63 protein-coding genes are annotated in these 103,350 nt (G+C 41.4%); 32 read left to right on the top strand and 31 right to left on the bottom strand.

What is annotated here, in order from left to right:
* Positions 1 to 109: 109 nt before the first annotated feature.
* Positions 110 to 313, bottom strand: coding sequence for a high light inducible protein (locus BV375_RS33610; RefSeq protein WP_086768659.1), 204 nt, complete (start codon positions 311 to 313; stop codon positions 110 to 112).
* Between the two features lie 518 nt (positions 314 to 831).
* Between BV375_RS33610 and BV375_RS33615 the strand changes: the two genes are divergently transcribed.
* Together BV375_RS33615 and tilS are read left to right on the top strand one after the other, a co-directional pair.
* Positions 832 to 3,951 carry a hypothetical protein gene (locus tag BV375_RS33615; protein ID WP_086768661.1) on the top strand — a complete coding sequence of 1,040 codons (3,120 nt, stop codon included), beginning with the start codon at positions 832 to 834 and terminating at the stop codon, positions 3,949 to 3,951.
* Between the two features lie 1,050 nt (positions 3,952 to 5,001).
* Positions 5,002 to 6,003: a tRNA lysidine(34) synthetase TilS gene (gene tilS / locus BV375_RS33620; RefSeq protein ID WP_086768663.1), complete on the top strand. Its 1,002-nt coding sequence runs from the start codon at positions 5,002 to 5,004 to the stop codon at positions 6,001 to 6,003.
* Between the two features lie 52 nt (positions 6,004 to 6,055).
* Here tilS and hmpF read toward each other — a convergent pair whose 3' ends face one another.
* Complete coding sequence (hmpF, locus tag BV375_RS33625; protein ID WP_086768665.1) at positions 6,056 to 7,831, bottom strand: pilus motility taxis protein HmpF; 1,776 nt, start codon at positions 7,829 to 7,831, stop codon at positions 6,056 to 6,058.
* A gap of 546 nt (positions 7,832 to 8,377) precedes the next feature.
* On the opposite strand from hmpF, the gene BV375_RS33630 reads away from it, so the two are divergent.
* The 11 genes from BV375_RS33630 to BV375_RS33680 all read left to right on the top strand — a co-directional run bounded on the left by BV375_RS33630 (position 8,378) and on the right by BV375_RS33680 (position 29,208).
* Complete coding sequence (locus BV375_RS33630) at positions 8,378 to 9,574, top strand: response regulator (RefSeq protein ID WP_086768667.1); 1,197 nt, start codon at positions 8,378 to 8,380, stop codon at positions 9,572 to 9,574.
* Between the two features lie 212 nt (positions 9,575 to 9,786).
* Positions 9,787 to 10,152 carry a response regulator gene (locus BV375_RS33635; RefSeq protein WP_086687337.1) on the top strand — a complete coding sequence of 122 codons (366 nt, stop codon included), beginning with the start codon at positions 9,787 to 9,789 and terminating at the stop codon, positions 10,150 to 10,152.
* 13 nt (positions 10,153 to 10,165) lie between these two features.
* Positions 10,166 to 10,696 (top strand): chemotaxis protein CheW, encoded by a 531-nt coding sequence (locus tag BV375_RS33640; protein ID WP_086768670.1) that lies wholly within the window; start codon positions 10,166 to 10,168, stop codon positions 10,694 to 10,696.
* Positions 10,697 to 10,712: 16 nt separating this feature from the next.
* Positions 10,713 to 13,655 carry a methyl-accepting chemotaxis protein gene (locus tag BV375_RS33645; protein WP_086768672.1) on the top strand — a complete coding sequence of 981 codons (2,943 nt, stop codon included), beginning with the start codon at positions 10,713 to 10,715 and terminating at the stop codon, positions 13,653 to 13,655.
* Positions 13,656 to 13,745: 90 nt separating this feature from the next.
* Entirely contained in the window at positions 13,746 to 19,940 is a 6,195-nt protein-coding gene (locus BV375_RS33650; RefSeq protein WP_086768674.1) for a response regulator, read from the top strand.
* Positions 19,941 to 20,201: 261 nt separating this feature from the next.
* Positions 20,202 to 22,277 carry a prolyl oligopeptidase family serine peptidase gene (locus tag BV375_RS33655; RefSeq protein WP_086768775.1) on the top strand — a complete coding sequence of 692 codons (2,076 nt, stop codon included), beginning with the start codon at positions 20,202 to 20,204 and terminating at the stop codon, positions 22,275 to 22,277.
* A 332-nt stretch (positions 22,278 to 22,609) separates the two neighbouring features.
* On the top strand, positions 22,610 to 24,433 hold the full coding sequence (locus tag BV375_RS33660) for an ATP-binding protein (RefSeq protein WP_086768676.1): 1,824 nt from the start codon (positions 22,610 to 22,612) through the stop codon (positions 24,431 to 24,433).
* A 64-nt stretch (positions 24,434 to 24,497) separates the two neighbouring features.
* Positions 24,498 to 25,244: a response regulator gene (locus tag BV375_RS33665; RefSeq protein WP_134076274.1), complete on the top strand. Its 747-nt coding sequence runs from the start codon at positions 24,498 to 24,500 to the stop codon at positions 25,242 to 25,244.
* Between the two features lie 29 nt (positions 25,245 to 25,273).
* Entirely contained in the window at positions 25,274 to 25,711 is a 438-nt protein-coding gene (locus BV375_RS33670) for a retroviral-like aspartic protease family protein (RefSeq protein ID WP_086768680.1), read from the top strand.
* Between the two features lie 15 nt (positions 25,712 to 25,726).
* Positions 25,727 to 26,095, top strand: coding sequence for a hypothetical protein (locus BV375_RS38510; RefSeq protein WP_086768681.1), 369 nt, complete (start codon positions 25,727 to 25,729; stop codon positions 26,093 to 26,095).
* Between the two features lie 338 nt (positions 26,096 to 26,433).
* Complete coding sequence (locus BV375_RS33680; protein WP_086768683.1) at positions 26,434 to 29,208, top strand: pitrilysin family protein; 2,775 nt, start codon at positions 26,434 to 26,436, stop codon at positions 29,206 to 29,208.
* On the opposite strand, the gene BV375_RS33685 is transcribed toward BV375_RS33680, so the two are convergent.
* The gene (locus BV375_RS33685) at positions 29,205 to 29,441 is read right to left on the bottom strand and encodes a hypothetical protein (protein ID WP_086768685.1); all 237 of its coding nucleotides are present in this window, start codon (positions 29,439 to 29,441) and stop codon (positions 29,205 to 29,207) included. The genes BV375_RS33680 and BV375_RS33685 overlap by 4 nt on opposite strands.
* Positions 29,442 to 29,663: 222 nt before the next feature.
* Between BV375_RS33685 and BV375_RS33690 the strand changes: the two genes are divergently transcribed.
* Positions 29,664 to 30,092: a hypothetical protein gene (locus BV375_RS33690; protein WP_086768687.1), complete on the top strand. Its 429-nt coding sequence runs from the start codon at positions 29,664 to 29,666 to the stop codon at positions 30,090 to 30,092.
* A gap of 396 nt (positions 30,093 to 30,488) precedes the next feature.
* Here the strand turns inward: BV375_RS33690 and ung are convergent, their stop codons facing one another.
* From ung to hemJ, 3 genes are all read right to left on the bottom strand, one after another.
* Positions 30,489 to 31,175: a uracil-DNA glycosylase gene (gene ung / locus BV375_RS33695; RefSeq protein ID WP_086768689.1), complete on the bottom strand. Its 687-nt coding sequence runs from the start codon at positions 31,173 to 31,175 to the stop codon at positions 30,489 to 30,491.
* A gap of 710 nt (positions 31,176 to 31,885) precedes the next feature.
* On the bottom strand, positions 31,886 to 32,749 hold the full coding sequence (locus tag BV375_RS33700) for a DUF6671 family protein (protein ID WP_086768691.1): 864 nt from the start codon (positions 32,747 to 32,749) through the stop codon (positions 31,886 to 31,888).
* A 123-nt stretch (positions 32,750 to 32,872) separates the two neighbouring features.
* Positions 32,873 to 33,457 (bottom strand): protoporphyrinogen oxidase HemJ, encoded by a 585-nt coding sequence (gene hemJ, locus BV375_RS33705; protein WP_086768693.1) that lies wholly within the window; start codon positions 33,455 to 33,457, stop codon positions 32,873 to 32,875.
* A 246-nt stretch (positions 33,458 to 33,703) separates the two neighbouring features.
* On the opposite strand from hemJ, the gene BV375_RS33710 reads away from it, so the two are divergent.
* On the top strand, positions 33,704 to 34,747 hold the full coding sequence (locus tag BV375_RS33710) for a serine hydrolase (RefSeq protein WP_279432991.1): 1,044 nt from the start codon (positions 33,704 to 33,706) through the stop codon (positions 34,745 to 34,747).
* Positions 34,748 to 34,797: 50 nt separating this feature from the next.
* On the opposite strand, the gene BV375_RS33715 is transcribed toward BV375_RS33710, so the two are convergent.
* The 3 genes from BV375_RS33715 to psbQ form a co-directional block, all read right to left on the bottom strand.
* Positions 34,798 to 35,649 (bottom strand): alpha/beta fold hydrolase, encoded by an 852-nt coding sequence (locus BV375_RS33715; protein ID WP_086768695.1) that lies wholly within the window; start codon positions 35,647 to 35,649, stop codon positions 34,798 to 34,800.
* A gap of 79 nt (positions 35,650 to 35,728) precedes the next feature.
* Positions 35,729 to 36,820: an FAD-dependent oxidoreductase gene (locus tag BV375_RS33720; protein ID WP_086768697.1), complete on the bottom strand. Its 1,092-nt coding sequence runs from the start codon at positions 36,818 to 36,820 to the stop codon at positions 35,729 to 35,731.
* A gap of 117 nt (positions 36,821 to 36,937) precedes the next feature.
* Complete coding sequence (gene psbQ, locus BV375_RS33725; RefSeq protein WP_086768699.1) at positions 36,938 to 37,396, bottom strand: photosystem II protein PsbQ; 459 nt, start codon at positions 37,394 to 37,396, stop codon at positions 36,938 to 36,940.
* A gap of 375 nt (positions 37,397 to 37,771) precedes the next feature.
* Between psbQ and BV375_RS33730 the strand changes: the two genes are divergently transcribed.
* The 3 genes from BV375_RS33730 to BV375_RS33740 all read left to right on the top strand — a co-directional run bounded on the left by BV375_RS33730 (position 37,772) and on the right by BV375_RS33740 (position 42,307).
* Positions 37,772 to 38,200: a hypothetical protein gene (locus tag BV375_RS33730; protein WP_086768701.1), complete on the top strand. Its 429-nt coding sequence runs from the start codon at positions 37,772 to 37,774 to the stop codon at positions 38,198 to 38,200.
* A 239-nt stretch (positions 38,201 to 38,439) separates the two neighbouring features.
* Positions 38,440 to 38,922: a hypothetical protein gene (locus BV375_RS33735; protein ID WP_086768703.1), complete on the top strand. Its 483-nt coding sequence runs from the start codon at positions 38,440 to 38,442 to the stop codon at positions 38,920 to 38,922.
* A 10-nt stretch (positions 38,923 to 38,932) separates the two neighbouring features.
* Positions 38,933 to 42,307: a WD40 repeat domain-containing protein gene (locus tag BV375_RS33740; RefSeq protein WP_243714137.1), complete on the top strand. Its 3,375-nt coding sequence runs from the start codon at positions 38,933 to 38,935 to the stop codon at positions 42,305 to 42,307.
* Between the two features lie 218 nt (positions 42,308 to 42,525).
* Here BV375_RS33740 and BV375_RS33745 read toward each other — a convergent pair whose 3' ends face one another.
* The 5 genes from BV375_RS33745 to BV375_RS33765 all read right to left on the bottom strand — a co-directional run bounded on the left by BV375_RS33745 (position 42,526) and on the right by BV375_RS33765 (position 48,683).
* Positions 42,526 to 43,899: a nucleotide pyrophosphatase/phosphodiesterase family protein gene (locus BV375_RS33745; protein WP_086768779.1), complete on the bottom strand. Its 1,374-nt coding sequence runs from the start codon at positions 43,897 to 43,899 to the stop codon at positions 42,526 to 42,528.
* 15 nt (positions 43,900 to 43,914) lie between these two features.
* Positions 43,915 to 45,141 carry a metabolite traffic protein EboE gene (gene eboE / locus BV375_RS33750; protein ID WP_086768707.1) on the bottom strand — a complete coding sequence of 409 codons (1,227 nt, stop codon included), beginning with the start codon at positions 45,139 to 45,141 and terminating at the stop codon, positions 43,915 to 43,917.
* Positions 45,142 to 45,478: 337 nt separating this feature from the next.
* Positions 45,479 to 46,459, bottom strand: coding sequence for a UbiA-like protein EboC (gene eboC / locus BV375_RS33755; protein WP_339376818.1), 981 nt, complete (start codon positions 46,457 to 46,459; stop codon positions 45,479 to 45,481).
* A 261-nt stretch (positions 46,460 to 46,720) separates the two neighbouring features.
* On the bottom strand, positions 46,721 to 47,629 hold the full coding sequence (locus tag BV375_RS33760) for a TatD family hydrolase (RefSeq protein WP_086768709.1): 909 nt from the start codon (positions 47,627 to 47,629) through the stop codon (positions 46,721 to 46,723).
* A 172-nt stretch (positions 47,630 to 47,801) separates the two neighbouring features.
* Entirely contained in the window at positions 47,802 to 48,683 is an 882-nt protein-coding gene (locus tag BV375_RS33765; RefSeq protein ID WP_086768711.1) for an EboA family metabolite traffic protein, read from the bottom strand.
* A gap of 523 nt (positions 48,684 to 49,206) precedes the next feature.
* Here BV375_RS33765 and BV375_RS33770 point away from each other — a divergent pair.
* On the top strand, positions 49,207 to 50,415 hold the full coding sequence (locus tag BV375_RS33770) for a 3-dehydroquinate synthase (protein WP_086768713.1): 1,209 nt from the start codon (positions 49,207 to 49,209) through the stop codon (positions 50,413 to 50,415).
* Positions 50,416 to 50,530: 115 nt separating this feature from the next.
* On the opposite strand, the gene BV375_RS33775 is transcribed toward BV375_RS33770, so the two are convergent.
* The 9 genes from BV375_RS33775 to treZ all read right to left on the bottom strand — a co-directional run bounded on the left by BV375_RS33775 (position 50,531) and on the right by treZ (position 75,139).
* Positions 50,531 to 54,826 (bottom strand): non-ribosomal peptide synthetase, encoded by a 4,296-nt coding sequence (locus BV375_RS33775; protein ID WP_086768716.1) that lies wholly within the window; start codon positions 54,824 to 54,826, stop codon positions 50,531 to 50,533.
* A gap of 101 nt (positions 54,827 to 54,927) precedes the next feature.
* Positions 54,928 to 58,209, bottom strand: a complete 3,282-nt coding sequence (locus tag BV375_RS33780) for a non-ribosomal peptide synthetase (protein ID WP_086768718.1) — start codon at positions 58,207 to 58,209, stop codon at positions 54,928 to 54,930.
* A gap of 76 nt (positions 58,210 to 58,285) precedes the next feature.
* On the bottom strand, positions 58,286 to 59,419 hold the full coding sequence (locus BV375_RS33785; protein WP_243714138.1) for an acyltransferase: 1,134 nt from the start codon (positions 59,417 to 59,419) through the stop codon (positions 58,286 to 58,288).
* Positions 59,420 to 59,548: 129 nt separating this feature from the next.
* The gene (locus tag BV375_RS33790) at positions 59,549 to 60,562 is read right to left on the bottom strand and encodes a hypothetical protein (protein ID WP_086768722.1); all 1,014 of its coding nucleotides are present in this window, start codon (positions 60,560 to 60,562) and stop codon (positions 59,549 to 59,551) included.
* Positions 60,563 to 60,779: 217 nt separating this feature from the next.
* On the bottom strand, positions 60,780 to 65,675 hold the full coding sequence (locus BV375_RS33795) for a type I polyketide synthase (protein WP_086768724.1): 4,896 nt from the start codon (positions 65,673 to 65,675) through the stop codon (positions 60,780 to 60,782).
* A gap of 3 nt (positions 65,676 to 65,678) precedes the next feature.
* Positions 65,679 to 67,709 (bottom strand): non-ribosomal peptide synthetase, encoded by a 2,031-nt coding sequence (locus BV375_RS33800; protein ID WP_086768726.1) that lies wholly within the window; start codon positions 67,707 to 67,709, stop codon positions 65,679 to 65,681.
* Positions 67,710 to 68,754: 1,045 nt separating this feature from the next.
* Positions 68,755 to 70,275 carry a trehalase family glycosidase gene (locus BV375_RS33805; RefSeq protein WP_086768728.1) on the bottom strand — a complete coding sequence of 507 codons (1,521 nt, stop codon included), beginning with the start codon at positions 70,273 to 70,275 and terminating at the stop codon, positions 68,755 to 68,757.
* 115 nt (positions 70,276 to 70,390) lie between these two features.
* Positions 70,391 to 73,183, bottom strand: coding sequence for a malto-oligosyltrehalose synthase (gene treY / locus BV375_RS33810; RefSeq protein ID WP_086768730.1), 2,793 nt, complete (start codon positions 73,181 to 73,183; stop codon positions 70,391 to 70,393).
* 108 nt (positions 73,184 to 73,291) lie between these two features.
* Positions 73,292 to 75,139 (bottom strand): malto-oligosyltrehalose trehalohydrolase, encoded by a 1,848-nt coding sequence (gene treZ / locus BV375_RS33815; RefSeq protein ID WP_086768732.1) that lies wholly within the window; start codon positions 75,137 to 75,139, stop codon positions 73,292 to 73,294.
* A 349-nt stretch (positions 75,140 to 75,488) separates the two neighbouring features.
* Here treZ and BV375_RS33820 point away from each other — a divergent pair, with 349 nt between their 5' ends.
* Positions 75,489 to 76,322: an SMP-30/gluconolactonase/LRE family protein gene (locus tag BV375_RS33820; RefSeq protein WP_243714139.1), complete on the top strand. Its 834-nt coding sequence runs from the start codon at positions 75,489 to 75,491 to the stop codon at positions 76,320 to 76,322.
* Between the two features lie 110 nt (positions 76,323 to 76,432).
* Here the strand turns inward: BV375_RS33820 and BV375_RS33825 are convergent, their stop codons facing one another.
* The 3 genes from BV375_RS33825 to BV375_RS33835 all read right to left on the bottom strand — a co-directional run bounded on the left by BV375_RS33825 (position 76,433) and on the right by BV375_RS33835 (position 82,066).
* The gene (locus BV375_RS33825) at positions 76,433 to 79,189 is read right to left on the bottom strand and encodes a TIR domain-containing protein (RefSeq protein ID WP_086768737.1); all 2,757 of its coding nucleotides are present in this window, start codon (positions 79,187 to 79,189) and stop codon (positions 76,433 to 76,435) included.
* 82 nt (positions 79,190 to 79,271) lie between these two features.
* A complete protein-coding gene (locus BV375_RS33830; RefSeq protein ID WP_086768740.1) occupies positions 79,272 to 81,509 on the bottom strand; it encodes a TRAFs-binding domain-containing protein in 2,238 nt (745 codons plus the stop codon).
* 146 nt (positions 81,510 to 81,655) lie between these two features.
* On the bottom strand, positions 81,656 to 82,066 hold the full coding sequence (locus BV375_RS33835) for a thiol-disulfide oxidoreductase DCC family protein (protein ID WP_086768742.1): 411 nt from the start codon (positions 82,064 to 82,066) through the stop codon (positions 81,656 to 81,658).
* A 160-nt stretch (positions 82,067 to 82,226) separates the two neighbouring features.
* Between BV375_RS33835 and BV375_RS33840 the strand changes: the two genes are divergently transcribed.
* The 6 genes from BV375_RS33840 (at position 82,227) to BV375_RS33865 (ending at position 87,801) form a co-directional block, all read left to right on the top strand.
* On the top strand, positions 82,227 to 83,138 hold the full coding sequence (locus BV375_RS33840) for an AraC family transcriptional regulator (protein WP_086768744.1): 912 nt from the start codon (positions 82,227 to 82,229) through the stop codon (positions 83,136 to 83,138).
* A gap of 156 nt (positions 83,139 to 83,294) precedes the next feature.
* Positions 83,295 to 84,176 (top strand): UTP--glucose-1-phosphate uridylyltransferase, encoded by an 882-nt coding sequence (locus BV375_RS33845; RefSeq protein ID WP_086768746.1) that lies wholly within the window; start codon positions 83,295 to 83,297, stop codon positions 84,174 to 84,176.
* A 141-nt stretch (positions 84,177 to 84,317) separates the two neighbouring features.
* The gene (locus BV375_RS33850) at positions 84,318 to 85,370 is read left to right on the top strand and encodes an aldo/keto reductase (RefSeq protein ID WP_086768748.1); all 1,053 of its coding nucleotides are present in this window, start codon (positions 84,318 to 84,320) and stop codon (positions 85,368 to 85,370) included.
* A gap of 127 nt (positions 85,371 to 85,497) precedes the next feature.
* Positions 85,498 to 86,067, top strand: coding sequence for a DNA starvation/stationary phase protection protein Dps (gene dps, locus BV375_RS33855; protein ID WP_086768750.1), 570 nt, complete (start codon positions 85,498 to 85,500; stop codon positions 86,065 to 86,067).
* Positions 86,068 to 86,495: 428 nt separating this feature from the next.
* On the top strand, positions 86,496 to 87,212 hold the full coding sequence (locus BV375_RS33860) for a pirin family protein (protein WP_086768752.1): 717 nt from the start codon (positions 86,496 to 86,498) through the stop codon (positions 87,210 to 87,212).
* 352 nt (positions 87,213 to 87,564) lie between these two features.
* Entirely contained in the window at positions 87,565 to 87,801 is a 237-nt protein-coding gene (locus tag BV375_RS33865; protein ID WP_086768754.1) for a hypothetical protein, read from the top strand.
* Between the two features lie 121 nt (positions 87,802 to 87,922).
* Here the strand turns inward: BV375_RS33865 and BV375_RS33870 are convergent, their stop codons facing one another.
* Positions 87,923 to 88,480, bottom strand: a complete 558-nt coding sequence (locus BV375_RS33870) for a DUF202 domain-containing protein (RefSeq protein ID WP_208095749.1) — start codon at positions 88,478 to 88,480, stop codon at positions 87,923 to 87,925.
* 242 nt (positions 88,481 to 88,722) lie between these two features.
* Positions 88,723 to 89,382 carry a hypothetical protein gene (locus BV375_RS33875; RefSeq protein ID WP_086768755.1) on the bottom strand — a complete coding sequence of 220 codons (660 nt, stop codon included), beginning with the start codon at positions 89,380 to 89,382 and terminating at the stop codon, positions 88,723 to 88,725.
* 517 nt (positions 89,383 to 89,899) lie between these two features.
* Between BV375_RS33875 and BV375_RS33880 the strand changes: the two genes are divergently transcribed.
* The 6 genes from BV375_RS33880 to BV375_RS33905 all read left to right on the top strand — a co-directional run bounded on the left by BV375_RS33880 (position 89,900) and on the right by BV375_RS33905 (position 98,518).
* Positions 89,900 to 90,886 carry a LysR substrate-binding domain-containing protein gene (locus BV375_RS33880; RefSeq protein WP_086768757.1) on the top strand — a complete coding sequence of 329 codons (987 nt, stop codon included), beginning with the start codon at positions 89,900 to 89,902 and terminating at the stop codon, positions 90,884 to 90,886.
* Between the two features lie 450 nt (positions 90,887 to 91,336).
* Complete coding sequence (locus tag BV375_RS33885) at positions 91,337 to 92,650, top strand: efflux RND transporter periplasmic adaptor subunit (RefSeq protein WP_086768759.1); 1,314 nt, start codon at positions 91,337 to 91,339, stop codon at positions 92,648 to 92,650.
* A 99-nt stretch (positions 92,651 to 92,749) separates the two neighbouring features.
* Positions 92,750 to 95,926, top strand: coding sequence for an efflux RND transporter permease subunit (locus BV375_RS33890; RefSeq protein ID WP_086768761.1), 3,177 nt, complete (start codon positions 92,750 to 92,752; stop codon positions 95,924 to 95,926).
* 123 nt (positions 95,927 to 96,049) lie between these two features.
* On the top strand, positions 96,050 to 96,790 hold the full coding sequence (locus BV375_RS33895; protein ID WP_086768764.1) for an SDR family oxidoreductase: 741 nt from the start codon (positions 96,050 to 96,052) through the stop codon (positions 96,788 to 96,790).
* A 273-nt stretch (positions 96,791 to 97,063) separates the two neighbouring features.
* Entirely contained in the window at positions 97,064 to 97,777 is a 714-nt protein-coding gene (locus tag BV375_RS33900) for a rubrerythrin family protein (protein ID WP_086768766.1), read from the top strand.
* Between the two features lie 483 nt (positions 97,778 to 98,260).
* The gene (locus tag BV375_RS33905; RefSeq protein ID WP_086768767.1) at positions 98,261 to 98,518 is read left to right on the top strand and encodes a hypothetical protein; all 258 of its coding nucleotides are present in this window, start codon (positions 98,261 to 98,263) and stop codon (positions 98,516 to 98,518) included.
* 584 nt (positions 98,519 to 99,102) lie between these two features.
* Here BV375_RS33905 and bchE read toward each other — a convergent pair.
* From bchE to BV375_RS33920, 3 genes are all read right to left on the bottom strand, one after another.
* Positions 99,103 to 100,716, bottom strand: a complete 1,614-nt coding sequence (gene bchE, locus BV375_RS33910) for a magnesium-protoporphyrin IX monomethyl ester anaerobic oxidative cyclase (protein ID WP_086768769.1) — start codon at positions 100,714 to 100,716, stop codon at positions 99,103 to 99,105.
* A 91-nt stretch (positions 100,717 to 100,807) separates the two neighbouring features.
* Positions 100,808 to 102,205 (bottom strand): oxygen-independent coproporphyrinogen III oxidase, encoded by a 1,398-nt coding sequence (gene hemN, locus BV375_RS33915; protein WP_086768771.1) that lies wholly within the window; start codon positions 102,203 to 102,205, stop codon positions 100,808 to 100,810.
* 244 nt (positions 102,206 to 102,449) lie between these two features.
* On the bottom strand, positions 102,450 to 103,175 hold the full coding sequence (locus BV375_RS33920; protein WP_086768773.1) for a heme oxygenase (biliverdin-producing): 726 nt from the start codon (positions 103,173 to 103,175) through the stop codon (positions 102,450 to 102,452).
* Between the last annotated feature and the right edge of the window lie 175 nt (positions 103,176 to 103,350).

Here is a 103,350-nt window from a genome sequence, read left to right on the forward strand (position 1 = left end):
GCATTACGATCTACGCCGTTATATTCTTTAGCAACTGGTGGTAAATCAGTAGAAGGGCGAGTTTCCATTTTCTTTCTCCAAAATTGTGTTTTTTGTTTATATTTAGGCTTTAGTAACCAATCAGGTGTAAGACGTCGCGCAGAACGCTAAATCCTGCTAAATCCCACAATAAATAAGCGAGAAAACCGATAGCTGCCAGACGACCGTTCCATAGTTCAGCTTGCGGTGTCCAGCCAAACAGAAAAGCATTACGATCGCTGCCGTTATATTCTGTAGCAATTGTTGGTAAATCAGTGGAAGAACGAGTTTCCATTTTTCCCTTAACAATTTGTTGCTTGATTTAAATGTAACGATTTATGAATAAGTTGCTTTCTGTCTTTAGGCACAAACAATAGGCACTTCTTGTGGATGATCAATCAAAGCTATTAAAGCTGATATATCCACCTTAAGGTGGTGATAAAAAAAATAATTATAAATAAATGTAACGCTTGCAACATAAAAGAGCATTAAAATCAGGCAATTAACTTTAATAAAGGTGCCCATTAATAAATTTCTAACAAAATCAATTTTTTAAAAAATACTAATAAATATTTATGTTTATCGGCATTAGCGTAGCTTAACGAATTTATCGCCAATAATGAAGATTTTCCCTTTGGCTAGCCAAATTTCTATCTAACGCTAGATATACTGTTCAAACTGTGGAGAGATGCCTTGGATGCCTAAATTCCAGGATTCTGAGATCTACAAGAGTTAGGTATTGCCATAAATACAGAATTTCTGCTCATGTAATCCTTAATTTCCTCAAATTTAAGCTTAGACAAAGGAAATACAATGTTTCAAAGTACGGAAATTATGCTGGGACTGTATAAACCACTATTGTGGGTGGCACAGGCTCCAGTAGACTCCACAGGCGTCTCACCAGCACAGGCATCGGTTATAACTTCCGGGCCACGCTTTTTTGTGGCTTTGATCTCTGGTGTGATTCTAGCTTTTGCTTTTCAATTAGTATTAACAAACCTATCTGTTGCTGCGGGTATTTCTTACCTGGGGCGTCCCTCTGACTCAGATTCAGATCACCACGAAGCGGGAAGTGTCGGCGGTACGATTCGCAAAATCGGTACAGCAGTAGGAATTTGGACGCTAGTTACTGTAACAGTTGCCTTATTAATTGCTTGTTTTTTGGCAGTAAAACTCAGCTTGCTGGTGTTAGATCCAGGACTGGGTGCAACTTTGGGACTAGTAATTTGGGGTGCTTACTTTTTACTGCTGATGTGGGTGAGTTCTACGACAGTCGGTTCCTTGATTGGCTCAGTAGTGAATACGGCAACCTCTGGCTTTCAGGCGATTATGGGGACAGCCACTGCTGCCTTGGGAGCAAAAACTGTCAGTAACCAAGTTGTCGCAACAGCTGAAGCCGCCGCCGCCGCCGTGCGCCGGGAACTAGGAAGCGGGATCGACCCAACTAGTATTCGAGAAAACGTAGAAGATTACTTAGACAGGTTGCGTCCCCCAGAGTTGGATCTATCTAAGATCCGTAGTGACTTTGAAAACTTACTTAAAGACCCGCAATTTCAAGCGATCGCAGGTAATCCAGATCTGCGCAACATCGACCGCCAAAAGTTTATTGATTTAGTCAGCAGTCGCACCGACCTTTCTAAACGAGATGTTAAACGCATCGCTGACACATTGTATAAACTCTGGCAGCAGGTAGTGAGTCAGCAAGCACCAGCGCAAGATCGCCTAGGGGAGTTAGTCGAATATCTCAAATCACTGCCACCAGGCCAAACTAAAACAGATGAACTCAACGCCAAGCTGGAGAGGCTAATTGCAGAAACCCGTGGCTCTAAAGAAACTGACCAAAAAGCAACCCCAGGACCAATTCAGCAAACACTCCAGCAAGGAATATCTGCCTTGACTGGTATTGTTTTAGGAAGAACAGACTTATCAGATTTAGATGTAGAAAAAATTTGGCAATCTCTGTCTACCGCTAAAGATAAAATTAGTGAACAAACCGACAAGCTAGGTTTGCCCGCAGCTTCCCAACCCTATAGTCCAATTCGGGCTGATGTCGAAAACTACCTGCATAACACTTATGCTTGGCAACTCAGCCGGGAAAGAATTGCCCAGGAATTTCGCGATGTGATCTACGATCCGGCTGCGGACCCTGGAGTAGTAAGGCGGGAATTAGAGCGACTTTCCCGTAATGATTTTGTCAACATCCTGCAACAACGGGGGCTGCTTACCCAAGGACAAATTCAGCGGATTGCAGATCAACTAGAAGCTGTGCGCCAAGAAGTGTTGGTGACAGTGACTGCTGTTGAAGAAAGAGAAATAGTAGAAGACTTGCAACGTCGAGTATCAAGCTACCTACTCGTTACTAGTAAGGCTGATTTAACCTCAGAAGGTATTGAACGGGATTTCAAAGCTCTGTTGTCAGATCCAGAAGCAGATTATGAAACTCTGTCACGGCGATTGGCTGCGATCGATCGCCAACAAATGCAGCAAATACTGTTTCAACGCAATGATATTCAGCCATACGAATTAGACGGGATTCTAGAGGATTTAGAAAAACAACGCGATCGCGTGTTGATCGAATCAAAAGGGCTAGCAGAGCAGGCAAAATATCAAGCAGAAACTCTGTGGCTAAATTTAGAGTCATATCTGCGTAACACTGGCAAAAGTGAACTCAACCCTGATGCCATTCGTGCCGATCTCAAAAGGTTGCTGGAAGATCCCCAAGCGGGAATTACTGCAATTAGAGCACGGTTATCTCGTTTTGATCGCGACACCTTGGTACAACTATTGAGTCAGCGCCAAGATTTAAGCGAAGACCAAGTTAATCAAATCATCAATTCTGTTGAAGATTCTTGGCATAGTATCCGCCACGCACCCCAAGCTATAGCGGATAAAGCTAAAGACCAATATGACTCTGTTAGCACTACCATCGCCGATTACTTACGTAACACTGGCAAAACAGAACTTAACCCCGAAGGTATTCAGCGCGATCTCAACAGACTCTTAGCCAATCCCAAAGAAGGAGCCTTAGCACTACGCCGTCGCTTATCGCAGGTTGATCGGGATACACTGGTGAAATTACTCAGTCAACGTCAAGACTTGAGCGAACAACAAGTCAATGAAGTTATCGATTCCGTACAAAATTCGATTCGCAACATTGTACGTGCGCCCCGTCGTTTTGCGACTAGAACACAGCAAAGAGTAGAAACTTTCCAAGCTTATTTGGAAGAGTATTTACGGCAGACTGGCAAGGAAGAACTCAACCCAGAAGGTATCAAGCGCGACCTACAACTTTTATTGCACGATCCCCGTGTCGGACTAGAAAGCTTTAGCGATCGCTTGGCTCATTTTGACCGTTCCACAATTATCGCTCTGCTGAAAATTCGTGAAGATATTTCCGATGAGGAAGCAGCCAGAATTGCAGATAACATCGTTTCAGTGCAACAGCAATTTGTGGAGCAAATACGAGGTATCCAAAGACGCATCCAAGATGTGATTGATGGAGTTTTTGCTCGCATCCGCAACTATCTCAACTCCTTAGAGCGCCCGGAACTGAACTACGATAGTATTAAGCGCGATGTTCGGCAATTATTTGAAGATCCACAAGCTGGGTTTGATGCGTTACGCGATCGCCTGTCTTCTTTCAACCGCGATACTCTAGTAGCACTGATCAGTTCCCGTGAGGATATCTCCGAAGAAGATGCCAACCGGATTATTGACCAAATTGAAGGAGCTCGCAACACAGTCTTACAAAGAGCAGAACGCCTACACCACGAAGCACAACGCCGTTTAGAAGAAGTAAAACATCAAGCACAGCGGCAAGCCGAAGAAACCCGTAAAGCTGCTGCTACAGCCGCTTGGTGGTTGTTTGCTACAGCAGTTGTCTCCGCTATTTTCTCAGCATTAGGAGGAGCGCTCGCTGTCGTTCGGCTGTAGGTGGACAAATTGTCTTTGCTAATTTGTTCAAACCTCCCACACTGGGAGGTTTTTTATTCAATATTGGTACTAAGTTTAAAGTGAAAAGATATCAGCTTTTATCTTCGATAGCTTTGCTCTTGAAAGCTAACATATTCAGGGCTTACGCACGGGTCACGGAAAAATGTATACACGAAGTGGCTTCCCGTTCGCTGAAAGCGTTCCCGTTCGCGTAGCGTCTCCGCAGGAGAAGGGTAGGGTACCACAGAAGCACAGAGAAGGACACTTGCGTGCGGGAGTTCCTCCCGTTGAGCAAAGTGTCCGTGACACGGAGCAATGAGAGTTTGAGAGTTTTTTTGCGTAAGTTCTAATATTTATGAATTATTGATTAATCACACATTTCCTCTCTAAGAATTTTTAGCAAAAAAGCACAATTTTCTTTGAGTAACCATTGAATTATTGATTCAAACAATTGAATGCCCAAAAATACAAACAGTAATATCCTCATTGTTAGTGTACTTTTGAATGCATAGAATGTAGTTATCCAGTACAGCTTAAAGCCTAACTAGACATTCATAGGGTTGATATTGTGTTGTCAAATTTCAAAACTACGAAAAGTAATCAGCAAGCCAAAACAGGTAAAACTTTTTGGACTTTCAGCAACACTTTGCTGTGCATAGCAATTTTCCTAGTTCTACCAATTTGTACTTTTACTGCCTTTTTTTCACTATTCTCTTCAACCAATTCTTCACTATTTTCCTTAATTACTTCTAATAACGACTCACCTCATGCTACATCAATCCCTTGGATTGATAATGCTTCAGAATGTCAATATACAAATAGAAGTTGGCATGACAATAAATGTTGGGATGATGAACATAGCCCTACATTTTAAATTAAGATATATGTTTCCGCCTCGTAAAATTTATTAACGAGGCATAATGTTCATACAATTATTTTGAGTTCCGGCTTGTGTCAGTTAGTAAAATCTAAAATTTCACATACCAATATGCCCAGATGACACAGATAAAATAGAAAATGTTGTGCGTCTGTCTGTGGTTCAATATAGAAATGGTATGGACTCCCTTACATGCAAAAATTCATCGCACTATCCGAATGCGCGACTTATTTGAGCGCAACCAACGTTTATTAGTGGCGGTATCCGGTGGGCAAGATTCTTTGTGTCTCATAAAATTACTGTTAGATTTACAATCAAAATGGGGATGGCATTTAGGTATTGCTCACTGCGATCATTGCTGGCGTTCTGACTCCCAAGCTAATGCTATCCATGTAGAACACCTAGCTCAAACTTGGAATATATTATTTTATTTAGAAACTGCTACACAGCCGTTAAATAGCGAAGCTGCTGCACGTAATTGGCGGTATCAAGCTTTAAGTGCGATCGCTCAGGAAAATAATTACAACTGTATTGTGACAGGACACACAGCAAGCGATCGTGCGGAGACTCTCTTATATAATTTAATTCGCGGTACAGGGGCTGATGGATTACAGGCTCTTACTTGGCAACGTCCACTGACTTTAGGCATTACCTTAGTAAGACCACTTTTAGAAGTTACTCGTACACATACAAAGCAATTTTGTGATGATTTGCATCTGCCAGTATGGGAAGATTCGACAAATCAAGATTTACAGTACGCCCGCAACCGCATCCGCCAAGAGTTAATCCCATATCTGCAAAAAAATTTTAACCCCAAAGTAGAATCAGCTTTAGCCCAAACAGCGGAACTTCTCCAAGCAGAAGTGGAGTATTTAGAGACAGCAACACAAAAGTTAAAAGAACAAGCAATTGAAGGGGTAAACCAAGAGTATTTTCCTGGTTGTTTGCCCTTAAGACTCAATCGTCGTGTATTGCAGACAGCACCGCTAGCGTTGCAACGTCGTGTTATGCGTCAAATCCTACAACAAATACTTCCTGATGCCCCCAGTTTTGAACACATCGAAAAATTAACTAGTTTAATTACAGCTCCCAGCCGCTCCCAAACCGATCCATTTCCTGGTGGTGCGATCGCTCAAGTACAAGGTGATTGGATATATATAAAGAATGAAGTATGAAGGCTGAAGTTTGAAGTATTTTTCATCTTTCATACTTCAGACTTTATCCTTTTTAGGATGCTAGTAATTCTGGCTGAGATATGAGATCTAGAAGAGTATGGCGTATCTGGGCAATAGCCTGGAGTTGATAATCACCCGTTTCTTGAACTTGAGCTAAAGATTCAACTATGCCTTGCAACTTCTGCCGTAAAGCATCTAGACTGTCTTGAATTGGTTGTAGTGTCTCTTGATAGAGATTAACCCGACCCCAGCATTCTGTAGTTGCCATTCTCAAGGACTGTAAGTTGTCCTCCATCGTTTTCAGTTCTTGGCGCTTCTCTTCTAAATCGTGGACTTGATTATCAATCATCCCTTGGGCTAGCTCCATACCAGCTTGCAATTGCTCAATCTCACGTTCTAACTTTTGCAATTCTTGAGACTGTTGTTGTCGCTGGTTTTCACTTTGCAAAAGAATCGGCCCTAAATCAATTGAGTTATCTTCTGGTTCATTGGCAACAGCATGTCCTTGTCGCCGTAAGAGTACAGATTGATGTTGCTTGATTAACTTCTGCCGCTGTAGCAAATTACGACGTTGTCCTACCAAACTTTGGTTTAACATCTGGTAGAGGTCTTTTTCATCTGCCAGTTCCATTTCTAGATTAATCACGTCATGGTCAGATGCTTGATTAATTTTATTTTGTAGTTCGTCTATAGCTTCTTGCTTATATTTCAGTTCTTGTTCTTGATCGTGGACAAAGCTAGAGTCTATGTCCAACTTATCCTGCAAATCTTGTACCACTTTTTGCAGTTCATCTAAAGGCATATTTTCTAAAGCTTTTACATCTACTTTCTGCCCAAGAATTCCATCCCCAGATGTGGCAGCTAAGGACTGAATCTGTTGATATAAGTCTTCTTGATTTCGTAATTGCTCTTTTAGTATTTGAGCGTATTCTTGCTTGCTGGCAAGAATTGCGATATTTACTTTTAACTCAGATGTATGTTGATGTAAAGAATTTTGTGCCTCTTGCCAGATGTTTTGGTGATCGCTAAAGGTTTGCGAGAGGCGTTCAACTTCCTCTTGCTGTTGAGTAGCTACAGTTTTTTTCTCCTCTAGTTGTTGCCAATATTGATTCAGAGTAGCTTGCTGCTTTTCTACTAACTCAAAAGCAAAATGCAGGTGCTCCCGCACTGTTTCCGTAGGAGCAACGCGACTAGACAAGCGATCAAGTAACTCACTCAATACTCGACTTTGCTCTTCATCCAAAACCTTCCCTTGTTGGGAATCTGCTTGAAACTCCTCTAGACGACGCTGCTCTCCCCGCAAATGCTCCCAAGCTCCTTCGAGTTCCTGGCGATTGCGCTCAATTTCTTGTTGCAACTTTTCAATCTCTGTGCGGGAATTTTCAAATTCCTCTTTTTGCGCCTCCAGTTGATGAAAATCATCCTCCATTTGTTGCAACTGTTCCAAGCGGACTTCCATTTCCATTTCACGGCGATTCAATTCTTGCGCCTGAAATGTTAGCGATTGTTTCCACTGGTCAATCTCGTCTTCTTTGAGCTTAAATTTTTCCAATTGGCGAGAAAAATTCTGCAATATATTAACTAGGGGACGCCCAGCTTCTTGAATCCTTTGCACTTGGCGATTTGGAGTTAGTTCCACCAGTACGAGTGCGCCATCATTTAATTTACTCGCTTCTTCAGCCACAATCACATCTTCCGACACAGGACTCCAATTCTGGTCGGTTCGCTGACAAGCCAGGAGTCTCATTTCAGTTTTGGAATTACTACTGAGTAAATTGGTAGTGAGTAAGTTGCCTTTTTGTTTTTGTACTTCTGCTAAATACAGCACACCGTTAGTCCTTTTGTGTACTTAATGTCTGTGATTTGGGTTATATCTTAGATATTTCTGCTAGCTTGCCTGATTTCACCGCAACCAGGAAAAAAAGACAAACAAAACTATTTATAGACATGACATGGCATGTCACATCTTGTTACATATAGATGCGTGTGGATCGCGCCTTTATATTTTGTGCTGATGGTAATAATGATGGCTACCGTGTGATCACTAGCTTTGTCAAAGTGTATTACGAAAAATTAAGGAACATTGCTTAACGTCCGCGATGCCAGAGATTTTGTGCAGGCAGTAATGATATCTAATAAATCTTCCTCCTAGTGCAAAGTGAGGAAAAAACTTGAAAATGCTTGTGTAATCAGCAATATTCCTTCCACCTCATCTGCGATAACTGCAACTTTGCGGTGACTTTTACCCTGCAATTTCTGCTTTGCTGTCCAAAGCAAGTCAAACTACCTTTTTAACACTAGTTAAAGATAAAAAATTACTGGGCAAACTTAACAAAGAATGTAAACAGGATCGCAAGGAGTACCTTTTAGCTAAATGCAGGGAAATTTAAATGAAATTGATATTCCTAGTATCCTGCAATTGATTGAGTGGGGGCAGCGAACTGGTCAATTGTTAGTGAAATCCCATAATTTTCGCAATAGTAACAAAATTAGTAGAGAGGTTAGCAAATATCACCATTGCTTGAAATGCCAACCACAACAGTATTGGTTCGTCTTTTTCCTCAATGGGCAAATTATCTATTGCCAACAAGGAGATGGTAGTTTATCTAGGATTGACGATTATTTACGACATTACCGAGTCGAGATGCAGCTTGACGATATACAGCTAGCCTCTCTAGACTCAGTGAATGTAGCAGAGTATAGCTATCTCTGGGAACTCTTAGCGCAGAATATAATTAACCCCAAGGTAGCTCGTGATATCATGCACAGTCTTGTATATGAAACGCTCTTTGATTTACTGAGTTTGCATGAAGGTAGCTTCATTTTTCATCAGAGTCCAGCACTTACCCCACAATTAACCACCTGGGAAATTACTCCTCTAGTGACAAAAATTGCTAAGCAATTGCAACATTGGCAGCAACTGTATCCATATATTCAGTCTCCTGATCAGGTGCCTATGCTTTCTGATGTCGTTCAATTACATACCTCTTTACCAGTAGAAACAGTTAATAAGCTCAAGCATTGGGCAGACGGTAAAACATCCCTGCGTCAATTAGCTCGCTATCTCAACCGAGACATATTCACAGTCGCTAAGGCAATATATCCTTACGTCCAGCAAGGTTGGCTGCAATTAGTATATTCAAATACTTGTAATTTTGATGTAGATAGAGAAAATTCGGTGATAGATATCAACACTAGAGTGCAAATAGTAAGTATCGAGGCATCAACAACTATTGGTGAGACTATAGAGTCTATTTTGCAGCCGAAAGGATATGAAGTGTTAACTTTGACTAATCCTTTAGAGGCTTTCAGCCTCATTTTTCAACTCAAGCCAGATATGATTTTCTGTGACATGATGATGCCGGAATTAGATGGGTATGAGATTTGTGCCATGATGCGACAGTCTACAGTATTTGCACTGGTGCCAATTATTTTGTTGAATGCTCAAGATAGATTTATCGATCGAGTCAGAGCTAAGATGGTCGGGACTACAGATTTTTTGACAAAACCGTTGAAAGATACTGAGATACTGATGCTCGTAGAGAAATATATCAATATAAATTATTGCTAGGGCATACAAAAAAGATACAAGACTTGTTGATCAGATAAAAGATGGGGTAAAAAATGTTATCACAGAATCAACCAGCCCCAGTACAACCAGTACAAAGTTATTATCTAGTAAATTAGTGAAGGAATAGAGTTAATTTATACAATAAATGCTTGCGGGGTAATCAGGGAATGTTCCAAAGGGGAACGTCTACATCAGGAGGTAGATAGGCATTTATGAGTACAGTTCTGATTGTGGAAGACAGTATCGCACAAAGGGAGATGATTACGGACCTCCTGAAAGCCAGTGGCTTAACAGTCACCCATGCCAGTGACGGAGTAGAAGCTTTGGAGGCCATTCAAAGTGCACCTCCCGATTTAGTGGTTTTGGATATTGTCATGCCTCGGATGAACGGCTACGAAGTTTGCCGTCGGTTAAAATCCGATCCGAAAACCCAGAATGTCCCCGTGGTGATGTGTTCTTCCAAAGGTGAAGAATTTGATCGCTACTGGGGCATGAAGCAGGGTGCAGACGCTTACATAGCCAAACCATTTCAACCAACTGAGTTGGTGGGAACAGTCAAACAACTGCTGCGAGGATAAGGATGAAAATAACATGGTCAGCAAACCGGACTTTTTAAGTGGTGGTAGTCAAGACCACTTCCGTCCTGAATTACAAGTAGAAAGTCCTGAAGGTGAATTACATTTGCGGTTTTACATTCCTTCGCACCAGGAGTTTGCACTACCTGCAACTGGGATTCGAGAAGTAATGGAACTGAGTCCAGATAGAATCACTCCGATTCCTAATGCTTCTCCTTTACTTTTGGGTACTCTAAATTTACGAGGTCGAGTAATTTGGGTGGCTGATTTGGGCCAATTTCTGGGGGAAGCAACCGCGCTAAACACAGATCGAGCAGAAATTCCGGTAATTGCTATCGAAGAGCAAGACACAATAGTGGGCTTAGCGGTAGAAGAAATCGGTGGTATGGACTGGCTTGATGCACAGAATCTGATGCTACCAACTCATGTGCCGGATACAATGGCTCCCTTTTTACGCGGTGAGTGGTTATTAGATACTAAAAAAAATCAGTGTCTACGACTGCTCGATCAAATGGCAATTTTGCGGAGTGCGAGGTGGGCAGGATGAAAATGGGAGGGTGGAAATGGCAGCAAGTATAGATGATTACCTAGATATATATAAGCAGGCTTGTACGGCTTATGCGCAACAGAACTATGAAGTTGCCGCCACTTTAGTTGACCAAGTGGTGCAAAATTTACCAAATGACCCTAACTCCCATTTGTTACGGGGTCACATCTACTATGTTTTACAGCAGTACGATGTTGCAAAAGTCGAATACGAAAAAGTGTTGCAGCTGACTCAAGACAAAGAAATAATTGGTTTTGCCAAACATGGTCTTGAGAGTATCAATGAATACCTGGAAATCCTACCTGCTCAGGACATTACCACAAAGGATAATGAGCAAATAACCTCAGAAAAAATTTCTGATCCTTTGCTAACTGATGACCTAATATCACAAGGTTTAGACTCCAATAGCGATTTTGCTAGCAACACCTTTGATGACAAAGCCTTTGGCGAGTACCAACCAGATGTAAATGAAATAGAAGAGCTATCCTTGGACAGTCCCTTCAATATTTCTGCAAACAGTAGTATTGCAGTTAATGCCATACCAGATTTTTCAGAACCTTTGAGCGATGACCCGTTTAATTTGAATCACCAACCAAGTGGGCAAGAGTCGCATGCTAACAGTTGGCAGGAGCAAGGAAATCTGGAATTGCCTGCTTTTTGGCAGGAAGATATCACAGAGGATAGTATTTACGAGCCAGGAGAGAAGAGCCATTTTCTAGACACTAGTACAAATTCAACTCAAGAAGGTGTTGCTAATTCTAAAGATGATAGCGATAGCGATTCACCTTTTGCAGAGTTTGATTTGCCAACAAACAATAACTGGGAAATACCAACTGAATTCTTGATGGAGGAAAAGTATCCAGAACCAAGTGATATGGATTTGGATATGAATAGCAATAGTCTGGAAAATGAAACTTTAGCGAAAAGTCAAATAGTTGTCCAGGATAGTGCAACAAAAACAAATAATTTGAGATCCAACCGTCAGGATAATTTATCTCAAAGTACACCCGATAATTGGTTGGGGCCTATAGAAGCCCAAAATACCTTAAAAGACTTATCTGCTTCTGCTAACAGAGATTTTAGCCAAGAAGAAAAACAGGTAAAACCGGGTGTAACAGTAGAAACAAATAATTTGGAAATTGACGATAATTTTGATTTTGAAGCATTTGAATCTGCTTTTGGCTCGGAGAGTTTAAGCTCAGATCAAGACACAGGCAATATCCGCAATGGAAGCTCTAAGAGTAATATAGAGTTTTTAGATGACTTTGATGAATTTGACGATTTGGGTAACATTCCAGGCTTTGATCTAGCAGAAGCAGACTCCAGCTTTAGCGATGTGGCAATGCATTCTGGTTCACTGGAAACTGGCAGTAACTCCCGTAGCCAAATTGTGGAGTCTTCTGCAATTGATGAAGCTAGCGATCGCGAAGATGAATTATTTTCGATTACTGGTTCACAAGAAGCAGTCCCAGTCTTTACTCAAGTTGATGTCTCGAAGTTAGAACCCACTGTCAGCGTCGAGCAAGGTTGGTTAGCCCCTTTAGAGAATGCCTCCCTAGAAAAGAAACAATGGATAATCGCAGGTAGTGTAGGTATAGTTTCGGCACTAGTTGTAGCCACAGTCAGCTTTGGAGCTACCACATTTTCTCCACCTCAGCAACGGGAATCAGTGCGGAATACTGGCTGGGCAATGTCACTAGCAGCCGGAATTGCCGGTTTTGCGACCGCCGCCTTTATGGGTAATTTTACACTCAAGCAAATTCGGCGCACAACCCAAAATTTGCAAGCTCAGTTTGATGCTGTGCGGCAAGGTAATCTCAATGCTCAAGCCACGATATATTCCGAAGATGAATTAGGACTGCTAGCCACTGGCTTTAATGAAATGGCACGGGTGATTTTTACTACCACTAATGAAGCCCAACGTAAAGCCGATGAACAAGAGGAAGCCAAAGAAAATCTGCAACGCCAAGTAATTCGCTTGTTAGATGATGTGGAAGGAGCAGCTAGAGGAGATTTAACAGTACAAGCTGAGGTAACAGCAGACGTACTGGGAGCCGTTGCTGATGCCTTTAACCTGACAATCCAAAACTTGCGGGATATCGTCCAACAGGTAAAAGTGGCAGCTAAGGAAGTAACAAAAGGTGCAACTAACTCCGAAACCTTTGCGAGAGCCTTATCTAGTGATGCCTTGCGACAAGCAGAAGAGTTGGCTGTAACGCTGAATTCTGTACAAGTAATGACCGACTCAATTCAACGCGTAGCCGAAGCGGCGCGGGAAGCGGAGACTGTTGCCCGTGATGCTAGCACCATCGCCCTCAAAGGTGGGGAAGCAGTGGAAAATACCGTGGCAGGTATTTTAGAAATTCGGGAAACTGTGGCAGAGACAACCCGTAAAGTGAAGCGACTAGCAGAATCTTCTCAAGAAATCTCGAAAATTGTTGCGTTAATCTCCCAAATTGCCTCTAGAACCAATTTGTTAGCACTCAATGCTAGTATTGAGGCGGCACGGGCAGGAGAAGCCGGACGCGGATTTGCGATAGTAGCAGATGAAGTGCGCCAGTTAGCAGACAAGTCTGCCAAGTCGTTAAAGGAAATTGAGCAGATTGTGATGCAAATCCAGAGCGAAACAGGCTCTGTGATGACTGCAATGGAGGAAGGTACACAACAGGTAATTAAAGGCACGAAATTGGCAGAAGAAGCCAAGCGATCGCTAGAAAATATTATTCAAGTGGCAAATCGTATTGATATTTTGGTGCGCTCAATTACTTCCGATACTGTGGAACAAACTGAAACCTCCCGTGCTGTAGCTCACGTGATGCAATCTGTAGAACTTACAGCACAAGAAACCTCTCAGGAAGCACAACGAGTTTCCGGTGCCCTACAAAACTTAGTGGGTGTATCCCGTGACTTGATTGCTTCAGTTGAACGTTTCCGGGTGGAAACTCTCGAATCTAGATAATTTAGTCAATAGTCCAAAGTTCAAATATTGGCTCTTGACTGTTGATTGTTAACTGTTGACTCTTGACTATTGACTCTTGGCGAAAAAACTATGCTGCCGGAACAACAACAGCGCATTTTGGGTTACTTTATTGAAGAAGCAAGAGACCACCTGAATACGATTGAACAGGGGTTATTGAATCTCCAGAGTACCCTGAACGACCCAGAAATGATCAACGAAGTCTTCCGGGCGGCTCACTCCATCAAAGGGGGAGCTGCGATGCTAGGTTTGAGTAGCATCCAGCATACATCTCACCGCCTAGAAGATTGTTTCAAAGTTCTCAAAGAGAATCCGATTCAGGTTGACCAAAAGTTAGAGTCTTTGTTTCTCGGTGTTGCAGATACCCTCAAAGCACTTTTAGAGAATTTGAGTGGACCGTTTGGCTTGTCAGAAGAGACAGCCAATACTTTGATGTCAGAAACTGAGCCAGTCTTTCAATGGCTGAATCAGCATCTAGAACTACTCTTACAACAAGCAACCAGTGGTGTAGACAGTGGTATTTCCGCAACAGAAATACGTCCAGCCTTGGCAGATAACGCCAACACACTGACAGAAATTTTCATGCACCGGGATTTCTCCACACCAGAAGAAGAAAACAGCAGGGTATCCAGCGAACCATCTGTGATATTACCACAGGAGACAGGTTCGTCGGTTGTAGCCACGGATAATGAAACCTGGAGTGAGTTCCAAACCCAAGTGCTGCAAACACTGCGGGAAATGTTGCAACTATTTAAACAAGGGACAAACCTGGAAACTCGGCAAAATCTCGAGCAATCTTGTCAACAGTTAGTCCATCTCGGTGAAGCGTTTAATTTACCCAAGTGGTGTAATTTATGCCAAGCAGCAACAAATGCGATCGCTAATCCTGATAATACTTATCTAACTCTAGCTAAAATTGTCATTACAGAAATTAAAAAAGCTCAAGAATTAGTTCTTAAAGGTAAGGAACAGGAGATTGTAATTAGTCAGCAGCTAGAAGTACTCTTGAGCTTCCCAGAAGTTGAATTAGTAGACATAACCTATAATTTAACTGAGGAATCAGGTAGACAGCCAACTACGATTGCCGATCGGCTAGCTTCTACAAATGATGATTTTGTTAGTAGTATTAAAAATCCTGTAACTAGCCTATCTGAGCAACTTAACAAAGTTCAGAATATTATTCCAACCACAAAAAATACTACCAATGATTCTTCTTTATTGTTTAATTCCTTATCCAACAATGAAGATGATCCACTTTTGACAAATCATAATCTCGATCCCAAAGGTCCAGAAGTTGGAATAGCTGAGTTAAATACCCTTGCCGATTTATTTGAAGGTGAGACGCCAGAACTCGATGAAACTTGGCAACAAGAGGAAATATTAGACATCACTGCTGCCAGCAAATTGGGCGACATCACTACTAGTGATACGGAGGATAATGATAGCGATTTAGCTGATTTACTATCTTTCGATGAAGTTATAAGCAGTAATGATTCTCAAAAAACTACAATTCAAACAGAAGATTTCAGCTCATTATTTGGTGAAAATTTCTTAGAAAAAGAAAATTTAGAACCACAACATTCTCAAACATCACCAACAAACATTAATGATATAGATTTAGACACCCCCTCTGATGAAAGTATCGAAGAATTTACGCAAATTCTCTTAGAATATCCTGGGGATATTGCCCCACAAGATGTGGTGCAAGATTTATTGGGGCTGGCATTAGATGAAACTGAAAGGTCATCTATCGCTGAAGTCACTCAACCAGAAATTGAAGCGATATCAAGCATAGAACTATCTCATCACGAGCAAAACAGTTTCGATGAATTATTTTCAGTTTCTGAAAATGCAAACTTGGTTGAGGAAATTACTCCTAGTAGCGAACCCACGCTTAACTTCCCTCAGCCAGAAAGCTTTTCTTTAGATAATTTATTTACTGAATTAGAAGAAAATACACCATTTTCTACAGGTGAGTCAGAAATTGGAGATTTATTTGATACACCCTCAACAATAGCAAGAGATTTTTCGCCATCAGCAGATGATTTGAGCAACTTCTGGAACGAGGAAGCACAAACTCAACAACAGCCAGAATTTGACTCAAAGTTAGAGCAGGATGTAGCTAGAGCGTTAGAGGAGAGCTTGTTTACAGCTGCCAATGATTTTTTTAGCGATACTCCTTCACCGACAGAAAATTTTGACATTGAAGATTTTGATCTAGCTTTCCCCCAGCAAGATGAGCAACTCGATCTGATATTTTCAGCAGATGGCGGGGATGATTTATTTGCAGAGTTGGCACCAACCAACACGACAATTTCCCCCAATGTTGACGCTCAAGAAATACCTGTAACCGAGGTTAGTAGCTTCTTAGAAGAGCAGAGCCGCACCCCACTCCCCTCAACAGCATTACCTCCCGAAGCTTTAGATTTCACTCCTGAATTTACCAACCAGTCAGTAGAGAACGTATTTGGCAATTTTCCCAAAGCTCTTGCTGACCTGGAAATTGATTTGTTCAACATTAATACTCCAGAAACGACTGTTGCTGACAATGCAGAATTGAATTTAGCCGATGAGGCACCAGCAACAGCAGCAACTCTAGATCTCAACTTTGATATCCCAGAAACAACTGTTAGTGATACTCCAGAATTAGATTTAGCTGATGAATTATCAACAACTACTTCAGATTTAAATTTTGTTGAACCTTTTGGTTTACAACAGCCTCCAACTAACCCAGAGTTAGACGATAGTTTGGCAATTACCTTTGATTCTGCAAACATAACTAGTGCTGAGAGTACAGAACTAACTTTAGGTGATGAGTTAACGCCCACAGAAACTGTCTTCAGAGAATTCGCCACCTTAGAAGAGGTAGTAGATTTCACAGATGCGCTCGCACAAACTGAGAGTACAGAACTACCTGTAGTTGATGAATTACCAGCCGCAGAAACTGTCTTCCAAGAATTCGCCACCTTAGAAGAGGTAGTAGATTTCACAGATGCGCTCGCACAAACTGAGAGTACAGAACTACCTGTAGTTGATGAATTACCAGCCGCAGAAACTGTCTTCCAAGAATTCGCCACCTTAGAAGAGGTAGTAGATTTCACAGATGCGCTCGCACAAACTGAGAGTACAGAACTACCTGTAGTTGATGAATTACCAGCCGCAGAAACTGTCTTCCAAGAATTCGCCACCTTAGAAGAGGTAGTAGATTTCACAGATGCGCTCGCACAAACTGAGAGTACAGAACTACCTGTAGTTGATGAATTACCAGCCGCAGAAACTGTCTTCCAAGAATTCGCCACCTTAGAAGAGGTAGTAGATTTCACAGATGCGCTCGCACAAACTGATATTACAGAACTGTCTATAGTTGATGAGTTATCAGCCACCGAAACTATCTTCCAAGAATTTGCAACCTTAGACGAGGTAGTAGATAACACTGCAAACAGTGATTCCAACGACCTTATTATTGCAGAAGCTGATATTACAGAACTGTCTATAGTTGATGAGTTATCAGCCACCGAAACTGTCTTCCAAGAATTTGCAATTTTAGAAGAGGTAGTAGATAACACTGCAAACAGTGATTCCAACGACCTTGTTATTGCAGAAACTGATATTACAGAACTGTCTATAGTTGATGAGTTATCAGCCACCGAAACTATCTTCCAAGAATTTGCAACTTTAGAAGAGGTAGTAGATAACACTGCAAATAGTGATGCCAACGACCTTGTTATTGCAGAAACTGATATTACAGAACTGTCTATAGTTGATGAGTTATCAGCCACCGAAACTGTCTTCCAAGAATTTGCAACTTTAGAAGAGGTAGTAGATAACACTGCAAATAGTGATTTTAAAGATGCTGCAATAGCAGAAAATGTAGACGAATTAGATTTATTAGTTGAAGTAAAAGATTTATCCGCGCCTTTGTTGGATATAGCCCAGACAACTGAACCAGACAATGCTGTTGTTACTGATACTGCATTGGATGTGACATCAGTAGTAGCTGCGGAGGATGAATTTGTAGACCTAGAAACATTATTAGAAGAAGAATTCCCGACCTCTTTCCCAGACGAAGATTTTGCAGCACTGGAAGCATTGCTAGATGAAGACAACGATGAGGAGGCTGCTGTTACGCCTCCAACAGTTTACTCACAGCAATTGCAACCACAGACAACTGATAATAATGCCAGTATCACTATAATCTCACCAGAGATTGATGACGAATTTAGTGATTTAGAGAAATTGCTGGCGGAAGCAGATCAAACGATATCACATTCACCATCAACCAAACCAAAGACGGGCAAAACACCACGCTCCTCAACTCGTCGTGCAGCAAGATTTGAAGAAACGATGAAAGTTCCAGTCAAGCAACTGGATGATATGAGCAATTTAGTTGGGGAGTTGGTGGTAAATCGCAACACCTTAGAGCAGGATCAAGAACGTCTGCGGCAGTCATTAGATAACTTGCTGATTCAGGTGCAACAGCTATCTGATGTAGGAGCAAGGATGCAGGAACTATATGAGCGATCGCTCTTAGAAGCTTCGCTTTTAGCCAGTCGCAAAAACAAAGACTCTGATGTTCCATCCCCAGATTCCAATTCTGAGCGGGGTTTTAGTGAACTAGAAATGGATCGGTTTACACCTTTCCATACATTATCTCAGGAAATGATTGAAATGATTGTGAGGGTGCGTGAGTCAGCGAGTGACATCGACTTTGTAACTGAAGAAACCGAGCGAGTAGCACGGCAGTTCCGGCAAGTAACCACCCAGCTACAAGAGGGATTGACACGAGCACGAATGGTGCCATTTTCCCAAGCTATTGATCGCTTACGACGCGGAGTCAGAGATAATGCTATCAAATATGGCAAACAAGTGGAGTTAGTCATTGAAGGCGGCGATACCTTAATTGACAAAATGATTTTGGATCACCTGACCGATCCGCTGACTCACATGCTCAATAATGCGATCGCTCATGGTATTGAAACGCCAGAGGTGCGACAAGCTGCAAGTAAAAATCCGGTGGGAGTGATTAAAATTCGTGCCTTCCATCAAGGTAACCAAACCGTAATATCTGTGGGCGATGATGGTGCAGGTATCGATACAGAACGAATCAAAGCTAAGGCGTTGAAACTTGGTATGCTCACAGCAGAAGAGGTAAAAACCATAACGCGCCTAGAAATCTACGATTTACTGTTCCAGTCTGGTTTTAGTATTAAAGACCAGGCGGATGAAATTTCTGGTCGCGGTGTGGGTATGGATGTAGTTCGCTCTGAAATTAGCGAAATTCGTGGCACAGTTAACACTGATTCTACCCTTGGTAAGGGAACGACCTTTACAATTCGTCTACCACTCACTTTAAGTATTTGTAAAGCTCTATGTTGTGTTTCCGATAAAGCTCGCATCGCCTTCCCAATGGATGGTGTCGAAGATACTCTAGATATTCCTGTCAAAAATATCCAGCAGAGTGCTGATGGGCAAACATTTATTCCCTGGCGAGATACAGTATTACCATTCCGTCCCCTCAAGGAGCTTTTAGCCTTTAACCGACAACTCAGTCGCGGTAGTGTCTACGGTGGAACTCGCGATGATGACATGGTTTCTGTGGTTGTAGTGCGATCGGCAAATAGCTTAATTGCTCTACAGATTGACTTGGTACTGAGTGAGCAAGAAATTGTAATTAAGCAATTTGAAGGTCCAGCGCCAAAACCCCTTGGTGTAGCTGGTGCTACAGTCTTAGGTGATGGTCGCATTATGCCGATTGCTGATGTCCTAGAAATCATGGACATTTTCCAAGGACGGATATCTAAACAAAGTGGTGGTAGCCTCTGGCAGCAGAAAGGTACTCCCACTACGCTAGAAATCCCTGCTGTTAAAATTGACCCAACTGTGCTGATTGTTGATGACTCAATTACAGTTAGAGAGTTACTCTCCCTCACCTTTAACAAGGCAGGTTATCGCGTAGAACAAGCGCGTGATGGACAAGAAGCTTGGGATAAACTCCGCTCTGGGTTGCCTTGTGATATCGTATTTTGCGATATCGAAATGCCCCGCTGTGATGGACTCGAGTTGCTCTCTCGCATTCAGAAAGATAATAACCTCAACCACCTGCCAATTGCTATGCTCACCTCGCGGGGTGCAGACAAGCACAGACAAATGGCAATCCAACTTGGTGCTAGCGGCTACTTTACCAAGCCTTACCTAGAAGAAGCTCTACTAGAAGCAGCAGTGCGAATGCTCAAAGGAGAGAAACTAATTCTTGGTCCTACTGCTTAAACAATTAAACATCCCCATTACGCAATGGTAAAAGCCTCATGGACTCGGCTGTTAGCAACTTTCTTGCTAACAGTCATTATTTGCCGATGGTTGCTACCTGCTGGTGTCGCTAATGCTAGAATTTCCACTAAGTTCCCTTCACAAGTAGTAGTCGAGAAATTAACCGATGGAGAAAGTATGAATAGAAACCCGTTCCTCCAACAGGTTTCTATCAACCCTTCTTCTGAACATTACGCACGGCAACGAGTTCCATCAAAAACTATGCTGACTTATCCACCTAGCCACAAGAGCGATCAAGTCGATAACTACCACGGTACTTCAGTGGCAGATCCTTACCGTTGGTTAGAAAATCCTGACTCGGCAGAAACAAGAACTTGGATTGAAGCAGAAAATAAAGTTACTTTTGCCTACCTCAACGAAATTCCTGTCAAGGAAAAAATTAAACAGCGCCTTACCAAACTGTGGAATTACGAAAGATACAGTATTCCATTTAAAGAAGGAGGATCTCTAGAGCATAAGTCCAGCGATCGCTACTTTTATTTCAAAAATGATGGGCTGCAAAATCAAAGTGTCCTCTACACTCTCAAAACTCTTGATGCCAAACCAAAAGTTTTACTCGACCCCAACAAACTCTCTGAAGATGGTACGGTTGCGCTTTCAGGATTATCCATCAGCAATAATGCTCAACTTTTAGCTTATGGTCTATCTACCTCCGGTTCTGATTGGCAAGAATGGAAAGTCCGCGATATCGAAACAGGCGAAGATCTAAAAGACCAACTACAGTGGATCAAATTCTCTGGCGTATCATGGACAAATGATAATCAAGGTTTTTTCTATAGCCGCTACGATGAACCGCAAGAAAAAACTAAATTAGAAGATGTTAACTACTATCAAAAACTTTATTATCATCGATTGGGTACTCCACAATCAGAAGATTTATTAATTTATCATCGACCCGATCAGAAAGAATGGGGTTTTAGTGGTGAAGTTACGGAAGATGGAAAATATTTAATAATTTCAGTTTGGTTGGGGACGGACTCGAAAAATTTAGTTTTTTATAAAGATTTGGCTAATCCCAATGCTGAAGTTGTAGAACTCATTAACAATTTTGAAGCAGATTATAGTTTTATTGAGCATGATAATACTGTCTTTTATTTTCGTACAGATTTAAAGGCACCTCGTGGCAGAGTTATTGCTATTGATACTAAAAAACCAGCACCAGAAAATTGGCAAGAAATCATCCCCCAGTCAGCAGAAACTTTAGAAGGTGTCAGTATACTCAATAATCAGTTTGTTGCTGATTATCTTAAAGATGCTCGCAGCCAATTCAAAATTTTTGACCTCAAGGGTGCATTGGTGCGTGAGGTAGAATTACCTGGGTTTGGTTCAGTCGGTGGCTTTGATGGCAAACGTCATGATACCGAAACTTTTTATAGTTTCACCAGCTTCACTACACCAGGTACTATCTATCGATATGATATGGTAACTGGAAAAAGTGAAGTTTACCGTCAGCCAAAGGTAGATTTTAATCCGGCAGATTACGAGACAAAACAAGTTTTTTATGAGAGTAAAGATGGCGCAAGAGTGCCAATGTTTATTACTCACAAAAAAGGCATTAAGTTAGATGGAAATAACCCTACCTATTTATATGGTTATGGTGGTTTTAATGCCTCAATGACACCTAGTTTTTCTGTAAGTGTTTTGGTATGGATGGAGATGGGTGGTGTCTATGCCATGCCTAATATCCGCGGTGGTGGAGAGTACGGTGAGGAATGGCACCAAGCGGGAATGAAATCGAAAAAGCAAAATGTCTTTGATGACTTTATTGCTGCTGCTGAATGGTTGATTGCTAATAAATATACCAAATCTGCAAAACTGGCGATCGCAGGTGGTAGCAATGGTGGTTTATTGGTGGGTGCTTGCATGACTCAGCGTCCAGATTTGTTTGGTGCAGCTTTACCAGCAGTCGGCGTAATGGATATGTTGCGCTTCCATAAATTTACTATAGGTTGGGCTTGGACTTCGGAATATGGTTCACCAGATAACCCAGAACAATTTAAAGCATTATATGCCTATTCGCCATTGCACAATCTCAAACCAGGTACAGCTTACCCAGCAACGCTAATTACCACAGCCGATCATGACGATCGCGTTGTCCCTGCTCATAGTTTCAAGTTTGCTGCGGCTTTGCAAGCGGCTCAGGCAGGTGATGCACCAGTGCTAATTAGAATTGAGACTAAGGCGGGACATGGTGCAGGTAAGCCTACAGCTAAGATTATTGAGGAGGTTGCAGATAAGTGGGCGTTTTTGGTACGTACTTTGGATATGAAAGTTTAGCGGATTTATTGGTTGCCCATATCCAACCTCAGAATAAATTTAACTGAACTAATGCCATTGTTAGGGAGTGGGGCAAACACGTAACTCAGGATAGAGCCTTAGTACTGAGCGCTTATCTTAAAGTATTGTTAGAGATTTAAGAAATAACTGGACTATGATATGTAGAATTCTATCATTAAGAGTTTTACTTAACCATGTGTACAGATGTGTTATTGTATCCAATTTTAAAGTTCTGTGCTTTCTAAAATTAGTAACAAAGACGCTACCAAAAAGTTTGCACACAAAATAATATGTAGAAAATTCCTATTTACTATAACTTCTCAAGTTAACTTATGGAATCCCAAGCCCTTCGCCATCAGCTGAGTAGTCTCAATGAGGTAAGTAAGACTTTAATGGAGTGTGAAAGTATTGAAGATGCTGTACAAAAAGCGCTAGCAGAAGTTCGCCAACGATTAAATGTTAAGGTCGCATCTATTTTCTTATTCTCTAACAATGGTGTAATTAAACGAGTAGGAATTAATGGTGTTGATAAAAATGGAAACTTAATTGGAGACAATTGGTTCCCTAATGAGAATTATAATCCAGGAGAGAGCTTTTCGGGAAAAGCAGTACCACCCACAGGGCTAGAGTTTGCTTTTGGGGAACCGCACTATTCCAATAATATTTTTGAGGAATATCCAGGAATGAACAATGGAATTCTCTACCGAGAGATGCTAGGAGAACTAAAATGTGGTATTTCTGTTCCTCTTAATGGTTTAAATAGAACTTTTGGTACTCTTGAAGTACTGAACAGTCAAGATCAACATGGCTTTACGAGTGATGATATTTATTGGTTAATGCTTATTGGCACAAACCTTGCTAATTTTCTCTCCTTTTTCCGAAGGAGAGAAAAACAGAAATTAATTAATTTAATGATAGAAAAGTTCATTTCTTTAGCACTAATAGATAAGAATTTTGACTTAAAGGAAGTTTATCAATTTGTTGCAGATGCGTTGGTTGGCAACCTTCCTAAATTTTATAATCTTACGACTTTTAAAGCTTGTATTATACGCCTTGTTAATGAAAATGAGGATTTAGAAATTAAGGCTAAATCTCATACTAATGATATATCTTGGGAAGCAAGAAAAGATGGTTCAGTAAAAGCAGGCAGCCATATTGTCGGCGAAGTTTATCGAACAAGTAAGCCTTGTTTTATTGTAGATATTGATTCTGAAATTGATAAGTTTAATAATAAAGAGTGGATAAAAGCACATAAGCTAAAATCATTTGCGTGCTTGCCTCTTTCAGTAAAAAATGAATGTGTGGGAACTATTTCTATCTATACAAATTATAGCCATTATTTTTTCGGTAGTAATAAAATATTTTTAGAAGGTATAGCTTTTCTAACCGCAGCTATTATGGCAAGAGTTCGTATTGTTCGGGAATTACAAAAAGTTCGTAGAGAGCTTAATGCAGAACGGGAAAAAGTTCTTAATGCTTCTCTATTAGTAGGATATGATTCATTATTAAGCGGGTTTTTACACCAGTATAAGAATGAACTTACTGATTTTTATCAAATTTTAAAAATTATTTCAAATAGTCAGAAAAGTCAGAAAGAAAAAGAATTAATTATTGATAATAAACTCCATTGGATTAAAAAGCGAGTTGATGAACTAAAAACTGAATTTAAACAGGATAACTTTGTTGCAGTTGAAATTAATAATTTGATTAAAGATGCTGTAAAACTCATATTATCTGAGGATAAAGAGATTGAAGTTATAGAAAAGTATGACGTTACTATTCCAATAATTTTAATTGATGAAAGTAAAATAAGACATGTTATTTATAATTTACTTTCCAATGCTGTAGTCGCAATCAACAAATCTAATAGAAAAAATGGTCACATCTTGGTTAAGACCGATATTATTACAGCAGAGCGCATACAATATATCCAAATAGTAGTTGAAGATAATGGCATTGGAATTCCTCATGAAAATTATGAAAATATTTTTGAGCAAGGATTTACAACTCGTAGAGATGAAGGAGGGACAGGAATGGGTTTATACATCACTCATGAGATACTTGAAGATTATGGAGGAAAAGTATATTTTGATTCAAAAGTCGGTAAAGGTACAAAGTTTTTTGTACAAATTCCTCTTAAACGCTATTTAGTATGATTTATTCAGAAAGTATGAATCAGATAAAGTCAAAATATCATAAAAATTAAGCAGGAGGTTTGAAGTGCCATCTGTTCTACATCGTAATAGCAAAACTAATTTCAGTTCAGCGTTGATGCTAGAAAGTACAGTAGTTGTAATGGAAGATAGTAAAGATGTACAAAACGTTATCAGAGAAGTGATAGAAGACAAATTAAATTGGAATTTAAAGATAGTATCTAATAAAGAAGAAGCTGTTGAAATTTTAGAACAAAAGCAAGTAGGATTTTTTATTCTTGATAACTGGGTAGGAAATAAACAAGAAGGGTTAGATGCTCTTGAGCAAATTAGAGAAGTAGATCCAACTGTATTTGTAGCTATTTTTTCTCATTATGAACGCTTCAAAAATCAGGCATATAAACTTGGATGTAATTTATTTGTAGAAAAATCTCCTGATATAAGAGACGGCATTAATTATATAGCTACTGAAATGCTGAAATATCGTCTTGAAGTTCTTGAAGTATTTAAAAAAAAGACCGATGAACAGCTTTTATCACTGAACACCTCAGAATCTAATGAAGAGCGCAACATTACCAAATATCAAAAGCTCAAATCAGATTCAAATTGGTTGAAAGAAAATCAAGGAAAATTCGTTGCTTTGGTTGATGGGGAATGTGTGAAGAGTAGCGATAACGAAACTGATGAAAGTGGTATAGATTTGCTGAATTGGTTAATTAGTGCAGATAAATATCGTGATAAACAAAGGTTTTTTGCAAAAGTTGAAAAAGAACTAGAAACTATAGACGAACCAAGCTCTCTGTGGTTTGATTAGTATAAATACTAGTTATGTTGTAAAATAGTATGTTTGAGTACGGTAATTTACAGACGAACACGTGTATCGGACCACAATGCACTATATTACTTTGTAATCCTTCAAATATTGAACAAAATATCAGTATTGATGCCATTGTTGATAGTGGAGCTGTTAGAACTTGTATTCCAGTATCTAAGCTCAAACGTTTAGGCAATTTAGTTCAAGGTAATACAGTTAGTATGAGGGATGCAAATGGAGGATATCAAACTAGAGAAGCTTATTTTGTTGATATAAAAATAGGCAATGATTTATTTGAAAATATTCAAATTATAAAAATTCCTGATAAAGAACCTCCCAAAAATAATTACGCAATAATTGGCAGAGATGTACTTAATGAAAAGAAGGTCATGCTTAATGCTCATGATGGAAAGTGGAGATTAAATTGTGGTCAAAGCTGTGACATCATATTTATTGAACATAAATAACCAAAGTAAAATTGTATGAATAAAAAAGTTCAATTTTTAGTCAATTTTTACAAGTATGCATTTCTTGGACAAATTAAGAAATATGATTCTGGTTTTACTCCTGATATGGAGGAGGTTCCTATAGAGGAAGCTAATATTGAAACACAAGGATATCCAGACATACGAGTTTCTTCCCAAGAACAAATTAGAAGTAAACTAATTGTTACAATTAATCGCCTTCTAGTAGTAGTTTGTTCTGTATCATTCTTTGTGATTATCGTTTATCCATTTATTTATCCTAATAAGTCAGTTCCTGATATTATTCAAAATGCTTTCTTCACAACCTTAGGTTGGTTCGGAGGTGCATTAGGAACGTTTTTCCAAATAGAAAGAAATCAACCATGAATTTGATATTTGATTGTGAGCGAAACACTTGGATACTGGTTAGGACTTACGCAAGTGTCTCGCGATTTTTATTTGAGGCTGTCTATAGTCAATAGTCCAGAAAAGCGAGTTTTTGACCATTAACTGTGGACTGTTGACAACTCTAACCTTTATTTAGGGAGCTAGTTGTGTAATTTCTAACTAGTAAATCTCTATTACTCTACATCAGAAAGGCGATCGCTCATTAAACTCAGAAGAAGGAAAGCCTGTTTTGTGGTGCGTCACTCGTAGTTTCAGGATGATTGTTACCATTGATTTTTAATCTCAGTTAAATTGAGAATTTGCATTCTGAATTGTTTATGAAGCTACGCTCATACATGCTTATAGGGTTATTACTTAGTCTGCTCCTAAGTACTGTGCCCTTTTCTGGCAATCTTTCCCATGCTGCAACACCAACAGCAGTAGCACCTGTATCTGGGCTTTCGCTCACCCAAGGAGTGCAAAAAACGGTGTTGGACAACGGCTTAACAGTACTTACTAAAGAAATACATACTGCTCCTGTAGTCAGTGTGCAGGTATGGTACAAAGTCGGATCTCGCAATGAGGGTAAAGGGGAGAGTGGTATCTCCCACCAATTAGAGCATTTGATGTTTAAAGGAACTAAAGATCGGCCGGTGCAGTTTGGGCGGCTATTTAGTGCTTTAGGCAGTCAATTCAATGCGTTTACTAGCTACGATGAGACAGTCTACTTTGGCACAGTGCGCCGAGATAAACTCGAAGCACTGCTGACTTTGGAAGCCGATCGCATGGTAAATTCGTTAGTTGGGCCTGAGCAACTAACAAGTGAAAAACGGGTGGTGATATCCGAGTTGCAAGGGTATGAAAATTCACCTAGCTATCGTCTGAGTAAGGCAGTAATGCAAGCTGCTTTCCCTAACAGAGCATACGGTTTATCTGTGGGAGGTACAAAGGCCGATGTCGAAAAATTTACGGTGGAACAGGTACGTAATTATTACCAAAGATACTACAGTCCAGAAAATGCCACGTTGGTAATCACAGGGGATTTTGCTACAGAACCGACGCTCAAGGCTGTCAGAGAAACTTTTGGTAAGGTGGCGCAACGAGCAAAAAAAGACGTGGGGACGCAAGGACGTAAGGACGCGGTGAATTCTGTTGCTGCTCAAAAAGCGCCCATTGTTTTGAAACAACCAGGAAGCGCAGCGCTGCTGCAAACAGTGTATCCTCTACCAGACATTAACCATCCTGATGTCCCGGCAATTGATGTGACGGATATGATCCTAACTGGTGGACGTAGTTCTAGGCTTTACCAGGCTTTGGTAGAATCTGGACTGGCTAGTTCAGTTAATGGTAGTGCCGCAGAGCTTCTGGAACCGGGTTGGTATGAAATTAACGCTACGGCAGCTCCAGGTAAAGATTTAGCAAAAATTGACCAGGTACTCCAACAATCTTTGGCCAAACTGCAACAGCAGCCAGTTACTAAGGAAGAATTAGATCGCGCTAAGACGCAACTCCAAGCTAATTTTATCTTAGGTAACCAGGACATCACCAGTCAGGCACAACAACTGGGATATAACCAAACTATTACTGGAGATTATCGTTTTGTAGAAAAGTATTTAGCTGCGATCGCCAAAGTTACGCCAGCAGATGTGCAACGAGTGGCGAAAACTTACCTGAATTCAGCTAAACAAACTATCGGTTTCTTTGAACCAACCCAACCAGATGGTCAACAAGCATCTGCTAGCGGTGGTTCCGGTCGTACTGTTGAGAATTTTAGCCCCGGTAAACCTGTAGATCCAGCAGAACTTGCTAAATACTTACCTCCTGCTACCTCTGCCACTAGTTCAAGTCAACAAGCCCTACCAGAGCAGTTTACTTTAGCAAATGGGTTGCGGGTGCTACTGTTGCCTGACCACAGTGTTCCTACTATAAATCTCAGTGGACAAATTGACGCTGGTACTGTATTTGATGGCAATCAAAAAGCTGGACTAGCAAATTTAACTGCTAGCAACTTAATGAATGGAACGCAAACTCAAAACGCCCTGACTCTGGCAAAAACCTTAGAAGATAGGGGAGCTAGTCTCGACTTTGGTGCAGGCCGTGAAGGAGTGAGCATTAGTGGTCAAGGGCTATCAGCGGATCTGCCAATATTAATTCAAACTCTGGCGGATGTCGCCCAACATGCAACATTCCCCGCTGACCAATTAGAACTGACTCGTCAACGGGCATTGACCAGTCTAAAAGTGCAACTTGATGACCCCCAAGGGCTGGGAAGAAGGGCATTCCAGCAAGCAATTTACCCAGAAAATCATCCCTTCCACAGCTTTCCCACCCCCGAAAGCTTCAAGAGCATTACTCGTGATGATGTGCTGCGCTTTTACCAAGAACATTATCGACCGGATACCACAACGATCGCTTTGGTCGGTGATTTTGAGCCAGCTAAAGTCAAAGCTTTGCTGAATCAGACTTTTAGTAAATGGCAAGCCAAGGGCAAGCCGCCGATTCTCAACTTGCCCAACGTACCTTTACCTCAAGCTCTGAAACGCTTAAATAAGGTAATTCCAGGTAAGGCAGAGGCTGTTACTTACATTGGTTACAATAGCATTTCGCGCAAAGACCCACGTTTCTATGCAGCTATGGTGTTGAATCAAATTTTAGGTGGTGATACCTTGTCTAGCCGCTTAGGTACAGAAGTGCGCGATCGCCAGGGTTTAACCTACGGGATTTACAGCGCCTTTGCTGCGGGAATCAATCCCGGGCCTTTCTTGATTCAGATGCAGACAGATCCTCAAGATGCTGAAAAAGCGATCGCTAGCACCCTCGCTTTACTTAAACAGATTCGAGAGCAAGGAGTGACTGAAGCAGAATTGAACAATGCAAAACGCTCAATTTCCAACAGCTACCCTGTGGATTTAGCCAATCCTAGCGATGTAGCAAACATTATTTTGGGAAATGCTGTCTATGGGCTTTCACCAAGGGAAATTCGAGACTTTCCTCGACAAATTGAGTCTGTCAATATGACTCAAGTACAACAGGTAATCCAGGAATTAATTAAACCAGAGAATGTAGTAATTGTGACAGCCGGCTCTGAAGTCACTGCACACAAGGGCAGCTAATTGCTTTGTATGTAGGGTAGCCAGTGCGTTAGCGGCGTAGGAACTTCACCCGTAGGGTCTTGGGGGTTATCCCCCAAGACTGACTGCCGTAAGGGTTTTCCGGCTTGTAGCATCTGGTGAAGGATAATGCTGACGCTACTGCAAAACTTGAAAAAACAGCGATCGCTAATACCAATTTGAAAAATGATTGCGGCAGATGGAAATCTGAAACCCTTACCCAATAGATGTTTCACAATCTAGAATCTAATAGGACTTACGCACTCGTGACGAAAAACTAAGCCTTTGCGATTACTTCGCTTCGCTCGTAATGACATAAAATCGTAGTCCTTGCGTAAGTCCTGTCTAAAATCCAAAATGGTAGAAGTCTTAAGATTTTTTGTATTTTGATTCACTTGTTTTTTGCAACACAGTACTAAAAAGTAGAAATAGTAAATCTAGATTTGACTAAACATTAGGTGAAACAAGTATTCAATCAGGTTTTGCTGGGAGTAGTAGCTGCTATTACTACTTTTCCCACAATCAACATTTCAGTTTTCGCTGCCAAGGCTGACTCTAAATGCATCAGTCAAATCACTGGTAAACCAGGCAATCTATTCTCAGGAGATTGCATTCCCAATGGGCTATGGATCAACCCCAACTATGGTTTGGAGTATGCCCGATTGATGCGTATAGCAATTAAGGCTGCTGCAAATAAAGATGATTACAATACAGCCATTATTAATTTTTCTAGGGCACAAGGTATATCAGGTGTGACAGATTCTGAAGTCCGGCGTGGGCTATTGGGAGCAATCTTAGCGAAATCACTTCAGAAAAATCCTGTACAGGGCTATTTTCCTTCGAGAATTTGGCTACTAGTTACTGGGGAATTTAGTCAAGGCAGCTAATTATCAATGCAAAATTAAAACATAATAGTTCACTACATTAACATTGCCAGGTGTATATATTCACCTGATTTTTGCTTGATCATCTGTAGCAAAGTTATACTAAAACTGGACTTCCCCCATACAAATGTACTAAAATCTCTAAAAACTATACCAATTAAAGGTTTCAATTGTTGACTTAAAAAACTGTACCCATGTCTAAGCAATAGCCGTTTTGGTGATCGCGCAGAACATTGTAGATTCAATATAATTGGCGATCGCTTGAAGGCGTGAATGACCTACATGGCTACAGAAATTTTGCTCAACAATTTAAACCCATGCAATGATAGGCTTTTGAGCCTGTGTAGGTATATTTGCTGGGGGAAGTCCAGCTAAAAACTCTTATTTAGCAGGACAAATTTATACATCAAAGTCTAGAAGCTGCCAATCAATCTCTGGCTTACCAAAGGAACGCAACGCTAAATTAATAGACGAGAAAGGTTTACTACCAAAAAAGCCATTACGTGCAGAAAGTGGTGAAGGGTGTGCCGATTGAATCACTGTATGAAATGTTGTATCAATTAATTTCAGCTTTTTCTGTGCGTACCCACCCCATAATACAAAGACAACCGGATCTAGCTTTTGGTTAACTTTGCTAATGACTGCATCTGTGAAAGTTTCCCAACCCTGATTTTTGTGAGAATTCGGTGTGTGTGCCCTCACGGTTAGCACTGCATTTAACATCAAAATGCCTTGTTTAGCCCATGATACTAAATATCCATGATTCGGGATATTAAACCCAACATCATCTTTAAGTTCTTTAAAGATATTACTCAATGATGGAGGTGGCTTGATACCAGGTTTTACAGAAAAGCATAATCCATGTGCCTGGTTGCGATCGTGATAAGGATCTTGACCAAGTAACAAGACGTTTACTTTTTCGTAGGGTGTCAATTCAAAAGCGGAAAAAACATCTTCTTCAGGCGGATAGATGGTGTGCGATTGACGTTCTTCTACTAAAAAACTTTGAAGTTTAGTGAAGTAGGGTTTGCTAAACTCTTCAAACAGTACTGTTTGCCAAGAAGGCGAAATTTTGCTAATCGTCAAATTTATTGCCTTTACTTAAGTATGTAAGCGATAATTATAACAATTTTCATAAATGTATCTCCCAACTGTGAAGTTTTGACTAACACTAGGTATTTTTTCCAATATCAATTTCCGAAACTATATCCAATAAAAATTTAGTAAATAAGCTGTTTCTGGCTTAATTATTGAAGCGTTAGTCTATTTTAAAGTGAACACAAGAATATGCTTCTGCTATTATTAGGGACAGATATTCTAGAACTTTTTCTGAAGATACTGTTTTAAGTATCAGAGAATCTAAATTCAATAAAGTTAGTGTTCAAGTTCCTGAACCTATCTCCTGTGGGGGTATCATGCTTGCCAGTCTGATGGGATTGTGGATGAAACGCAAGCAGAAGCTAGAGCATGATTGATTTAAATAGAGTTAGCAATTACTATTATCGATGCATCTACTATGAGTTTTAGCTGCTACTGAATTCTGCAAGCGCAATTTACAAGTAATAACATCTGCATCTATAAAATTTGGGTAATAGTAAATTCAATTTGCGTATATTCATACAGCGATCGCATGATTTTAATACTAATTTTATGTAATTGCCACATATAGTTGTTACACTGGTAGGAAGCAAACATTGAGTTTGCTCCTCACACCATACTACTACCCTCTTGTTTGTCAATGGCAAGGGGGTTTTTTTATTGCAAGCTACCAAGTTACACTTGAGGGTTACAGCTTCTCAGGGATTACAATACATACATTGTCCTGGATCGGCAAACTCTATGCCATGAGGAGATAATTTTTCTTGGCTAAAACCACATTTTTGGCACTGATAAATTAGATAATGTACCAAGGTGGTGGGCATAGCGCACATTGCACAAGGTAATCCTTTGATTCGTTTAGTGATGTCAAACCCAGGGATATTACATTGCGGGCAGTAGCTTTTAATCTTGGTTAACAAGTCATAGGTAGCTTTTTCGATATTTTTCATCCGTGTGGGGTTGTAGAGTGCTCGCATATCGGTTTCAAGATACACTTTACCGTTTGGTGAATTATTCAATGCCCAATTCCACGCTTTTAGGAATTTTTCTTCGGTAGTAATACCTTTAACTATATCGCTGCTATCTTTAGCTATTTGCTGATAACTAACAACCAGCCCATGTTCTGGAAAACCAACTTTGCTTGCAAAATCATAGGCTTGTTGAATATTGTCCACAACCTGATGGTTAAAATTAGTTTCAAGAGACAATTCTTCGCCAATAATTTCTAGCTCGTTTTCTCGATCTAATAAAATAACAATTTCTCGATTCGAGTAAATATAAGGTAGCGATGGATGAGGTGCAAAGCTACCTTCACTCGCAATTGCTAAACTTGCACCTGTTAAATCTAGCACTTTTGTAGCTTTCAATCTAGCTGCTGCAATCTGAGTGCCAGGTCGTTCTATCTCTCTAGTGAATGTACCAAAAACATCAGTATTGAAATTCGGTGGTACTCTAACTTCAATACCTAACTCATGCTCCAAGATAGGAGCAATAACTCTTTGTTTTTGGTGCATTGTCGCTAGTATTGCCACACGATTACTAAATAATTGCTGATTTTTCATCATGGGTTTACCTCCTGTTACTATTTCGGCAAGATTAGTTTGTCATAAAGCTTAATTTTAAACACCCTTTAGCCACGAGCAATTAACTCTAAAACGTCCTAAAATTGCCGAAATTGAGAATAACTAACCTTGTTCCTGAGCAACCTGTCCTAACTGTGCTGTCAACTTTTCTCGATCACGCTTGCGTTTTTTTGCGTAAAGCTGAATTGTCACTGCCATTAAAATAATTGCGGCAAAAACAACCCAGACGGTGATATCTGTAGGGAGATTGTTCTTAAACACAGCTAGTAGTACAATCACCATCAACATAACTGTAGGTGCTTCATTTAAAGCCCGTAATTGCTGACTATTCCACCGACATTCATCTACTGCTAGCTTCTTCATTAGCCGGGAGCAGTAATGATGATAGCCAATTAATAAGGCAACAAAAACTAGTTTGATATGCAGCCAACCCTCTTTCAAGACATCCGGTTCAGTAGTTAAAAGTCCAATTGCCATTGCTACAGTCACCAACATTCCTGGAGTTGTAATGATACTGTAGAGGCGTTTTTCCATAATTTGATACTGATTTTTCAGTATCGTGCGTGCTGGTTCCGGTTCTTGGTTGGCTTCAACGTGATAGATAAAAAGACGTACTAGGTAGAACAAACCAGCAAACCAGACTACGAAGCCAATAATATGAAACGCTTTAAACCAGGAATAAGCCATGAATTGTAACCTGCCTGTCTCAACTTGTTGTAGAGTAGCGATCGCCTAAATGGCCGCAAGTACTCTCTTTATCAGGTTACGGTAAAACCTTATGCGGCAACCGATCGCGAGTCAGCAGATAGATTAAGAAGTGTGAACTCTCATGACAAGATTAACAGCTAGCGATCGCCATTTGCGACAGCTTTTCTAGTATCGCCAAGCTTTTGGTAAACTTAAGCCCTGATATGGGAGTTTTATTTTGCCAAGATGCTGATTGACGACTACATCTGGGACACAATGACTAAACACCAGATTCCGGGACTCTCTGTTGCAGTGGTGCAGGAGGGTGAACCTGTTTTGGTTAAGGGCTATGGATTGGCAAATGTAGAGCACAGGGTTCCAGCAACTGAAAAGACAGTTTATGAAATTGCTTCTATTGGTAAAACATTCACAGCTACAGCCACAATGATGCTAGTGGAAGAAGACGTAATTTCGCTGGATGAAGCGATCGCAGACTACCTGGATCATTTACCTCTAGCTTGGCAGAGTGTGACAATTAAACAGATTCTGTCTCACCAGTCAGGAATTCCCAACTATACCCATGCACCAAACTACTGGGAAATTACCCGTCTTGATTTATCAAAATCGGAAATATTGGCTTTAGTTACCGATTTACCTCTCAAATTCCCACCAGGGGAGTTTAGTGCTTACGACAACACAGGCTACTATCTCCTGGGGTTGATGCTGGAAAAACTCACCAAAAAATCCTATGGAGATTTCTTGCGCCAGCGGATTTTTGAGCCTTTAGGCATGAATGCAACCGTGATGAATCATCCCAGAGATATTGTGTTGCACCGGGCTGCTGGCTATCGTTTTTTAGAAAGTAAGCTCGTTAATAAACCATACTACAGTCCCTCAGTTACATATTCAGCTGGAGGTCAACTCTCCAGTATCGAAGATATGGTGAAGTGGGAACAGGAACTTTATAGTGCAACTTTGCTCAAGCAAGCAACCCTTGATTTGATGTGGACTCCCCACCCTCCAAATAGAGGCGATGATTGGGAGAAGCTGAGATACGTAGCGGGTTTAGGATGGTGGATATTAAATTATAGCGATCGCCGCGTAGTTAGTCACAATGGCTCGATTTTAGGATTTGCAAGTAATATTACTCGCTTTATTGATGACAAAATTACCGTAATTGTGTTGTGTAATTTAGATCAAGTTTCACGACCAGATGCGATCGCGAAAGAAATTGCTGGATACTACTGCCCAGAACTAGCTAAAATTTCGCTTCAGCCACCACTTGCTTGAATATAGACGCGGGGACGCGGGGACACGGGGATGAGGGAAACAACTGACCACTACTTCGATTCAGCACGACGCAGAAAGGGTAAAAGGTCTTCTAAAATTGTCTCGTGGTAGTGTTCTTGAGGGTAATGACCAACGTTATTCAGCTTTACTAATTCAGCGTTCGATACAGAATTGGTAAAATTTTCTGCTATTTCTACAGGTAACCAAGGGTCAATCATACCCCATTGAATTAAAATCGGTTGTTGCCATTGTTGAAAACCAGATGCAATTTCTGTCATGGCTGAGTCGAGTTGCAAATTGCGAATAGTTGCAAGAAGACCTCGCCCAGGTGCAGAACTTTTCAAATATGGTCGACGATAAACATCTAAATCTTTATCTTCTATACGGTAACGGCTACCACCTTCTAAAGTACGGTCAACTAAAAGGGGGTCTTGGGTCATCATTTCACCTGCTAAAGGTAAACCCATTTGTTTAATTTTCCAAGGTAATTTAGCAGTAGTTGAAATTGGTGTATTTAAAATAGCTAAATTGGCAATTTTTTTGGGGTTACGCAAGGCATATTGAAGTCCTACAGAACCTAAAAAACCTTGCACAACTAAAGAAAATCTTTCAAGTTCTAGTGCTTTAATAAATTCTTCTAAAGCTGCAATAAATGCCTCAGGAGTGTAAGCAAAATCTCGTTTTTCTGGAGTTGCCGAAAAGCCATAACCAATCCAATCAGGAGCGATGGCTCTTGTCCCCTGGTTCGCTAAAGCAGGTAAAATATGACGCCAACTGTAACTTTGCGAGACAATGCCGTGTAGCAATACTACAGGTAGTAAATCACTTCTACCAATTGGTGTAGCTTCACGATAGAACCACTCTAATGAATTTACGGTTATTTTATGTTCTGTTAATGACACGCTAAGTTCCTATCAATTTTGTATGTAAAAGCCTCTGGCATCTAATGCCAGAGCAAAACGATAAAAAGTTATGTTTTTATTAAGAATCGATAGGAATAATCATCTCACGAATTGCATAAGCTGTTGCGGGTGCTAGTAAAACACCGTTGCGATAGTGCCCGGTGGCTAAGAGGACATTACTCAACCCAGGTAACTTACCAATAACTGGTGCTGGGCGTTCTTCAGGACGAGGACGTAAACCTGACCAAGTACGGATAATATTTGCCTGTGCTAACTCTGGGCAGAAAGCGATCGCTTGTTGTCTAATAGATTCCAGTAATTCTTGATTGGGCGATATTTCATCACCATTACTCGGAAATTCCACGGTGGCACCTATCCAGTAGCCGCCACCTCCCACAGGGACGATGTGAACATCATTACCAGTAATTGCCGGCTGGAAGTCAGGATTTCCTAGTGGATGCTCTAAATGTAGTTGTAATGCTTGCCCCAGTACAGGGCGGATATCAACCATGTGGTGTAATTGTGCTGTCAATGGAGTTGAACCCAGCCCAGCGGCGACTACAAACCAGTCAGCAGCAATCTTCCCGGCAGTTGTTTCTAGTTGGTGGCACAATTGGGGTGAAGTTTCGGCACCTGACACAGTCACGCCAAATTGGAAGGTAACACCGTTATGCTGAGCAGCCTCAACTAAAGCTAATGTTAGGGCTGTGGGGTCAAGTTGGCGGTCTTGAGGAGAATAGATAGCGCCTATAATTTTTTCGTTATCTATCTGAGGACAGATATTTTGTAGTTTAGTCTGATCCCAGATTTCTAACTGCCAGCCTTGAGAGTGGCGAATTGCTAACAACTTTTCCCATTCTGCTAAATTTTCTTCTTCCAGGCGAAGACTAAGAATTCCTTGACGGTTGAAGGGAATTTTACGACCTGTGATAGCTTCTAATTCGGGAATCAAAGTTTCATAGCGTTGGATGCTAGTTTGTCGCATCTGCCAAGCCTTACCCTTGATTTTGTGGCTAATTACGCCCATCAACACACCGAGTGCAGCGCCGGTGGAACCTTGTGCTGGTGGTTGGCGATCGCAAACAGTAATGTTTAGACCTTTAACTAGACTTAGTTCATAGGCGATCGCTGCCCCAACTACACCACAACCGATAATTACTACATGACTCATGACTTTATCCAGAAGTTAGGAGTTAGAAATTTGTGATTCCTAACTCCTAACTCATAACTCAGCAACGCCAGTTGCTTCAACACGGCGAACCCGCGCAACGCACTGGTTCCTCAGCACTTATGATTGAGTGCTTGTCTCTGGAAGCAGATCGAGGAATTTGTTAATATCTGCAAAAGCCGCTTGGTAGTTACTCAAAGCAAGTTGAGTATTGCCTGCGGTAGCAGCTTTATCGATTTTAACCAGGTGGTTAAAAAAATCTCGCGTGATTTGACGTGCTGCGGCTTGATCCTTGGGTAAAAGGTTAGGAGCTACGTAAGACATGTCCAGTCTAGCTTCTGTTATCGGACCATGTATAAAATTACTCACATTTATCCAATCTCTTTGTTGGATTAGGTTTTTCAATTCTTCTGAGCGATCGCGCACAGCCTGAATATCTGGTACATATTCCTGGATTTTGGTTAGTTGCGCTGTTGTATAAGTAGGAGGTGCTACTGCAACACTGGGACCACCACAACTGATCAGGAATGTTGCCAACAATACTAAAATCAATGACAAAAGAGAGCGTTGACGCGACATATATTGAACTAATTTGCTGTTTGTTTGCCGACTAACAGTGTAATTTTATATCGCTAAGGTAATATATAGTTCTTACCAGCAAAGGATTTTCGGCAAGATTTTTGATACTAGCTTCCTATTTTCTAAAAATAGACTAGCGACTGCTTAACTTTTGAAAAATTTAAGTATAATTACTCAATATGAGTTGTCTTATCCATAAACTTCAACAAGCAGTTTTTAGGAGTTTTTGTTAACAATGATTGTTAGGAAAGCATAATTTAGAGTTGCGAAATAGAAAAGACCTTGATAAGCTGAAACACTAATACCATGAACCTTCTGGCGGTTTTCTGTAGTCACATTTCCCATAGGCCGATGCAATATTAGGAGTGTTTTTTCGTGAACGCATCTGAACAAGCAACTAACCTTGAACTCGCCAGCAAGATTGCTACGGTAGTTAATTTGTTTAAATTTGAGTTTCCTGATGCCAAATCAGATCTTAAACCTTGGAAGAACGATCCAGAAACAAGAGAGTTAGTCGATCCAGATTCGATAGATATCGGCTTTCACTTTCCTGGTATTAGTAAATCCTGGCGTAGTCGTAGTGTCTTAATTCAAATCCGAATTTATCAAGACCCGGTAAGCAATTCACGTCGTGCGATCGGTGTAGAAGTTGCTGCATTTGACCATCGCGGTGAGGCTTGGCGACTTTCTACCATAGATAACTGGAGTATTGTCGGTACTTCTGTCCCTTCGCTTCAAGTTGGGGATAAGTTAAAACTAATTTGCCGACAAATTTTAGAAGTATTTAATAAATCTAGTGAGTAAAATTACTTGATAAAAAGCTGTTGAAATTTCTAGATAATTTGTTATTTGTGATAACTCACAGATAATTTAGCCATGCTATAAGATATTTGTCACAACTATAATTCACATCAAATATAAACTCTAAAAGTTTCGGGAAGATTTATACTTATTCACCGGAAACATTGTCTCATTGTGTAGATAATTACCAGGCTTATACAGCTTGTTAAATCAATAATTTAATTAACAGGAGTTAAGCTCAAATGCTATCGAGTGAGAGATTAGCCAATTTAGAACAAGTATTAAATTTACGTTATGAAACCCTTACTGAAGCGCAGAATCGCCTTGCGATAAGTGACAACATCTTTGAGAGAACTGCTATTAAACAGAGAATCCGGCAAGAAATATTACCAGATATACGTCAGTTTGAAGCTGAGTATTGGGAACTGCTAGCACAACAAGCACGCTCTACTACAGTTGCAGAAGCAGATGCAAGTAATGCCATTATTGAAGTTGAGTCGCAAGTCGTTCAATTAATGAGCAATACCTCCTACCCAGATCAATTGATGCGGTTATTGGAAGAAATTCGTAACCAGCTTAACCAACCAGAAAATCCTGCGGCTGCAAAAGCAAAGTTAGCGCTAAATTTAATACCAGGAATTTTATCCTATGAAGTAGAACTGAATACAACAACAGCCCTGAAAAACGTTTTTCAACCAATTAGAAATTTATTTAGAGAAAAGTAATGGCCCCGATGTGTCTTGCCCATATCGGGGCTTATTAGCATTTCACGAGCAAGATCGAGAATACTTTTTTGGGCGAGAGAAATATGTTGAAGGTTTATTGAAAGTAGTTCACCAACAACCTTTAGTAGCTTTGATTGGTGCTTCTGGAAGTGGTAAATCTTCAGTAGTGTTTGCGGGACTCATTCCCAGATTACGAGAAACGGGAAATTGGCTAATTGAATCTTTTCGTCCCCAGAGTCAGGCTAGTTACGGATTGGCTTCTGCTTTAGTGCGTCTGCTACAACCAGAACTCGATGAAATTCAACAACCAGGGCGAGCAAAAGAACTGCTTGCAGATATAGAGAAGGGTTTAACATTGCCGGAAGTATTAGCAAGTGTTCTCCAACGCCATCCTCATCAAAGATTATTGTTAGTCATTGATCAATTTGAAGAACTTTATACCCTTTGCCAGGATAGCCAAGAACAACAGCGATTTGTTGATGTGTTGCTGGCAGCAATTCAATCAGCCCCAAATAACTTGACGCTGGTGTTGACATTGCGGGCAGATTTTTTCAGTTATGTGTTGAATTATGCGCCTTTTGGAGAAGCATTACAACAACACAAGCCGCAGTTACTCAGTGCAATGAACCGTGAAGAAATGGAAACTGCAATTGAGCAGCCAGCGAAGAAGATGGGGGTGACACTGGAAGAAGGACTAACAGAACGTATTCTTGATGATGTGAAGCAGGAACCGGGAAACTTGCCTTTGCTGGAGTTTGCCTTGACTCAACTGTGGGCAAAGCAGAGTCGGAGACAATTGACACATCAAGCCTATGTACAAATTGGGGGAGTAGCTAAGGCGCTGGCAAATCATGCAGAAACAGTTTTTGAACAATTAAATGAGGCTGATAAAAAACGGGCAGAACGGGTATTCATTCAATTAGTGCATCCGGGAGAAGGGACAGAAGACACCCGTTGTATTGCTACTCGTGAAGCCATAAGCGGTAATAATTGGGATTTGGTAACGCAGCTAGCTTCAAAACGCCTGGTAGTGACTGGACGGGATGAAGAAAAGCAAGCAGAAACAGTTGAGGTGGTGCATGAAGCCTTAATTCGGGAGTGGACGCAGCTGCGTGGGTGGATGAACGATCACCGGAAGTTTCGCACCTGGCAAGAACGCTTGAAAGGGCGGATGCGGGAATGGGACGCAGCGGGTAAGGAGGATAAGCAAGCATTATTATTACGGGGTTCACCTTTAGCTGAGGCGGAAGATTGGCTAAGTAAGCGTAAAGAAGAACTTGGTGATACAGAAACAAATTTTATTCAGGAGAGTGTAGCATTACGAGAACAGGAGAAGGAAGAAGAAAAACGCAGGCGCGAAGAAAAGATACGCCAACAGCGTCGCATTAATATTGTGCTTACTAGCTTCTCTGTAGCAGCCATGACTTTAGCAGGGTTAGCTGGTATTGGCTGGAGGAGCGCTGCCATCAATGAAATAAATTCCAATGCAAAGAATTCATCTGCACTTTTAAGTTTAGATGGGCAAGAAGCCTTAAAAACAAGTTTAAAAGCTGTTGTGCAAATGCAACATACACCTTGGGTAGACGTAAATACCCGTACCCAAGTAGAACTGGCATTAATGCATATAGTTCACAACGTTGCAGCGCCAAACACCTTAGGAGGACACGCAAACTCGGTTTATGGCGTCAGCTTCAGCCCAAATGGCAAGATGCTGGCAACAGCAAGTGCTGACAACACGTTGAAATTGTGGAATATCAGCACTGGTAAAGAAATTAAAACTCTTATCGGGCATACTAACTCGGTTAATGGCGTCAGCTTCAGCCCAGATGGCAAGATGCTGGCAAGCGCAAGTGATGACAACACGTTGAAATTGTGGAATACCAGCACTGGTAAAGAAATTAAAACTCTCATCGGGCATACTAACTCGGTTAAAGGTGTCAACTTCAGCCCAAATGGCAAGATGCTGGCAAGCGCAAGTAGTGATAACATGGTGAAATTGTGGGATATCAGCACTGGTAAAGAGATTAAAACTCTCATCGGGCATACTAACAGGGTTAATGGCGTCAGCTTCAGCCCGGATGGCAAAATGCTGGCAAGCGCAAGTGTTGATCGCACGGTGAAATTGTGGAATACCAGTACTGGTAAAGAAATTAAAACCCTCAGTGGTCATACAAACTGGGTTTATAGCGTTAGCTTCAGCCCAGATGGCAAAATGCTGGCAAGCGCAAGTGTTGATCGCACAGTGAAACTGTGGAATACCAGTACTGGTAAAGAAATTAAAACCCTTATCGGGCTTACAGACTTAGTTTTGAGCGTCAGCTTCAGCCCGGATGGCAAAATGCTGGCAACTGCAAGTGGTGATAACAAAGTGAAATTATGGGATACCAATACGTACAAAGAGATTAAAACCCTAATTGGGCATACAAATTGGGTTTATGGCGTCAGCTTCAGCCCGAATAGCAAAATGCTGGCAACTGTAAGTGGTGATAACACAGCGAAATTGTGGGATACCAGTACGTACAAAGAGATTAAAACCCTCAATAGTCATACAAACTGGGTTTATGGCGTCAGCTTCAACCCGGATGGCAAAATGCTGGCAAGCGCAAGTGGTGATAACACGGTGAAATTGTGGGACACCAGCACTAGTAAAGAAATTAAAACCCTCATCGGGCACACAAACTCAGTTAAAAGTATTAGTTTCAGCCCGGATGGCAAAATGCTGGCAAGCGCAAGTGACGATAACACAGTGAAATTGTGGGATACCATTACCTATAACGAGATTAAAACCCTAACTGGTCATACAAACTCAGTTAATAGCCTCAGTTTCAGCCCGGATGGTAAGATGCTGGCAACCGCAAGTGTTGATCACACAGTGAAATTGTGGGATACCAGTACCTATAACGAGATTAAAACTCTAACTGGTCATACAAACTCGGTTAATAGCCTCAGCTTCAGCCCGGATGGTAAGATGCTGGCAACCGCAGGTGATGATAACACAATAAAATTATGGGATACCAGTACCTATAACGAGATTAAAAGCCTCATCGGGCATACAAACTCGGTTAATGGCGTCAGTTTCAGCCCGGATGGCAAGATGCTAGCAAGCGTAAGTGTTGACAAAATGGTGAAATTGTGGAACATCAACACTTATAAAGAAATTAAAACCCTCAGTGGTCATGCATACTGGGTTTATGGAGTCAGCTTCAGTCCGGATGGCAAGATACTGGCAACCGCAAGTGCTGACAAGACGGTGAGATTATGGAGGCGAGATTTTGATTATTTATTAAACCAAGGGTGCAATTTTATAGGCGAGTATCTTAAGCCTAATCCTAAAGATGAGGAGGCGCGTGAGATTGACAAGAATTTGTGTAAGGGTAAGCGATAGGCTTCGGGGACAAGGAAGACAGGGAGGAATTATTTAGATTTTGGTTGCTGATTAGCGATCGCTTTTCTGCAAAACCACTTGGCATTACTCACTTACGCGATCGCCTTCATCACAAAAATCATTCCATCCATAGAGAACATTAAAGCATTTTTGACGAACGCTTTAACGTTCTTTATTAACGTGAAGGCATTCATCACAAACGTGAAAGCGATACACATCTAAATTTTTAAATGCTGGAGAATCAAAGAGCAAACATCCGTTGCAGCAATTAAGTCTTGATTAACTAAATCAGTCTGATGGCTAATCAACATCGGACCTTCCTCTAGAGACGTAGCGATACAACCATGAGAACCGCGCACTAAAGAAGCATCCAGAGGAATCACGTCCATGAGGTAACGCAAACCAAGCTGTTTCTGCAACAGCTTGGTAGCGATTTTGAGTTTGGGAAATTTCAGTTGCGGATCGAGGAAAAGTTCTACAGGATCGTAGCCTGGTTTGCGGTGAATATCCACGGTTCTGGCAAAATCAGGCGCTTTCGCATCATCCAGCCAGTAGTAATAGGTAAACCAAGCATCAGATTGAGCGATCGCCACTAACTCCCCAGATCGAGGATGATTGAGATGGTAGGCTTGTTTCCCCTCTTCGTCTAATACCTGCACTACACCTTCAGTTGTTTCTAGCAAATCGCGCACTTTCGGAATATACGTCGGATCGTTCACATATATATGTGCAACTTGATGATCGGCTACAGCAAAAGCAATACTAGCACCAGGATCGAGTAGTTCTTTTCCTAACTCTTCTCTAACAGTAATTAAACCATTTGTACGGAGGACACGGTTCAAATCCACTGCTTTAGAAACTGGAATAATGCCATACTCTGAAAGTACAATTACTTGAGTATTACGTGCTTGATAATAATTAATTAGTTCGCCACAGACAACATCAATTTCTTTTAAATCTTTTTGTATTTGCTTTTCATCTTGACCAAATTTTTGTAAACAGTAATCTAAATGAGGTAAATAAATTAATGTGAGTGTAGGGCTGTAGCGTTCCTCAATCCACTTGGCAGAATTAGCAATCCATTGGCTAGAAACAATAGAGGTATTTGGTCCCCAAAAATTGAATAGTGGGAACTGACCTAAATCTGATTGAATTTCCTCACGAATATCGGCAGGATAAGTATAAATATCAGGTAGTTTTCTACCATCTGCGGGGTACATCGGGCGGGGTGTAATCGCATAGTCTGCTGAAGAGTACATGTTGTACCACCAAAAAAGGTTGGCACAAGTAAAGTTGGGGTCAATTGATTTAGCAATTTCCCAAATTTTGGGAGCTTGCACTAATTTATTAGACTGTCGCCAGAACTTCACTTCACAATCATCACGGAAGTACCAACCGTTAGCAACAATGCCATGCTCATCAGGCAATTTTCCTGTTAAATAAGTAGCCTGAACTGAACAAGTCACAGCAGGTAATACTGATTTAATTGGAACTACTCGCCCTTTTGCTGCCCAATCAGATAAAAACGGCGTGTTTTCTCCTAGTAAACTGGGTGTTAAGCCGACGACATTTATAACAACCGTTTTCTGCATCAACTTCATCTCCTTTTAATTACCAGCAAAATTTTTTAATACCCACTCATATTCCCGCTGAATAGAAGTTAGCAAATCTATCTTCATTTCTGATGGCAAAACATCCCAGGTGTAAGTTTCGATTTCTAGATGATGACAAGCATTATTTTTTTGCAGTAAATGCAAAATAGTTACAATATCATCTTGTGTAGACTGCAAAATTTGATAATCGCGAATAAAAATTGGCACATGAAAGTGAGTACGCCATTCTTCAGCTAGCGATTGTTCTAAGTATGGTAATGCACTGATTAAATCAGGATAGTGATATAGCGTACCGTCACTACGACGTTCTATTACTTGATGAAGATAAGTAGATTCAGCAAAGGGTTGTAAGCGTTCAGTTATTAAACTACGCTGCTCAACATCAGCCGGAATTTTTACTTGAATTGCTGCACTAATTTGGATCTTACCAATCTTAATACCTGCTGATTGCAAACGTTCAAATACAGAATGTGGCTGCTCATATTCAACTGAAAAATGGCAGGTGTCATAGCAAAGCCGCACATGTTCAAGCAATTTACTCTCTGCTAAATTCTGTTCAATATTTAATTTATGGGCTAAATAATTACCACCAATTGGCAATAACCAATTTTGGTAAAAATCAATTACTTCTGAGGTATTCTCAATTAAACCATCAGGTTCAGGTTCCAAATCAATATGCAGCAACTTACCTGTATAGTTCTGGATACGAACCATTTCTGCTACAACTGATGCAATGTGGAAACAGCTATTTTTTAGAACTATGTCCCAAGTTTGTTGGTCGTCTCCCCACCAAGGTTTATAAGATAAAGGCAATGTAGAAATGCCACCATCAAGTTCTTCTGGTAACAAAGCAGCTAAAATTTTTGTCAAGTTTAATGTATATTTCAGCCTTTCCTGAGTTGACCAATCTGGTACATAAACTTGGTCTTTGACAATTTGGTGATGAAATCCCCCGTAAGGAAATCCATTTAAGGTAAAAACATATAAATCTTCTTGTGTTAGCCAAGCTTGGAACTGAGCCAAGTTATCTTTTTCTAAAATTTGCTTTGAGGCTGTATCTGCTAATCGCAAACCAATTCCAAAAGGTGCTTGAGGTGATAAACGTGATTTGAGGTGGGGAATATACTTTTCTAAATTGGCAAAAACCTCTACCCAACTTTCACCAGGATGAATATTGGTGCAGTAAGTCAGGTGAAATTTGCTGTCTATGGCAATCTTCATCTTGGATCTACATACCTATTTGTGATTTGCAACTAATTTTAGTGCAATCAGCAGGCTGTCTCAATGAAAAAATTTTCGCTCTAATATATGAAAAACATATAGCCATCCTATTTGATTCCTGAACTTAGTCGTAGAGGTAGGGAACAGGGAAACAAGGGACTAAAAGAAGGAGGTCGTTTTTTCAAAAATCAAATAGGATTTCTATAATTTCTCTTCTGCCTTCTGTCTTGAATGAGTGCTGAGTACAGAGTTAAGAGTTAAGAGTAATTAATTATCCTCTTTGTCCCTTTTCTATACATAGCGATGAAATTTTTTCATCGAGACTGCCTTGTTGACTCTAAGTAACAGCAAATATTTTGGCAAATGACATTGAAATGGGTAGCAAAATTAGTACTAACAAACCGTAAGATAAACCCGCAAAACCAGCCGCAACTGTTGCATCTAAGATAATTAGAGACAATACACCGACTTTTACTGCATTTCGGATTTTTTCTGGCACTGGATCGCGGGCAGCTTGGATAAAATTAGGCAAGATTCGCACAGCTAATAAAGCAGCGAATGGTAAGGTGGCGATGTCTTCTCCTATCGGAGACGCTCCGCGAACGACAACCCCTTTGGGGTACGCACTATATTCTACAAAAAATCCCAAAGCTACAACTGCTGTCAGAACTATTGCAATTAACAGTACTGCCACTATTCCCGTAATTTTTTTACCGCCGTGAACTTCTCCTTGGCTAATTGCGGTGATTGCAGCAATGTAAAGTACAGGAATCAACGCTAAATACCAACGTTCCCAGACGATTGCAGGTACAGCACTTACTCCTAATAATAAGTTGCTGCCACGGCACAAACCCATATTCAATGGGCCAAAAAAGGGATGATGCTTGGCCAGTGAGTCATACAGTAACGCTGCAAAAGTAATGACTAAAGCTAAGATGACACTCAACCAAGAAACTTGGAAAGCTGCCACAATTGCGATCGCAAACAATATACTCCCCAATAAAGCAGCATTTTGGCGAGACACTCGACCACTAGGTATTGGTCTAGATGGTCGCTCTTTTTGGTCTAATTCGGCATCAAAAACATCATTAAAAACTATACCGCCGCCGTATAAACCAGTTGTAGCCAATAACAACCAGGCTAAGGGAATTAAACTGGTAGCAGTTGCTTGACCGTTGAGTAATTGAGCAAAAATAACTCCGGAGCCTGAGGCGGCAAAGCCAACTAGAATATCAGCCCAAGCAGTAACAATGTTAGCTGGGCGCATCAACTCTAAATACCCCCGCCAGTGTTGAAAATTCAAACTTGCAACATTCACTGGTTTGTTTCCTTTTTGTCAGTTGTCATTTGTCCTCTGTTACAAAGTTGAGGCAGTTCCTCATAGGGAAAACCACGCCAGTTGCTACAACGGAGGGAACCTCCGCAACGCACTGGCTCCCCAAAATCGCGCTGCCGAAGCTCTGACGTCGCTACTCCTACGCTAACACCACACGACTGGCTAGACTTTGCTCTTTGTCATTTTTTATTCTCCGCGTCCCCCCGTCTCTTTGTCTCCCTCATCCCCTAATCCCCAATCCTTCTACTCAATCAGCACATAGTCTGCAATTGACTTAATCCCTGGTTCCTGTCCCCGTAAAACAGAATTACCGTTGAACATCTGACGCTGATCGGTAGATTCAGCATTTAGCCAGTCTGATGCTTTTATTTGCCCCGTTTGACCGTAAGCAAATAGAGCATTTTCGTAACATACTGCTCGTACATCTTCTTCTGGAATGCCTGTTTCTAGCATTAATTTAGCTGTTTTCGGGACTGCTAATGGATCGCTAACACCCCAATCGGCACTACTATCTACAATGATGCGATTGCATCCATACTGACGGACAATCTCTACCATTCTGGCATTACCCATTTTGGTTTTTGGGTAAATTGTAAAAGCTGCCCAAAAGCCTCGTTTTAAAACTTCTTCAACGGTTTCTTCGTTGTTGTGGTCAATAATTACTTGTGAGGGATCTAGTCCATATTCAATGCAACGATCCATGCTGCGGCTGGCACCCTCCTTTTTATTACGGTGAGGTGTATGAATCAATACCAGCATATCGAGATCTTTGGCTAATGCTAGTTGTTGGCAAAAGTATTTATCTTCAGCTTCTGTCATGTCGTCATAGCCAATTTCTCCAATGGCAACAACTCCCTCTTTGCAAGCATAAAGCGGTAACAGTTCAATAACTTCTGCTGCTAAGGCTTCGTTATTTGCTTCTTTGGGGTTGAGGCCGATGGTGCAGTAGTGTTGAATGCCAAATTGACTAGCACGAAATCTCTCCCATCCAACAAGACTGCTAAAGTAGTCTTTAAACGAGCCAGCCGTTGTTCGGGGTTGTCCTAACCAAAAAGATGGTTCAATGACGGCGACAATACCATATTCCCGCATGATTAGGTAATCGTAAGTGGTACGGGAACACATGTGAATGTGAGGATCGATAAACATCATAATAACTAGGGATTTTTAAGAAATAAATTAACCACAGAGACACAGAGGAGGACACTTGCGTGTGGGGGTTCCCCTCGTTGCGCAAAGTGTCTGTGACACAGAGAAATAGACCATAGATTGTTGCTTGAGACTGTCAATGGTTCTTGGACTTTTGACTATGGACTTTTAGCTATTATTTGCAAACTGCCTGGCGATCGCGGCTATAATTACTCCAAGTCAGTTCACCTTGTTGAATAGCTGAGTGCAACTTTGGGTAACGTGAGAGTAGTGCTTGCGCTTCAGGTAAAGCAGATTGAGAGCAGGCTAAAGCTGCTGCTTGTTGTTCAGCTATGTCTCCATCTGCTAGCACTTTTGCCAAATCTGCAATAATTGCGTGATCGGCAAACGATCCTACGGCTCGCCAAAGTTCTGGTGAAACTGGGCGTTTAGCAGCCCAACGCTCATGGGCATAGTTTGCCAACATCCTTGCCAATTCTGGGTTAGCACGGCGATCCAAACCCCAAATCAGATGCAAAGGACTCCCGACAAACAAAGCTTTCAAAACCATCTGATTCCACGCAATATTGTCTAAATATTCTGCTGGATAAGGGTTGCGTATTGCTATGGCTTGAAAAACATTACTCATATTGCTGCGAATGCCTTCAGCAGCGCGTTGGCGATGTAACTCTGGATGAGGCAATAGGGGTAAACTTTGATACAGTGCAATCAACTCACCCATATCCGCTGTACTGTAAACTTGATCGAGCGATCGCACATAATCCTCGGTATGATTGTGAGGTAAAGCAAGTACCAAGAGCGTCCGACCCGCTTGATCTACAGTCCAATCACCAGGAAACCAACCTGGAACTAGGTTATGGGCTACTGCTAAGTCTTGGGATGTTAATTGCAAACTATGTTTACCTAAATAACGCGGTACAGCACTAAAAGACGTGAAAAATACCCGCTTAGGAGCACCGTTAGCAATGTGTAGCTGTTTTTGTTCAAGCCAAGCCAGAGCTTCTTCAGAAATAGACTGTCCTAGCCAGTCATGCAACAACTTGTTTACGTTACTCATGATTAATGCAAAAGAAGACCTTAAGTGTTTTCTATACAAACTAAAGTTAAAATTTGCCCCTTAATAAGGATAATTTCTTAAGCCAGAGAATATTTTTCTTACTATAAGAAAATTACTGAGATGTATAAAAAAAATACTTTCAAACTTTACTAAATCTACAAAAATCTCTGAGCTTTAGATAAGATAATGTAAAGTTGCGGTTATTGACCGCTAAAATATAAAGCTACTTTATATAGAATAATTTTACTTCTTACTTCAACAACCATATTTATAACTAAACTCAAAAAAAGTTAAAGCCTGAGGCAGATTTAAGTAATAATGTGATTCTTAACTGCATTTAAGATCAATTCAATCCAGTTGAACTACTTTCTGAGTGGTTTAAGATTTGTCTCAAACATTTCAGTAAGTTTAATACTGAAAAGCATTTTTAATGATGGATTTGCCCCAAAAGTTTAAATGCATCTTTTACTAGATGCTAAAAATTCAAAGTTTGAAAATAATACTTAAAAATAATTAAGTTGAAATGCTAATTACACACAAGCCTTCTGTTCAATTACAATCAATTCAGCAATCTGTCTGTGTAAATTTTAACTATGATGTTCACTTTACTAATGGTCTGTTTCAATTAGACAATCCTTTATTAGCGCAGGTGATTGCCGCGGATGGAGACTTAAACCCAAAAAAAGTTTTAGCTATAGTAGATGGAGGATTGTTAAAACATCAGCATGGGTTAATGAATCAAATATCAGTTTATGCCCAGTTTTATGCAGATATCATAACCTTAATTGATGAGCCTATTATAGTTCCGGGTGGAGAAATAGTTAAGAACGAAGCAAGATTTGTAGAACAAATTCATCAGCTGATCGATGCAGATGGATTATGCCGCCACTCCTACGTATTAGGAATTGGAGGTGGAGCCTTGTTGGACATGGTAGGATACGCAGCAGCAACAGCTCACCGAGGAATTCGACTGCTACGAGTACCGACTACAGTGTTAGCGCAAAACGATTCGGGTGTAGGAGTAAAGAACGGAATTAATGCATTTGGCAAGAAAAATTTTCTCGGTACATTTATGCCACCTTATGCAGTATTGAATGACTTTGATTTTCTCACTAGTCTTGACGATCGCGATTGGCGATCTGGTATTGCAGAGGCTGTGAAGGTAGGACTGATCAAAGATGCAGATTTCTTCCAGTTCATTCTGACTCATGCCGATAAATTAGCTGCTCGCGATCTGAAAGCTATGGAAAAGCTAATTTATCGTTGTGCGCAATTGCACTTACAACATATTGCCACTAGTGGCGACCCCTTTGAAAAGGGTTCATCACGTCCTTTGGACTTTGGACACTGGGCAGCTCATAAATTAGAACATATCACAGACTATAAATTACGTCATGGTGAAGCTGTTGCGATCGGCATTGCTTTAGATAGTACTTATTCCTATTTAACTGGGCTACTGTCGCAATTAGAGTGGCAAAGAATTTTAGGTACACTTAAAAGATTGGGATTCACTTTGTACGTATCTGCACTTACAGAGCAATTACATCAACCAGATCATCCTCATCACTTATTTAGGGGAATTACTGAGTTCCGCGAGCACTTAGGTGGAAAATTGTCAATTACTCTTCTTCAGGGAATTGGACAAGGAATAGAAGTTCACCAAGTTGATTTATATGTTTACAAAAAAGCTATTTCGATGGTACAAGATTGGGAGCTTTCCCATTCCTGTTAGGAAATCCCAATTAAAAAAAGCGCCAAATGGAGCGAATTAATCATTTTTACAGCAATGGTAGAAAGTAAAATTCACTTTCTACCATTTTTGTGATTGGAAGAGATTTCAGATAAGTTTAGTAAACTTTATATTCCGCAATAACTTGGTCTATGCAAGCCTTCATTTTCTCAGACACAGAGCGTACATAGGGTTCTTTAAAGACTGAGTTATGAATTCCAGAAATATCATAAATTTCCACTCCTCCTGATGCCAATTTACCCCAACCCATTTTAGGATCGCCCTCCTGTTCTCCAATTAAACGACCATCTTCTGTTCGGAATACAGTTGCTCGACCTGTATAAACTCGGAGAACATATTCTCTTAATGCTTTTCTAGTGGCTTCTTCCACCATGAATTTTCGGTAAGAATAAGGTAAGGGACGTCCGAGGCTTAGGTGAAATTGAAAGACAAACCGCCAGAGTATCTCTTTAATGCGATACTTAAGCTCCTCTCTATTTTTTTGTGCCTGCTCAACAATATAGTTAGATGCAATTTTTAAAAGATTCTTCCAATTACGAGAGGCTGGCTGTTGCAATGACTCAGATTTAATAGGTCTTGAACCAAAAGTATCAAATAAAACTAGCAAAGCGACTTCCTTGCCTTGCATAAACAATTGCCGAGCCATTTCGTAAGCAATTATGCCTCCTGATGAGTAGCCACCGATACAGTAAGGCTCATGGGGCTGAATAGTCTGGATTTGTCTAATATAATGCGCCGCCATGTCTTCAATCCGATTATAAGGAAGCTGTTTCCCATCTAATCCTTGTGGTTGTAGCCCATAAAATGGTTGATCTGCTCCTAAATGCACAGCCAATTCTCGGAAACGCAGAACTTCTCCACCCAAACCATGTACGCAGAAGAAAGGAGGCTTAAAACCGTTGGGCTGAATAGGTACTAAAGAAGACCAAGGAATTGATGTATCAGAGTTTATGTCATCTGTTAGCGTCGTCACAACCCCAGGTTTTGAACTTCTTTCGCTCTCAATAATTTTAGCTAATTGCTCAATAGTCGGAGCTTGCAAGAGGATAGATAGGGCTAGGTTTTTGCCAACTATCTTTTCAATCTGAGAAAATAGGCGTACTGCTACTAATGAATGTCCACCTAAATCAAAAAAGTTATCTGTTATGCCAATTGGGCGAACTCCTAAAATATTTTCCCAAATTTCTGTTAATTGCAGTTGTAATTGAGTTTCAGCTTTAGCAAACGTTTTTTCTGTCTTATTATTAGTTAAATTAAGAGCAAGTAAAGCTTTGCGGTCTACATCTCCCTGAGCATTTAATGGTAGAGAATCGACCATAACAAAGGCAGAAGGTAACATCTGCTCAGGCAGTTTTTCTTGGAGAAAACTTCGTAGTTGCTCGCTATTTAAACTTTCTCCTGGTTTGGCAATAACATAAGCAACTAAATGTTTATCCTCAGAAATATATTCACTGATAATGACTACACTATTTTCCACGCCTGGATATTGCGCCAAAACTGTTTCAATTTCTGTCAATTCAAAGCGATAACCGCGAATTTTGACTTGATTATCTAAACGTCCGACAAACTCAATATTGCCATCACTTAAGTAGCGTCCTAAGTCACCTGTTCTGTAAAGATATGCTTCTGATTCACTACTAAAGGGATTAGGGATAAATTTATTAGATGTTAAATTGGGATGGTTGAAGTAGCCTTGAGTAACGCCGATACCGCTGATGTAGATTTCACCAGTCACGCCGATGGGTACAGGTTGCGATCGCTGATCGAGGATGTAGACTTGGGTATTAGCGATCGCTTTTCCTAAAGGAATTTCTGAGCGCGTTTCACTGGCTTCTGTCGCAGTCTCTGGATCGTAAACTGTGGCGGTTAAAGTCGTTTCTAGGGTTCCATAAGCATTCAGCCAGCGTACTTGCTTACCAATCTTTTCTACCCAAGTTAAATAAGCATTGCGGGAGACTCTTTCGCCACCAACCATAACCAAGCGCAAGCTAGCTGGTAAGGTTTGAGAAGACGCAGATAACTCCTTGACTAACTCATACCAAAAAGAAGTAGCTAGATTAACAACAGTAATTTGTTGTTGAGCAACGAATGAGAAAAACTGCGTCGTAGATTGCTGCTGAGATTGGATAATTGCACTAGCACCTGTAACCCAAGTAGGGAACAGTGATTCAATGAACGTATCACCGTTGAGACTAGGTTGAAGTAGGACGCGATCGCTTTCAGCCAACTCCCAAGTTTTGCTAATTGCTAGGCTGTGAGTAACAATATTACTATGTGTAATACTTACACCGTTAGGTTTACCATTTGCAGCGGAAACATACATCACACAGGCGAGATTCTGCTCTGTGACTAGACCAGCTAGATTATTATTTGAGTGCATAGCGATACTTTGCACTTCAGTATCTATACAGATAACTTGCACCTGAGACTCAGGGAGTTTCTCAACTAACGAACTTTGAGTTAATAGTAAGGATACTTGGGCATCTTCTAAAATCACAGCCAAGCTATCTTGACCAGAAGTAGGAGCGATCGCTACATAAGTTCCCCCAGCTTTTAAAATACCCAATAGCCCCACAATCGTTTCTAAAGAAGGCTCTAAATACAAACCGACATTGACCCCGACTCCTACGCCTAAAGTTTGCAAATAGTGAGCTAGCTGGTTTGCGCGGTGATTGAGTTCTAGATAGGTGAACTGCTGATTTGCAAAACTGACTGCAATATTATTAGGAGTTCGTTCAACTTGATTCTCAAAATACTGATGTATACAAATATCTTGAGGATAATCAGGCTGCTTACCATGCCAATCAACTAATAATTGCTGTTCCCCGGCTGTTAACAGAGGTAATTCCGAAATCGGCCGATCTGGGTTAGCAACAATAGCTTCCAGTAAAGTTTTGTAGTGTCCCAGCATCCGTTCTACAGTACTGGTATCAAACATATCGGCATTGTAGTCGAATACCATACCCAAACCATTATCCTGCTCCCGCAATACCAATGTCAGATCGTATTTAGTCTTGCCATGATAGATGTAGCCAAATAGAGAAGCGATCGTTAAATCAGGTAGTTCCACCGCTGCCATACCACGGCCATTTGACCAAGGTGGATTGAGGGAGAATTTTACTTGAAATAGTGAGGAAGTATTACGGCTTTGTTGTTCTGGTTTAAGTTCTTCAATAAGTCTTTCAAAAGGTAAATCTTGATGGCTATAAGCTTCTAAACAATCCTTACGTACTCGGTCTAATAATTCTCGGAAAGTCGGATTACCAGCTAAATTACTCCGCAGTACCAAAGTATTCGAGAAAAATCCAATCAGTCTTTCGGTTTCAACTTGTCCGCGTCCAGCACTAGCAAAGCTAACTAGTAAATCTTCTTGCCCAGAATAGCGATAAAGCAGTAGCTCAAACACTGTTAGTAGAGTCATAAACAGGGTAGCTCCCCATTTTTGACTCAAGTCTGTCAGCGCATGGTTGAGCGCCTTTGGTAGTAATAGCGCCGCGCGATCGCCTCGGTAGGTTTGCGCTCCTTGAGGACGAGGATGATCGTAAGGTAAGTCTATGATTGGCAAATTGCCTTCTAGCTTTTGCTTCCAGTAGTTTACCTGTGACTCTAAAACCTCACCTTGCAGCCATTGATGTTGCCAATGGGTAAAATCAGCATACTGCACTGGTAAGGGAGGTAAAGGCGAAGGCTGGCCTGCTGACAGTGCTTTGTAGATGGTAGTGAAGTCTTGATAGAACACATCGGAAGAAGCACCATCACAAACTATACTGTGCATATTCCAGATTAGTAGATGCTCGCGATCGCTCAACCGCAGCAGCAGCACTCGTAAAACTGGGCCATTGGCTAAATCAAAGGGTTGATGAGCTTCTTTGGTTGCCAGTATATGAGCTTCTGTCTCCCGTTGTTCATCTGGTACTTGCTGCAAGTCAATAACTGGTAGCGTCAAAGAAACATCCGTAGCGATAACTTGAGTCGGCTTACCATTCACAGCCGGAAAAGTTGTCCGCAACACTTCATGCCGACGGACAACTTCTCGCAAACTTTCTTCTAACACAACAACATTGAGATTCCCCGTAAACCGCACCACAACGGGCATATTATTTGAGGAACTATTCGGTTCAAACTGATGCAAAAACCATAAGCGTTGCTGACCAAAAGAAATCGGCAAATTACCATTTCGTTCACAAGCGACAATTGGCGGAATTTTAGAAGTGGCGATTGTGGTAACTTGGCGCAGAAAGTTGATGATTTCAGCTTTTTGCGTTTTTAACTCGTTCAGCAATTCTGGTGTTAGGCTGTCTTTTGCTGCCCGATAACGCAGGCGATCGCCTTCTAACCAAAGTTTGACATCGCGCTGACGTAGCTCAGATAGTAGTTCATCCAATGTTTTCATAAAACCTCGCGGAAAATTTGGCTGTGTGGGTAATGGGTAATTGGTAATGGGAATGAGGATTTCTCCCCTTCCCTTACCAAATCTGATTAGCTATGGAAGGATCAAAGCTCACCTTCTTCGTAATCATCTACCGAATCACTCTCAGCAGCTTGAATACCTTGGGTAGCCCAACGCAGAGTTTCCACTCGTTCAGCCAAATCTGCTACCGTTGGTAATTCAAATAAATTGGACATCAAAATTTCTACTTGCAAAGCCTGTCTCAGACGAGAAATTACTTGAATTCCTAACAGAGAATATCCACCCAATTCAAAAAAGTTGTCATAAATTCCAACTTGCTTGACATTTAAAACCTGTGTCCAGATATCTGCAATCTGCTGCTCAATGGGAGTGCGGGGTGCAACATAATTTGCTTCCAATTCTGGACTATAAGCATCAGGTTTTGGCAAGGCGCGGCGATCTACTTTGCCGTTCGCATTTAGCGGTAAAGCTTCTAGTGCCACAAAAATCTTTGGCACCATATACTCAGGCAATTGTTGTTTTAAGAATCGCCGTAACTCTGAAATAATTTGCGAACTATCTTCACCAGTTTCAGCCACAAAATACCCAACTAGCACTTTCTCCCCAGGAGAATCTTCACGCACAATCACCACAGCTTCTTTCACTAGCGGAGATTGTAAAAGTGCGATTTCAATTTCACCCAATTCAATGCGGAAACCACTAACTTTTACCTGATTGTCAATCCGACCGAGGTATTCAATCTCGCCATTGGGCAAATAGCGCGCCAAGTCACCACTTTTATATAAGAGTGATTGAGAATCTGCGCTCAAGGGGTTAGCAATAAATCTCTCAGCAGTTAAATCTGGGCGATTGAAATATTCTCGTGCTAAACCATCGCCACCAATATACAACTCACCTGTAATGCCAATGGGAACTTGTTGTAAATAGGAGTCCAAAATATAAACTTGTGTATTAGCAATTGGACGACCAATAGGAATAGAAGCCCCTGGCTTTAATGGTGCTGTAATTTCATAACAGGAAGTGAAAGTTGTACTTTCTGTTGGCCCGTAACCATTAATTAATTTACAGTTGTCTACCGTGTTGAGAAATTTCTGAACGTGAGGAACCGATAAAACATCACCACCAGCTAACAGTTGACGCAAGGGTTTTAAAGCATCAATTTTTTCATCAACTATGAGGTGGAATAAACCTGCTGTGAGCCACAGAGTTGTTACTTGGTATTGCTGAATTATTTCGCCTAATTCATCCAAAGATGGGGTATGAGGAGGGAAGATTACTAATTTACCACCGTTAAGTAAACAACCCCAGATTTCAAAAGTGGAAGCGTCGAAAGAAACAGGACTAATTTGCAGAAATACTTCTTTGTCGGTGAGGCTGACATAGTTAGTTTCTTTAACTAACCTCACTACACCTTGATGAATAACACTAACACCTTTAGGTTGACCTGTAGAACCAGAGGTGTACATTACATAAGCCAAGTTATTAGGCTTGACATTAGTAATTAGATTCTCTGTCGCTTGTTGGCTGATAGTATGCCAATCTGCATCTAAGCAAATTACATTTGCAGTATGAGTGGGTAGTTTTTCAACTAATCGTTTTTGGGTAACTAATAATTTAATTCGGGTATCCGCAAGCATGAACGCCAAACGTTCTTGAGGATAACCCGGATCTAAAGGTACATAAGCCCCGCCAGCTTTGAGGATACCTAATAGACCTACTATCATTTCTAAAGAGCGTTCCACGCAGATTCCCACTAGCACATCTGCGCCTACTCCTAATGTTTGTAGGTATTGTGCTAATTGATTAGCGCGAGTATTTAACTCTCGGTAAGTGAGTTGTTGTCCTTGAAATACCAAAGCCACAGCATCAGGGGTACGCGCTACCTGTTCCTCAAATAACTGATGGATGGATTTATCTTGAGGATAGTTGGTTTGAGTTTGGTTCCATACTGCTAGTAGCTGTTGCTCAACTGCTGGCAAAATGGGCAATTTCGCAATAGTTTGATTGGGATTTGCAACTATACCCTGCAACAAAGTTTCAAACTCTGCCATCCGGCGGCGGATAGTGTCAGCATCAAATAAGTTAGTGTTGTACTGACATTCCAGAGTTAGTTGACCGCGTAATTCTGTAGCATTAATAAATAGTTCAAAGTTCTCAAAGGAGCGAGGGTTAGAGAAAAATTCTACTTCTAAACCACTGAAGGGGAGTTTATCGCTATCTAAACCTTGATCGATATTAAATGTAATCGGAACCAAAGGAATCCGGCTCGAATCCCGTGGAATACTTAATTTTTTAACCAGACTACCAAAGGTAAATTGTTGATGATCGTAGGCATCTAAAACAGTAGAACGACGGCTCTGCAAATATTCACTGAAAGATTGTGCGCTATTGATTTGGCTACGCAGTGGTAGTAAATTTACACAATGACCTACGAGATTATATTGACCTAAAGCAGCTTGTCCAGCGGCGGGAATACCGACAACTAAGTCATTTTGTCCGGTGAGACGGTGTAGCCAAGCCTCAAATCCTGCCAGGATAGTAGTCATAAAACTACAACCAAACTTTGAGCCTAGTTGTTTGAGATCTGCAACTAGTTGCGGATTTAATTGCCAATCTTCGCGGGCGGCGTTAAAAGTTCTGATAGGTGGGCGAGAGCGATCGCAGGGGAAATCCAGTACAGGTACAGAGTCAGCGAATTGTTCTAGCCAGTATTGTTCTGTGGCGATCGCTTCTGGGCTATCTACCTCTTCTTCTTGCAAAATTGCATAATCACTTAGGCGATCGCTTTCTTCTAACTCTGGAACAATACCCTCTAGCAAGGCAGAATACAGTTTACCCAAATCTGGCATCAGCACTGCCCAAGACCAACCATCACAAATAATATGATGAGCAGTTAAAATAGCTATATGTTCTTGCGGCTGCAATTTGATAATTTGCGCCCTAAATAGAGGGCCATGTTCTAAATCAAAGGGCTTTTCTACTTCTTGTCGTCTGATACTAGCTAATTTTTCCTGTTGTTCCTGTTGTTCTAGACTAGAAATATCAATAATCGGGATTTCAATTTGTAGCGAACCAACAATGCAGAGTGTATTACCATCTGTGCTAAAAGTTGTTCTGAGCGCTTCATGACGTTGCACTAACTCTTGCAGTGCAGACTGGAAAACTGTAACATCAAGTTCGCCTTTGAGCCGTAGAGATTGGGACTCGTTATAAGCACAATTTGCAGCATCCCCCATTTGTACAGAAGCCCAAATTTCTTTTTGAGATTCAGTAGCAGGGGCGGTTAATAGTAATTCTCCATCTGCAAACGGATCGAAATCAACAGCAGCTAATGAGGATTGGAAATTTACAGGCGATAAAGTCATAAAAATCTCTTATTTTCTCGATTTATTCAATGTGTTTGGCTGGAAATTTATGTTGATAAACTACTAACATTCAATACTATTTAGCCAAAAATCTAGACTTTAAATAGTTACGCATAGGAACTTCTATAAATCTATATGTCAATGATGCAGCCAATAAGACACTCATCAAAAATCCTCCTAGATACATCAAGGCTTCGTATTCTGTAAATCCTTTACCAAAAACATCTTTATATTTGTAAACCCAAAATAGTTTTAACAATTCTTGAAAAAACCAATGAACCATATAAATTGAGTAAGATATAGTGCCGAGATACAGCATTAGCCGTGAATTCAAAATTTTTGATATCACATTATTGTTATTGACAGATACAGCTAAAATTAGTAGCGAAAAAGCTGGTAGAATCAACCAATCATGAAGGCTACGCAAATGATCCCAGTAATTGTGCATAATTAGAACTATCCAAGTTATCGCTATAATTGCCAATAAATTAAGATTGAAATACTTTTGATAATTGCCTCTAAGATAGACTTTGTAAGTGATAATGCCGAGTACACATTCTAGCCCGCATCTAGCTATCGAAGGTATACCGATAATGCTATCTAAATTTCCACGGGTAAAAACGACTAATAGTAATATGCTAATGAGAGCATAAATATAAAATATTAAATCATTTTTAAAGCTATTTTTTAGTAAAAAGAACAATAATATTGGAAATACACAGTAAATAACAAACTCTACGCTAATTGACCAAGCAGGTTCATTCCAATAAGTATTACACCAAAATAAAGGTGGGCAGTTTAAATCGAAGGCTTGTAAAAGTAAAATATTAGCAAAAAGAGCAGTTAAGTTAAATTTACCAGTGAAAGCAGAATGATTTAGTAAAAATATTTTTAAAATTTCTAATCCAACAAATAAGGACAAGGTAAATACATGTATAGGATAAATTCTAGCAAAACGCGAGAATAAATAGGAGCGATATTTATCTAAACTCACCTTTGCCGAAAAATCTCCGATATAAACGTGGGTCATGATAAAACCACTCAGAATAAAGAAGAAGTCAACCCACAAATATCCATTGCGGAAAAAATCGCTATAGATTGATAAAGTTGAACCAGTTTTAGGTAAAGCGTAGTAAGAAAAATGATGTATAACAACAACCAAGGCTGCAATACCACGTAGAGAAGTGAGCGATTTGATCTGTTTATACATTAATAATTTTGCTATTTTTTTATTTAAATAACCTAAACATAGTTCGGATTTCGGTGGGCATTGCCCACCCTAAAACCCTATAATTGAGCTAAGGAAATATGGCAAGAATACTTAGTATTGATAATTGTGTTAATTTGAAAGAAATCTAATTTTTTTCACAATATGGTTAGTAAATTTCTTTAGCCTTCTCTCAATGGATTTGATTCTTAATACACCAGAGCGCAGTATTGCAAATTTACTTTTCGGGCGGCGATCAGATATAAGACCTAAAGCAAGGATTTTGATGCGATCGCGCAGTGCAGACTTGCCTGGCGCAGTGGGTTCTAATCCCAGTTTGCGCAGATAGCTGTTGACTTGATATACTCTGGCTTTTAGATCGTAAGGTCGCAAATAAAAGAGGATACTCAAAGCCACAGAGACGTTATTACCATTTTTAGCCCAATGGGGTGCCAGTATTGGATGATGAATTCCCTTACCTGGTTGCAAATGGTAAACGCTCGCTTTACTCTGATTTTCCTCTCTATAATTTGCTACATTTAGGTCGCCTATATAAAATTTTTCAATCTCTTCCTCGCTCAGTATGGAACGGTCGTTTTGATTGAAGAGGCTCATATCTTTTTCGCCTTGAATCTGAAACAGAAAATTCAGTTCACTATCGATGTGGTAAGGCGTAATAGAATTTGGAGAAGCAATAAAGATATAAGCACCTAGCCAGGTCATTTCCTGCCGGAGAGGTTTACCTGTAAGAACTTCAAGTTCAGTTACGATCTTGTCGAGCAAGGCAGCATATTCTGGGTCTACTTGAACATCTTCAAGCATCACCCAAGAATCGGATTCTCCAATATTTGCGATCGCCTCTGTAATTTGCTTGATTCCAGGTCGATGATTCCACTTTTGTTCAACAGGAACTCTACTGGTATAAGACTGGATTTTGTCGATTCTCCCCTGACTGAGGATAGTATCTGCTAACTCAACCAAGCGGGGAATTTCAAACAAAGGGTGTCCCGCCAGATTATGAGCAAACATGAAGTGAGAAGAGTTGAAATTTTCTTTAAAAGTTAAAGGTTCAGCTTGAATGACTTGTTCAGGAAGTTTTGCATCGGGCTTAATAGAAATACTTGCAAGTAAATTATCAACTGTCATAAAAACCTTGATTTAAAAGTATTACAAAAATTACTGGCTCTCAATATTAGACTTCTTGTATAAATATTTTTTTGTCTCACGCAAAGACGCAAAGGAAAAGGCGAAAATCAGGACTTTTGGAAGAAGTCTATTGTTCTGTGTGATTGATGTTTGGCGTTGCTGAATTAGATGAAATAAGTCATCCCACAAATATGCAACGCCAAAGTTTTAAAACACGCTAGGAAACACTGGCGACTTGTAAATATTTCCCAGGACGCTCAGGATCGGGGATGTACCAAGAGGGATTACCTTGCGGATCGCGTCCTAATTTTGCACCAGGCTGGGGAGGACGATTGCGGATGCTGTTATTGGTAACGACAACTCCATTTTGACTGCGGGTTGTTACTTCTTCAGCAGGTGCAGCAAAGAATCCAGCAGCTTGCATTTCAGCCAGACTCTCCTTAAAGGCTGTCATCACGAAAGCCAAATCAGCTTCGGAATGTGCTGTGGTGAGGAAGCAAGGACGGTGATCCCAAATATGTACTCCCTTTTCGCGCATTAAGTAAAAGAGCAAATCTCCGTAGAGAAACTCTGGTGCAGGTTTCACCATGAATAGGGAGCCGAAATTATAGGCGGTGAAGGGTGCTTGTACTTGTTGAAAATACCCCATTATTTCTGCCACAAACTTATCGGCTCTGGCATTGAGATTTTGCTGTAAGCTAGGGCCACTCTGCTTTAAATGTTGCAATACTGCTTTTGCGGCTGCTAGTGCTAAGGGATGGCGGACGAAAGTACCAGCAAAGTATGTAACACCAACCTCTGGAACTGAATCATCACTATACTGCCAAAAGCCACCATCTAGAGCATCCATATATTTTGATGTCCCAGCAATGACTCCAATCGGTAGTCCACCGCCGACAATCTTACCGTAGGTTGCGATGTCAGCTTTGATACCAAAATGAGCTTGCGCGCCACCGGGATGAATCCTAAATCCAGTAACGATTTCATCAAAAATCAGAGCAATATCAGCCTCTTCAGTAAACTTACGCAATTGCTGCAAGAATTCCTTGGGTTGGTATTCTGGGCGGCGACTTTGCACTGATTCCACCATCACCCCTGCTAATTCATCAGCCCGACTCTTGAGGATTTCTAAAGACTCGGGTGAATCATAATCCAGTACCAAAATATTCTCTACTTTTTCTGGTGGAATACCAGGCGCAGCGGGAATTGACCGCAGTTGCTTGCTACCACGAACAATGACTTCATCTAAAATGCCGTGATAAGCTCCCGAAAAGATAGCGATTAAGTTACGGCCTGTGATTGTCCGCGCCAATCGCATCGCCCCTAAAACGGCTTCTGAACCTGTGTTACAAAAAGCGGCGCGGTCAAAGTTGGTTAATTCACACATTAACTTTGCGACTTCTCCTACTAAAGGAGTTTGGGGGCCGATTTCCATACCCAGTTTCAGTTGGGCTTCAATTGCTTCGGTAATGAAATCTGGCGACCAACCGAATAAATTCAAACCGAAACCATTACTTAAATCGACGTATTCATTACCGTCAATGTCCCAGAGTTTAGAACCTGATGAACGAGATACCACAATTGGGTAAACCATCTCTTTCATCGTGGGGTTGAAGCCAGAAACACTCCTGGGATCTGCCAAATAACGGCGATGAGATTGGGTATATTCTTTGGATTTTTGCGTCCGTTGTGTATATCTGTGGATAAATTTGTCTAGATAAGCGCGTTGTGCTGTTGTGAGAGTTTTAGTCTGAGTTTTTTCAATTCGCGCTGCTGCACCAAATGCCTTTTTAGCGCCATTTGTCTCGGCTTCTACTGCCGGTTTTGCTTCTTTTGTGGTTTGGGTAGGGGTAACAGATACAGTGTTTTGCGGAGTTGATACTGTCGGTACAACTGGTGTTGTCAGGGATAAATTATTGTTACCCAGTAACGCCAATTGTTGAGTCATAATTTGTAGCTGCTGATTAATCACAGTTTCTAAGAAACCGGATGCAACAACAGGTTGAGCAGCAATTTGTTGAGGTGCAGATACAGTCATGGGAACTATGGTTGCAGGTGTTGGTAATGGTGCTTCTGGGGGAGGTTCTGCAACGGTCTCTGTTAAACCAAGCGCGGATAAAGTTTCTGGAGATAAACCTTCATTTATTAAGTCTGCTAAAGTTCCTAAATTCGGGCAAACTTCTAATAATTGCCTGAGTGTTACCTTGACTTTAAATTTTTTCTTTAACGCTAGCCCAACTTGAGTTAGAGATAGGGAATCTAACCCCATTTCTAAAAACGTTGTTGATTCATCAAAACCAGCGATTTCCAATCCAGAGGTTTCTTCGAGAACTTCTTTGAGCAGGGGAATAAGTTTTTGCTTGGGGGATGACATAGTTGCAGGTTTCTCTACACTTTGGGGATTAGGAAGTTGAGCAGTTTTGGTACGGTTGGGATGGGGTAGCGGATCGATCCAAAAACGTTGGCGTTCAAAGGGATAAGTCGGAAGTGGGATTCGCTGGCGTGTTTCGTCTTGATAGAAATTGCTCCAGTCGATAGTCACTCCTGCTAACCACAGTTGTCCTACTGCTTTGAGTAATGCATTCCATTCCGCTTCGTTCTCAGCGTTGTCAGCCAGAGAAGCGATCGCAATTTGTTGTTTGATATCTTTTGCTTGTTGGCGCGCTAAGGTTGCAGTTGTGGCGCGTGGCCCTACCTCCAGCAATACCCGTTCTGGCTGTTCCCAGAGAGTTTGTACGCCTTCCGCAAATCGCACAGTCTGGCGCAGATGATTCGCCCAATACATTGGATCGGTGGCTTGCTCATCTGTAATCCAGTTGGCTGTGACAGTGGAAACAAAGGGAATTTGAGGTGCGGATAATTGAACTTGTCCAACTACCTCTGCAAAGGGAGCCACAATGCTATCCATCATTGGTGAGTGGAAAGCGTGGGAGGTATGGAGATGGCGACAGACAATCTCTTCAGTTTCTAGTTGTTGTTGCAGCGATGCGATCGCCTCTGTAGGGCCTGCAACTACACATAAGGAGGGGCCATTAATTGCGGCGATCGCTAATTCCGCACTCAATCGCGGCTCTACCTCGTTGACTGGGAGGCGGACTGAGAGCATGGCTCCTCCCGGTAACTCCCACATTAAGCGACCGCGAGTTGCAACCAACATCAGCGCATCTTCTAAGCTAAATACACCCGCAATACAGGCGGCGACAAATTCACCAATACTATGCCCAATCATGGCTTGGGGTTTAACTCCCCACCTTTGCCATAGTTGCGCTAGGGCATATTCAATCACGAATAATGCTGGCTGGGTAAAGAAGGTTTGTTTTAAAGAAATAGCCGCAGTTTCGCAATCGCTTGGTGCGGGATACATGATTTCGCGTAAATCTCTCCCCAGCAAAGGTTTGAGAATTTCCGCACATCGATCTACTACCTCGCGAAATATATGTTCGCGCTCGTAGAGATTCAATCCCATGTTCACATATTGCGATCCTTGTCCGGGGAACATGAAAGCAACGGGAGGATTGCGGATTTCTGTATGACGGGTACTTACTTGATTGGGATCTAAAGATTGGAGAGAGGCGATCGCATCTGTAATATCGTGACAAACTACATAGCGGCGATAGTTAAAGGCTTTACGTCCGCGCTGTAGGGTATAAGCAACATCAGCTAAGTTAATTTCGGCGTTGTATTGGAGATATTGCTGCAAATTGGCGGTTGCAGCATCTAAGGCTGTACTTGTTTTGGCGGAGAGCAACAATAGCTGCTGTGGACGAGAAGCACCGACAGGTTGAATTTCTGGGGTTTCTTCCAAAACTACATGAGCATTTGTCCCACCCACACCAAAGGAACTCACACCAGCGCGGCGTGGAGTTTCACCTTCTGGCCATTCCACTAGTTTGGTATTGACATAGAAGGGGCTGTTGGCAAAATCAATTTTGGGGTTGGGGGCAGTAAAATTCAGGCTTGGGGGTAGCTTTTTGTGATAAAGCGAGAGCGCAGTTTTAATTAAACCCGTTACCCCAGCCGCCGCTACTAAATGCCCAACATTGCTTTTAACTGAACCAATGGCGCAAAATTGTTTCGTATCTGTATGCACTCGGAATGCTTGCGTTAAAGCTTCAATTTCAATCGGGTCGCCTAAGGGTGTGGCTGTACCGTGCGCTTCAATATAAGAGATAGTTTCGGGGTGAATGTTGGCATAAGCTTGCGCCATCGCAATGGCTTCGGCTTGTCCATCTACACTGGGAGCCGTAAAGCTCACCTTATCACCGCCGTCATTATTGATACCAAGTCCGCGAATTACAGCATAGATGCGATCGCCATCTTGCAATGCATCTTCTAAACGCTTCAGAGCAACTATTCCTGCGCCGTTATTGAACATTGTGCCTTGAGCGTTAACATCGAAGGGGCGACAATGTCCATCCCCGGAAAGCATACTGCCTTCTTGAGCGATATAACCGCTATTTTGGGGTGTAGTCATAGATACACCACCAGCCAACGCCAAATCGCATTGATAGTTACTCAGTGCTTGGCAAGCTTGAATAATGGCTACCAAGGAAGTAGAGCAAGCAGTATTTACACTGACAGCCGGGCCTTTCAAGTTAAGTTTATACGCCGCACGGGTGGTTAAAAAGTCTTTTTCATTAGCTAGCATCGTTTGGAATTCACCGATGCGATCGACAATTTCCATCCGGCCGCTAATGTGGTTGGCAAAATAAGTATTTTGACCACAACCAGCGTATAACCCAATCAAACCATCGAAAGACTCTGATTCATAACCAGCATTTTCTAAAGCTTCATACACCAACTCTAGAAAAACTCTCGCTTGCGGGTCCATCACCACAGCTTCTGAGGGATTAATGCCAAAGAAAGCCGCATCAAAGGTTTCGCCTCCTGGGATGGTTCCTCTAGCTTTGACGTAGCTAGGATCTTGGCAAAGGTTGGGATCAATACTTGGATCTAACTCTTCATCTTGAAAGAAAGTTGTTGACTCTACTCCCTCGCAGAGATTGCGCCAAAACTCATCGACATTTCTAGCGCCAGGAAATCTTCCTACCATGCCAATAATGGCAATACCATCAATGGGATCTTGATTATCCGATGCTTGCGTATCTAACATTGCTTAAACACCTTGTTGATGATGACGGCGACGAGCACGAGCGGCTTGTTGGCGTTGAGCGCGACTTTGCAGCTTGTCATAAGCAGGTTGGCTGTTTTGTTTTAATTGCAAATACTTTGCTAATGTGCCAATTGTTGAATATTGAAAAAGCTTCACCGCAGGTAACTCAATGCCAAGTTCCTGTTGTATCCGCGCTGTAACTTGCAGAATTGAGATGGAAGTTGCTCCCAAATCAAAGAAGTTATCATCAATGCCAACGCGATTGATTTTCAGTAAATCGCCCAAAATCCTTGCTAATTGGCGTTCTAAATCAGTTTGGGGAGCAATGTACGCTTGTTCGAGTTGTGGACGTTCTCTACTGGGTGCGGGTAATTTATGTCTATCAACTTTGCCGTTTGCAGTTAAAGGCATTGATTCCAACAACACAAACGCTGATGGCACCATGTAATTAGGCAGTTTTTGCTGTAAAAAGCTCCGTAATTGATTGTGCGTATAACTACTGTGCTGATGCGGCACAATATAAGCAACTAACTGCTTTTCGCCTGTTTCTGGCTGAAGTGCTAGAACCACATTTTCTCGCACGTCAGGATGTTGAGCAATTTCTCTTTCGATTTCCCCAAGTTCAATGCGGAAACCGCGAATTTTTACTTGATTGTCAATTCTTCCTAAAAATTCGATATTACCATCTGGCAGAAACCGCGCTAAATCGCCAGTTTTATATAGACACGTTGGTGAATTACTATCAAAGGAGTGAGAAATAAATTTTTCAGCAGTCAAATCGGGACGGTTGAGGTAACCTCTAGCTAACCCATCACCAGCAATGTACAACTCGCCAACTTCTGCGATCGCTACTTGTTGGAGGTTGTCGTCTAATATATAAACTTGGGTATTGGCAATGGGGCGACCAATCGGAATCGAAGCACCTGGTTGTAGCGGCGCTGTGATGCTGTAGCAGCAGGTAAAAGTTGTATTCTCAGTGGGGCCGTAACCATTAATTAGCTGGCAGTTTTCTACTGTTTGAATAAACTTCTGCACATGGGGAACAGATAAAACATCACCACCCGCTAAAAGTTGACGCAAGGATTTTAAAGCATCAATTTTTTCATCTACAATCAAGTGGAATAAACCAGCTGTCAGCCAGAGAATTGTAACTTGGTGTAGCTGAATAATTTGTCCTAATTCTTCTAAAGATGGTGTGTGAGGAGGGCAAATTACTAATTTGCTACCATTAAGTAAACAACCCCAAATTTCAAAAGTTGAAGCATCAAAGGAAATCGGCGCAAGTTGCAGAAATACTTCTTTATCTGTTAATTGCGCATAGTTAGTTTCTTTGACTAACCTAACTACACCACGATGAATGACGCAAACACCCTTGGGTGTACCTGTAGAACCTGAAGTGTACATCACATAAGCTAAGTTGTCGACGGTGATGTTAGTAGTTAGGTTCTCTTGATTATTTTGCTCGATAGCATTCCAATCTTTATCTAGGCAAATTATAGATGCGGTATGACTAGGTAATTTGGCAATTAGTTCTTTTTGAGTTAATAGTACCGACACATTGGTATCTGACAGCATGAAAGCTAAACGTTCTTGCGGATACCCTGGATCTATTGGTACATAAGCTCCACCGGCTTTGAGGATAGCTAATAGTCCAACAACCATTTCTATTGAGCGTTCTATGCAGATTCCTACCAGAACTTCTCCACCTACCCCTAGTGTTTGTAGATATCGTGCTAGTTGATTAGCACGGCAATTTAGCTCTCGGTAGGTAATTTGCTGGTTCTGAAATACTAGCGCCACAGCATCAGGTGTTTTCTCTACTTGTACTTCAAACAGCTGATGAATACATGCTTGTTTAGGATAATAAGTTTGAGTATCATTCCATTTTGCTAGTAACTGACGTTCTTCGGATTCTTTCAAGTTAGCTAATCTGAACCTATCTTGTTCCGGATTAGTTTTTGATAATGATGGTTGATACTCCTTTATAAGTAATTCGTTTTCTTTTGAAACTAATGAATTAGTTATTAATTCCATGTTAAAAGTTTTGACAAAATATATTTTTCTAGAAAATATGTGGTCTTTATCTATGCCAATATCCTAAATTTCACAATTTATGCTGTGATTATTAGGACTAAAAAAATTGTGGTCTAAAAAGTAGAATCTAAATGCTAAATTTCCAATAATTATTGCCAATTTTTATAAGATTTGTATTAATCGTCACCCAGCTTGAAATTTAGTTATTTCATTCTGACCTATTTTCTAAAAATCGTAGTTATTTTTACTACATCTTCATTGAAAATTAAAACTTTAGAGCCAATTTGCAATGTGAATATTAAGTAATTAGTGATCGTCCTATTGGCGTGTAGGCAGGGAATACACAAACGTAAATAATTAATCTATGAAAATATTTTATTTAGTATAATTTTTTACTTAAATTTATTTAAATGTTAAGTACAGTTCAGAGAAAGTTGGAATATTCGTTATATTCTTAGAACTCAGCTCATTAAATGTAAAATACAAAAGTTTAAAACCCTGATAGCAACTGGCTTTTCCCTTTTGCCTTCTACTTATCTGTGTTTGCCACATTAAAGCAGCGACCTGTTTAAAATAGGGTTTTTCAATTGGGTTTAACAAAACACACGCGCGACTTTGCCAGAATTGGGGAATAGACCTGAGTGTGACTGGCGGATGAATAAACGGTGAAACACCGCACCCAATTTTGAATTTGGTGCAAAATAATACCAATTCAAATAATGTTTGCGACACATCAATATATTCTAGAGGTCACGGCAGTGCCGTGCCCCTACAATCTGTCGCATTCTTTTTTCAAATTGGTATAATTAAGTGGCGGATTTAGAGCCGCCACTTAAAGATTGCTAAATTGTAAATTCTTCAATAATCAAAGAATTATAGAGACCAGACAAATATCGGTTTTTATGGGTGTTCATCTGTGGTTGTTTTTGATTAGGACTTATATTTCTCTAAAATCTGACGATACATCAATCTCCGCGCCACTCTATCTGCGTGCTTACACGTCCTTATCTGTTGCTTTCATTTGAAGAATTAGCATTACGCAGTCTCAAGCCAAAGTTGCGAGGAGTTCTAGAACAACACCATTAGTCCAGCCAAAGCCGATTTCATTGGAACTGTATCCAAAGCAGATTTCGTCAGAAACGTTGGCAGAACAACGTTCTACATCGTATTTTTCCACCAAGATGCCGCGACGCTCAAATTCCTTAATGACCATAGCTAGGAACTTACGCGCAATGCGATCGCCTTCTTGATGATAGCCATAACGATGCAGTCCTTGAACGGCAATTAATGTCAAAGGTGCCCAACCAAAAGGTGCATCCCACTGATTACCAGTGACACGGGTACTGGTAAATATTCCGCCTGGTGCTTCAAACAAAGAAAGATTTTCGGCAATGCGTTTGGCCTGTGCTTCCGAGGCTATTCCCATCCACAAGGGATAGAAGGTGGTAGCAAATTCGTAATGGCGGCGTTTTCCAGTTTGGAAATGATAGTCAAGATATAATCCCTGCTTCTGATCCCAGAGATACTGATCCATGCGATCGCGGCGACTATCTGCGCGATCGCGCCATTGCTGCGCTAGTTCTTCGTTCCCTAAAATATCGTTAATCTGCGCTAAATCTTGTTCCATTTGATAAAGCAAACTGTTGAGGCACACAGGTGCATAGTGGATAATATCGATACTGAAAGGGCCAAACCGATTGCTGATATCAAAGCCAGACTCGCGCATCGTGCGATCGCCTTTGTAAAAGAGATTGCTTAGTTCATCATTTTCCCTGTCGTAGTAAAGACTGACATCATAGTCTTCAATCTCAAACCTTTGATAGTATTCTTTGACACGTTCATAGTGGCTTTTTCCTTCCTCATCTCGTTCGGAGAACAAGACTTCTGGCGCAGGGCCTTCACCCAAGGCATAATAGCGCGATAGGCCTGTTGCAGGGTTGAGATGGGGCGGTACTACCCAGTAATAGTAAAATTGCTCTAAAAGCGGTACAGCTGACCTCAGCCACTCTTCATCCTGGGTATGCTGGAACATTGCCAAAACCATGAGGCTAAGAACTGGCGGTTGCGATCGTGACAGCATATAAGTACGGTTGGAATTGAGGATAGTGCCGTAATGCTGCACTTGATATAGAAGTTGATCGACTTGACTTTGGGCTAAATCCCATTCTCCATCCCTTAACAGCCCCAACAAAATAAAGTAGCTATCCCAGCCATACATTTCGTTGAAGCGTCCACCAGGGACAACGTAAGACCCTGGTAGGTATAGCAATCCATGTTCTCTTATTGCTTCGGCTTCGGGGGGTAGAGTGCGAATTTCGATTTGTCGCATATCTTCCGCAGACAGCGATCGCTCTAACACAGACTGAATGTTAGGATTATCTTCTCTAGGCGAAATGTAAATAATCCAGGGAGTACCTGGTTTGTGCTCCAACTTGGTATCCTTGGCAGATTGTAATAAATGTTCGTGCGATCGCGTTAATGTTTTCCAGGTTTTTTTGATGTAGGTTCGCACGGCGTTAATTTGCGTGCTGGTGAATGGCGATTGGGTGGAAGATTGAGTAGTCATAAGCAATGAATCAAAAATTTTTTCTCACGCAGAGGCGCAGAGATGCAAAGAAGAAAGCAAGAGTAATTCTCTTTCTCTGTGTCTCTGTGCCTCTGTGGTTTTTAATTAAAGTGAGCTAATCACTCACTAACAAAGCAACTGGAAAGTGGGCAAGGGCTGCGCCAATGGATAATGTTCCTGTAGCTTCTAAGGATTGCTGAGTTAGAAGATTTTTCCAGGTGGAGGAAGTTCCTTTGGGTAATTGGAGGCGTGTATCTTGCCACACCGATTCAGCTAGAGGATATTCTCCAGGTTGGATTAGGCGAGTGAGAAAGCGAGGGGCGATCGCGATCGCTGTTTGATTTTCCTGCTGTCTGGCAAAGGCGATGATGCGATCAGCATAGGTTCCGTGAATTTCTAATGGCAGATATTCACCGTCTTGGAATAATTCGAGATAGTCTATTCTGGCTTTGAGGGCTTGTACTGTTAAAAATAGTTTGATTCTGCCATCGTTTTTGTGGGTGAGTAATTCTTGAATTAAGCCTAGAATGTCGGTCTTAATCTGCTCTTTTATTGCACTGAAATAAGTGCGTCGCTGCTCAAAATCTACAGGGCGACGGTTATCTGGATCGACTAAGCTGAGTTCCCAAAGTTCGGTTCCTTGATAAAAGTCGGGTACGCCAGGGGCGGCAATTTTTAATAGAGTTTGGGAGAGAGAGTTGAAAATTCCATAATCTGCAATTCGCTGTTGAAAAACGCGAAAATCTGCCAGGAATTCCTTTGAGATGGAAGGGTCTAACACTTTCTCCACAAAGGAAGTACAAGCCTCTTCATACTCGCTATCAGGACGTAACCATGCTGTATGCACTTTCGCTTCCCGAATGGATTTAATGATGTATTCCTTCACCCGTTCCACAAAAGATGATTGTTCGTGTTCCGCGAAAGGAAACGCCCCTACTAGTGTTTGATAGAGAAAATATTCATCATTGCGATCGGGCATAGCCGAACCATTGCGATCGCTTTTATGCCCTTGATTCATGCTACTCCAGGTATTAACCTGTTGCTCCCACTCATCTGGAATTTCTGACAACACATTCAACCTGGCGCGTACATCTTCACCGCGCTTGGTGTCGTGGGTGGCGGTGGTGTTCATTGTATGGGGCCAGTTGGCTTGGTGCTTTTGGTTAAAGGTATGGAAGTCGGCTAGGGAGATACCAAAGTGGCTAGGATTTCCGCCGACTTCATTCAGCGACAGAAAACGGTTGTAAGCATATAATGTGGTATCTTCCACGCCTTTCGCCATTAAGGGACCAGTGTATTGCTGCATCCGCAGAACAAAATATAGCCATTGTTCGCGTTCTGTTTGCGTGAGGGAATCGTCAAACTCTAGCAGCATCAGCTTTTCAATAAAGTCCATCTCGTGCTGCAATAGAGGTGCTTGTTCCTTGGCTTGGCGAATTACTTCTTCAATGTAGACGCGATCGCTATCATGGATGCCATCAGGTGTAATGTAGGTACGATAAATAGGGAATAGGGTAAGAACTTCCGCGATCGCTCGTTTTAATCCATTAACTGTAAAGTCATTACCATAGCGATATTTGCTGGAAATATTCTTCAAAAGAATAGCTAGATTATCAACGTCACCTGCCAAATTCTTTTCGAGAATAAGGTGCTTATTAGCCTTGACCAGAGATGCATAATCTACTTTTGAACCAATAAAGCTATGGTAAATTTTATCAAAATACCATTCATTTTCCGTTTGGCAGAATATCCCATTTATATAATTTAAAAAATCATATCCAGATGTACCTTCAATTCTCCAATTTTCTGGTAAATCTTCTGTAGTCTCCAAGATTTTTTCCACTGTGATGTAAACATCACCCATTTTTTCTTGGAGGCGTTCTAAATATTGTGTGGGGTTATAAAGTCCATCAATATGGTCAATTCGTAAACCAGTGAATTTGCCTTCTTCTACTAGCTTTTGAATTAAGCTATGAGTGTTATTAAAAACTCTTAGCTCTTCAACTTTCACAGAAATGAGTTCGTTGACAGTAAAGAAGCGGCGGTAGTTCATTTCCTCCGCCCCGACTTTCCAGAAGGCGAGACGATAAAATTGGTCTTTGAGTATATCATCTAGGAGGTTAAAGCTATCTGAATTACCTACTTCTCCATTAAAAATTTTGAGGTTTTCATCAATGAACTCGCGGATATTATCGTTGCTGGTGTAAAGTTCCCAAACCAGACCTTTGATAAAAGCGATTTGGTCTTGTCGCTGTTTACCAGCCACTTCTGAAGGCACATTTTTGAGGATGTAGAGAATCCCCAAGAGTTTGATGAAATCGGGATGATTGCGTCCTAAAGTGCGGGTGAGTTTGCCCAGATTATAGGTGAGGAATTTGGTGTAGGACTCTAACCGCAAAGGCAATTTTAAGCTGTAATAGTTAACAGTTAAACCGTTTTGCTCATATTGTAGCTGAATGTCTCCCTTTTCTAGAGAAACACCGTAGAAATCTCCTAGCAAGGGAGCGAGAATTCGCTGTTCGCGATCGCCAAAGGGAGCATTCCAACACAAATCGAAGTAGTCTGTATAGCTAGAATCAGGACCGTGTTCTAATACGTCCATTAAGTAGGCGTTTTCGCTACTATAAGCCATGTGATTGGGCACGATGTCTTGCAACCAGCCCATACCAAGGGATTGAAGTTCGCTAACTAAGGCTTCAAAGGACTCTGTGCTGCCCAATTCAGGATTTAATTGAGTAGCATCAACGACATCATAGCCATGTGTACTTCCGGATCTTGCCTTGAAGATGGGGGAGGCGTATAAATCGGAAATACCTAAATCTGCTAGATAAGATGCGATCGCTTTAGCGTTTTCAAAGCCAAATTGAGATGTAAATTGAATTCGATAAGTAGCCTTGGGAATTCGCATAGGATTGTTGTTTTGACTGGGAAATGAAGGGGATTTTTTTACGAACCGCAGAGACGCAGAGGAAGCAGAGAAGAGTGTATTACAGCATTCTGCCTCCTGCCTCCTGCCTCAAGGCTCTAATTCATACAGCACGAGACTGGTGGGTTGCAGTTGTAGTTCTTGTCCTACAGACAAATCTTCTGGTGCTTGTGAACCAGGCCCGGCCCATGAAGTATCGGCGGAATCTAATCGTTTGTAAGCATGGCGCTGAATTGGCAGAGTCACCTTCACTGGAGATTGATTGAAATTCAGCGCAAATATCACTTCACTTGATTCACTCCAACGACGCACTATGACCAACTGTTTATCTTCGTCGCTAGTTGCTTGAATGCAGTTGCGGTCTTGCTTCAATAGTGCGGGATGTGCTTTGCGCCAATCTATTAACTGACGATACCAATCTAGTAAAACTTTGTGCTGGCCTTCGTTGCGTAATTGCCAGTTAAGTTTACAACGCAAAAAGGTTTCTGCTGATTCTGGATCTGGTGGATCTTCGTCATAGTGAAAGGCTTCAAATTCTTGTTTGCGTCCGGCGCGTACTGCTTGAATTAAATCGGGGTCGGAATGGCTGACAAAGTACATGAAGGGCGCGGTTTCGCCGTATTCTTCACCCATGAACAACAAAGGTAAGTTCGGTGACAGCAACACAGCACCAGCGGCTAATTTCAATCCTTCAAAGGATACACGATTCCAAAGGCGATCGCCTTTCATTTGGTTGCCGATTTGGTCGTGATTTTGGATGCAGACGGAAAATTGTGATGGCGGGCGATCGCGGCAAGATATACCATGAAATCGTTTGCGATGAGGCGCGTATTTCCAATCGTAGACAAAGGTATCTTCATAAGCTTTGGCTAGTTGGGCGCATTGTCCAAAGTCTTGATAATATCCTTGGCGATCGCCTGTTAACAATGCGTGCAAAGCATGGTGAAAGTCATCACTCCATTGAGCATCAAGTCCGTAGCCACCCAGTTCCGGCGGACGAACGATTTGGGGATTATTTAAGTCACTTTCGGCAATTAAGTAGCGTTTGCGTCCCCCATCTTGAGAGAAGTTATGCACTGCTTCTGCTAATTCCCATAAAAAATGTTTGGCACCTAAATCGTAGATTGCCTGAATCGCATCCAGCCGCAATGCATCAATATGGAAATCTCCCAACCAATACAGCGCATTCTGAATGAAATAGTGACGCACACCCTGACTATGGGCATCGTCAAAATTCATTGCATTGCCCCAAGGTGTCTTATAGGTTTTAGTAAAGTAAGGTGCAAATTGACCCATGTAGTTACCTTCTGGGCCAAAGTGGTTATAAACCACATCCAGCACTACAGCAATACCGTGTTGGTGGCAAGCATTCACTAACTGCTTCAAATCGGCTGGTGTGCCATAGGAATTTTGCACAGCAAACGGGTAAACGCCATCATAACCCCAGTTGCGGTATGCCAGAGAAGGTTCAATATGGGTGTCGCCGGGGAACTGGGCGATGGGCATGATTTCAATAGCATTAATCCCCAGTTCTTTTAAATCTGCTAGGCGGGGAATGATGGCGGTGAAGGTGCCTTCAGGTGTAAATGTGCCAACGTGGAGTTCATAGAAAATCATCGATTCCAAAGGAACCCCAGTCCACTCGTCATCTGTCCACTCAAACTGATGATCGATAACTTGCGACGGCCCGTGAACTCCTTCAGGTTGATACTGCGATACTGGATCGGCAAAGGCGTTTTCTCCATCCAAGACATAGCGATAAAGTGTGCCTGGATAGACATCATTTACTTTCGTCTGCCAATAACCCTCTGCTTGGGGTTTTAGCGGAATTACTTGCTGTTGTGGCGTCAAAATTTGCACCGCGACACTATTTAGTGTTGGCGACCAGACTGTAAATTCACACTCTCCGTTACCCAAGTAATGAGCACCCGTTCTCACGCAGTATCCTCCCGTTAGATAATGTGTGCCGAATTATGGCATGACCATCAACGCGAACCCGAAGGGGGTTGCCGCACGACATCGCGCCAGATAGCATCATGTAGGGTTTAGCAAACAATTTTCTAGTATCGGCAGGCGGATTTTTTTAACAGTAAACGTCTGTCTATTAACCCAAGGGAAGATTATGTGAAAAAACTCTGTCAATTTTGTTACTATCCTCTTTATTTTGGCGAAGGTATTGTTCATTGTGAAAAAATTTATTTTCCAAATAGCAGCGTGCAATTTGTTACTAAGTTTGTTGATGATACAGCACAGCAGTGGAAATATCTCCAGTAGCATACAAGCTGTTATGGACACTGACGCCAAAGTAGAAAAGTTGGCTGGTGGTTTAAAATTTACAGAAGGGCCAGTTTGGCATCCCAGAGGCTTTTTACTCTTCAGTGATATCCCCGCCGATACTATCTATAAGTTGACAACTGACGGTAAAGTTTCCGTATTTCGTCGTCCTGCTGGCAATCCCAACGGTAATACTTTTGATACACAAGGACGGTTAATTACCGCTGAACATAACCGTCGTCTTGTACGCACAGAAAAAAATGGTCAAATAAAAGTCTTGGCGGAACGCTACCAGGGCAAACTTCTCAACAGTCCGAACGATGTTGTAGTTAAGTCAGATGGAAGCATTTATTTTACTGACCCACCCTACGGCATCAGCAAGGAAAAGGAAGAACTTGGCTTTTATGGCATCTATCGCTGGCGGCCGAATGGAACTTTGACTTTGCTCAATAAACAAATGCTACGTCCCAATGGAATCGCATTTTCACCTGATGAGAAAAAACTCTATGTTAGTGACTCTGCACAAGGAAATATCCGCATTTTCGACGTTAAATCAGATGGCACTTTAACTAACAGCAGGGTTTTTGCGGAGTTGAAAGAACCCAAGGACAAAGGCGTACCTGATGGTTTGAAAATAGATATTAAAGGCAATATCTACTGTAGCGGGCCAGAAGGAATCTGGATTTTTTCCCCAACAGGTCAACTACTAGGCAAAATTATTGTGCCAGAGGTCGTCACAAATTTGGCTTGGGGCAATAAAGACTACAAAACTCTTTACATAACCGCAGGTCAGGGTGTTTATCGCATCCGCTTAAAAGTTGCGGGTAAGCAACCAGGAAGGATATAAGCGGTTCGATCAATTAAGCTTTGTGGCAATTTTTGCATAAGTCCTGAGGAAAAAGGATAATCTAGTAGTATGTGAGAACAACATCAACCTCAAGGCGATCGCACGACTCGTTACTTCCGACTTTCTATTCCTTGGCAAATCTGGCGATCGCGTTCACTAAGGTCAGTATTATACTGCAAATAGTTGTGTAACCACTGACAACCGCGTGTCAACAGTTGATCTAAATCTGCATTCTCAAAGGGCATGAATTTGATAACGCCACCTTCACCTGCGATCGCAATTTGATGCCCTTTAGGATTAAAAGCTACATTCCAAACTTCACCTTGATAATCTCTAATCTTAGCGATTTGCTGCCCGGAAACAGTCCAGTATCTGACAGTACCATCCTCTCCCGCAGTTGCAATTTGCTGACCATCATCGGGGCTGAACCGGGCATCAAAAACTTGTCCCTCATGTCCTCTGAGCAAAGCAAGCTGTTGTCCTGCAAGATTCCATACCCGGGCAGTACCATCTTTTCCGGCGGTAACAATTAACTTACCATCCGGGCTAAAGTTCGCTTGAAAGACAATATCCTGATGCCCTTTGAATTCTGCCAGTTGCTTTCCAGAGAGATTCCAAAGATGAAATGTTCCCTGGTCTCCAGTGGTAACGATTGTTTTACCATCAGGGCTGAACTTGACACTCCATATTTGACCGTCATTCGTCTTAAAACTCCCAGTTTGTTGCCCTGAAGTCCACAAACGAATCATGCCATTTTCTCCTGATGTGACAATGCTTCTACCATTCGGGCTAAAGCTGGCACGATAAATTCCTTGCCCATGACCTCCAAATTCAGCAATCTGCTGTCCCTTCAGGTTCCACAACCGGGCAGGTTCATCTCCGGCGGTGAGAATTTTTGTCCCATCTGGGCTGAAGCTCAAACTCCAAACCGATTTTTGATGTCCCTTAAATTCGGCTATTTGTTGCCCTGTCAGATTCCACAGGCGAACCATTCCATCAACTCCAGCCGCAGCGATCTTCGTTCCATCTGGGCTAAAATTCAGGCTCCAAATCCACCCTTGACTGGCTTTAAATTCAGTAATCTGTCGTGCAAGATTCCATAACCGGGCAGTACCATCGCCGCCAGCCGTGATCAGTTGCTGACCATCTGGGCTAAAATTCACACTGTTAATCCAGAGTGTCGCTTTAAACTGAGCCAACTGATGCCCTGCGAGATTCCACACACGGATAGTGCTATCTCTTCCAGACGTAGCAATTCGCGTTCCATCAGGACTAAAACTCACCCCTAAGACTGCACCTAAATGCCCTTTGAATTCGGCAAGGGTTTTAACCGCCAAATTCCACAACCTGGCTGTGCCATCATCACAAGCAGTCACAATAGTTTTGCCGTCAGGGCTAAAATTGACTTCGCTAATGCTACTTTCATGCCCTTTAAATTCGGCGATTTGTTGCCCTGTCAGGCTCCACAGCCGCGCCGTGCGATCGCTCCCAGCTGTCACTAATTGCCGCCCATTTGGACTAAACCGGACATACGCAATCTGTCCTTGATGACCGTTAAATTCAACGAGTTGTTGTCCTGTCAGGCTCCACAATCGAGCTGTGCCATCAACGCTGGCTGTAGCAAGTCGTTGACCATCAGGACTAAAACTCACACTCCAGATTAATCCCTGGTGTCCTTTGAATTCAGCCAATTGTTGTCCTGAAAGATTCCATAATCGAGCAATGCGATCGCTGCCGGCAGTCGCAATTGTTTTACCATCTGGGCTAAAGGTGGCATCCAAGACTTGCCCCCGATGTCCTTTAAATTCAGCCACTCGTTGTCCTGTGGCAGTCCATAGCTTTATAGTGCCGCGATCGTCAACAGTGATAATTTTGCTACCATCGGGGCTAAGCCGGGCGCTGGAAACGTTGCTCTGATCCGCTCGAATGCGATTCTGTTCTTGGATGTTTTCCAGCAGCGTTCTCAGGGCAAACAGCGGGCTGGTGGTGGGATATTGGGCGATGGGACGGCCATCTCTTACCAATGTTTGCAACGCTTTACCACTTTGTAATGCTGCCAAGAGCGCACCTAACTGATCTGAGTTAAACTGCTGCAAGGCAGTTGCTCCTTCCCGTTCTAGCTGCGTTGCAGTTTTCGCTTCTTGTAGTTCTTGAAGCGCCCGAATGGTCATCGCACTGACGATAGCTGCTGCACATATTGTCACACCCAGCACTGCTGACCCAATCTGCACCATCCGCTTTGACTTTTGTCCTGCCTGAATCAACCTTTGGTAAGCATCTTCAGCTTCGCGGCTTTTACTGATGTAGTTGATTTGCTGTTCGGTGGGTTTTGGTTCTTTGCTAGCTCCCCGCTGTAACCATTGTTCTGCCTCTTGCAAATCGCTACCACGCAACAAAAAGCTATCATTGCGTGCTTTTTCTTCCCACTCTAGAGCATGTACAAGCAGGCGCGTGTGCGCATATACATAGTCCAAATCAGTGTTAATCGCTTTCAGCAAAGACTGAAGGGCACGATCAAAATTATCTTGCTCTCGAAAAAAAACCCAGTTGTGCCTTGCCACCGCTTCATGCAGCTGCTCGATCTCAAAACCTTCTCGCCACAAAATGGGTATTAAACGCTTGTTAGTTTTAACGCTATGCTCAACCTCTTGGCGGCACACCTTAGAGGCAACTGAGTCCGGGCTGATAATAAAAATAAAAGTATGTGCCCCTGCGATGCCACGCTGGATTTCATGCCACCAGTCTGCGGTTAGGGGAATATCCTGCCAGTCAACCCATGCATCACAATTCGCTTCTTCCAATGCAGCATGGAGTTTCTCCACAAATACCCTATCTTGACGCGAGTAGGAGATAAAAATATCAGCCATGATGCGCTTTTTGGTATGACTTCAATTACAAGGTGCGATCGCAGTTGTATCATGACATCATTAGCAAGCTTTGTCCCCATTCTCAATCGATGATTTGACGGCGTAAATGATAAGTGGGAAATGTGCCATATCCTTTAGCAAAAGGGATCTGTCCTACATAATCACAAGTAAAATCTTCAACCCCCAAGGTGCAAGCTAGGGCAGCAAAAGCTTGGCTTGTATAAACTTTACCTGGTGGGGTTATCGGTTCAATTCTGGCAGCATAGTTAACATGAGTGCCAATGTAGCTGATATCTTTAGTCACAGGGTTAACATATTGGTAAACTGGCCCTGCATGTAAGGAAATTCGCAAATTGAGATTCTCTGGCAGACCCTTTTCTAACCAATTAATCTGTTGAATGAGATCGCATAAATCAAGGGCAAAGTTACCAGCATCGCTGATACTGGGAAAGACATAATATAAAGCATCTCCCCAAGTATTTTTCACTAATGGCTTATAACTTGATTTAGCTTCTAGTTCAGCAACAGAACCGAGAAAATATTCGACATATTGAGGAATTTGTTCTTCAGTTAAGTTCGAGTACTTAACAACATCAGCAAACAAAAGCGCCATAACTTCTCTAGATTCGCTATTATTGTTTGCTTCTTGAATAATATTTATTTCTGGTTGCCAATCTTGAGATGAATGGTTATTTATCAGTGATGCTTTTCTGATCGATTCCAAGTCGATGATTTCTACTTCATAGCCCCATGCTTGCCAAGTCTTAATCGCCCAAGCCGTACCACCAGTTCCATCACCAGCTTTGCCATCCCAAACCGCAAGGTGAATCAGTTCTGTATCGAGTAATTCGGCTCGCATTTTACCTAAACCGTGGACAACACAATTGGCATATTCATATAAAACTTGGCTGTTTTCTAATTTGCGATTAGAGCAGGTAATGACTTCATTAGCTTTATCCAATAATTTTTCGCATCTTTGTTTCCAGTTACTATGAGGAATTATATCGACTGAATACTTAATAAATTCTTCTCGATCGTAAGGCAGTACTATATGAATATCTCCATTGAGTTCCAGAATTGCTTCTAAAAACAAAATATCGGCACCACAAGCAGGGGAAGCATATCCTATTTTGGCATCGAGAGCCGAGAGGCGATCGCGAATAGCTCGATAAACTTGTTCTTCTAATTCCGGGGGAAACCTAGGGATATTTCTCCCTGGCTGGTCAATCATGTGTCCGCTAAAGACTACCGCGCGCGGTAGTTTAAACCATTCCTGAAGGCGCTGGGTATCTCCTTCTAAATATTCCAGCAGGAGTTTTGCATTGCGGCGGGTAGAACTGATATCCCCAAGCCGTCCTTTTCCAACTTCTATTGCTCGTTTATACCATTTTTCGGCTTCTGACCAGCCTCGCAAAATTAAAGCAGCTTCACCCAGAGTTGCTAATTGCCAATAATCTTTTTCTGGTTGTTGCAAACATTGCTCTCGTACTTGAGCCGCAATTTCTCTGGCTGTTACTTCGTCTCCCCTTAACAAAGTCATGGTAGCAGCATTAATTCCAGGATAGTAATTGCCAGTTAATTGATAGGCTTGTTGATATCTTTGGGCTGCTAATTCCAGTTGGCGTTGTTTTTCTTGGGGGGTAGTTGCTCGCAGGTAAAGGTCTTTATGAGTTCTAGCAAGAATAGAGATAGTTTCTCGATCTGATTCTCCTGCTGACACCAATTCTAATAGAAGCGAATTAGCTCGTAATATTGCACCACTGCGCGCCAATGCCAAAGCTAAAAGTTGCTTTAATCTAATATTGTTTTCCCAGTGTTTTAGTCCTTCAGTGATGACATCATAAGCCATTAAAGGTTCGCCTAGTTGCAGAATTGTTTCTCCCAGGACAATATAAATATCCGGTGAATGAGGTCTAATCTTAATGGTTTCTCTTTGAATCGCCAATAAAGAACTTAAATTTAATTCTGACGATTCTTGGAGATTTTTTAGCATTCCAGCCAATTGTTGCTCTTGTTGCTCATCTGGTAATAGAGTTGCTTCTCCTTCAATACGGTAGCCTAATGCTAACAGCATCTTGATAACTCCTAGGGCTGTATTGCGATCATACTGTTTCTCTGATTCTGATAATTCTTCATAGGGAACTAGCCCAGGATGTTCTTTGCGGATATCGTCTCGCTGGGGACCAAATTTCCATCCTTCTGCTATGCGTTGCTGTGCCCAAATTTCATGTGTATTTTTAGCTAGTAATTCAGTCAATTTGAGGTGTTCGGTATTGATGATTACTTTTGCAGTATCTATTGGCTCTGGTTTATAGTTCATTTTGAATGCTAAATTCTCATTCAATCATTCACTGAATTTGTACTAATGTTTTGTTATAGAGACCATAAACTTAAGAGCATAACGCAATAATTACAAAATCAAACACGTTATGCTAATTACTGGAAAAGCTAACAAACTAAGCTTTTCTAGCTATCTACCTTGCAACTACCATCTACACAGAATGAGGATTGATAGGTGCTGGAACGCTTGCCAAAGATTGTATAGCGATTATCGCGGATTTGTTCGTAAACGCGATCACCTACCCACTTCACTCCAGGTAATGCTCGGTAAGCATCGACAAATATGCTTCCTAAGGGCATTAACCGCCCAATTTCTTCGGCTGCATCACTACCTTGCCAGCGTCTTTGGGGCGCATTCGCATCAATTAAAATCATTCCTTGTTCACAATTTTGGGGAGTAATCCCAAATTGAGCGATTGTTTGTTCATCTTGCATCGGGCTGTAGCGAAACAGCTTTCCTTGGTCTAAGCTTTCTAATAATTGCACCAAAGTAACGCAGAGATTGCAATTGCCATCGTAAATCACGTAGTAATTCATCAGCTTTGCTTATGCCCCCAGGCAGAGATATAGTTTCTATGAGATTATAGATTTCTGTATGTAAACTTAATTTACCTATACTCCAAAAAAGTAGCTAGGGTAGTTAAGAAGGTAAGTATAGCGTTACACCTAAATCCGAATGCTTGCTGGGGTGCGAACAATGCCAGAAGAGAAAATCTTAACTGTTGATTTTGCTCAACGAGATGCTTGTTCAGAAATTCTACCGCGATCGCCCCTGCTATCGAGTTACGATGCCAACTGGGATGGTGTTCGCCTAGATCATCATCGACAGCCTGGCTATGAAACCCCCGAACACTACTGCCAACAGCATATTGTTACTATTAGCCTAGACCAAAATGTCCACAAGGCTGAGCGAGTTTTTAATGGCAGGCTTCAGAGTGAGCGCATAGGCTATGGAGATGTGGTCATACTTCCAGTAAATACCAATCATTTATCACGTTGGGAATTAGAAGCAGAATTTTTAGTTATCAGTCTAGAACCAGCTTTGTTTACTCGCGCAGCTTTTGAGGCAGGAGATTTACAACGTTTCGAGATTGTACCCCGCTTTGCTGCACCAGATCCCTTAATTCAACAGATTGGGCTAGCACTTCAGTCGGAACTCAAATCAGATGGCATGGGTAGTCGTATTTACATAGAATCTCTCACAACTACCCTCTGCATTCACCTACTCAAACATTATTCTGTATCAAATGAAATAATTACTCCATCTCCTCACGAGCAAGGACTTTCTCAATTGAAGTTGCGCAAAGCCATTTCATATATTCAAGAAAACCTGGAGCAAGATTTAACCTTAGCTGAAATTTCAGCAGTAGTGGGAATGAGTATGTATCATTTTTCCCGGCTATTTAAACAGTCAACAGGTTTTGCCCCTCATCAATATGTGATGAATTGCAGAATTGAAAAAGCAAAGAAGCTATTAACTCGCACAGAACAAACCATAGATCAAATCTGCCAGCAAGTAGGTTTTCAAAGTCAAAGTCACTTCACAAATGTCTTCCGAAAATTGATGGGTACAACGCCTAGAGTCTATAGAGAAAAGGTGAAAATCTAATGAAGAAATCAACCGAAAACAAGCATTAGTTGCCTAGTTACAAATGCACTTAGTTACGCCAAAAGAAAGAGAGATATTATTTAAAGTCCTATCAGAACTTTTAGCTACAGTAGCCTTAGAATATAGTTATATTTCTATACAAAATTAAATTTATTTATGCAAATAAATCAAGTAAGAAAAGCGGTAATTCCGGCTGCTGGCTTTGGTACTAGATTATTTCCTGCTACTAAAGTTGTCAAAAAAGAACTTTTCCCAATTATTGACCAAGATGGGAGAGCTAAACCCGTAATCTTAGCAATTGTAGAAGAAGCAATTAGGGCGGGTATTACAGAAGTAGGCATTGTTGTACAACCTGATGATCTGGGAGTTTTTGCAGATTTATTTAAAAATCCACCCACACCAGAACTTTGGCAAAAGCTCTCGTCGTCTAATCAAGAATATAGTGAATATCTGCAAGAATTGGGTAAGAAAGTTGTACTATTAACCCAACAACAACAAGAAGGATATGGTCATGCAGTATTTTGTGCTAAAGACTGGGTTCAAAATGAGCCATTTCTGTTAATGTTAGGTGACCATGTATATAAATCTGATATTAATAAATCTTGTGCGCGACAAATTGTTGAACTTTATGCACAAGTTAATCAAAGTGTAGTCAGTTTAACTACAATGCCAGCCGCAATCATTGACAAAGCGGGATGTGTAACAGGAGTGTGGCAAGAATTCAATTCACTGTTGACAATAACACAACTGGCAGAAAAACCTAGTATTGATTATGCACGCCAGCATCTACAAGTAGAAGGCATGGCAGAAGATGAATTTTTATGTGTATTTGGTTTATATGTATTGACACCAAAAATTTTTGATTATTTGGCAGACAGCATTCAGAAAAATTTCCGCTATCGTGGTGAATTTCAATTAACAACTTGTTTGGATCAATTATGTCAGGCAGAAGGAATGACAGGTTATGTCATGAAAGGTAAATGTTTTGATACAGGTTTACCAGATACCTATCGCCAGACATTAATTGATTTTAGGTAAGATTCAGATTGTATAACTCTACTCTTTCAGAGTGAAAGGTTGCGGTTATGACAGCAAGATTTTGATATTGTTAGCAAAAACTGACAAAGACAAAAGTGCCACACATCGTTACACTCAATTTCAGTCATTGAGAAAGTTGTGATGAGATACAAACTTTTGGGTAAAAGCGGGTTGAGAGTCTCTGAACTCTGCTTGGGAACAATGACCTTTGGTGAAGATTGGGGTTGGGGTGCTTCCCAAGATGAAAGTCGGAGGATTTTTGATACTTTTGTGGAAGCAGGTGGCAATTTCATCGACACCGCTAACGGTTATACAGATGGTACGAGCGAGAAAATTGTTGGTGAGTTAATTGCTCAAGACCGAGAACGTTTTGTTGTTGCTACTAAATACTCGTTCCCTTTGCGGATGAACGACAATAAGAACGATCCTAACGGTAGTGGTAATCATCGCAAGAATTTAGTTCAGTCTTTGGAAGGCAGTTTGAAACGGCTGAATACTGACTACATTGATTTATTTTGGTTGCACGCTTGGGATTTTACAACACCTGTAGAGGAAGTTATGCGATCGCTTGATGATATGGTTCGTCAAGGTAAGGTACTCTACGTTGGGATTTCTGACGCGCCTGCTTGGATTATCTCTCAAGCTAACACGATCGCTCAGTATCAAGGCTGGACACCGTTTGTCGCTTTACAAGTGGAATACAGTTTGATTCAGCGCACACCAGAACGGGACTTAATCCCAATGGCAAAGGCTTTGGATTTAGCTGTAACACCTTGGTCACCTTTGGGTGGTGGCGTACTCACAGGTAAGTATAACCAGCCGCCACAAGTAGGGGATGAACAAGGGCGATTAACAAATGCAGCTACCGGAAGTATTTCTGAACGCAGTTTAGCGATCGCGGATGTTGTCAGTCAAGTTGCTGCCGAAATTGGACGCACACCTTCACAGGTAGCAATAGCTTGGTTACGCGCTCAAAGCGGTGTAATTATTCCGATTATCGGCGCTCGTAAGCTCAGTCAATTTCAAGATAACTTAGCGGCTTTAGATGTGACTTTATCACCAGAACATCTGCAACGCCTGCATGAAGTGAGTCAAATTGAGCTTGGTTTCCCCCATGATTTCTTGCAGGATAATACAATCCGCGATCGCCTTTTTGGTGGCACATTTAGTGCTCTAGATAACCATAGAGCCTGACTGAGCTATTTTGCTTATGAAGAAGATAATAACTGATTGATGCCGAAATTCCCTCTATCTCTAGGAAGTTCCAAAATCTAAAGCAATATTTGTAGACTTATTATGACATCCAAGCAGATACAACATCATGAGCGACAATAAAATTGCATCCCGGCTTTATCCCACCCGCATTGATATTCCTGCCGAAGCGCGATCGCAAATCGTGGTACTTCTCAATCAAACTTTGGCAGCCACTTTAGACTTGAAAACCCAAGTAAAACAGGCCCATTGGAACGTTAAAGGCACTGATTTTTACCAGCTGCATGAATTGTTTGATGAAATTGCTACTGAACTTGAAGAATATGTCGATATGGTTGCTGAACGCGTTACCGCTTTAGGTGGCTACGCTGTAGGAACAGCCCGCGCCGCAGCTAGTAATTCAATTTTACCAGAATATCCTTTTGATATTTTAGATGGTAAAGACCATGTGACCGCTTTGGCAGATCGCTTTGCACCTTATGCTAAACATCTCCGGGAAGCGATCGCCAAAACCGATGACTTGGGGGATCTTGACACTGCTGACCTTTATACTGAAGTTTCTCGCACCATTGATAAACGTCTGTGGTTCTTAGAGGCTCATTTGCAAGTAGCAGAAATCAAAGGCGAGAATGGCGCATCTACTGTGAAAGCAACTAAACAGCCAGTTGGTGTGAAGTGAGAAATTTTGAGATTTCCACTGCTAGCAGTCCTATCTAATTTGTCAAATCTTCGTAGGTAGGGCATTGCCCAGGGTATGATTAATTATTCACAAATGATCTAGGATTGCTATAACAGTAACCTTTTGGTAAGTACGTCACTTTTAAGTGCGTACTTTTCATTTTGTAGTTAAATACATTACTATTTAAATAGTTCAAAAATAACTTTAATACTAAGTTGCGTTGAATGAACACAATCAAAGTGTGAGAAAGCACAGAGCAATTAATGAACACAGAAAATTAACTGTTTGAATGCAACTTAATTAGTAATTTTGCTGAAATGTAATATTTAATGTCACCTGTTAGGCAATAAAAGCTGGAAATAATGATTGCTTAACTGACAGTACCCAATTTGTGAATCTAAAAAATCAACTAAACACAAGGTAGATTTATGTCTCAAAATACTAAGACTTTCGTCATTCATGACAGTAACTCACGCGGTCATACTAAAATTAGTTGGCTCAACAGTTACCACACATTTTCCTTTGGTAGTTTTTACGATCCCAACTACATGGGATTTCGCTCCCTGCGCGTGATCAACGATGATACAGTTGTTCCTGGTGCTGGCTTTGGAACTCATGGTCATCGCGATATGGAAATCCTTACTTATGTTTTGTCAGGCGCTTTAGAGCATAAAGATAGCTTAGGCACAGGTTCGGTAATTCGTCCTGGTGACGCACAGATAATGAGTGCTGGTACTGGTATTACCCACAGTGAATATAATCATTCGCAAACTGAGCCGGTTCACTTTCTGCAAATCTGGATGATACCTAACAAGCTAGGATTAGCGCCAAGGTACGACCAAAAAACCTTTCTACCAGAAGAAAAGCGCGGAAAACTACGTTTAATTGCTGCTAAAGATGGGCGTGATGGTGCTGTGATAGTTCACCAAGATCTCGATCTATACGCATCTATTCTGGAAAAAGGTGATGTTGTTAATTATCACCTCAAGAGCGATCGCCATGCCTGGTTACACGTAGCTCAAGGTGTCGCAACTCTCAATGGTGCGGAACTCAAAGCAGGCGATGGCGTACAAATCAGCGGCGATGAAAAACTTGAAATCAGCACAAACGCCAGTGCAGAAATCTTGCTGTTTGATTTAGCTTAATCGGCTACAAGGCAATAGAGTTGAGGCTGACTGCGTTTTAGAAGACAATACGCTCGAATGGTACTTACTTAAGCAAAAGTTGCTGCCCAGATCCCCGACTTTTTGAAAAAGTCGGGGATCTAAATCTCGCTAAAGTAAGCGATATTCGACAATACGCTCGTTTAATTGGCTCTGTGAATCATTCACAGAGCTATTTTTTTGAAAGATTAAGTTGCTTTAAGATATGAGGAGTTTTATTAAAGAATATAAAAGAAACCTTAAGTCAATCCCTTAATCTATCTAGGGTAAGAAGTAATTAGTTCACAAATTTTAGAAATTAGAGTAGATAGAATTAGTTTTCATATCATATAAAATGACTTATTTTAAAGATAGATACAAATCGTTACCTAAAGAACAGCAATTTTGGCACACAGAATTAGTTAGATATGGCGTAGACTACCATCAAGCTGCTAAAGTCGCCAAGATTCTAGCTGAGAAGAAGCCAGATGAGCTTTTGAGCGAGGAAGAGATTAGGCTGACTAAAGAAGTTTGTGAAGCTTGGTTAAGACAACGCAACCGTTTGGCCTCCATTTCCAGGGCACTTGAGTAAGATTCTGTTCTCAGAAAGACTTATAGGTGAGGCGGATGCAGGGACGCAAAGAGATTCTAATAATAGATTTGAGCCTGGGAAAAATCAGGGTGATATGGCGCTAGTGCTTTATAGCTAACCACTACTCAGGTATGATTGGACTCATTGGGTTTAAAGGCGCGGTAAAGACATAATATATAACACCTGAACCCAAAATCATAATAGCGAGACTGAAAAGGAGTACCCAGCGGTCTGTCGGTTCGTAAGTATCTTCTTCAATATCACGACGAACTGCGAAATAATGGCCAGTGGAAAGCCACACCGTGATTAAACCGACTAGGGAGAACACCAAGCCTAACTTCCACCCATTACCAGGATGAGGTAACAAAGGTACTTGAAAGGCGCGCAGACGGACGATAACGACGCCAAACCCTAAAAGAGCGATCGCGGTTCGCATCCAAGCAAGGTAAGTGCGCTCGTTAGCTAGGTGATCCCGGATGCGTGACGGATTTAGTCTACCAGGCTTTTTTTTCTCTTCAACTTCTTCACTACTTTTTGACTTTAACTGCATCAATAACGCCCTCATCCCCAAAAAGAATCCTCTCCAAAAAATGCCAAAATAATAGCAAATCTCCTTGTAGGTAATTTGCATTTTGTGCGATAGTCGCACTGCCAAAATATTCTTGATTTGCTTGGGCATTTCTTTTAACCTTATTTTAATGCAGATATATAGATAAAATCAAGCCTGAATATTGTTTCATCCTTAGAAAAATTCAAAGTTTAAAAATCAATTTTGAATTACCCCCAAGGTGGTTGACATCATTACATACCCAAATAAAACAGCCAAAGGTAGAAAGCGTTTCACCTGTGCTTACTCTACTTTTGGCTGCAACTCTATTTAAATTGAGAAAGTTCATGCAAACCGCGATCGCTTGCTATACCTCAAGAGTTCTCGCTAGTAGGCACATTAGGAACGCGTGTATCTATAAACGCCTGAGATACGTTAGGGATAAACCACTTTATTTCCTTAGCTTTGACTACTTTAGCGTTAGGAACATTCAATTCAATTGCGGCAGTATCGGGATTACTCTTAATCACCAAGTGGCTACCATCAGCTATCTTGACAGCAACTGGACCTGGGGATTCTTTAGCTTGTCCATCACTACTTGAACTTGCAATTGTGGCATCGTTCGGAAGATAGAATCCATCACAATCCCATTCATTTCTAGTAGACTGACCATCTGCTAAAAAATACAAGCCATTGTCGTATAAAGCATCATCATCCTGTTCCTGACTTGGGTCTTTGCCATAGACAGCTATGGTTTTACCTGTTTGATTACTACATTGACCCCAGTTAATACCTGTTTCTAAAGCATATTTTTGAAAGGTTAATTCATCAATTTTTTGCTGAATGTCTTCTGGGGTGACACTGTCGTTGAGGGTTTTTGCTTCTTTTGCTTTAGAAAGTGCTTTAATCGCTTTTGTGACTTCTACATAGTCAGGGTTCTTGCTAGCTTTTGGTCTATCAGCAAAGGAAGGTTGAGCAAAAGCAAAATTTAGCAAAATCATCAAGACAACTAACAAAGATTTGAAGAGATTCATAAGTTTTATCCTTTGGGATATACTAGCTTTTTTAAGCAAATTTTAATGTCCAGTCTGTTAACTAATGAAACTTTTATCTTCTTGAGATGATGGTTGAATAACTAAAACCACCGATAAAAATAGCGGTCTACGACAGCAATCAGAGATAAAAGCAGAATTTTCATTGACATAAGACATAAAGCACAAAATTACTGCTGTATTCAGTTAAAAAAATGGGCGATCACAGCCAGGTTGATTAACTTATAAACGGTGTAGCATAACTACAAAAAATCAGCCCAGAATTAAACACAGTTCCTCTAACTCGGTGTTAGCAAACAATGTTACGTAGACATTAATGATATATTGCTACTTTGCTCTATTGGAATTTGCAAACTTTGCTTTAGTTGCTTAGACCCGATGTCAAAGGCTTTGATTTATACTTTAGACAAACTAAACGATAGAGTCAAATGCTTTTTTTTGTCAAAATGATAAATACAAGTGATTAAAATTTTGACAATAGATTTTAGGGATAGTTGACATGGCAGGGATGACGCTCGATCAGCTACGCATCTTTCTGGCTGTGGCGGAGAATCTACACTTTACTCGTGCAGCAGAAGAGCTTTATATTACTCAGCCTGCTGTCAGTGCTGCGATCCAAAGCTTAGAGCAGGAATACCGAGTCAAGCTGTTTCATAGAATTGGTCGCCATATCGAGATTGCGGAGGCTGGAAAGTTACTCAAAGTGGAGGCGCAGAAAATTCTTGACCAAGTTAGCTTGACGGAACGAGGGTTGCGGGAACTGAACAATTTGCAACGCGGGGAATTAAAACTAGGATCGAGTCTGACAATCGGGAACTATTGGCTTCCGAGTAAGATTAGCGAGTTTAAAAGCCAATATCCTGGCATCTCCGTTAACTGTACACTCGCCAATGCAGAGACAATTTGTGTCGGGACAGCAATGGGACAATTTGATTTGGGTTTAGTGGAAGGAGATGTCAAGCCAGAACTGCAAAACTCGATGGAGTATGAAATCGTGGGAAGCGATCGCTTACAAATTGTTGTGGGTAAAACACACCCTTGGTTTGAGCGTGGCGAAATTTATCTAACAGAACTGACTCAAACTCCTTGGGTGATGCGAGAACCGGGTTCTGGAACACAACAAAGATTTGAGGAAGCTTTGCAAAATTGGGGAATCAATCTTAGCGAATTGGATGTGATGTTAGTCTTCACCAGTGGTGAGATGGCAAAAGCCGCAGTCGAAAGTGGTGTAGGAGCCACAGGAATTTCTGAGTTAATGGTAAAAAAAGAAATCTTGCTTGGGACTCTACGTGCAATGCGAGTTATTGATAACAGAGACGGCTCTAGTGTGAGTGTAGAAATAGTACGACCCTTTTTCAAACTCAAACATCGTCAGCGTTTCCAAACAGCACTCTCAAAAGCTTTTGAACAGATGTTGATTTCATCTCTATTGGATAATTCATCTCAAAATTCATCAACATTTGCCATCAAAGGGCAACTGTCTTAGCTAGATTGTATTTCTTTGAGAATGTCATTGGATATACATTATCAGCAAATAGCTTTCTCAATCAATCTCCCTCCAAATGCTTATTGTTGGAGGGTTTTATATTTTATTTACTAAAGTAATTTAAGTGTAAAAAATAAAATTTTAACAGTATATAAACATGATAATAAACTACATTTGTTACCACCTATATCTAGGCAGCGATCGCCTGTTAGCAAAAATAGAACATTTTTCGCAAGAATTTAAAAGACAGCTGCATCATCATATTTGTAAACTGGATTTTATCACTCACCTTTCGGTAGATTAGCGTAACTTACAAAGGGAGTATATTTGAGGTGGTATACTACATAATTTCTCATCAAGCTTCATGCTAAATCAGTAAATTAAATTTCAATCAGCTTTAATTCTTCCTAACTCATTGGTAGTTAAATTTTCTTAGGTTCTTTGCATACCATGACATCCCCTGAACATCAAACTGATTTTGAAGAACGTCTTCCAGAGTCATCATTTGAGCCACCTCCACAACAACGGCGGTGGCTTCGGTTATTGTTAGCTGCACTATTATTGCTTGGCGGTGGAGCAGCTATAGTTTGGCGTTTGGTAACTCCTCAACATCAAGCAGCTGCACCAGCTAATGCTCCACCGGGAGTACGAGTCAAGTTAGCCCCAGTACAAGCAGGCACAATTGAGGAGAGTTCCGATTTTATTGCTAACTTAGAATCCCGGCGCTCAGTCAAGCTGCAACCAAGAATTCAAGGACAAGTTACACAAATATTTGTGCGCTCGGGAGATACCGTTGCTGAAGGAACGCCAATTGTTCAAGTAGACCCAAGACAGCAACAAGCAGCAGTTAGTGGATTAAATGCTGGGGCCCAGGCGGCCAGAGCACAACTACAAAATGCCCTAGCTACACTTAAATCTCTCCAAGCCGATCGCTTATCTAATGTTGCTGATGTGCGATTGAACCAGCAAGATTATGACAGATATACTAGCCTCGCCGACCAAGGAGCAGTATCTCGGCAGACTAGAGATCAATATGCCAATCGGCTAGCTACAGCCAAAGCGCAACTCAACGCCATAGATTCCAAGATTCAAGCACAGCAAGCGAGCGTATCCCAGGCAGAAAAAGCTTTGCAGCAAGCTGAGGCAAATACTAAGCAACAAGTAGTCGAGCTTCAGTACTACAAAATTCCTGCTCCTATTCCGGGGACAGTTGGTGATATTCCCGTAAAAGTCGGTGATTTTGTGAATACTTCCACACAATTAGCTACGATCACTCAAAACCAACCTTTAGAAGTCAACATCTCTGTACCCCTTGAGCGGGGACCGCAATTGCGTAAAGGATTACCAATCGAAGTAATGGACGCCCAAGGGCAACCTTTGGGTAGAAGTCAAGTATTTTTCATCTCTCCAACTATCGGTAATGGTACCCAATCAATCCAAGTCAAGGCACTCTTGAATAACTCGCAAGGTAAGTTGCGAGCAGATCAATTAGTGCGGGCTAGAGTGATTTGGAATCGGAAATCTGGAGTTTTAATTCCGACAACAGCAGTGTCTCGTGTAGCAGGGGAAACTTTTGTTTATGTAGCGCAAACAGAAAATAACCCACAAGGTAATTCCCAATTAGTAGCTCGGCAAAAGCGAGTGAAGTTAGGCAATATTCAAGGCAATAATTACCAGGTTATTGAAGGATTACAGCCAGAAGAAAAAATTATCGTCTCCGGGTTGCTGAATCTCAGAGACGGTGTTCCTGTCATTCCAGAGTAGGAACTAGGGGCTAAAAGCAGGACAAGTCAGACAGGGGGAAATAACCGCCCCATGCCCCATTTCCAATACCCCATGCCCAATACTTGAGCAACGATTCCCATGTTTGTTGACTTCTTTATCAGGCGACCTGTATTTACAAGTGTCTGCTCCATCATCATCCTTTTGGTAGGAGCAATTAGCATCCCAACACTGCCCACAGACCGCTATCCCGAAATCAGCCCGACGCAAATTAACGTTACTGCTAATTATGTGGGGGCGAGTGCTGAAGTTGTCGAAAACACCGTTACAACTGTTTTAGAGCGCCAAATTAACGGGGTTGAGGGCATTAAATACATGACCTCAAACAGTAGTAACAACGGTACTAGTACGATTACAGTCACATTTGATGCAGCGCGCAACAAAGATATTGCGGCAGTAGATGTGCAAAATCGGGTTTCTGTTGCTCAACCGTTGCTACCAGACGCCGTGCAGCGAACTGGAGTCACTGTTAGCAAACAATCCAACAACATCCTCTTAGCAATGGGGTTGTATGCCGATAAAAAGGCTTTTGACAACGTCTTTTTAAGTAACTACGCCGACTTATATCTAGTAGATGCCCTCAAAAGAATCAAAGGTGTAAGTGAGGCGCGAATTTTTGGTGAACGCCGCTACGCTATGCGTCTGTGGCTCGATCCCAATCGTCTTGCTAGCCGCAACCTTACAGCCCAGGATGTAATTGATGCACTCAACGAACAAAACTTACAGGTGGGTGCTGGGCAAATTGGACAGCAGCCAACAGATAAGGATCAGATGTATCAAATAGATCTGAGAGCAGTTAGTAGGCTTACAGATGTCTCCGAATTTGACAATGTAGTTCTCAAAACAGCTGCTGATGGCTCACTGATCACACTCAAAGATGTGGGTCGAGCGGAACTGGGAGCAGAAAACTATAACTCGTTTCTGCGATTTAGAGGTAACGAAGGTGTAGGTATAGGGATATTTCCAACGCCCGGGAGTAACGCCTTGGATGTTGCTAAGGCGGTGAAAGCAGAAATGGTGAAACTGGCACAAAGCTTTCCGCCAGGGATGAAATATCAAGTAGCTTTTGATACTACATCATTCGTGGAAGCTTCGCTAGCAGAAGTTTTGAAGACGTTGGTGGAAGCGATCGCTCTTGTCGTCCTGGTGATTTTTATCTTCTTACAGGATTGGCGCACGACGTTGATTCCAGTGATTGTAATTCCCTTAGCGTTGGTCGGTACATTCGCCTTTATCAAGGCATTTGGGTTTTCGATTAACACTCTAACGATGTTTGGCATCACCTTGGCAACAGGGTTAGTGGTTGATGACGCAATCATCGTCGTGGAAAATATCTCTCGCTTGATTGAAGAGGAGGGGATGTCACCGCGCCAAGCGGCTTCTGAATCAATGCGCGAGTTGTTTGGGGCGGTACTGGCAACTTCTTTGGTATTGATGGCTGTATTTGTTCCCGTGGCATTCTTTCCTGGTTCCACAGGGCAGATTTATAAACAGTTTGCATTAACGATCGCCTTTTCGATTGCCATTTCTACCTTTTTGGCTCTGACCCTGACGCCTTCGCTCTCCGCCTTACTACTGCGTCCCGGACAAAAACCTCGTGGTTGGTTAGGCAAGATTTTTGGGATAGTAAATAGATTTATTGATTGGATGCGCAGAGGGTACGAGCGATCGCTGTTTCGTTTAAACCGTGTCGCGGCGATCGTTGTCTTATTATTTGTCCTGTCCTTGGGTTTGACAGCCTGGGTTTACACCCGCGTACCCACAGCATTTATTCCTGAAGAAGACCAAGGCTATTTCATCACCATTATTCAAGGGCCGGAAGGAGTTTCACTCAACTACACCAGCAACGTCATGGCTCAGGTAGAAAAAGAAATCCTGAAATTGCCAGAAGTAGTTGGTACATTCGCCATTGGTGGCTTTGGTTTTAGTGGTAACACTGCTAACAGTGGCGCAATTTTTACCACCCTCAAACCTTGGAATGAGCGCACTGGTGAGGAGCAATCAGCACAAGGCATTATGAATAAACTGCGGGGAGTGCTATCGGCAATTCCAGAGGCGAGAATTTTACCAGTTAACCCCCCAGCTATCCAGGGTTTAGGTAGTTTTGGTGGCTTCCAATTTGAGCTACAAGATAGAGCTGGTAACAATGGCTTAGCTACAATGACGCAAGTTATGGGTCAGTTACTCCAACGTGGTAATCAGACACCAGGATTACAAGCTGTGTTTAGCACATTTAGTGCCAACACACCGCAGATGGTAATTGAAGTAGACCGCAGCAAAGCCAAAGCCCTGCAAGTTAAAGTCAACGACATCTTTAATACCTTACAGAGTTACTTAGGTTCGCGGTATGTCAACGACTTTAATTTGTTACAGCGGACTTACCGCGTGTATGTGCAAGCAGATGCAAAGTTTCGCTCTAATCCTGAAGATATTGGTAAGTTGTACGTGCGATCTGCTACCAATCAGATGATACCTCTAAGCAACTTAGTGACGGTTACTTCCACAACTGGGGCGCAAACCATTACTCACTACAACTTGTTCCGCTCGATTGAAATCAACGGTTCAGCAGCTCCTGGCTTCAGTTCAGGACAAGCAACCACAGCAATGGAGCAATTGGCGAAAGAGGTTTTACCCGCAAGTATGGGTTATGAATGGTCGGGGATTACCGCCGAAGAACAACAATCTGGGGGTTTAGCGCCTTTAATTTTTGGATTGGGGCTTGTCTTCGTATTTTTGGTACTGGCTGCTCAATACGAGAACTATGTCGATCCACTAATTATTATGTTTGCCGTTCCCCTAGCTATCTTAGGGGCATTGTCGGCACAGTCACTACGGGGTCTAGCCAACGATGTATTTTGCCAAGTTGGTTTAGTAATGTTGATTGGTCTGGCTAGTAAAAACGCTATTTTGATTGTGGAATTTGCTAACCAACTGCGAGAACGTGGTGTTCCTCTGGTCAAAGCAGCAATCCAAGCAGCTGAGGAGCGCTTGCGACCGATTCTGATGACATCCTTCGCTTTCATCCTCGGTCTTTTGCCCTTGGTAGAAGCCGAAGGTGCAGGTGCAGCTAGCAGACAATCTCTTGGTACAGCTGTAGCTGGTGGGATGATTGTTTCTACTTTATTGAGTCTGTTTGTCGTACCGATTTTGTATATCGTAGTCAGCAGAATCCGCGATCGCTTTCGCCCCCACCAGCAACCGCCGCAACTGCCAGAACCCAGCCAGGATGGCAAAGTTCCACACTCGGCCCATAGGTAATCAAATAGCCGCAAGGACGTGGAGATAAAGAGACACAAAAAGAAGGATCTCCTAAAAAACTCTCCGCGTCCTCATGTCTTGAAGTCAGTCCCAATAATCAGCAACACAAAGCGAGATCTAGATATGCCATCCTTAGCAGGAAAAGTTGCAATTGTCACTGGTGCATCGCGGGGTATTGGCAGAGCGATCGCACTCAAGTTAGCTAGTAACGGTGCATCTGTTACCGTTAACTATGCAGGTAATACAGCTAAAGCCCAAGAAGTTGTTGCCGAAATTACTCAGCAGGGAGGACAGGCCTTACCTGTACAAGCGGATATCAGCCAAGTAGCTGAGATCAAGCGGCTTTTCGATCAAACTATTGAAAAATTTGGTAAGGTCGATATTTTAATCAACAATGCTGGAATCGTTATTTATCAGCCGATCACCGAAGTCACAGAGAGCGATTTCGACCAACTTGTGGCAGTGAATATTAAAGGTACTTATTTTGCTTGTCAACAAGCTGCCCAAAGAATGGCAGAGGGAGGACGGATCATCAACTTTTCTTCTTCAACCACGGCGATGATGCTCCCAACTTATAGCGCTTACGTCGCCACAAAAGGTGCTGTAGAACAAATAACACGAGTCTTAGCCAAAGAACTGGGTACAAAGAAGATCACAGTCAATGCTGTTTCTCCAGGCCCCACAGATACAGAACTATTCCGTGACGGTAAAACCGAAGAACAAATCAACCGTTTAGCCCAAATGGCAGCTTTGGGAAAACTAGGAGATGCACAAGAAATCGCTGACGTGGTAGCATTCCTAGCTAGCGATGAAGCACGGTGGATTACCGGACAAAATATCCGTGTCAACGGTGGAATCGCCTGATGTAATCTCACAAAGATATCAAGAGATATCAAAATAAAGAATTTCTCAAAGCATAAACTAAATGAGCACTAATAAATTAAAACTAGAATTTGCCGACTGCAAAACTTTTCAGTTTTATAATTGTCCTGGTGCAGCTAACAAAACGGGTAGCTCAATGTAGCATAAAAAACGTTGTATAAAACGTTTCTAAATAATCAGAGTATCCTCTCATTTACCCGGATTTAAAGTCTGTATTTTCCAAGCAAAATATCACGTTACAAGCATCCCATAATTATGGATTTGTCTAACTTTACTACACTGCAAAACTTAGAAGCTGCCTTCGGTGGTGAATCGATGGCGAATCGGAAGTATCTGTTTTTTGCTGAAGTGGCGCGTAAACTTGGGTTTACAGACTTGGCGAAACTTTTTAAAGAAACAGCAGAACAAGAAACAGAACATGCTTTTGCACACTTTGTTTTGCTACACCCAGAATTAGTTATCAATGATCCATCAGCTTTAACTGATGAACAAAAGCGGGAAATTGTATCTCGTTGTTTATCATTAGCAATTGAAGGCGAAACTTATGAATACACCACAATGTATCCAGAATTTGCCGCTTCCGCCCAACGCGATCGCGATAACTCTGCGGCGGAAGAATTCCTCAAGCAAGCGAAAGAATCTACCGATCATGCCAATACATTTCGAGAAGCAGCACATCGTTTTGGCTTGCTAAAATTTATCGAAAATTACCACGCCGATCGCTACGCTGAAGCTTTAGAAGTTCTGAACGGCGGACAAGCAGCAACTAGAGTTGCAGGTGATGATCCCAAAACTCGGAAATGGATTTGCAGACAATGCAGTATGATTTACGATCCCGTTGCTGGCGATCCTGATTCTGGTATTGCACCTGGAACACCATTTGAAGAAATTCCTGATGACTGGAAGTGTCCAATCTGCGGTGCTACCAAAAAGACTTTTCAACCATTTGAGGAAAAAGTCGCTGCCTAAGATTGTAATGGGGAGCATCTCACTTTTTTACAACGTCATTGCGTTGGCGGAACGCCTACGTCGTACCTCCTCGCTGCGGACAGTTATACTATCGTTGCAAAATAAAAACTGGGATGCACCCATTGTAACGTGGCGGTTCTCGTGAGGATGAATGGTGTCTAATTAAGCTCAAACTCATAGCGCAGAAACGTTTTACCCGACACGCCATTTGCTACCCTGGGGGAAGTTTCCTTCTCACAGGTGTAAGTTTTTATTTATCGACATTTCTTGAGTAAAAAATAAACCTATGTATATTGGCTAGTAAAATCCAAGAGCTGTTTGTCTAAACAAGTAAACAGCTTAATATCAAGCTGGTTATGGCTCATATCAAAAGTAGACACGAAAAAAGTTCTAATAAATCTCAGTTTTTATACGGATGAGCAATGTTTTTGAAAGTATATCTGGGATGAAGCGACATGAAATATTAGTCTACGAGGTGGCGTCATGAAATATGTTTCTTGGAATACTCTTGCCAGAACTGCTTTAAATGGTTTTTATGCACATGGAAGAGGTGCTGTGTATTTCTCTAAAGATGGCAATGTACATTATTGCTGGGAAGGTCAGATATCCTTAGCTGTTTTGTTTTATGACCCAGAGACTGAGTTTGTACTAGTCAAAGAATGGGTTAACCCTGACACCCAAAGCACTCATTTTGCTACTGCTATTATGCCTTTAGGGTCAAATGTTGTTTTACAGTTTTAAAATAAGTAGAGCTTGCTCCTTCTAGGTGTGACATCAAGCAAAACCACCAGGAGAATTTTGAGAAATTGATATAGGACTAAAAAGTGTCGTTGCAACCTCTAATAGTCTTTGTATAAAGCATTCAAGGTTTTGTAGATACGAACGTCAGCTTAAATGATCGCAACAGTGTGTTTCCCTAAAATAAAAAGGCTCGAATAGCTGTTACAAAGTACAACGACAAGCCTTGTAAAGTAAAAATCCCACACCTATAACTAAAGGTGTGGGAGAGCCAAAGTAATTTGTAATTGATAGTTCATATCATGTCCGGTTGAACACTTGTCATTGCGACCGGAGGGAAGCAATCGCAAAGGTGTTGGGATTGCTACTCTGCGAGAACGACTTCGGCGAACGTTCCACTTCGTTGCACTCGCGGCGGACATATCGCAACTAATTTAGCGGACATAATATCATAATTCGTAATTACAATTAGTGCTTGCTTTGACCCCGCCACTAATTGAAGACCACTAGATTTTAAATTTAGCGGTTGCTTTGTCTCCATTAATTACGAATTACGAATTACGAATTAGTAATTATTTTCTCATTCCTTATATTTTCATACTCGGTACATCCTGATCTTCACCTTGATATTCCGGAAGATCGTTGGGTGCACCGCAAGCGGAAATATTGCCAGTAAAATTCACATCTGCTGTCAATTCTGGATGTTGTTCTTTACGTTGGGCGATTTGTTCGGAAGTGAGAATTTTGGACTCGTCAAAACCTAACTCAATTTCTGTATGCAGTCCTTTGTATTTCACCCGCTTCAGGTTGTAGAAGCGTTTATTAAGAGTAGTTTGGGCAAAAGCCTTCAAGCAGCCTAAAAGGTATTTCCGCTTAAAGGGATCTTTGACAAACCAATACTCAATAGTCTTACGCAGATAGAAACGGGCGTAGTTCCGTAGCACTCCTTTAAGAACATCCTCCCGTTCCATTGCGTTCGGCTTCATGATTGGGGTGACAAAGTTATATTGCGAATAATCCCGCACCTCTACGCGATCGCCTAATTCTTGAAATAACTCGGAAAAAGGCCAAGGGGTAAACATATTCCAGTTCACCATGTCTGCTTTCCAGTCCAGCGCCATTTTATAGGTTTGTTCAATTGTCTCTGGGGTTTCGTTTTCTAAACCCATGATGAATTGAGCTTCGGCAACGATACCATTTTGCTTTAACAGTTGGATCGCCCGCTTATTTTGTTCAATTGTCGTTTCTTTGCGAAACAAATTTAACTTTAACTGGGCGGCGGCTTCTGTACCTAAAGAAACATGAACTAGTCCGGCTTTGCGGTAAAGGGGTAATTCTTGCTCATCTCGCAAAATATCTGTGACGCGTGTATTAATTCCCCAATGTACGCCCAAATTACGTTCGATTAATTCGTTACACAACGCAATAAATTTGGGCTTGTTGATTGTCGGTTCTTCGTCAGCCAGAATGAAAAAGCCCACCTTGTGTTTTTTCACCAAAATTTCAATCTCATCAACAAAGCGCTTGGGAGAACCGGAACGGTATTTACGCCAAAATTTCCACTGGGAGCAAAAACGACAGGTAAATGGACATCCCCTAGCATAGTTGGGAACAGCTACCCGCACATTAAGAGGAGTATAAATATATTTGCTCCACTCTAAAAGATCCCAATCTGGAGTGAGGGTATCCAGATCAGCAATTGGCGGATGGGCTGGTGTGGCAACTACTTGACCATCTTCAAGGAAAGCAATACCTAAAATATTGCGGCGATCGCTTTCATCTGTACCATTGGCGATCGCTTGCAGTAAATTAACTGTAATCTCTTCTCCTTCGCCGCGGATAATGTAATCTACCCAAGGTGCTTCATTCAGCACTTCATTGTACATATAGGTAGGATGAACCCCGCCCATAATTGTCTTTGCTTGCGGGCAAACTTCTTTAACAATTTTCAGAGTTATCTGCGATTGGTAGATCATCGGCGTGATCGCCGTTGCTAATACAACATCCGGCTGATACTTAGCGATCGTTTCCGCTAAGACATCATCAGGAATATAATCTGTCATTGCATCAACAAAGCGGATATTGGTAAAACCAGCCTGCTTTAAGGCTCCACCAACATAAGGAACCCAACTAGGTGGCCAATTCCCAGCAATTTCCGCACCACCAGAATGATAGTTGGGTTGAATCATCATGATACGCATAATTTTCTTCCTGCTGCTTGAAAGAGGGTAACAGAAGGATGAAGGCAGAGGAGCCAGTGCGTTGCGGAGGTTCCTCTGCCTTCTGCCTTCTTCAAATCGCTTTAGAAAAAGCTGCATTTTTTCGCTTTCTAGTATGAGCATCGAAGATGGACGCAATATTGCGGATGAGTAATTTGCCGCTCGGTGTCACCTCAATACCATTGGGTATCATCCGAATTAGTCCATCAGCTTCTAGCAATTTCAACTCAGATAATTCTCTGGCAAAATATTCATTAAAATCCGTATCAAAAGCTATATGATATTTTTCTTCTATCTCATTAATTGACAGTTGGAACTGACACATCAATTCCATAATTACAGTGCGGCGGAGGATATCATCTCGATTTAGAGTTACTCCTTTTTTAATTGGCATAATACCTGTATCAATTGCTTGGTAGTAACTCTTGAGTTGCTTAATATTTTGAACATAAACGTCATGCAGCATACTAATGGAAGTAATTCCCAAGCCAAATAAATCGGATTCTGGTTTTGTTGTGTATCCCTGGAAGTTTCTGTGGAGTTTTCCCTGTTGTTGGGCAATGGTTAGTTCATCATTGGGTTTGGCAAAGTGATCCATACCAATAAACCAATAACCATTTGCAGTTAATTCTTCAATAGTCATCTGAAGAATATCTAGTTTTTCCGAAGCCTGAGGTAATGCTGATTGCGGAATCTTTCGCTGTACAGGCTTCATCCAAGGTACATAAGCAAAGTTAAAAACAGCAACTCTATCAGGATCGAGTTTTATGGTTTTTTCAATTGTGTTTTTAAAGGTAGTAAGGCTTTGAAAAGGTAAGCCATAAATTAAATCAACGTTAGCGCTCTCAAATCCAGCATCCCGAATCCATTCCATCACATCAAAAAGCATAGATTCCGGTTGGACGCGGTTAATAGCCGTTTGTACTTGATAGTTAAAATCTTGAATTCCAAAGCTAATGCGGTTAAAGCCTAAGCTTTTTAGGAAAAAGATATAGTTTTTATCAACATATTTGGGATTAATTTCAATGGAAACTTCCGCCTGAGCATCAAAGTTGAATTGACGATTGATAGTATTCCATAAAAAATCCATTTGCTGCATACTTAAATAATTAGGCGTGCCACCTCCAAAATGAAGTTGATGAACTTGGCGTTTCGAGGAAATTAACCCAGAAAATTGTTGGAGGTTGCGAACTACATAGTTTAAATATGGATCTACGATTTCTTTTCTTTTGGTGATAATTGTATTGCAACCGCAAAAATAGCAAGCAGTTTCACAAAAAGGGATATGGAAGTAGACAGAGAGCGGAGTATTTTTACAATTGCCAACTGCAATACTCGATCTTAAATCTAATTCGCCAAAATTTTCTTGTAACTCCGTTGCTGGTGGATAACTTGTATATCGAGGCAAAGCTTGGTCATAGTTTCTAAGTAACTCCGAGTTGAATTGGACTGTTTGCGTTGCAAGTTTCATGATGCTAATAACCTTGAATGTTTTAGTCCTGTGTTAGTAACTATAGGAGAATGTAAAAATTACGCCTGCTGAGTACACATCGTAGGCATCGTCCACCAAAAGCTCAGATGATGGACATTTGAAGTACTGAATTAGTTAATCTTTCATCAGTGCAGGTATCCAATTTGTAGAGAAAAGATACCTACACTCAAAAAAATCGCCAAAATCAAGAGTTTCCCTAAATTTTATTTTTGAGGTTTGATGCTTATTCCGCCGCAACTAGTTCTGTGCTACCAGGTTGATCTTGACATGTAATCAAATCAAAAACGCGATCGCCAATTGCAGCTTTCACATCTGGTTCTAACTCCTGGACAACATTGCGATTGAGTTCAAAAGCATAATTTGCCTCTGCAATAATTTTTTCAGCTAAAGCATCATCTACTGGTAACGAATTCAAAGCATCACGATATTGAGCTTTAAATGCTCTGATGGCTTCAACAGTAGGTAGAGCCTCAAATTCATGCAGTCCAGTTCCTTGATTCGGTGGTAAGTCCATCGCTGAACGGACAATTTTTTTCAAACTCTGACCCCCAGACAAATCTCCCATATAGCGAACATAAGAGTGAGCAACTAGTAATGCAGGTTCTGTGTTTGCTACTTCTTGAATTCGAGCAACATAAGCTTTACCTGCTTCTAGCGCCAATATTTGCTCGTGCCAGTCCTCACCGTAGTAAAAAGCGAGGTCTTTCTCCAAATTTGCTTTACGGTTCAACAGCGGAAAATAAATCAGACTGATTACAGGATGAGTGCTATGACGCTGAAGCTGTTCTTCCAACGTACTGTAAACCAAATACAAGTTCGCTATCAATTTACGAAACGGCTCTTTTTCTACTATCCCTTTCAGGAAACATTTCATAAACGCCGTATTCTCCGCCATTGTATGGGAGTGTTTTGTTCCTTCCCGTAACCTAGTTGCTAATTCGCTACTCATACTCGATTCCTAACTTTTTAATACCTATATAACTTTATGGCTATATAAGTATTTAGATAAACTAAACTTTTCAAAAATTAACCTGAGGTTGGCAAAGTTTCAAAAGCCTGATTAGGGTTTATACCAATTCACTAAAACTGTGATACAGATAAAGAAGGAATAAATATCAACGAGT

Origin of the sequence: Nostoc sp. 106C (genome assembly GCF_002154725.1) — a bacterium.
In the GTDB taxonomy this organism is placed as follows: domain Bacteria; phylum Cyanobacteriota; class Cyanobacteriia; order Cyanobacteriales; family Nostocaceae; genus Aulosira.

Bases quoted from the DNA above. Each gene is read 5' to 3' on its own strand.
- BV375_RS33610 (WP_086768659.1), bottom strand. From the start codon at position 313: ATGGAAACTCGTTCTTCCACTGATTTACCAACAATTGCTACAGAATAT.
- BV375_RS33615 (WP_086768661.1), top strand. From the start codon at position 832: ATGTTTCAAAGTACGGAAATTATGCTGGGACTGTATAAACCACTATTG.
- tilS (WP_086768663.1), top strand. From the start codon at position 5,002: ATGGTATGGACTCCCTTACATGCAAAAATTCATCGCACTATCCGAATG.
- BV375_RS33630 (WP_086768667.1), top strand. From the start codon at position 8,378: ATGCAGGGAAATTTAAATGAAATTGATATTCCTAGTATCCTGCAATTG.
- BV375_RS33635 (WP_086687337.1), top strand. From the start codon at position 9,787: ATGAGTACAGTTCTGATTGTGGAAGACAGTATCGCACAAAGGGAGATG.
- BV375_RS33640 (WP_086768670.1), top strand. From the start codon at position 10,166: ATGGTCAGCAAACCGGACTTTTTAAGTGGTGGTAGTCAAGACCACTTC.
- BV375_RS33645 (WP_086768672.1), top strand. From the start codon at position 10,713: ATGGCAGCAAGTATAGATGATTACCTAGATATATATAAGCAGGCTTGT.
- BV375_RS33650 (WP_086768674.1), top strand. From the start codon at position 13,746: ATGCTGCCGGAACAACAACAGCGCATTTTGGGTTACTTTATTGAAGAA.
- BV375_RS33655 (WP_086768775.1), top strand. From the start codon at position 20,202: ATGCTGACTTATCCACCTAGCCACAAGAGCGATCAAGTCGATAACTAC.
- BV375_RS33660 (WP_086768676.1), top strand. From the start codon at position 22,610: ATGGAATCCCAAGCCCTTCGCCATCAGCTGAGTAGTCTCAATGAGGTA.
- BV375_RS33670 (WP_086768680.1), top strand. From the start codon at position 25,274: ATGTTTGAGTACGGTAATTTACAGACGAACACGTGTATCGGACCACAA.
- BV375_RS38510 (WP_086768681.1), top strand. From the start codon at position 25,727: ATGAATAAAAAAGTTCAATTTTTAGTCAATTTTTACAAGTATGCATTT.
- BV375_RS33680 (WP_086768683.1), top strand. From the start codon at position 26,434: ATGAAGCTACGCTCATACATGCTTATAGGGTTATTACTTAGTCTGCTC.
- BV375_RS33700 (WP_086768691.1), bottom strand. From the start codon at position 32,749: ATGAAAAATCAGCAATTATTTAGTAATCGTGTGGCAATACTAGCGACA.
- hemJ (WP_086768693.1), bottom strand. From the start codon at position 33,457: ATGGCTTATTCCTGGTTTAAAGCGTTTCATATTATTGGCTTCGTAGTC.
- BV375_RS33710 (WP_279432991.1), top strand. From the start codon at position 33,704: ATGCTGATTGACGACTACATCTGGGACACAATGACTAAACACCAGATT.
- BV375_RS33720 (WP_086768697.1), bottom strand. From the start codon at position 36,820: ATGAGTCATGTAGTAATTATCGGTTGTGGTGTAGTTGGGGCAGCGATC.
- psbQ (WP_086768699.1), bottom strand. From the start codon at position 37,396: ATGTCGCGTCAACGCTCTCTTTTGTCATTGATTTTAGTATTGTTGGCA.
- BV375_RS33735 (WP_086768703.1), top strand. From the start codon at position 38,440: ATGCTATCGAGTGAGAGATTAGCCAATTTAGAACAAGTATTAAATTTA.
- BV375_RS33745 (WP_086768779.1), bottom strand. From the start codon at position 43,899: ATGCAGAAAACGGTTGTTATAAATGTCGTCGGCTTAACACCCAGTTTA.
- eboE (WP_086768707.1), bottom strand. From the start codon at position 45,141: ATGAAGATTGCCATAGACAGCAAATTTCACCTGACTTACTGCACCAAT.
- BV375_RS33760 (WP_086768709.1), bottom strand. From the start codon at position 47,629: ATGATGTTTATCGATCCTCACATTCACATGTGTTCCCGTACCACTTAC.
- BV375_RS33765 (WP_086768711.1), bottom strand. From the start codon at position 48,683: ATGAGTAACGTAAACAAGTTGTTGCATGACTGGCTAGGACAGTCTATT.
- BV375_RS33770 (WP_086768713.1), top strand. From the start codon at position 49,207: ATGCTAATTACACACAAGCCTTCTGTTCAATTACAATCAATTCAGCAA.
- BV375_RS33775 (WP_086768716.1), bottom strand. From the start codon at position 54,826: ATGAAAACATTGGATGAACTACTATCTGAGCTACGTCAGCGCGATGTC.
- BV375_RS33780 (WP_086768718.1), bottom strand. From the start codon at position 58,209: ATGACTTTATCGCCTGTAAATTTCCAATCCTCATTAGCTGCTGTTGAT.
- BV375_RS33785 (WP_243714138.1), bottom strand. From the start codon at position 59,419: ATGTATAAACAGATCAAATCGCTCACTTCTCTACGTGGTATTGCAGCC.
- BV375_RS33790 (WP_086768722.1), bottom strand. From the start codon at position 60,562: ATGACAGTTGATAATTTACTTGCAAGTATTTCTATTAAGCCCGATGCA.
- BV375_RS33795 (WP_086768724.1), bottom strand. From the start codon at position 65,675: ATGTTAGATACGCAAGCATCGGATAATCAAGATCCCATTGATGGTATT.
- BV375_RS33800 (WP_086768726.1), bottom strand. From the start codon at position 67,709: ATGGAATTAATAACTAATTCATTAGTTTCAAAAGAAAACGAATTACTT.
- BV375_RS33805 (WP_086768728.1), bottom strand. From the start codon at position 70,275: ATGACTACTCAATCTTCCACCCAATCGCCATTCACCAGCACGCAAATT.
- treY (WP_086768730.1), bottom strand. From the start codon at position 73,183: ATGCGAATTCCCAAGGCTACTTATCGAATTCAATTTACATCTCAATTT.
- BV375_RS33820 (WP_243714139.1), top strand. From the start codon at position 75,489: ATGGACACTGACGCCAAAGTAGAAAAGTTGGCTGGTGGTTTAAAATTT.
- BV375_RS33825 (WP_086768737.1), bottom strand. From the start codon at position 79,189: ATGGCTGATATTTTTATCTCCTACTCGCGTCAAGATAGGGTATTTGTG.
- BV375_RS33830 (WP_086768740.1), bottom strand. From the start codon at position 81,509: ATGAACTATAAACCAGAGCCAATAGATACTGCAAAAGTAATCATCAAT.
- BV375_RS33835 (WP_086768742.1), bottom strand. From the start codon at position 82,066: ATGAATTACTACGTGATTTACGATGGCAATTGCAATCTCTGCGTTACT.
- BV375_RS33840 (WP_086768744.1), top strand. From the start codon at position 82,227: ATGCCAGAAGAGAAAATCTTAACTGTTGATTTTGCTCAACGAGATGCT.
- BV375_RS33845 (WP_086768746.1), top strand. From the start codon at position 83,295: ATGCAAATAAATCAAGTAAGAAAAGCGGTAATTCCGGCTGCTGGCTTT.
- BV375_RS33850 (WP_086768748.1), top strand. From the start codon at position 84,318: ATGAGATACAAACTTTTGGGTAAAAGCGGGTTGAGAGTCTCTGAACTC.
- dps (WP_086768750.1), top strand. From the start codon at position 85,498: ATGAGCGACAATAAAATTGCATCCCGGCTTTATCCCACCCGCATTGAT.
- BV375_RS33860 (WP_086768752.1), top strand. From the start codon at position 86,496: ATGTCTCAAAATACTAAGACTTTCGTCATTCATGACAGTAACTCACGC.
- BV375_RS33865 (WP_086768754.1), top strand. From the start codon at position 87,565: ATGACTTATTTTAAAGATAGATACAAATCGTTACCTAAAGAACAGCAA.
- BV375_RS33870 (WP_208095749.1), bottom strand. From the start codon at position 88,480: ATGCCCAAGCAAATCAAGAATATTTTGGCAGTGCGACTATCGCACAAA.
- BV375_RS33875 (WP_086768755.1), bottom strand. From the start codon at position 89,382: ATGAATCTCTTCAAATCTTTGTTAGTTGTCTTGATGATTTTGCTAAAT.
- BV375_RS33880 (WP_086768757.1), top strand. From the start codon at position 89,900: ATGGCAGGGATGACGCTCGATCAGCTACGCATCTTTCTGGCTGTGGCG.
- BV375_RS33885 (WP_086768759.1), top strand. From the start codon at position 91,337: ATGACATCCCCTGAACATCAAACTGATTTTGAAGAACGTCTTCCAGAG.
- BV375_RS33890 (WP_086768761.1), top strand. From the start codon at position 92,750: ATGTTTGTTGACTTCTTTATCAGGCGACCTGTATTTACAAGTGTCTGC.
- BV375_RS33895 (WP_086768764.1), top strand. From the start codon at position 96,050: ATGCCATCCTTAGCAGGAAAAGTTGCAATTGTCACTGGTGCATCGCGG.
- BV375_RS33900 (WP_086768766.1), top strand. From the start codon at position 97,064: ATGGATTTGTCTAACTTTACTACACTGCAAAACTTAGAAGCTGCCTTC.
- BV375_RS33905 (WP_086768767.1), top strand. From the start codon at position 98,261: ATGAAATATGTTTCTTGGAATACTCTTGCCAGAACTGCTTTAAATGGT.
- bchE (WP_086768769.1), bottom strand. From the start codon at position 100,716: ATGCGTATCATGATGATTCAACCCAACTATCATTCTGGTGGTGCGGAA.
- hemN (WP_086768771.1), bottom strand. From the start codon at position 102,205: ATGAAACTTGCAACGCAAACAGTCCAATTCAACTCGGAGTTACTTAGA.
- BV375_RS33920 (WP_086768773.1), bottom strand. From the start codon at position 103,175: ATGAGTAGCGAATTAGCAACTAGGTTACGGGAAGGAACAAAACACTCC.